The sequence below is a fragment of the Streptomyces rectiverticillatus genome (genome assembly GCF_013394065.1).
In the GTDB taxonomy this organism is placed as follows: Bacteria; Actinomycetota; Actinomycetes; order Streptomycetales; family Streptomycetaceae; genus Streptomyces; species Streptomyces rectiverticillatus.
This window is the reverse complement of the sequence record NZ_CP040752.1, coordinates 3,036,604-3,151,946: the sequence shown is the minus strand read 5'-3', so window position 1 is coordinate 3,151,946 and position 115,343 is coordinate 3,036,604. Positions and strand designations below refer to the sequence as shown.

Genomic DNA, 115,343 nt, shown 5'->3' with positions numbered 1-115,343 from the left:
GATCCAGCTGCGGCCCGCGCGGATGCCGGCCAGCAGGGCCTCGCGGGACAGGCCGTCCGCGTGGACGACCGTCTGCGGCAGGCCCACCACCTGGGGCTCGCGGTGGGCGTCGCTGTTGCCCATGGCCGGCAGCCAGCGGCGGCGGCCCTCGCGTACGGCCGCCACGAGGGACGCGTCCCACGCCGCGATCGCCATCTCGTCGTCCGGCGTGTACGGGCCGTTCCAGACCTCCACCGCGTCCGCGTCCTCGTAGCCGAACTTCCAGTTGCAGCCGACGCAGGTCGCGTACGGGTGCGCGGGGACGACCAGGCCGCCCGCGCGGTGGATCGTGCGGGCGAAGCGGCCGAAGGCGGCGTCGCGGGCGCGGTAGCGCCAGTCGATGAAGACGCCGGGGTCCGTGCCGAGGGCGACGACGTGGCCGTTGCGGGTGGTGACCTCCTCTCCGGTGAGGATGAGGAGTTCGCCGTCGGGATGGGGGCCCCACAGGCCCTCCCACGCTCCGTGCGCCGACGTCGTGTTGTGCTCGGTCGTCGTGATCCAGTCCAGGCCGGCCGCCCGCGCCGCGGCCGCGATCTCGGCGGGGGTGCGCTTGCCGTCGGAGTGGACGCTGTGCAGATGGTTGTCGCCCCGGTACCAGGCCCGGCCCCGGCCCCGGGCCCGCTGCGGCGGATACACCGGGCGCGGGGTCGGTCCGGGCGGCGGTGTCCCGTACCGCAGCGTGACCGTCACCTCGTACGCCAGGCCCTGCGGTGCGACCGTGTACGGGCCGAGGACGACGTGCCAGGTGCCGGGCCGTACGGGGCCGGCCAGGTAGCCGGGGGTGGCGCGCTCGGCGCTGATCGCGAACTCGGACCGGGCGCCCCCCGACCAGCCGCGGAAGCCCGCACCGCCCAGCTCGGTGCCGCGCTCGTCGAAGATGCCGATGTCGCACGCGTTGCCCTGGGTGCCGGCGGGCACGGACGGTCTGTCGTACGCGTACGAGACGGCGATTTCGCGCACGCCGGGGGGCACGTCCACGGGCAGGTAGACGTAGTCGGGCGCTCCGGGCGGAAGGTGTCCGGTGACCTTCCGGGTCGCGGTCCGGCCGTCGTGGCCGTCCCCTGTGCTCGCGAACGTCACGGTATCGAGGGTAAGCACCGCCGCCGCGCCTGTGACAGCCGTGAGCACCGTGCGCCGGTCCGGTCGCTCCATCCGCTTCATCGCTGTCCTCCCGTGGAAGGGGCTCTGGCTCTTCGGGGGCACTGTTGTACGCCCCGATGGCGCGGAGGGGTACAGGAAGCCCCACGATTGCGACATTCGTATGGCGGCACCGCCCCGCCGGGGGTCCGTGGGGCCCGTTTGGGCTTACGGTGAGCCCCATTCCCCGCAGGACGCGAAGGAGGTGCCGCCCCGTGCGGATCGCAACCACGGTCATCCTCACCGACGAGACGATCAGCCCGGTCCGGCTCGCGAGCGAGCTGGAGCAGCGGGGCTTCGACGGGCTGTACATGCCGCAGCACACGCACATCCCGGTCAGCCGGGAGACGCCGGCGCCCATGGGCGATCCGCTGCCGCGCGAGTACGGCCGGGTCCTGGACCCGCTCGCCGTGCTCGCCCAGGCCGCGGCGGTCACCGAGCGGATCGAGCTCGGCACGGGGGTCCTGCTGGTGGCCCAGCAGGATCCGATCGCGCTCGCCAAGCAGGTCGCGACGCTCGACTTCCTCAGCGGCGGCCGCCTGACGCTGGGCATCGGGTTCGGCTGGAACGTGGAGGAGGCGGCCGACCACGGCGTCGAGTGGAAGAGCCGGCGCGATCTGGTGCGCGACCGGATGGCCCTGATGAGGGCGCTGTGGGACGAGGAACCAACGGGCTACCGCGGCGAGTTCGGTGCGGTCAGTGCCAGCTTCGCGCATCCCAAGCCGCTGCGGACCGCGCGCCGTCGCGGCCCGGACGTGCCGCCGCTCGTCGGGCCGCGCACCCTGATCGGGGGAGCGGCGGGTCCGAAGCTGTTCGCGCACGTCGCGGAGTACGCGGACGGCTGGCTGCCCATCGGCGGCAGCGGGCTGAAGGAGACGATTCCGCAGCTGCGCAGGGCCTGGCAGGAGGCCGGGCGGCCCGGCGAGCCGCAGGTCGTCCCGTACGCGGTGCACCCCTCGGCCGGGAAGCTCGCGTACTTCGCCGATCTGGGGCTCACCGAGGTCGTGGTGGGGCTGCCGTCGGCGGGCGAGGCGGAGATCCTGCGGGCGCTGGACGCGCACGCCGAATTCCTGTGAGGGGGGCGGGCAGGCGGGCGTCGCGGGCGGCCGGAGGGTGCCTCCGCCTGGGGTGACGAGAGGCACACGAATGACGGACGGACCTCCTCCGGCCGGGCCGCACCGCGCTCGTATGCTCGGACAATGACTTCCACCCCGCCGCCCCCGCAGGGATCCGCACCGACCGCCAATGCCATGCGGCGCGCCCTCAAGCGCGCCCGGGACGGTGTGGCCCTGGACGTCGCCGAGGCCGCCGTGCTCCTTCAGGCCCGCGGCGCGGACCTTGAGGACTTGTGCGCGTCCGCCGCCCGGGTGCGGGACGCGGGGCTGGAGGCCGCCGGGCGCCCCGGCGTCATCACGTACTCGAAGAGCGTCTTCATCCCCCTCACCCGCCTCTGCCGGGACAAGTGCCACTACTGCACCTTCGCCACCGTCCCCGGCAAGCTGCGCCGCGCGGGCCACGGGATGTTCATGTCCCCCGACGAGGTCCTGGCCATCGCCCGCCGCGGCGCCGAACTCGGCTGCAAGGAAGCCCTCATCACTCTGGGCGACCGCCCCGAGGACCGCTGGCCCGAGGCCCGCGAGTGGCTGGAGGCGGCGGGCTACGACGACACCATCGCCTACGTCCGCGCCATCTCCATCCGCATCCTGGAGGAGACCGGCCTGCTCCCGCACCTCAACCCGGGCGCCATGACGTGGACGGACTTCCAGCGGCTGAAGCCGGTCTCCGCCTCGATGGGCATGATGCTGGAGACCACGGCCGAACGGCTGTGGAGCGAGCCGGGCGGCCCGCACTACGGCTCCCCGGACAAGGAGCCCGCGGTCCGGCTGCGCGTCCTGGAGGACGCCGGGCGCAGCTCCGTGCCGTTCACCAGCGGCCTGCTGATCGGGATCGGCGAGACGCCCGAGGAGCGCGCCGAGTCGCTGTTCGCGCTGCGCCGCATCTCCCGTGCGTACCACGGCATCCAGGAACTGATCATGCAGAACTTCCGCGCCAAGCCGGACACGGCGATGCGCGGCATTCCCGACGCCGAACTGGACGACCTGGTCGCCACCATCGCCGTGGCCCGGCACATCATGGGCCCCTCGGCCTGCCTCCAGGCGCCGCCCAACCTCGTGGCGGGCGAGTACGAGCGGCTCATCGGCGCCGGCATCGACGACTGGGGCGGCGTCTCCCCGGTCACTCCGGACCACGTCAACCCCGAGCGCCCCTGGCCGCAGATCGATGAGCTTGCCGAGCGCTCCTCCGCCGCCGGCTTCCGGCTGCAGGAACGCCTCGCCGTCTACCCCGAGTTCGTCCGGCGCGGCGAGCCCTGGCTGGACCCGCGCGTGCTGCCCCACGTCCGCGCCCTGGCCGACCCGGAGACCGGGCTGGCGAACGAGCACGCCGACGTCGAGGGACTGCCCTGGCAGGAGCCCGAAGACGTCTTCGTCCCCTCCGGCCGCACCGAGCTGCACCGCGCCATCGACACCGAAGGCCGCACCACCGACCGGCGCGACGACTTCGACGAGGTGTACGGGGACTGGGAGGCGCTGCGGGAGGCCGCCGCGCCCGGCATGGCGCCCGAACGGATCGACGCGGACGTGCGCGAAGCGCTGCGGCAGGCCGCCGACGACCCCACCCGGCTGACCGACCCCCAGGCGCTGGCCCTGCTGCACGCCGACGGGCCCGCGCTCGACGCCCTGTGCCGCATCGCCGACGACCTGCGCCGGGACGTGGTCGGCGACGACGTCACCTACATCGTCACGCGGAACATCAACTTCACCAACGTCTGCTACACCGGCTGCCGCTTCTGCGCCTTCGCCCAGCGGCGCACCGACGCCGACGCGTACACCCTCTCCCTGGACCAGGTCGCCGACCGCGCCGCCCAGGCGTGGGACGTCGGCGCCGTCGAGGTCTGCATGCAGGGCGGCATCCACCCCGACCTGCCGGGCACGGCCTACTTCGACATCGCGCGGGCGGTCAAGGAGCGCGTTCCGGGCATGCACGTGCACGCCTTCTCGCCGATGGAGGTCGTCAACGGCGCGACCCGTACCGGCATGTCCGTACGGGAGTGGCTGACCGCGGCGAAGGAGGCCGGGCTCGACACCATCCCCGGCACGGCCGCGGAGATTCTGGACGACGAGGTCCGCTGGGTCCTCACCAAGGGCAAGCTGCCCGCCGCCACGTGGATCGACGTCGTGCGCACCGCCCACGAGGTCGGGATCCGGTCCTCGTCCACGATGATGTACGGGCACGTGGACCAGCCGCGGCACTGGCTCGGGCACTTCCGCCGGCTCGTCGAGATCCAGCGGGAGACGGGCGGCTTCACGGAGTTCGTCACGCTGCCGTTCATTCACACCAATGCCCCCGTGTACCTGGCGGGCATCTCGCGCCCCGGCCCGACCATGCGGGACAACCGGGCGGTCACGGCCATGGCCCGGCTGCTGCTCCACCCGCACATCACCAACATCCAGACCAGCTGGGTGAAGCTCGGCGCCGAGGGGGCGGCGGAGATGCTCCGCTCCGGGGCGAACGATCTGGGCGGGACGCTGATGGAGGAGACCATCTCCCGCATGGCGGGCTCCTCGTACGGCTCGTACCGGTCGGTCCGCGACCTGGTCGCCATCGCGGAGGCGGCGGGACGGACGGCGCGGGCGCGCACGACGCTGTACGGGGAGGTGCCGGCGGAGCGGGTGGCTGCCGCGCTGGCTTCGGACGGGCACCTGCCGGAGCTGCTGCCGGTACTGGACGACTAGCGTCGGGCGCGCGGGGTTGTCGGCGTGGCCGCCCGGCTCGGTGACGGATCCCGCCGGGGCCGCGCCGCCGGGGCCGGTCGCCGTCGCGGCGGGGAGATTTGCCCCGGTCCCACCCTTTCGCGGTTTTCCGGGGCGGTGTCCCGGGCCCTCGGCAGGGCTGTGTCCCGGCTTGCGGAGGAGGGCGATGTTGCCGTCTTGTCGCGATGCCTCGATCAGACGGCAACCGACGGGCGTCTAGGGTGGCCCGCATGTCTTGGCCTCAGAATCCCCAGCAGCCCCACCAGCCTCCGCAGCCGCATCCGCCGCAGCCTCCGCAGGGCGTACCGCAGGGCGGGGCGTGGGGTGGGCCGGAGGCCACTGCCGTCGACCAGCCGGCCGTCGCCCCGCCGCCCGGTGGCGTCCACGCCGCGCCCACCGCCTTCGCGCAGCCCGCGGTGACGCCGCCCGCCCCGGCGCAGGGCGGCGGCGCCCACGCCCAGCCGACCGTCTTCGCCCAGCCCGCCGTCCAGCCACCGGGCCCCGGCGCAGCCGGATCCGTGCCGCCTCCGCCCCCGCCGCCGGGCGGCTGGACGGCCCCCGCCCCGGCACCGGCACCTGCCCCCGCCCCGCCCGGCGGTGGCGGCGGAGGCGGGAACAACAAGACCCTGCTGGCCGTCGTCGGCGGCATAGTGGCCCTCGCCGTCATCGGCGGCGGTGCGTTCTTCCTCCTCAAGGGCGGCGACGACAAGAAGGACGAGAAGGCCGGCGGCGCGTCGCAGGCCCCCAGTGCCCCGGCCGCGGGGAACCAGCAGCAGCCCGCCCCCGAAGGCGGCGCCAACAGCCAGGCTCCCGCGGACGGCGGCCCGCAGGCCGTGCCCGCCGGATGGCAGACGCAGACCAGCAAGGAGCACAAGCTCCAGTACGACGTGCCCGGCACGGGGGAAAAGTGGAAGATCTTCCCCCAGGACACCATGATCGCGTACGCGGACGCGTCCGGTAAGCCGCAGATCTCGATGCGCGACATCGCCAACTTCAGTGAGGGCGGCTGCGCTTCGTCCGCCAACCCCAACTCGATCGGTGAGGCCGGCAAGGGCCAGCTCGCCACCGTCGGCACGGCGGGCGGCGACGCCTCCCTCAGCATCCAGGAGAACACCCGCAACTGGGCGGGAAACTGGGGCGTCTACGCGTACGGCGGCCTGAGCAACAAGCCCAAGATCGAGGTCAGCCAGGCCAAGCCCTGGAAGCAGAACGGCATCGAGGGCTGGACCGCCACCGCCAAGGTCAAGGTCCTCAACCGCCCGAGCCCGTGCGTGCCGCCCACGGCCATCGTCAAGAGCATCGTGTGGAAGCTCCCCAGCGGCGAATTCAGCAGCTGGATCATGTATGCCGACCAGGGCGTCTCCGGCGCACTGCCGGAGTCCCGGATCGACGAGATCATGAAGACCGTCCGCCCGCTCAAGGGCTGAGGCCGAGAGCTGAGAACAGGAAGGGGGCGGGAGACCATGACCACCACCGCACTGTGGAGCCGGGCGCAGCAGCAGGACTTCCGCGCCCGCGTCCGCGGCTGCCTGCTCGGCGGGGCGATCGGCGACGCGCTCGGCGCGGGCATCGAGTTCCAGTCGCTGCACGCGATCAGGGATGCCCACGGGCCCGCCGGCGTACGCGACTACGTCCGGGCCTACGGGCGGCGCGGTGCCGTCACCGACGACACCCAGATGACGCTCTTCACCGTGGACGGCCTGATCCGTGCCGAAGTGCGGCGCGACGGCGGCACCTGGCCCGCGCCCGAGGAGGTGCACCGCGCGTACCTGCGCTGGGAGGCCACCCAGCGCTACCCGGGGCCCGACGTGCGCACCCCCGCCCTCGGCCGGCTGGGCCGCCAGGAGTGGCTGTACTCGCAGCGCGCGCCGGGCAACGCCTGCCTGTCCGGGCTGGCGGACGACCGGATGGGCACCCTCGCCGCGCCCAAGAACCCGCAGTCCAAGGGGTGCGGCACCGTGATGCGCTCGGCGCCGTTCGGCCTGCTGGTGGACCGGGAGGCCGCGGAGGTCTTCCGGCTGGCCGCCGAGTGCGCCGCGCAGACCCACGGCCATCCCTCGGGCGTCCTGGCGGCGGCCGCCTTCGCGGCGATCGTGCACGGCATCGTCCGCGGCGGGACGCTGGAGACGTCGGTGCGGCAGGCCCTCGACCTGCTGGCGCAGTGGGGCGGTCACGAGGAGACGACGGCCGCGCTCCGGCAGGCCCTCGACGCCGTACGCCAGGGGGCGCCGAGCGCCGAGCGGCTGGAAGCGCTCGGCCAGGGCTGGGTGGCCGAAGAGGCCCTTGCCATGGGCGTGTACTGCGCGCTGGTCGCCGAGGACATGCGGCACGGGCTGCTGCTCGCCGTCAACCACGGCGGCGACTCCGACTCCACGGGCTCGATCTGCGGCAACCTGCTCGGCGCGCTGCACGGCGAGACCGCGCTGCCGCCGGACCTGCTGGCCGAGCTGGAGGGGCGGGCCGCGATCGCCGAACTCGCCGACGACTTCGCCCTGGAACTCACCCAGGGGGCACAGCTGCACGGCCCGGACATCGCCTCGACGGCCTGGACGGAGCGCTACCCGCAGGGCTAGTGGCCGGGGCGGCCGACGGCCGGGGGCCGTTGCGATTGCACAACCCGGGGTCGCGGCCGCACGGCCGCGACCCCCGGTTCACGTTGCCCGGATACGGCGGAACCCCCTCGGCCGGGACGGCGGACCAGTCGAGGGGGTTCTGCGCGGAACTGCCTTGGGGTGGTGAAGATGTCGTATCGGGCGGACTTATCAGAAGTCGTACGCGCGACGGGAAACGGTCGTCACAAACGAGGACCAGGCGGCGGGCTTGAAACCGAGAATCGGCCCCTGGGGGTCCTTGGAGTCACGGACCGCGATGGACTGGGGGAGAGGGGAAGCGACCTCCACGCAGTCGCCGTTGGCCAGCGAGTACGAGGACTTGCGCCACGTGGTGTTTCCCTGCTGGATGGCCATGATTGCTCCCATGCCTTGGTGAGTATGTGCCTTGATCAGAAACGCCGGTCGGAACGCCGGTTTCCCGAGGTGCGACCGACGTTACGCGCCAACATCACCTGATGAACGGGCCATTCACTCGACCGGATGGCATATTCGGGAACGCCCTTCCCGGTTGACCGGTGGAGGGTGTACCGTGCGGCGGCCGCCCGGGAGACGGGTCCGGCTGCCGGTGCGCGCTCGCTCGGATCTGCTCGGATCAGCGCGGATCCGCTCGGATCAGCCAGAACCGCCGCGCTCAGAGCTCCGCCGCCCACTCCTCCGCGACCCGGTCGATGAACTGCCGGGAGTGATCCGCGTTGAGGGCCTGCATTCGCAAATGCTCATACATCACGCTGTAGGTCTGCACATCGTTCGGCTTCTCCAGGTAGAGGTCACTGGTGATCCCCTCCAGATAGACCGTGCTGGCATCCTGCGGGTCGTTGAACTCAAGAATGGAGAACTTTCCGTACATGCCCGGATGTGCACCCACGTCGTACGGCAGCACCTGCACCGTGATGTGCGGTTCCATGCTGAACTGCACGAGCTGGCGCATCTGTTCCGCCATGATCTCCCGGCTGCCCACGATCCGGCGCAGCGCCGATTCGTCGATGACCGCCCAAAGCCGCAGCGGATTCTCCGGATCGGTGATCCGTTCCTGCCGCCGCATCCGCACCTGCACGCGCCGCTCGATATCCGCCGTCGTCGCCTCCGGCCAGGAGCCCTCGGTCACGGCGCTCGCGTAATTGGGCGTCTGCAGCAGACCCGGTACGAGAGATGCCTCGTACACGCGCAGTGAGGCCGCATCCGTCTCCAGACCGATGTAGACGCTGTAGGGAATGTCGCCGAAGGCGTGCCACCAGCCCTGCTGGCGCGACTCCTTGGCCATCTGCATCAGCGAATCGACAATGCGGTGGTCCTCGACCCCGTACACCCCGCAGAGATCGCGCACGTCGCGCTGGCTGATGCTGCGACGGCCGTTCTCCAGGCGGCTGATCTTCGACTGCGAGACGAGCAGCCGCTCGGCGACCTCCTCGGCGGTCATGCCCTTGAGTTCGCGGAGCTTGCGCAGCTCCTGCCCCAAGCGGCGCCGCCTAACGGTGGGATTGACACTGGACGCCACGGGACGCACCTCCGGCTCCGTCATGCTGCTGTCTCCTGACCTCGCAGCCTGCCACCACATGCCGGGGCGGCGCTGGAAAATGCCACACAGAGTCCGCCTGCGGTGAAGGGTTGCCGGGGCCGGCCGCTGCGGACCGTGCATCGTCCCGTGCAAGTGCACGCGGGGTGGTGGGCCGGACCGCCGTCCCGGGCGGCCGGCCCACCACCCCGCGCGATATCGCGGCTCCCGAACCGGGCCGGGGGACTGCGCTGCGGTCGGTCGAGCTCTGGGTGTGCTGTGGGTGTTGCTGTGCGGGTGGTGCGGTGATGCAGTGATGCGGTGATGGAGGGTGGTGCGATGTGCTGTGTTGCGCCGTTCTCCGGGCGGTCAGCGGCTTCGGCGGCGTCGGCTTACGACGCGCCGGCCCGGGCCATCACGGCCGTCCCCTGGGCCACCTGCTGCCCGGACGCCGTACCCCGGACCGAAGTGCGCCGCCCCGAGCCGCCGGCGCCGTGGGCGCCCGCGCCGGAACCGGCCGCCGCCGGGGCCCGCCGCGGCTGCGCCGCGACGCCGTTCTGCACGTCCATCACGGCGTGCGCCACGAGCCCGCCCATCGGGTCGTGCCTGATCAGATCCCGCAGCCGGGAGCGGGAGGACCGCCCCTCGTTGCCCGGGTAGAGGTGCTTGCCGAGACCCACCGCGTGGGCCAGGGCGGCGAGCGCCGCGGTCCGCGGGTCCGGCGGGACGCCGGTGCGGATCGCGCTGTCCAGTCGGGCCCTGATCTCCCGGCTGATCGCGGTGTCCGTCGCCTGATAGCGCGTCGTCGGCAGCACCCCGCACATCTGGCCCGCCACGGCATGCACCATGCCGCACCGCTCCAGGTGCGTGAGATACGTCTGGCGCAGCCCCAGCCGGGGCCCGCCGATCCAGTGGACGGCGCGGACCGGACTGCCGCGGCGGCGCAGCAGTTCGAGCGCGGTGTCCAGTGTCGGATCTCCTGTCGGCCGCGGCATCACCACGGCGATACGATCCCCGTCCGGGGCTATCCGTCCCGCCAGAGCCAGCTCCACTAGCTGCGCCCCGGCGAGACCCAGGTCGAGCGACTGCGGCTGCGCCGTGGTTCCCGTGGCCGGGTCCAAAGCGAGCAGCAGAAGCTCCTCCGGAATTGTTCTGCGGCTCCTGCCCATCCATGCCTCCCCGCGTGGATGTCTGACAGGGTGACCCCTCTCACATTGGTCTGTCGAGAGTGCGTGGTGGCTTCGGGTGGGAACCGGTAGGTATGTCGTCTCGTCTAGCACGTCGGTGAGGCCGGTCGATCCCTTCCAGCGGTGCGGTTGCGCGGTGACGGGGCTGCCGCACAGGACACTGGTAAGCGTTTGAGAAGGTTCGGCCTGCGGGGTGCGGAGCACCCCGCGGTGGCGTATCGCGTGGGAATTCGAGGAGGCATCGGTGGCGGGCGAGTCCCCCGGCAAGTCGGAGCAGCGGAAGTCGTCGGGGGAGACGACTGGCGGCGAGCTCGACCCGCGACTCGGGGTTTTCCGGGAAACTTCCGGAAAGCCGTCCGGGAAAGCTGACGCGCCCGAGAGCGCGGATGCCGCGGATGCCGCCGAAGGCGGCCGTGAAGAAGTGTCCCCGGCGTCCGGTGAGGCCGATGCGGATGCAAAGGCCGAGACCGCTGCGGAGGACTCGGCGAAGGCCGGGTCCGCCGCCGGGCCCTCCGCCGGGAGCCGCGCGGCGGCCGGCGGCGACGCCCGCCTGAAGGCCGCTGTGGCGGCGTGGGTGGCCGGTACGGACGAGGAAGAGACCGAAGAGGGATCCGAGGCCTCCGACGGCCCGGAGAAGGCCTCCAAGGCCCCTGCCGCGGACGAGGCCGGCGAGCCCGGCGCGAACGGTGCCCTCTCGGGCAAGGACAAGGACTCCGCGCCCGCCGACCGGGCGACGGCCGTTTTCCGTACGGTCCGGCCGAAGGCCGATGCCTCGTCGGGTGACGGCGATGGTGACGGCGACGGCGACGGCAAGGCGACGAACGCCGCCTCCGGCGATGCCCCGTCCGGCAAGGACAAGGACAAGGATTCCGCGCCCGCCGACCAGGCCACCGCCGTCTTCCGTACGGTCCGGCCGAAGGGTGACGGGTCGGCCGCGGGTGGCGACGGCAAGGCCTCCGAGGTTGCGAAGGGCGCCTCCGGCGAGGACAAGAACGCCTCCTCCGCGGGCCGGTCCGCGAACGGTGCCCCGTCCGGCAAGGACAAGGGCAAGAGCAAGGATTCCGCGCCCGCCGACCAGGCCACCGCCGTCTTCCGTACGGTCCGGCCCAAGGCCGACGAGGAGGCCCCGGCCGCCGACGGCAAGTCCCGCGGATCCGACGATCAGGCGACCGCCCTGCTCAAGGCCCCCGTCCTCGATGCGCCCGCCCGCAAGGACGGTGCCGCCAAGGACGGTGCCACCAAGGGCGAGGACTCCGACTCCGAGCGCACCAGCCAGTTCGTGCCGCTGAAGTCGCTCGACGGCGCCGCCGCCAAGCCGGCCACCCCGGCCACCCCGGCCAAGGTGCCCGCCAAGGACACCGCCAAGGCCGCCCCGGCCAAGGACGCCGCCAAGGCGCCCGCCAAGGTCCCGGCCCCCGCCTCCGCCAAGCCCGCCATCCCGGTCAGCGTCACCCCGCCCGCCCCCTCCGAGCGGACGAAGCAGCAGCCGCTGCCCCCGAAGCCGGGCGGCGGCCCCACCGTGCCCCCGGCGGCGGGGCAGCCCGCGGCGCCGCTGGACCTGCTGGCGCAGCTGACGAACACGCCTCCGCCTCCGGAGACGCCCGTCCGCACGGTCCTGCGCCGGGTGAAGATCTGGACGCCGCTGGTCGTGCTGCTGGCGATCATCTTCTGCGTGGTGCAGGCGTTCCGCCCGCTGCCGGAGCCGACGCTGGTGCTCACGGCGAAGAAGGCGTTCAAGTTCGAGGGCGACAAGGCGCAGATGACGTGGCCGGCGACCGGCCAGGCGTACGTCGAGGTGGACGGCCTCGGCGCGCTGGGCGAGTCCGGCGAGGAGAAGCCCGTCCCGATCGCGAGCGTCACCAAGGTGATGACCGCGTACATCACCCTTCGCGACCACCCGATGAAGAAGGGGGACAAGAAGGGCGCGCTGATGACCGTCGACGCCAAGGCGGTGAGCGACTACCAGAAGGGCAAGCCCGAGGGCGAGTCCCTGGTCCGGGTGACCGAGGGCCAGAAGCTCTCGGAGTACGAGGCGCTGGAAGCGCTGATGCTGCCGTCGGCGAACAACATCGCCAAGCTGCTGGCCCGCTGGGACGCCGGTTCCGAGGAGGCGTTCGTCAAGAAGATGAACGACACCGCCAAGGACCTGGGCATGGTGAACACGACGTTCACCGACCCGAGCGGCTTCGACGCGACGACGAAGAGCACCGCGAAGGACCTGGTCAAGCTGGGTAAGAAGGCCATGGCGGACCCGGTCTTCAAGGAGATCTCGGGGCTGACGGAGTACATCGACAGCAACGGCGAGAAGCAGAAGAACTTCAACCCGATCGTTCCGCTGTACGGCACCGGCATCAAGACCGGCACGACCACCGCGGCCGGCGGCAACCTGCTCTTCGCCGCGGAGAAGAAGATCGGCGGCACCACGCAGCTGATCATCGGTGCGGTGCTGGCGCAGCACAAGACGCCGATCATCGACTCGGTGGTCGCGGCGACCAAGGACGCGATCGAGTCCGCGAAGAAGGCGCTCGAGGCGAAGACGGTCGTGAAGAAGGGCGACGTCGTGGGCGCCGTGGACGACGGCCTGGGCGGCCGCACCCCGGTCGTGGCGACCAAGGACGTCACGGCCGTCGGCTGGGCGGGCCTGTCCGTCGGCCTGGCGCTCAACGACGGCGGCCACAAGCTGCCGCACGCGGCGAAGTCCGGTGCCGAGGTCGGCATGCTGACCGTGGGCAGCGGCCCGGGCCAGGTCCGGGTGCCGGTGGCGCTGAAGGCGCCGCTGGCCGAGCCGGGCTTCGGCGCGAAGCTCACGCGCCTCGGCTGAGGTGCGCAGGGGGCGGCGGTCGCCGTCCCCGACGGGCCCTCGCGGCGTGCTAGCGTCGCGAGGGTTTGAGCACGGCCGCGCGCCGTGCCGCTACCCGCGGAACCCGGGCAGCGCGAAGATGGGGGAAGACCTCCGGGGGAAGACGGGGAGAACCGCAGTGACCACCGTGGACCCGGCACGGGCCGGTAAGCCGGACAAGCCGGGTGAGCAGGACAAACGCGTGTCCGCCTGCCCGGGAGCCCCGCAGCCCTCCGGCGGCGCAGGACTGCGCGGGCGTCTGACGCGCGCGGGCCGCGCGGCGGCCGGCCGCCCCGTCCTGACGACCCTGTGCGTGGCGGCGGCGCTGCACGTGCTGTGGGTGTACGTGTTCGCGAACAGCGGCGGCGACCTGGCCGCCCAGGACGCCTGGGCCGAGTTCGTGGGCCAGCACCCCGACTCGGCGTACAACCTCGCCTGGTACGGCGGCATGCACCCCGTCTCGTACAGCGTGATCTCGCCGTACCTGATGGCCAGCATCGGCGTCCGCACCACGATGATGATCGCGGGCACGCTCTCGGCGGGCCTGATCGCCCTGCTGCTCGTGCGCAGCAGGGTCGTGCGCCGGCCGCTCGTGCCGGCCTTGTACGGCACCTTCGCGCTGACCTGCAATGCGATATCCGGCCGGGTCACCTTCGGGCTCGGCACGATGTTCGGCCTGGCGGCCGTCGCCGTGATCTTCGCCTGGCCGATGCGCTGGCGCTCGGAGGGCAAGTACCGCTGGGGCCGGGCGGGGCTGGCCGCGCTGGCGGCTGCGCTGGCGACGGCGTCGAGCCCGGTGGCCGGCCTGTTCGTGGGCTTCGTCGCGGCCGCCCTGTGGCTGGGCAAGCGCCGCCCGGCGGCGTACGCGCTGGGTGTCTCCCCGGCCGTGGTGGTGGGTCTGTCGGCGTGGCTGTTCCCGTTCTCGGGCCACCAGCCGATGTCCTTCGTCTCGGCGATCCTGCCGCTGCTGAGCGGCGTCTTCGGGGTGCTGTTCGTCCCCAAGGAGTGGCGCACGGTCCGGACGGCCTCGGCGCTGTACGTCCTGGCCGTCCTGCTGGTCTGGCTCATCCCCTCCCAGATCGGCACCAACATCTCCCGGCTCGGCATGATCTTCGGCGGGACGGTGCTGCTCGCGGCCCTGCCGGAGCTGAAGGTGCCGCGCCCGGCGGAGCTGCTCAAGGGCGGCCTGCGCTGGACGGCGCTCATCCTCGCCCTGGTCACGGGCACGTCGTGGCAGCTCGCGGGCACCATCGGCGACATCATCCACACCACGCCCGCCGCGTCCTGGGCCCGCGAGCTCGCGCCCCTGGTGCACCGGCTGCAGCAGGCCGACGCGGCGCGGGGCCGGGTCGAGGTCGTGCCCGCCCGCAGCCACCGCGAGTCCTCGGCCCTCACCCCGTACGTCAACCTCGCCCGCGGCTGGAACCGGCAGGCCGACCGCGAGCGCAATCCGCTCTTCTACGAGCCCGGCCTGCTGACCTCCTCGAGCTACCGCGCCTGGCTCGACCGCTGGGCCGTGCACTACGTCGTGCTGCCCACCGACGAGCCGGACCCCGCGGCCGTCGACGAGGCCAAGCTCGTCGCCAAGGGCCAGCCCTACCTGCGCCAGGTGTGGTCCGACGCCAACTGGCGGCTGTACGAGGTCGAGGCGCCGACGCCGCTGGCCGACCCCCCGGCGGTCGTGAAGCGCACGGACGCGGAGGGCATCACGATCACCGTGGACAGGCCGGGCCCGGTCCTCATCCGCATCCCGCACTCGCCGTGGCTGGGCCTGGTCGACGAGAACGGCAAGGACGTCAAGCCCCCGAAGGCGGGGCCGCGCGGCGAGCCGGCGGTCAACGTCAACGGCTGCCTGTCCAAGGAGGTCCAGGAGGCCCGCGAGGACCGGCCGCAGGACGACTGGACGGTGCTGCACGCGCCGAAGCCGGGCACGTACCACATCGTGGCGCGCTACAAGCTGCCGCGCGGCACGGGCTGCCCGGACAGCCTGGTGAAGTAGCCCCGCCGACTGGTGAAGCGGCCCCGTCGGCTGGTGCAGCCCCGCCGGTCGCCTGCGGGTCACTCGCAGACGCGTGGCGGTGACCCGGCGGCCCGCGGCGGGGCCTTGAGGTCCTTCTGCACGCCGTCCAGGTAGTCCAGCACCTTCTGCTGCCTCTTCGGGCCGGGGTCGCTGAGGTAGTCCAGGACGCCGTGCTGGAAGGCGAAGCGCATCCGGAGCGGCATGACGTCCGAGGCGTCCAGGCACTTGGGCCGCTGCCGGTCCCGGAGGGCCTTGCCGATGGAGTCGTTGACGCGCTCGGAGGGGCCGGGCTGCGGTGCGCTCGCGGTGACGAAGAAGGGCCGGCCGGGATTGCCCGGGTCCTTCGCGGCCTTGCCCGCAGCCCCCTGCCGGCCGCCCGCGGCGGGGCCGGGCGGTGCCTCGGCCCACGCCCGCTGTCCCTGCGGGGAGGCCAGGAAGCGCATCAGGTCCCGGGCCGCCGCGCTCTTCCCGAAGAGCGTCGCGAAGTCCGCCGACACCTCGGAGGAGGCGGGCCGGAGAGCGATGCCGGGGAGCACCTCCCGCGTGGGCACGAAGGCCGCGCGGCGGGTGTAGTCGGAGTCGCGGATGAACGAGCCCTGGTGCTGCAGGGCGCACGGCGAGGAGAAGATGCTCTTCGCGAAGTCCTGGCTCAGGGCCGCCGTGGCCGGTCCACGGGCGAAGAGCCCCCCGAACGTCCGCCAGGCGTCGGCCACCGGCCCGCGCGACCACTCCAGCTCGCCCCGGGCCCACTGCTCGTAGACCTCCTTGCCGCTCTGCTGCAGCAGGATGTCCTCGATCCAGTCGGTGCCCGGCCAGCCGGACGTGGCGTCGCCGCCCATGCCCGCGCACCACTGGCCGCCGCGGGCCGCGAGCGTGGGCAGGTCCTGCCGGCGGGAGGGGTCGTACCAGACGACGCTCTTCAGATCGGCCTTGACCGCGATGGCGTAGACCTTGCCGCCGATCGTGGGGGCCCACAGCGGGCCGTACCCGTCCAGGGTGTCCCCGAGGACCGGGGCGAGCTCCCGCGGCGGGGTCTCCGAGCCGACGTACTCGCGCACTTCGCCGAGGCTCGGCAGGATCGCGACGTCCGGAGCGTTGCCCGCGTTCAGCCGGGAGAGCAGCACCTCGCGCAGGGCGGTGGTGCCCTGGTAGTCGACGTCGACGTGGTACTTCGCGGAGTACGCGTCGAGCACCTGGCGGAAGCGCGCCTCCTCGGTGTCCGTCCACGGGGCGAGGACGGTGATGCGCCCGTGGTGCTCGCCGCGCGCGTCGCCCGTGCCGATGGCGCAGAACAGCACCAGCCACAGGGCCAGGAGGACGGTCGCGGCCTCGAAGGAACGTATCCGCCGGCCGAGGCTCTGCGGGACCCGGGCGAAGCGGTACTCCTCGATGCGGGGCTGGAGGCCGAGGACGGTCAGGGCGGCGATGACGACGGCCGCCAGGAGGATCCAGGCGGGGACGGCGGTCAGCCAGTGGGTGTCCTGCATGTGGCCGCGCACCGTCTCCGGGACGCTGCCGGAGACGTCGCCGCCGCGGGCCGCGCCGTAGGCCCGGCCGAGGTCGCCCTGGAGCTGCAGGGCGGCGGTCAGGAGCAGCGGCACGAGCCCCGCCAGCAGCAGGGTGGCCCCCGCGAGGGGGCCGTTGAACCGGCGGCGGAAGCGGCGCCGGAGGAAGAGCTGAGTGTCGACGAGCAGCCAGGCCAGCGCGCACCACAGCAGGACCGCCACGCCCCAGGCGAGCTTCAGCAGCCAGCCGGTCGACGTCTGCGCCCTCAGCACCGCCGCCTGCCGGTCCTGGACGTCCGCGAGCCGGGCGATGACGCCGCTCTTCTTGCGGTTCAGCGTGCTGTCGGCGTAGTGCAGGTAGGCGTCGCGGAGCCTCTCGTCGGCCTGGCTGCGGGCGGCCTGCCCGACGAGGTAGTCGTACGAGGAGAGCTGGCCGGCCGCGGTGCTCAGGATGCTCTGGCCCGCAGAGCCCGCGACAGTGGTGGCGGAGGCCTTCTCCAGGCTCCTGAAGGCGGCGTTGAACTTCGCGCGGTAGTCCTCGCCGGTGCCCTCCGTGGCGGCCGCCGGGCTGCGCAGGGCGGCCTTCGCGGCCTTCAGCGAGTCCTGCAGGGCCTTCTGTGTCGCGGCGACGTGGCCCATCGCCGGTACGGTGCGGTCCGGCACCTGGGCGGCGTCCCGGCTCACTCCGTAGTACGCCGCCAGGAGGGCGCCGCAGGCGAGCACGGTCGCCACCAGCAGGGCGGCCGTCCGGCGTATCAGCCAGGGCCTGGTGTTCACAGGGGAGTTCGCGGGGTTGCTCGCGGCGGTCTTCGCGGGGGTGGTCATGCGGCCGGCTCCGGCGGCTCGTGCTCCGGCCGTTCGTGCTCCGGTCGCCGGTGCTGCTCCGGTGGCGCGGGCCTGTCCGCGAGGCCGTACCGGCACTGGGAGCAGACCTGTGCCGTGCCGGGGGAGACGCGCCCGCAGCGCGGGCACTGCACGTCGGGCCGGCCGGGTGCCCCGGGCCCGCCGGGCGTGCCGGAAGCGCGGGCGCCCGGTGCCGCAACCGGCGCCGCACCGGGCGCGTGCCGCTGCCCGGGCACGGGCCTCGGCGAGGCGGGCGGCCGGGGCGGCTCGGGCGGCTCGGGCGGCGAGGCCGCCCAGGACGCCTGCGTCTGCGTGCTGTGGTCGGAGCCCACCCAGGCCGCGTGGAGGTCGCCCGCGGCGATGGCGTCGCGCAGCCGGACCCGCCCTTCCCGGGCGTCGTCGACGTGCACCAGCCGCCGCAGCCGGCGCAGCATCTTCTCGTCGCCGAGGTCGTGGGCGAGCCGCACCGCCCGGCCCCACTCCTCCTCCGCGGTCGCGCGCCCGCCGCGCTCGTACGCCTCGCAGCCGGCGTTGACCGCGCGGCCCAGGTCGGCGTGGCCGGCGAAGTGGGCGACGCGCGGGTGGACGCGCGTGGACAGGGCGGCGTCGTCGGTCCAGTGGACGAGCAGAGGGAGGGGCCGGGGCACGGCGACGACGGCCTCGGCGGGGTGGCCGCCGACGGCGTCGGCCACCAGCGACAGGGACGCCAGCTGCATGTCCTCGCCCATCGGGTCGCCGGCGGGGTCGGCCGTGACGCACAGGTGGTAGTCGCGGGATTCGTCGCCCCAGGCCCCGGTCGGGAAGTCCCAGCTGCGCTCCCCGGACTGCACGGCTTCCGCGGTCAGGTCCAGCTCGGTGGGGAAGACCTGCTTGAAGAAGCGGAGCTCGCTGCCGACGCGCAGCCGGACGCGGATCCGTATGCCGGGCAGCGCCTTCGTCATGGCGCTGGTCATCATCGTGCGGAACTCCTCCTCCAGGTCGGAGTCGCGCTCGACCGCATCCGCCTTGCCGTGCAGCCGGGCGGCGATCGCCCGCAGTTCGGCGGCGGCCCACTGGTCACCGATGCCGCGCGCGTCGCAGGTGAACTTCCCGGCGCAGCCGGCCAGGACGCGCTCCAGCTCGTCGGGCCGGTCGTGCTCGTTCCTGCCGTCGGTCAGCAGGAGGGCGTGCCGGATGGGGTGGTCCTGCTCCGGGGCGGTGAGCAGGTCGCGGGCGCAGGCGAGCCAGGAGGCGATGGCCGTGCCGCCCGCGGCGACGAGGCCGTGGGCGGTGCGGGCGGCGTCGGCGCGGGTGTCGGGGCCGGCGACGGCCATCCGGCCGGTGGCCGGGTAGACGACGCGGGCCTTGTCGGTGCCTTCGACGAGGGCGAAGCGGGTGCCGTCGCGCAGGACGCCGATGGCGGCGGCCGCGGCCTTGCGGGCCGCCGAGATCTTCGTGCTGGGCCAGCTCATCGACCCCGAGCAGTCGATGACGACGACCTCGGCGGAGGAGGCGTGCGTGGTGAGCCCGCCCAGCCCGTGGCCCTCGACGGTGAGGACGGCGTGGGCCGGTACGGTGCCGGAGCCGGCCGGCAGGTGCTTGTTCTGCCCCAGCTGGGCGGTGAGGGCGGGCAGGGCCGCCGTCGGTGCGCGGTCCTGCGGGCCCGCACCGTCATCTCGGTTCATCGCGCATCCCGGTTCATCGCGTCGGTCCCTTGCCTCGGTCCATTCGTTCCCCCGTACCGGATGTGCCAGACGTGCCGGACGTGTCAGCCCTGCCGGCCCTGCCGACCGTGTCGGCTCTGCCGGTCGTGTCAGAAGCGGGTCTTGGGGCGGACGCGGTTCGCCAGGTCGACCAGGGCGGCCAGGCCCCCGGGCGTGGGCGCCTGCCGGGCCAGCCGGCGCAGCTTCGCCTCCAGCCGGGAGCGGAGGGCGAACTCCTCGTCGTCCGCGCCGAAGAGTGCGGCGCCCCCGCCCGGCTCGCCGGCCGCCGCCCCTGCCCGTACCCGCTGCAGGGCCACTTCGAGCGTCTCCGCCTCCAGCCGGTCGCGGGCCGGGCCGCCGGGGTGGCCCTCGTCCAGGTAGAGCCGGGGCAGGCGGTCCAGGGCCGCGGCCAGGTCGGCGCGGCCGGGCAGCCCGCGGGCGGGCAGCTCGCGGGTAGGGCCGGGGCGGAGGCGGCCGGAGAGGATGCGCACGCAGGCGATGCGGGCCGCGTCGTAGTGGCGGGAGACCTCCGGCAGGCCGCTGAGGAGCTCGACCGCGCCGGTGCGGTCGCCGGTGGCCAGCCGCAGCCGGGCGATCCCGAAGGCGGCGCTGCCCTGGGAGCGGTTGCGCTGCCACACGGCCTGGTAGTAGCGCTCGGCGGCCTCCGCGTCGCCGCGCTGCTCGGCGCAGTAGCCGAGGGCCAGCTTGGGGGCGTACTCGCCGGGCAGGTCGTGGTAGACGCGGTCGAACCGGGCTTCGGCGGCGGCCGGTTCGTGCCGGGCGAGGTGCAGCAGGCCCTCGTGCCAGGCGATCCGCCAGTCGTGGGGGACCAGATGCCCCAGGAGCTGCTTCGCCGTCGTCAGACGCTTCTCCGCGGCGTCGAGTTCGCCCAGTTCGAGGTGGGCGCGCAGCTGCCGCAAGCGGATCTCCACGGACTTGTGCCCGGAGGCGGAGGCGGACAGCTGCTGGATCAGGCGCCGCGGCCCGCTGGTGGTGGGCTGGCCGAGCAGGGCCGCGGCCGGGTCGGCGGGGTCGGGGTAGGGCACGGGCAGATGGCGCGGAACGTGGTCGGCCGGGGGCAGGCCGGGGTCGAGGAGCGGGCGCGGCTCGCCGGTCAGCCAGCGCTCCAGGGGAGGCACGCGCCCGAGCGAGGCGTCGAGGAGGGTGGCGGCGGGGGCGAAGAGGGTGGACGGCTCGGAGTGCTCGGTGCCGGTGCGCAGGGAGCGGATCTCGCGCAGGACGCCGCGCAGTTGCTCGGCCATCTCGCGGGCGGAGGCGAAGCGGTCGAGCGGGTCCTCCGTGGTGGCGCGCGAGACGGCCCGCCGGTAGGACTCGGCGCCCAGGCCCTCGGGTTGGCTGCCGGAGTCGTCGGAGAGGGCGCGCAGGGTCATGCCGAGGCTGAAGAGGTCCGACCGGACGGACAGCCCCCGGGCGCCGAGCCGGAGGACTTCGGGGGCGGTGAAGCCGCGGGCGCCCAGGACGACGCCGCTCTCGTCGCCCAGCTCGCGGGTGGCGCCGAGGTCGATGAGCTTGATCCGGTCCGCGTAGTGCATGACGTTGTTGGGCTTGAGGTCGCAGTAGACGTAGTTCTTGCGGTGCAGGCTCTCCAGGGCGTCGAGGATGCGGCAGCCGTACGACAGGACGTACTCGAAGATGCGGTCCTCGCCGAAGGGGCCCTCGCGGCGCGCGATGCGGTCGCGCACCTGGGAGAGGAGCATGCCGCGGACGAACTCCATGACGATGTAACGGGTGTGGCCGTCCCCGTCCCTGTCCCCACCCTCGTTGTCCGCGCCGGCGGCTTCGGGCTCCGGGTGGGTGACGAAGTTGATGATGCGGACGATGTCGGGGTGGTCGGAGCGGATGAGGTTGCGCCGCTCTTCGCCCATGTTGTGCAGCGCGATGGGATCGCGGGTGTTGATGAGGCCCTTGAGGGCCACGGGATTGCCTTCCAGCCGGATGTCGTGCGCGAGGTAGACCCAGCCGAGGCCACCGTTGGCCACGCAGCCCACCACGCGGTACTGCTCGCCGACCAGATCGCCGGGGGCCAGGCGCGGGGTGAAGTCGTAGGGGTGGCCGCACCGTTCGCAGAAACCCGTGGGCAGGGCCGGCTGCCCGGCGTACGGACGGCCGACGATCGCGGTGCACCCGTCGTGCCCGCAGGTCTTGCCGCCGGCCGGGACCCGGGGATCCGCGACGACCAGGGCCTCGGGGGAGGGGGTGGCGATGTAGGGCAGGTCGAGCAGGCCGTCCTCGGCGGGGCCCACGGTGAACAGCCGGTCGGTCTCGGCCCGCCTGCGGGTCCCGGCCGTGGGCGGGCTGTCCGGTACGGGCGGAACCTCGCGCCGGGCGCGGTGGCCGCGCGTGGAGCAGAAGCCCGTGGCTTCGATGCGGCCGTCGCAGCCGGGCCGGGGGCAGCGGTCCGGGGGCGGGGGAGGGGGAGGCGCGGGCGGCGCGGGAGGCTGCACGGGCGGTTCCCCCGGGGGACCGCCGGGCGGCTTCCCGGGTTTGCCCGGCGATTCGCCGAGCGGTTTGCCAGGGATGGTCATCCGGGGTCGCCCCCTCGCGGACGGTGGGTGTGGTGCCGTACGGCCTCGGCGAAGCGCTCCACGGCGCGCTCGGCCTCGGCGAGCTCGCAGGGCGCCTGGTAGAGGAGATTGTGGGCGGTGCGGTAGAGGGGCCCGGCGGCCCGCTCCTCCTCCAGGCTGCGGGCGGCGAGCAGCGCGAAGAAGGCCTCCAGCCGGCCGCGCAGCTCGTTGCGCCGGGCGATCCGGGCCTCGGCCAGGCCGATCGCCTCCTCTATCCGCAGCAGCCCGGACTCCACGGTCCGCTCGAAGGCGGCGAGGTCGGCCAGGAAGCGCTCGCCGCCGGGCTCCGGGTGGCGGCGCAGCGCGGTGAGGTCCAGCCGGAGGGCGGCCGCGTGCTGCGGCACGGGGCGCACCGGGGCGATGAGGGCGGCCTTCTCGAAGGCGGTGCGCTCGCGGCGCGCGATGTGGTCGATGCCCTCGCGCACCCGGTCGAGGCGTGCGGCGATGTCGTCCTTGGCGGGGTCAGCCATCCTCAGGGCCAGCTCCAGGCTCTGCGATTCGGGGTTGCGGAAGACGAGGAGCAGCCGGGCGCCCCGGGCGGCGAGGAGCCCGGTGAACTCGACCAGTGCCAGGGGGTCGGCCGCGTAGTCGACGCCTTCCGCGACGATCGTCAGCGGGACGCTCCGCGCCGCGCCCAGGCGGCCGACCGGCGACTGCTCCTCCTCGTCCTCCTCGTCGGCGGTGGCGGCGGCGGTGGCGGTGGTGGCGCGCAGCCCGAGCCGGTCGGCGATGCGCTCGGCGACCCTGGCGACGGTCTCCCCGGAGACGTCCAGGGCGAGGTCGACGCTGCCGAGGGGCGGCAGGACGTCGTCCTCCGTCTCGTACGCGGGCGGAGGGCGGCGCGAGGTGCCGTTGGCGCCGGGCCGGGGGCCGGGGCCGGGGCGGGGGTCGGGCGGGGTGCCGGGCGGCGGGGCGTTGCGGGGCGCGGGGGGCCGTATGCCGGCGGGCCGGTGCCCGGTGGCTCGGTGCCCGGCGGGCCGGCTTCCCACGGGCTCGCTTCCGGCGGGCCGGGTTCCGGCGGACTGGCTTCCAGTGGGTCGGGGGGCGGGTGCGTCCGGTGGCGTGGCCTGGTGCGGTGGTGGCTGCGTCGGCTGTGCTTGCTGCGTCAGCTGTGCCGGCTGTTTGCACAGCTGCTTCCGGTCCTGGTGGAACGTGCCGGGGCCGCCGGGTAACGCGCCGGGCCCGTCAGGCCCGTCGGTGCCGTCGGCCGGGGCCGGGCCGTCCGCGGGGAGTTCGCGGTCGGCGAGGGCGACCGCTCTGCTGAGCGTCGCCGAGCGGACCGCCTCGCCCTTCTTGATGACGATCGCCTCCACCCGCCGTGTGCCCTCCGCGGCGGCGAACCAGCGGGCGAGCCAGCGGGCGAAGTCGCGGTCCCGGGCCGCGCTCCGCGGCACCGAGGGCAGGCCGTTGCCCCGCTCGCCGCTCACGTAGCGGGCGATGGCCGGCAGGTGCCGGACGACGGTCTCGATGGGGATCATGTACGACAGATGCAGCCGCTGATCGGCGGGCGCGGCCGAGGAGCGGTCGTCGTAGCGGCTGACGACCATGCCGAGGACGCGGTGGGTCTCCGCGTCCGTCACGGCGGCCCCGCTGAAGCCGGGGCGCACCGTCTCCTCGGGCGTCACGGGGAACATCTGCACCCACTCGCCGCGCGGCCCCGACGGCCCGGCGAGCGTGGCCCGGAACCACACGCCGTCCTTGAGCTCCCTGGTCCCGGGGAAGCCGCACATCCACACCGTCCGGCCGCGCGTGGGCGCGACGCGGTGCAGCGGGGCGGCGTGGCGGACGTCCTGCGGCTCGTCGAGGGTGAGGAGGGCGACGTCGCCCCGGGAGTCCTCCAGCTCGGGCACCCAGCAGCCGTCGGCCACGCGGGCCGTCACGGGGCGTGCGCCGGGCACCCCGACCAGCTCGACCAGGACGTCACCGGTGGGGGCGGTGGGGAAGGCGGGGTCACGGGGGCCGGAGGGAATGACGTGGGCGCAGGTGAGAACCGCATCGGCGGCCAGCAGGATGCCGGCACCCAGGACGTCCCCGCCGGACGTGGAAATGCGGACCCGCCAATTCTCGCCGCGCATCTCGGTGTTGACGGGGCCCTCGGTCTCCTCCCCCATGGGCGCAGAGCATACGCGCGCCCCCGGCGGAAGTGCCCCCTCCGACTGTGGGGTCACCGTTCCGTGTGATTCACGGCGGGTGCCGTGCGCCCCGCGGTTCACCCATTTGCCGCGCCCGGGGGACGCCCCTCCGGTTACCGTATGGTCACCGTCGGTGACCTGCTCTTACGTCCGCCGGCCGGGGTCGGAGGGCCGTTCCGGGCCGGTGATTCTGATGTGACGTCAGGGTGCGGGAGGGGCCGGATCCCGGTTCGCTCGGCTCTGAGGAGCGCGGACCCCCCACTCCTTTCGGTGGCACATCGAAGTGCCGCGGCCGCGCTCACGGAGGAACAAGCATGCGTAACTCACGAGTGCTCACCGGGACCGCCCTGTCCATAGCCGCCCTCGGGCTGGCGAGCGCTCCCGCGCTCGCCGGGGACTTCGGCAAGCTGGAGGTCGGCCCGAACCCCGCGAAGCCCGGCGCCGAGGTCACGGTGAACACCACCGCCTGCGGCGCCAACGGCTCGGGCACGGGCGACGCCAGCGCCGTCGGCGGCCCGGCCTCGTTCCAGCTCAAGCCGGGCACGAACAAGGAGTCCGTCGTCGGCACCTTCAAGGTCCCGAACAATGCGAAGGCCGGCACGTACGGCGTCGGCGTCAAGTGCCACAGCGGCAAGGAGGCCACGGGCGACCTGGTCGTCTCCACCGGCTCGGGCCCGGGCTCGCGCTCGGCTTCCGGTTCCGGTTCCGGTTCGGATTCGAGCGCGAGCCCCGGTACGGGCAGCGGTTCCGGTTCCGGTACGGGCTCCGGGTCCGCCACGACCCCCGCCAAGCCCCCGAAGGGCGGCATGAAGACCGGTGTCGGCTCCACCAGCGACGACTCCGGCATGACCGAGCTCATGGCGGGTGCGGCCGTGCTGGCCACCGCGGCGGTGGGCGGCACCTGGTACCTGCGGCGCCGTGGCAGCAGCGGCAACCGGGTCTGACGCGCCCCCGGCCGGCTCCGTTCCCTGGTCCCCGAACGCGCGCGCGTCCGGGGACCAGGGGCGCGGTGGAGGAGAACGATGTCCCAGTCGCAGAACGCAGGCGAACGGGCCGTCCGCAGGGCGCACGGTTCCCGCAAGCCGCGGAACTCGCGGCGGATGCGCCGGAACCCGAACAGGCGGGCCGCGGCGGTCACGGTGGCCCAGGCGTCCCCGCTCTCCGCCGGGCCCTCCACGGCCCTCCCGCCCGGCCCCCGCCGCCCCCCGCTGTCCTTGCTGCAGGCGCGCCGGTCCCGGCGCAAGGCCGTCGCCGCCGCGTGCATCGCCGTCGCCCTGTGCTTCGGGAGCTGGCTGATCCAGCGCGGTGCCGACATCCAGGACCCGCCCCCGGTGCCCTCCGCGGCCGAGGCCTTCCCGGCCGCCGGGCCGCCCGTGGGGCCGGTGCGCGGCGAGCGCGCGGTGCCGCCGCTGCCGGCCGCCGTGCCCACGCGGGTCCGGATCCCGGCGATCGACGTGGACGCGCCGCTGCAGCCGCTGGGCCTGCTGCAGGACGGCAGCCTCTCCAGCCCGCGGGACGACGAGAGCAACCTCGCCGGCTGGTACGCGGACGGGGCGGCGCCCGGCGCGAACGGCACCGCCGTCGTCGCCGGGCACGTCGACACCGCCACCGGGCCGGCCGTCTTCTACAACCTCGGCGCCCTGAAGAAGGGGTACCGGGTGGAGGTGGCGCGCGCGGACGGCCGGACGGTGCTGTTCACCATCGACGCGATCGAGGTGTACAGCCGGACGGACTTCCCGTCGCAGAAGGTGTACGGGCCGTCGAAGCGCGCTGAGCTGCGGGTGATCACCTGTGGCGGGGGGTTCTCCGAGGAGAGCCACGCCTATCTGGGCAACGTGGTCGTCTACGCCCACCTCACCGGGGTGAGGTGAGAGCACGCGGCCGGCTGCTCACGGCCGCGGTCCCGGCCCCGGCCTCGCCACCGGCCTTGGCCCGGCCCCGGCCCGCTCACGCCTCTTCCCGCATCTCCGCGAGCAGCTCCAGGATCCGCTCGCCGTGCTTCGCCAGCTTGCTCTCGCCCACGCCGCTCACCCCGGACAGCGCTTCGAGGGAGGCGGGTGCGGCCGTCGCGATCTCCCGCAGCGTCGCGTCGTGGAAGATCACGTAGGCGGGGACGCCCTGCTCCTTCGCCGTGGCCGCGCGCCAGGCCCGCAGCGCCTCGAAGACCGGGACCGCCTCGGCGGGCAGGTCGGCGGGCGCGGCCCGCTTGCCGGAGCCCGAGCCGGAACCGCCCGACTTCGCCGAGACCCGCGCCGGGCGCTCCGGCTCGCTGCGCAGCCGCACCTCGCGCCGGCCGCCGAGCACCTCGCCGCTGGCCTCCGTGAGGACGAGCGTGCCGTAGTCACCCTCGACGGCGAGCAGCCCCTGCGCCAGCAGCTGCCGCACCACGCCCCGCCACTGCGCGACGCTCAGCTCGGTGCCGATGCCGAAGACGGTGAGGCCGTCGTGGTCGTGCTGGATGACCTTCGCGGTCTTCTTGCCGAGCAGGATGTCGATGATCTGGCCCGCGCCGAACTTCTGCCGCCGCTCCCGCGCCAGCCGGTAGACCGCGGAGAGGAACTTCTGGGCGGCGACGGTGCCGTCCCAGGTCTCGGCGGGCGTGAGGCAGGTGTCGCAGTTGCCGCAGGGGCCGCTCTCCTGCCCGAAGTACGCCAGCAGCCGCACCCGGCGGCACTCGACGGTCTCGCACAGGGCCAGCATCGCGTCGAGGTGGGCGGCCAGCCGGCGGCGGTGGGCTTCGTCCCCCTCGGAGCCGTCGATCATCTTGCGCTGCTGGACGACGTCCTGCAGGCCGTAGGCGAGCCAGGCCGTGGACGGCAGGCCGTCGCGCCCGGCGCGGCCCGTCTCCTGGTAGTACCCCTCGACGGACTTGGGCAGGTCGAGGTGGGCGACGAAGCGGACGTCGGGCTTGTCGATGCCCATGCCGAAGGCGATCGTGGCCACCACGACGACCCCGTCCTCGCGCAGGAACCGCGCCTGGTTGGCGGCGCGGGTGCCCGCGTCGAGCCCGGCGTGGTACGGCAGGGCGTCGATGCCGTGCTGCACCAGGAAGTGCGCCGTGTCCTCCACACTCTTGCGGGAGAGGCAGTAGACGACGCCCGCTTCCCCGGCGTGCTCGGTGCGCAGGAGCTCCAGCAGCTGCTTCTTCGGGTCGTTCTTCGGCGCGATGCGGTACTGGATGTTGGGCCGGTCGAAGCTCGCGACGAAGTGGCGGGCGTCCTGCAGCTTCAGCCGGGACGCGATCTCGGTGTGGGTGGCCTGCGTGGCCGTCGCGGTCAGGGCGATGCGCGGCACATCCGGCCAGCGCTCGTGCAGCGCGGACAGGGCCAGGTAATCCGGCCGGAAGTCGTGGCCCCACTGGGCCACGCAGTGCGCCTCGTCGATGGCGAAGAGGGAGATCTTGCCGCGGTCGAGCAGCCGCAGCGTGCTCTCCACGCGCAGCCGCTCCGGCGCGAGATAGAGCAGGTCGAGCTCGCCGGCGAGGAACTCGGCCTCGACCATCCGCCGCTCGTCCCCGTCCTGCGTGGAATTGAGGAAGCCCGCGCGCACGCCGAGGGCGCGCAGCGCATCCACCTGGTCCTGCATGAGGGCGATGAGCGGGGAGACGACGACACCGACACCGGGCCGGACCAGGGCCGGGATCTGATAGCACAGCGACTTGCCGCCGCCGGTGGGCATCAGGACGAGCGCGTCGCCGCCGGCGACGACGTGCTCGATGATCGCCTCCTGATCGCCCCGGAAGGCGTCGTATCCAAAGACGCGCCGCAAGCAGCCCAGAGCCTCACTGCCCGCAGCGTCGGGTGTGGGGGAGGGGGAAGGGACGGGGTCAGCGGGGCGGGCGGTCTCGGTGAGGTCGGCCATGCGGAAAGTCTAGGGCGGTCCGCCGACACGAACGGGGGCCTGTGGATAACTCACGGGGCCGGGGAGACGGCCCGGGGAGACGGGCCCGGGGACCGCGATCTACGCGACCCCCGGTCTACGCCACCGCGATCTACGCGACCTCGATCCCGTACTCCTCCAGCAGCTCCTCCAGCCCGCCCCGGTACCCCTGCCCGCCGAGGACGAAGTCCCAGTCGCCGTTCGCGCGCCGCCGGAAGGAGCCGAGGACGAGCGCGGTCTCGCCCGCCCGGCCGTCGGAGACCTCCAGCTGCCCCAGCTCGGCGCCAGCGCCGTCCGCCAGCCGTATCCGGGCGTCGGTGAACCCCGCCAGGTCGGCGTCCGGGTTGACGGCCGGGTCGACGGCCGCGACGAGCACGAGCCGGTCGGCGTCCGCCGGGAGCGCTTCGAAGGCGACGCGGACGGCGGCCTTGTCCTCGCGGGGCGGCGGCACGGCGCGCACGGCCCCGTCGGGGGTCGCGGGGTTGTTGAAGAAGACGAAGTGGTCGTCGCTGAGCACGCGCGTGCCTCGGCAGACGAGGGCGCACACGTCGAGGGCGACGGCGCCGGACCAGGACATGCCGAGGACGTTGTGGTCACCGGGAGAGCCGTGATCTCCGCCATCTCCGTGATCTCCGTGATCTCCGTGATCTCCGAGAGTGCCGGGTGCGCCGGGCGCGCCGCCGTCCGGCGCGGCCGCCGGGGGAGCGGGCTGCCGGCCGCCCTGCGTCCCGCTGCCGCCGCCGAGCCGCCCCCGCAGCCCGTGCCGTTGCAGCAGCCCCACCAGCTCCTCGCCCGGGACGAGCGTCAGGGGCTTGCCGTTGGCGAAGGCGTACGACCCGGGGCCGAAGCCGGACGTGGTGACCAGCACGCCCTTGTTGGCGCCGGCGCCCTGCACCGTGCCGTACAGGTCCCGGACGGCCGTCGGCGGGACCGTCTTGCGGTACCGCTTCACCTGCACGATGATCCGGCCGCCGCTGATCGGGTCCGGGTCCAGTGCCTCGACGTCCACGCCGCCGTCGTTGGACCGGGTCGTCATCACGGCCTGCATGCCCCGGGCGCGGAAGAGCTGGGCGACCAGCGCCTCGAACGCGACCGGGTCCATCTCGTAGAGATCGGGGTCGTCGCCGCCCCCGTGGGAGACGACGCCGCGCCCGACGTCGGCGGGCATCCGGCCCGGGCGTACGGCGGCGAGCTGGTCGGGCCGGGCGGACAGCTGCCCGCCGAGCCCGTCGGTGAGGCAGTCCACCGCGCTGACCTGCTCCAGGTGCAGCCCGGCGAAGACGGAGCGGGAGACGGTGGCCGAGGCCAGGACGATCTGCGCACGGCGACCCGTGGCCGGGTCGTGGTCGTCGACGAAGCCGTTGACGACGACGGACTCCAGCGCCCCGGACCCGTCCGCCGCGAACAGGTCGCGCAGCACCAGCAGGAGGCACTGGGCCAGCACGTCCCGGTAGACGGCCCGGCGCTGCGCCGCGGGCCGCGCCGTCTCCTTCTCCTGGTCGGCGGTCGGCATGTACCGCACGGCCTTCGCCTCCGGCACGATGTCGTAACCCGGCAGCTCCCACATCAGCACCAGCTGCCGGGCGGCCGGGTCGTAGGCGGCCGACACCTGGTGCGGGAACTCGTCGGGCCACGCGGAGGAGGCGTAGAGGGCGGCCGAGAAGTAGTCGACGACGGCGTCGGTGTCACCGGCGCGCAGCGCCGCGACCATCTCCTCCACGCCCGCGTTGTGCTCCCGGATCTCGGCGAGCTGCCCTGCGGCCCACTGCTCGTACTGCCGCCTGTACGCCGCCAGCTGCTGCAGGCGCGTGCCCTCGGCGGCCTGCGCGGCCCGCAGGTCGTGGTCGTACTGCTCGCGGCCGTGCCCCGCGCCGAAGCCCCAGCCGCCCTGGGCCCGGTACAAGCCGGGGTCCGGCATGGGGACGGGCTGCCCGAGGTGCCCCGGGTTGAACGGCTCCACGGTCTCGGGGCGGCGCAGCGCGGCGGTGGAGAAGGCCGGCACCTGGCACCCCGTCACCAGCAGCCCCGTCAGCTCCGCGACGCGCGCTTCGATCTCCTCCGTGCGCCGCCGGGCCTCGGCCTCGCGCCGCTGCCGGTAGGCGGCCCGCTGTTCCCGGTCGGCCCGCGCGGCCTCCCGCGCCGCCGCCCGCTCCCGCCGCTCCTGCTCCCTCTGGAACTGCACCCGTTCCCGGTGCTCGGCCTCCCGCAGGCGATGTTGCTGGCGCTGCGTTTCGGCCCAGATCCCTATCAGTCCACTGGAGCGACGACTCATGCGGATACATGCCCTCCCCCCGGGACACCCGGCGTCCCGGAACCACGTGCACTGGCCCCGACAACCAGTGGTCAAGTCGACTTTAGCCGCCTGACGGACAATCCGATCAGCTGCAAGTCGTACGAGGGGGGCGGGGGGAAGGGGGGACGAATGGGTTGGTCGAGGGGTGGCCGAGAGTGGCCGGGGCCGGCCGCCTTGTAAGCCGTACGGGTGATTTTCCCGGCGAGGCCCGTTGCCGGTGCGGCTTTGCGGGGAGCTTGTCCTGGAAGGGCCGCGTACAGACGTCCGGTTCGTGAGCAACGGTTCGTAAGTGACAGGGGTGGGCGGGAGGGCACTGATGGTGACGACGACAGCATCCGACTCGGATCAGTACCCGGTGCGCTTCTGGGCCGTGGACGATCTCCGCGGGCTCGATTTCGACCCGTTCATGGCCGAGCGGCTCCGGGATGAGCCCATCGCCCGGGTCAAGCTTCCCCACGGCGAGGGGCACGCCTGGCTCGTGACGCGCTACGAGGACGTCAAGTTCGTCACGTCCGACCCGCGGTTCAGCCGGCAGGCCGTGCTCGGCCGCCCGATCACCCGGCTCGCCCCCCACTTCATCCCGCTCGACGAGGCGGTGGGCTTCGCCGATCCGCCCGAGCACACCCGCCTGCGCAAGGCCGTGGCGCGCTCCTTCACACCCGCCAGCCTCGAACGGCTCCGGCCCCGCGCCGAGCGCGTCGCCGGTGAACTCCTCGACGCCATGGAGCGCGAGGGGCCCCCGGCGGACCTGATGGCGCACCTGAACGGCCCGCTGCCCCTCGCCGTCATCAGCGACCTGATGGGCGTCCCCGAGGCCGATCAGCCGCGCATGGCGCGCTGGACGGAGGTCCTGCTGTCCGCGGGCCACGGGCGGGAGGCCAGCGAACGGGCCAAGGCGGAGATGGCGGCCTATTTCGTGGAGATGCTGGCGCGCAAGGGCGCGGAGCCGGGCCCCGACCTCGCCAGTGAGCTGGCCGCCGCCGTCGCGCAGGGCGACCTCAGCACGGAGGAAGCCGTCGCCATCGCCCTGCTCATCCAGGCCAGCGCCGCCCACGCCGTGCGCAACAACAGCAGCAACATGGTCTACGCCCTGCTCACCCACCCCCACCACCTGGAGCGGCTGCGCCGTGAGCCGGAGCTGCTCCCGCAGGCCATCGAGGAGTTGCTGCGCTACATCCCGCACCGCAACGCCGTCGGCATCGCCCGCATCGCCACGGAGGACGTGGAAGTGAGGGGCGTCCTGATCCGGGCCGGTGAAGTGGTGCACTCCTCGTACCTCACGGCCAACCGCGACCCCTCCGTCTTCGACCACCCGGACGAGATCGACTTCGACCGGGAGCACAATCCGCACCTGTCCTTCGGGCACGGACCGCACTTCTGCCTGGGCTCGATGCTCGCCCGCCTGGAATCCGAGATCATCCTCTCCGGCCTGATCGCACGCTTCCCGGACCTGCGCCTCGCGGAGCCGGTGGAGAAGATCCGGTGGCAGCGGAGCGCGCTCATCCGGGGGCCGGAGCACCTGCCCGTCGCGTGGTGAGAGCGATGCCCGGCGAGCGAGGAAGGGCCCGATGGCCGAACCGCTGACGAATCCGCCGCCCGATGCGCTGCGCGATGCGACGTCCGGCCCGGGCTCCGCAGGGGCAGATCCCGTGGCCGTGGCCGGGGAGTCCTGCCCGGCCTTCCGTAAGCCGGGCGAGACGGTTCACGACTGGCCGGTGGACCACCTCCCCGGCCTGGAGTTCGACCCGCTCATGCACCGCCTGCTGCGCGAGGAGCCGATCGCCCGGATCCGGCTGCGGTTCGGCGAGGGCGACGCCTGGCTGGCCACCCGGTACGAGGACGTCAAGACGGTCGCGGCCGACCCCAGGATGAGCCGCGCCCTCACCGTCGACCGGCCGGTCACCAGCATGACGCCGCACGTCGTCGCCCCGGCCGGCGGCGTCGGCCGCACCGACCCGCCCGACCACACCCGGATCCGCCGGCACGTGGCCCTCACCTTCGGCCGCAAGCGCGTCGCCGTCCTGCGCCCCCGCGCCGAGGAGCTCGCCGGTCAGATGCTCTCCCGCATGGCCGAGCACGGCTCCCCGGCCGACCTGACCGAGTGGCTCACCGACCCCCTGCCCGCCCAGCTCATCGGCGAGCTCCTCGGTGTCCCGCCCCACGACCTCGGCCGGCTGCAGAACTGGCGCAGCGTCATCCTCTCCAGCAACCACTCCGAGCAGGAGAGCAACGCCGTCAAGGGCGAGATCGCGGGCTACTTCAAGGCCATGGCCGCACACCGCCGCGAGCACCCCGGCGACGATCTGTTCAGCGCCCTGGTCGAGGCCCAGAAAGAGGGCGGCCTCAGCATGCCGGAGCTGATCTCGCTCGCGGTGATGCTCGTCCTCAACGGCATGGACGCGGTCCGCAACCAGGTGTCCAACATGGTGTACGCGCTGCTCACCCACCCCGAGCAGCTGGCCCGCCTGCGCGCGGAACCGGCCCTGCTCCCGCAGGCGGTGGAGGAGCTCCTGCGCTACATCCCGCACCGCAACGGCGTCGGCCTGCCCCGCGTCGCCACCGAGGACCTGCAGGTAGGCGAGGCGGTGATCCGCAGCGGTGACGTCGTCTACGTCTCCTACCTCGCCGCCAACCGCGACCCGTCGGTCTTCCGCGACCCGGACCGCCTCGACCTCACCCGCGACGACGCCCCCAACCTGTCCTTCGGCCACGGCCCGCACTACTGCGTCGGCGCCCTGATCACCAGGATGGAGGCGGAGGTCATGCTCGCCGCCCTCCTCAACCGCTTCCCGAACCTGAGCCTCGCCGTCCCCGAAAGCGAAATGCGCTGGCGCCGCGGCTCCATCAACCGCGGCCCGGAGTCCCTCCCGGTCACCTGGTGAACGTCGTCCGGGGAACGCAGAAGCCCTCCCGTCCGGAAGGACGGGAGGGCTTTCTGTCCGTGTGCCCCCGGGCAGATTCGAACTGCCGACACCTGCTTTAGGAGAGCAGTGCTCTATCCCCTGAGCTACGGAGGCAAGGTAGCCGCCAGTGTAGCGGGTGGCGGCGGGCGGGGGTCAGGGGCCGAAGCTCCAGGACAGGGTGTGGTCCGAGGTGGCCAGGGCCGCCAGGACGATCAGGTCGGCGGCGCCCAGGGCCAGGCCCAGGGCGGCGCGGCCGCGGCGGTTCGTGCCGCGGAGGAGGGCGAGGCCGGCCAGGGTCAGGGCCAGGGGGCCCAGGACGATGTTGAAGATCAGGAGACCCACCAGGCCCAGGACGAAGGAGGCGACCGCCATGCCGTCGGCCTCCCTGCGGGAGGGAGTCGTCTCCGGCTGCGGCTGTCGCTGCGGTTGAGACTGCGGCCGTGCCTGCTCCGTCGTGGGTCGCTGTGCTGCGCGCTTCGTCAGGGTCGTCGTCGGAGTCGTCGGCATCTCAGTGCTCCCTCCTGCGCTCGCGGATCGCGAAGACCAGCAGCCACAGGGCGATCGCCGTCGCCGCCGGGATGGTCACGGGGAGTGCGAGATGGGCGGCGGCGCCCACGAGGACTCCCAGGAGGAGCACGGCCGCCACTAGGAAGATCATGTCCTTCCCCTTCTTGGGTGAACAGTTGGAATGACAGTTGTTCACTGAAATCCAGCGTAGCGTTCCTGGCGTCCCGTGGCAAACAGTTGTTTACTGAATCCATGAGCAGCAGCACCCATGCCACCCTCGGGGTCCGCCAGGCCCAGAAGCTGAAGACCCGTCAGGCCCTGCTCGACGCCGCGCTGCGATTGCTGGAGGAGCAGAGCCTGAGCAGCCTCGGGCTGCGGGAGGTCACGCGGGTCGTGGGGGTCGCGCCCGCCGCGTTCTACCGGCACTTCCGGGACATGGCCGAGCTCGGCGTCGCGCTGGTGGAGGAGTCGCTCGGCAGCCTGCACGTGATGATCCGGGCCGTGCTGGCGGAGCAGCAGGAGGCCGAGGAGGTCATCGACCGCAGCGTCGAGGCCGTGGCCGGTCATGTGCGGCGGCACCCGGCGCACGTGCGCTTCATCGCCCGCGAACGGCACGGCGGGGTGCGGGCGGTGCGGGAGGCCATCGCGGCGGAGCTGGAGCGGTTCGGGGACGAGGTCGCCGCCGCCCTCGCCGCGCAGGAGGTCTCGCAGGGGTGGAGCGCCGAGGACGTGCGCATGCTCGCCGGGCTCTACGTCGACCACCTCGTGATGACGGCGTCGGCGTTCCTGGAGGCGTCCCCGGAGGAGGAGCGCGCCATCGCCGACACGGCCGGGCGGCAGCTGCGGCTGATCAGTCTCGGCCGCCGTCACTGGCGAGCGGCCTCCTGACTGTCCGCACCCGCACCTGCCAGTCGCCCTCGTCGTCCTCGCCGAGCACGTCGACGGACACGCCGGGCCCGGTGTACCGCTGCCCGGCGGTGTACGGGGCGTCGCTCAGCGCCGCGTTCACATTCAGGTCGGTGGTGTAGCAGCCCTTGCTGCCGGGGGTGGCGTCCGCGGTGCGTACGGGACCGGAGCCCGTGGACATGGTGGTGGTGATCGCGGTGATCAGGACGCCGGGGCGGCACACCGCGTGGTCCAGCGGCCCGGGGGTCCGCGCCTCCAGAGTGATCACGGTGTGCCGGGAGACGGGGACGACCGCGAGCTTGAGGCCGCCCGGGACCGACGTGGGGGTCAGGGCGAAGGAGCCGACGCCCGGCCCGTCGAGGCAGCGCACCTGCGCGGGCGCGAGCCAGCCCAGCTTCCACTTGTGCCAGGCGAGGAAGTCGTTGGACGGGCCCCAGTCCTCGTCCATCGGGTCCCAGTGGCCCACGGGCGTCTTCAGCAGCGCGGCGCCGCGGCCCGTGTAGTAGAGGTCGGGCAGGCCGAAGCTGTGGGCGTTCTCGTGGTTGAGGACGCGGAAGGGGCTGTCGCCCGTCTGGCGGCTCCAGATGAACGAGACGTTCTTGAAGGGGGCGCCGTCGGCCGTGGTCGTGCCGGTGGGGGAGCCGGCGAACGTCACCGACCGCACGTCCTCGGTGGCCGGCGGCCCCGCGCCCGGCGTCACCAGCACGTTGATCAGGTCGTAGCGCCGGAAGTCGACGGTGTCGTCCACCGCGTCGAGGATCTCCGCCGCGATCGCGTGGTAGCCGTCCTCGCTGTCCGCGTCGAAGGGCGTGCCGCGCTCGATCCCGTAGGCGGCGTACGGGCGGGACATCCGGATCCAGCGCAGCACCGGCGTGGAGCGGTAGTCGAGCCGCCCGTAGGAGCTCGCCCGGTAGTAGTCCGCGACGGCCGGGAAGAACTCGGCGTAGCGCGCCTGCGGGGTGGTCGTGGCGGGGGAGTCCGGGAAGTCGATCAGGAAGGTGACGGCGCGAACGGTGCCGCTGGAGCGGGCGTAGCCGGGCGGCGTGCGCGCGGTCTCGGAGACGTTGTCGGTGGCGCCGGGCAGGGCGCACGGGCCGGAGGGCGGCCGTCCCCCGGTGTCCCCGGCGGCGGGCGGCCCGCCGGCCCCGGCCTCGGCGCCGGGCCCGAAGTGCCCGAAGTGCCCGGCGGGCACCGGCGAGGTCATGGCGAGCGCGGTGGCCGCCATGACCACGACGGCCAGGGCCTTCATGTCACGGCCTTCAAGGCAGGCACCTCCAGGGCGCGGACGCCGCCGCTCCGGCCGTACCGCTCTCTGTGATCACCTTCTGCCGCCGCGGCCCCGCGCGCTTCCCGGACTGCGGCAGATGGGGCATGCCGGCCCGGACCGCCGCATAGGTGATGCGTGTCACATGCGGTCGGCGAAATATCCGGGGACCTTCTCCCCGTTTACCCCTCGTCCGAGGAAAACGGGGAACCTCTCCCCGGTTCTGCCTCGGGCTACGTCCCGGGCTATGTCCCGGGTTCCGTCCCGTCCGCCCGCCCCCGTCCCGAAGGAGCAAGGCCGTGGTCACCGCTCAACCGCCGCGCCTCCGTGCCGACGCCCTGCGCAACCGCGAGCGGATCATCGCCGCCGCACGGGAAGCGCTGGTCGAATACGGGGCGGAGGGCTCCCTCGATGAAATCGCTCGACGGGCCGGGGTCGGAAATGCCACGCTGTACAGGCACTTCGCGGACCGCCGCGAGCTGATCCACCATGTCACCCTCTCCGTCATGGCCCGTCTAGCGGACCGGGCCGAGGCGGCACGAGCTGAGGAGCCCGATGCTTTCCGATCGCTGAGGCGGTTCGTCCACGCCGCCGCGGACGAACGGGTCGGCGCGCTCTGCACGTTGCTGGACGAGGGCGTGGATCCCAACCACCCCGAGCTGGTGGCGGCGCGCGACCGCCTCGATGCGCAGGTCGAGCGCATCATGGCCGACGCCCGTGCGTCCGGTCAGCTGCGCGACGACATCGGGCTCGGTGATCTCATCGTCGCCATCACGCAGTTGACCCGGCCGCTGCCGGGCAAGGGCTGCGCGGCCTTCGATCAGTTCGTCCACCGGCACCTGCAGCTGTTCCTCGACGGCCTGATGGCCCCGGCCAGGTCCGAACTCCCGGGATCCGCCGCCACGCTGGAGGACCTGCGCCGTCACAAGCACTGCTCCGCGGCCGGCACAGAAGCCGATGCCGATGCCGACGACGCCGGCGAGGCATCCGGCCGGGGTGCCGGCTCCGGCCCCGGCTCCGGCCCCGCTTCCCGGTAACCCCCCAGACTTCGCAGGCCCCGCCGGGTCTGCACCACCACCACGACCCCACCGTCCCGCTCCACCGTGCGCCGAGGTAGACACACTCATGCCAGACACCAGTACCGCCCTCGACCCGAAGCGCTGGAAAGCGCTCATATTCATCGCCCTGGCCCAGCTCATGGTCGTCCTCGACGCGACCATCGTGAACATCGCCCTGCCCTCCGCCCAGGCCGACCTCGGCATCTCGGACGGCAACCGGCAGTGGGTCATCACGGCCTACGCGCTCGCCTTCGGCGGTCTGCTGCTCTTCGGTGGCCGCGTCTCCGACCTGTGGGGCCGCAAGCGGGCCTTCGTCATCGGCCTGATCGGCTTCGCCGCCGCATCGGCGCTCGGCGGCGCCGCGGTCAACACGGGGATGCTGCTGGGCGCCCGCGCCCTGCAGGGTGTCTTCGGCGCGCTGCTCGCCCCGGCCGCCCTGTCGCTGCTCGCCGTCCTCTTCACCGAGGCGAAGGAGCGCGCCAAGGCGTTCGGCATCTTCGGTGCCATCGCCGGTGCCGGTGGTGGCGTCGGCCTGATCCTCGGCGGCCTGTTCACCGAGTACCTCAACTGGCGCTGGACGTTCTTCGTGAACATCCCCTTCGCCGTCGTCGCCGCGGCCGGTGCGATCGCCGTCATCCGTGAGCCGGCCGAGGGCCGCAACCCCTCGAAGCTGGACGTCCCCGGCGTCATCCTGGCCACCCTCGGCCTGGTCTCGCTGGTCTACGGCTTCACCCGCGCCGAGTCCGACGGCTGGACGGCCGGCAGCACCCTCGGCTTCTTCGCCGCCTCCGCGGTCCTGCTGATCGCCTTCGTGCTCGTCGAGAAGAGGGTCAAGGCCCCGCTGCTGCCGCTGCGCGTGCTCACCGACCGCAACCGCGCCGGCGTCTACATCTCGCTGGGTCTGGCCGCCATCGCGATGTTCGGCCTGTTCCTCTTCCTGACCTACTACCTGCAGATCGTCCGCGGCTACTCGCCGGTCAAGACCGGTCTCGCGTTCCTGCCGATGATCGCCACGATGATCGCCGGTTCCACGCAGATCGGCGCCCGCCTGATGACCCGCGTCCCGGCGCGCTGGCTGATGGGCCCGGGCTTCCTGCTCGCGGCCGTCGGCATGGTCCTGCTCACCCAGATCGACCTGGACACCTCCTACGCGGCGGTGGTCCTGCCCGGTCTGATGCTGATGGGCCTCGGTATGGGTACGGCCTTCATGCCGGCGATGAGCCTGTCCACGTACGGGGTGCAGGCCCGTGACGCCGGTGTCGCCTCGGCGATGGTCAACACCTCGCAGCAGGTCGGCGGCGCCATCGGCACCGCTCTGCTGAACACCATCGCCGCCAGCGCCACCACCGACTACTTCAAGTCGCACGCGGGCGCCGGGTCCGACCCGAAGCTGCTCACCTTCCAGTCGATGGTGCACGGCTACTCCACCGCCGTGTGGTGGGCCGTCGGCATCCTGGTGCTGTCCGCGCTGGTCGCGGTCGCCTTCGTCAACGCCGGTCACCAGGGCGGCGCGGTCGCCGCTTCGGGCGACGGCGAGGGCGCGGAGAACTCCGTCCCGGTCATGGCGCACTAGCCGCCAGCGCCTTGCCTCTGTGGCCGGTATGCGTGAAGGCCCTCGCCGTTCGGGCGGGGGCCTTCACGCATACGCAGCTCTACGCAGCGGCTTTCAGCGCAGCCAGGGCAGGTCCGCCCCCGCCGGCTGCAGCCCCTCCGCGATCGTCCGGCACATGGCGCCGAGCTGGACGACCTGTTCGGGGGAGAGCCGGTCGAAGAGCGCCGCGCGGACGGCGGCGACGTGGCCCGGGGCGGACCTCTTCAGCATCGCGAAGCCCTCGTCCGTGAGGACGGCCAGCTGGCCGCGCTTGTCGGAGGGACAGTCCTCGCGGCGCACCCAGCCGTTCTTCTCCAGCCGCGCGACGGCGTGCGAGAGCCGGGACCGGGTGATCTTGGCCTGCTGGGCCAGCTCGGTCATCCGCATCCGGCGGCGGGGTGCCTCGGAGAGCGAGACGAGCAGCCCGTAGTAGACGTGCGGCATGCCCGCGTCGCGCTGGAGCTGCCGGTCGAGGTGGTCCTCCAGCAGGGTGGTGGCGTGCAGGAACGCCCGCCAGACGTCCTGTTCGGCGTCGGTGAGCCAGCGCGGCTCCGCCGCGGTGACGGAGGCGTTCCGCTCCGTACGAGCGGTGTCCTCTTCGGGTCGTTTGGTCATGACATCCACTGTTTCACCCACCGGCTTCCTGTCGCTGCTGTCGCGCTCTCGGTCGCGCTCTGGATCCTTGAAGTTTAAATAAGGCCGAGTTAAGCTCATACCCAAGAGCTTGAGAGTTCAAGTACTCCTTCAAGTACTGCCCCGACCAGGAGGGTCCATGCCGGCCACCGACACCCGTACCGGCGCGCGCATGCCCGCGCTCTACCTCTCCCACGGCGCCCCGCCTCTCGCCGACGACGAGCTGTGGACCGCCCAGCTCGCCGCCTGGGGCGCGGAGCTGCCCCGGCCCAGCGCGATCCTCGTGGTCTCCGCGCACTGGGAGGAGGCGCCGCTCGCCCTCGGCGCCACCGAGACCGTGCCGCTCGTCTACGACTTCTGGGGCTTCCCCGAGCACTACTACCGGGTCCGCTACGCCGCCCCGGGCGCCCCCGGGCTGGCCGAGCGCGTGCGCAAGACGCTGCGCGGCGCCGGCACACCCGTCCAGGACGTCCCGGACCGGGGCCTGGACCACGGCGCCTACGTGCCGCTGGTCGAGATGTACCCCGGGGCCGACGTGCCGGTCCTGCAGATATCCCTGCCCACCCTCGAACCGCGCCGGCTGATGGAGATCGGGCGCAAGCTCGCGCCCCTGCGCGACGAGGGCGTGCTGATCGTCGGCAGCGGCTTCTTCACCCACAACCTGGCCGCGCTGCGGCACGCGGGATCCGGGCCGCCCGCCTGGTCGGCGGAGTTCGACGCGTGGGGCCGCGAGGCGCTGGACGCCCGGGACGTCGACGCGCTCCTGGACTTCGAGCGCAAGGCGCCCGCAGGGCACCTCGCCCACCCGCGGACCGAGCACTTCGCACCCCTCTTCGTCACCCTCGGTGCCGCCGAGGACGAGCTCGACGCTCAGCGCAGCGTCATCGACGGATTCTGGATGGGACTGGCGAAGCGCTCGGTGCAGTTCGGATAGTGGCATCGGCCCTCACGCTAGGGCCGGTTGTCAGATACACGGAACCGTCTGAGGTCCTACGTCGCTGGGCCCCGTCACATGTCCGCCCGGTGTTCGTGCCAGTAGAAGACGTAGTACGAGGCGATCCCCATGGCGATCCCCGTCAGCACTCCGATGCCCGAGGAGCGGATCACCGTACCGCCGCTGAGGCTGTGCAGGAATCCCATGCTGCCGCCGAAGAGCGCCCCGAAGGCCGCCGCGCGGACCTCGGTGATCATCGTGTTGCGCTCGCGGAGCAGGGCGTAGCCCGCCGCCATGGCGATCAGGCCGGCGACCACGCCGATGAGGACGGCGGGGCCCGCGGTGTAGCCGTTGTTGCCCGCCAGGAAGATGGCGAACAGGCCGAGCGCGATCCCGCCGACGACGGGTACGGCCCAGGTGGACCGGCGTGCCCGCCCGGCGGGAAGGTGAGTGCCGCGGGCCACCGGGCCGGGGCCCTCGTGGGCGCGGTGGTGGCGCCCGGGCATGATCGAGTGCGTCATCGCGGGGCTCCTCTCTCGTCCCATCTCGTCCCACCAGCGCACACCCGTGCGGGGGGTGCGGGCAACTCGATCAAAGCGAGCGTGGCAACCACGGGGCCGTCCGCGTCGTCCTTGAGGGTGGGAGCGCGGTCAAGGGCGACGGCTCCCGGCCGGGGCGCCGGCTGTCGCGCCCACGTGACGGCCGTCTCACCCGGCTGCGGCGACAGGGGGCCATGAGGCTCCCGGGGCGCCTTCCCATGTGGTCTGACCTGCGCTTCCGTAGGTCTCTTCGGCATGCATTCCGGTCTGCGGCCGCACAGGGTACTGCATGATCACTAAAAATAAGACGTTCCGTGGGAATTCTGTCCGGATTCCAGTCGTTCTTTCCATCGGACGGGGCAACCGTGACAGGGTCCGCCCTTACAGGGAAGCCCTATCGAGCCCGTCCGTCCCGCGACCGACTCATCGCAAGGGAGTACGCATGGCAACCCGTGCCGTCGCCCGTCGTCAGACCGCCGACAAGGGCGCTGAGGGGGCGAGCAGTGCGCGCGCCTCCGGCGAGATCGCCGACCGCGACCTGGTGGGGATGTACCTCGACGAGATCGCACGTACGCCCCTGCTCGACGCCGCCAAGGAGGTCGAGCTCTCCCAGACCATCGAGGCGGGCGTCTACGCCCAGCAGCTCCTCGACGGCCTCGAGGAGCCGGGGAAGGGTGCCAAGGCCGAAAAGAAGGGTGCCGAGGCCGGGAAGGGTGCCGAGGCCGGGAAGGGTGCCAAGGCCGGGAAGGGCGCCAAGGCCGGGAAGGGCGCCGAGGCCGCCTCGCGCGAGGAGCTCGAGGTCATCGCGGCCGAGGGTGCGCGGGCCAAGGACGTCTTCATCAAGTCCAACCTGCGCCTCGTCGTGGCCGTCGCCCGGCGCTATCCCCGCAGCGGCCTCCCCCTCCTCGATCTGATCCAGGAGGGCAATGCGGGCCTGGTGCGCGCGGTGGAGAAGTTCGACTACACCAAGGGCTTCAAGTTCTCCACGTACGCGACGTGGTGGATCCGCCAGGCGATCACCCGTTCCATTGCCGATCAGTCCCGCACGATCCGGCTGCCCGTCCACCTCGTGGAGGAGCTCGGCCGGATCCGGCGCGTCCAGCGCGAGTTCAACCGCGAGAACGGGCGCGACCCCGAGCACTCCGAGATCGCCGAGGAGCTGGGCACCTCCGCCGAGCGCGTCGGCGACGTCCTGGACTGGGCCCGTGACCCGGTCAGCCTGAACATGTCCGTCGACGACGAGGGCGAGACCCAGTTCGGCGATCTGCTGGAGGACACCTCCGCGGTGTCGCCCGAGCAGTCGGTGATCGCCCTGTTGCGCAGCGAGGAGCTGGAGGACCTGATCGGCCGCCTCGACCAGCGGACCGCCTCGATCATCAAGGCGCGCTACGGCATCGAGGACGGCCGTGAGCGCACGCTCACCGAGGTCGGCAAGCAGCACGGCCTCACCCGTGAGCGGATCCGGCAGATCGAGAAGCACGCCCTGCTGGAGCTCAAGAAGATGGCCCACGACACGGGCTTCGACGCGGCGGCGTAGTGCGCCGTAGTGACGTAGCGGCTTAATAGGGCATAACCTCATAGACCGGGCCCCGGCGCCACCCCCCCTGCGTCGGGGCCCTCCTTTGTGCCGCTGTTCCGCTGTCTCCTTTGTGCGGCTCAGCCGGACGCGGCGCGGGTGATCCTCGCCCCCAGCTCGCGCAGGTGCTCCACCAGCCCCTGCGGCTCGTGGACGGTGAAGTCGCAGTCCAGCAGCGCCAGCCGGAAGGCGATCCACTCCACCGAGTCGGTGAGCTCCAGGTCGAGACGGCACGTGCGGTCGTCCACCGGCTGCGGCGCGCCGACGTGCTGGGGGAGCCGTGCCGCGACGAACTCCGCCGGGGCGTGCAGCGTCGCGACGACGCGCACCGTCGGCTGCATCCGGCTCAGCGAACGGTTCATGAACTCGGCCGCGTCCGCCGCCGGCAGCTCCCGCGGCGTGAAGCGCGCGCCCGTCGCGAACGGCTCGCTGACCCGGTCCACCCGGAACGTCCGCCAGTCCGCGCGGTCGATGTCGTAGGCGACGAGGTACCAGCGGCGCCCGGTGCTCACCAGCCGGTGCGGCTCGACGAGCCGCTGCATCTCGGTGCCGTCCCCCTTGCGGTAGGCGAAGCGCAGCCGCTCGTGGCCGGTGGCCGCCGCCGCCATGACGGTCAGCGTCCGCGGGTCGACCGTCGCGCCGTCGCCCGAGGTGATCGGCACCGTGGCAGCCTGCAGGGCCGAGACCCGGTGCCGCAGCCGGGACGGCAGGACCTGCTCCAGCTTGGCCAGGGCCCGTACAGACGCCTCCTCGATGCCGTCGACGGCGTGCCCGGCGCCCGCCCGCAGCCCGACGGCGATCGCGACCGCCTCCTCGTCGTCCAGGACGAGCGGCGGCATGGCGGCGCCGGCCGCGAGCCGGTAGCCGCCGACGGCGCCCATGGTCGCCTGCACGGGGTAGCCGAGGTCCCGCAGTCGTTCGATGTCGCGCCGGATGGTGCGCGTGGTCACCCCGAGCCGCTCGGCGAGTTCGCTGCCGGGCCACTCGCGCGGCGTCTGGAGCAGGGAGAGCAGATTCAGGAGCCGTGCCGGAGTGTCGGTCATAACACCAGGGTGGCAGCGAAGTGGGACACAAGCTGTCCTATATGCGTTCTACGGTCGGCTCATACGTCAAAACGCATCCCCCACCTCATCCGCACCACCGAAAGGCCGGGTCCATCCATGACCACCGATTCACCGCCCACCGACCGCCGCCGCTGGCTGGCGCTCGCGGTAGTGATGACCGCTTCCTTCATGGATCTGGTCGACGTGACGATCGTCAACATCGCGATGCCCAGCATCAGGCGCGACATCGACGCCTCGTTCAGCGTCCTGCAGTGGCTCAGCGAGGGCTACGCGCTGGCCTTCGCCATCGGCCTGATCACCGGCGGCCGGCTGGGTGACATCTACGGTCGCAAGAAGGTCTTCCTGCTGGGCATGGGCGGCTTCACCCTCGCCTCGATGCTCTGCGGCATCGTCAGCGACCCGCAGCTGCTCGTCGCGGCGCGCGTCCTGCAGGGCCTCATGGGCGCCCTGATGGTCCCGCAGGTGCTGTCGATCATCCACGTCACCTTCCCCGCGCACGAACGCGGCAAGGTCTTCGGCATGTTCGGCGCGGTCGTCGGCCTCGGCGCGGTCTCCGGCCCGCTGCTGGGCGCCCTGCTCACCCAGTGGAACCTCTTCGGCCTCGAATGGCGCCCGATCTTCCTGATCAACCTGCCGGTCGGCATCGCCGGCCTGCTCCTCGGCCGCCGCTTCATCACCGAGTCCAAGGCCCCGAAGGCCCTCAAGCTCGACCTCGTGGGCGTGGCCCTGGCCAGCGCCGGCCTGCTGATGGTGCTCTACCCGCTCACCCAGGGCCGCGAGCACGACTGGCCGCTGTGGGGCTTCATATCCATGGCCGCCGCCCTGCCCGTCTTCGCCGGCTTCATCGCGTACGAGCGCCACAAGACCCGCAAGGACGGATCGCCGCTGGTCGAGCTGTCACTGTTCAAGGTCCGCAGCTTCGCGGGCGGCGTCGGCGTCCAGCTGGTCTTCGGCCTGACCACGGGCATCTTCTTCATGGTCTGGACGATGTACATGCAGCTGGGCCTCGGCTGGTCCGCGCTGCGGGCGGGCCTGACCGGCATCCCCTTCTCGATCGCCGTCTCGGTGGCCGCCGGTATGTCCGTGCAGAAGCTGGTGCCCCGCTTCGGGCGTAACGTCCTCTCGGCGGGCGCCGTCGTGATGGCCGCCGGCGTGCTGACCTACATCTGGGAGGCCGACCGCTACGGCGCGGACATCACCTCCTGGCAGATGGCGCTGCCGCTGATCGTGATGGGCGCGGGCATGGGCCTGATCGTCTCCCCGATCACGGACGCGATCCTCTCCGAGGTGCCGCGCGAGCACGCGGGCTCCGCGTCCGGCCTGATCAACACCACGATGCAGCTGGGCAACGCGCTCGGGCTGGGCCTGGTCTCGGTGGCGTTCTTCTCCGTCGTGGACAAGGCGGACCCGCGGCACGAGGCGATGGCCGACATCTTCAGCGGTGCGTTCACGCATGCGCTGTGGTGGGTCGTGGGCGGCCTGGTGGTGGTGTTCGGGCTGATGTTCCTCCTCCCGAAGCACAAGGCCACGGAGGCGCCGGAGGCGGCGCCGGAGCTGCGGGCGGACGAGGCGGCGCCGGCTGACGAGCCGGAGCTGGCGACCGCCTGACCTGGTCGGCCCCCGGAGCGCCGGGCGGGGCCGGAGAGATCCGGCCCCGCCCGGCGCTTTGTTCTGCGGCGGGCGTGTGCGTAATGGCGCGCGAGGGGGCGGATATCGTCCCGGCCGCGTCCATCAGCGGCGTCATTCCGGTCTGACACCACCCACGGTCCGGCAGCCGGACGCTCGGCCACGACGACGCCGCGACCCGGCGGATTTCCGCCCCCTCACAGGACGCGGTCCGGCTCGTCCAGCCAGATGGCGGTACGTCCTCCCTCCACGACGGTCAGTCCGAAGCGCCCGAACCCCGGGCGCCCTTCGGCCCTCCACCACTCGTGCGCGGCCTCCACTTCATCCCAGAGCCGGCGGGGCCCGGCCTGGTGGACCTTGGCCTCCTCGCAGCCCTCGCGGAAGACGGCCACGGCCCATGACGTGTCCGAGAGCCCGTAGAGCCAGACGGCACGCCGGCCGTCCCGTTCGCGGTCGGCGACGTGCGTGGCATCACGTACGAGCAGGCCCATGACGAACCCGGCCACGTCCTCGGCCTGCAGGGTCGTGAACGAGGTGTCGGCCCGGTCCATGGCGCGCGGTGGCACGTACGCCGCATGCTGCCGCCGCACCAGTCTCTGCGCGCGCATCCGCATGAAGCCCACCGCCTGCGTGAAGGGCCCGGACGCGCTCCGGCCGTCCTCGGCGACGACCAGCCGCGCCGTGGCCTCCTCCGGCCCGTAGTACGTGCCCCAGGGCACGAGGATCACTCCGCCCGGGGCGGCCTGTTCGACCCACGCGAACGGGATGGTCCGCAGGCCGCACGTGGCGATGACCCGGTCGTACGGGGCGCGCTCGGGGAAGCCCAGGAAGCCGTCACGGTGGAGGACACGGGCGGCAAGCCCGGCACGCCGCAGCGCCTCCCGGCCCGCCGAGGCCACGGCACCGTCCACGTCCACGGTGACGACGCTCCCGGCCGGGCCCACCCGGTGGGCGAGCAGCCCCGCGTTCCATCCCGTGCCCGTACCGATCTCCAGCACCCGGTGCCCTTCCCCGACGTCCAGGTCCGCGAGCATCGAGAAGACCAGGCCCGGCATGGACGACGACGAGCTGAACGACCTCCCGGGCTCGGTCCCGCGGTGGGCCCCGTCGTCCCACTGCGTGACGATGGGGCAGTTGGAATCGGCGTACTTCTGCCACGCGTGCGGATCCCGTGTCCTGTCGACGGTGCGGCTCCGGCCCGTGTCCATGTCGTGCGGCCACATGACATCCGGCAGGAAGGCGTCCCGGCGCACGGCGTCGAAGGCGGCGAGCCACTCGGGCCGGAGGGAGCCGGAGCCGACGAGCGCCCGGCGGAGCGCTTCCCGGTCGGCGCCCCGGTCGGTGTCCACGGTCTGTCCGTCGATCGGCCGGGTCACTTCCCGTGCGTCCCGCCACCCGGAGGGGCCGACCCGTCCGGGGTCGGCTCGTCGGCCGGCGTCCACGGCTGCCCGGGGTGCCCGTCGCCTTCGTCCTGGGGTTTTCCGTGACCTCCGCTGTCCTGCACGGATGGGACGGTGCTTGTCCGTCGCCTCATGGCGCTTCCCTCCGGGTGATCGGTGTGGATTTGCTGGTGTTGTGTCGTCGCTTGCGCGAGCGCAGCGACGTCCCTCCAACGCCCTTCCCGGATGGCGGTTGCACGGGAGAGCGCGAGCCTGAGGCACTGCCTGCACGCGGTCATGTGCAGGACCGTAAGAGCGAATGTTTCGCGTGTCGCGCCGTGTTTCTCGATGTTTCGCGCAGGCCGCTACGTGTTTCCCGAGGTTGCCTACGCGAGGTCGAGAGACGCCCGCGCGCGAGCAATCAACCGTTGGGCCTGGCGGCCGTAGACAGCGCTCCGCTTCAAGGTCTCCCACACACGCGTGTACAGGGCCACGGACTCCGCGTCGTCCATCCACAGCTCCGCGTGCCAGTCCTCCACGATGACAAGGCGCTGGTCGTAGAGCCAGAATCCGTTGGCCGGCGGCAGTCCCAGCCGCGCGCTGAAAGGCACGATGCCGAGGGAGACGGTGTCCAGACCGGTCGCCATCCCCATGAGGCGATCGAGTTGCCCTGCGAGAACCTGCGGTGGGCACACGAGAGTGTGGAGGGCAGCTTCGCCCATGACGATGTCGTACTGCTTCCCGCGCGCGTACAGCGTGTCCTGCCGCTTCATGCGGGCGCCCACGGCCTCGTCCACGTCCCGGACCGACTGATGCAGTTCGGTGTAGGCCGCGAAGATGTGACGGGCGTACTCCGCGGTCTGGAGCACGCCCACGATCATTGCCGCTTCCCACGCGCGTAGGACCGTCGAGCGCTCGTACTCGACGGCCAGGGCCTCCTGAACCGGCCGGTGGCCGGCGGCGAGCTGACGTCTCCAGCTCCGCTGGCTGGTTTCCAGACCGCGCAGCCGGGCCTTCAGCTCCTCCCCGGCATCGGGACGGCCGGTTTCCCTGGCCCACGCCCCCAGATCCTCCGGGGTGACGGTCTGTTTGCCGTTCTCCAACTTCGAGATCTTGGAGTGCGGCCATCCGCATCGCGCCGCCAACTGCCGGACGGTGAGCCCGGACTCGGTGCGCAGTTCGCGCAGCCGCGCACCGAGGGCGATGCGGCCTTGCTGGAAATCAGTCGTCACCCAGCGGAAGTTACCCGGGCCGAGAACTCTTCATGGGGGATTGCGTGATGCCAGGCCGCGTCCCGGACCTGGCAGTAGCGCACGACTTTGACCGGGTCGGTGATCAGCTCGACACCGGTGATGTGGTCGGCTGTGTCGAAGTGCAGTAGGGCGACCACGCGTGAGTCGAAGAGCCAGAAATCCTCGGCAGGGAGCTCCAGCCGGTCGGCGTCGTTGCGCCACAGGTTGCGGATTTCCTCCCCGACGGAGGAGTTCCTCCGGGCCCCGTCGAGGAGATAGAGCTGCCCCGGCGTAGGCGGATTGTCGACGACCCTTACGCGCTCAAATCGCTTGCCCAGAGCGGTCTGTTCGCGGCGGGAGACGCACCAAGGGTCGTCGAGGTCGTACCCGGCGTCCAGGCCTGCCGCGAACCGCCGATAGGTCTCCGTATCCTCATCGGACTGGTAGGCACGCCGGGTCTCCAGACGCCATGCGGTGTGCTCGAATGTCTCGAACATCCCGTCGAAGTCGTCGAAACTGATGAGCACGGGCACGTGCTCCACCTCCTTGGGGCCGAAGGTCGCGAGCAGTTCTCGGGGCACGATAACGAAGCCCTCCCCTTCCTTGACGTTCTTGAGTTGTGCGATGTCGTCGGGGTCCGTGAGGTTGTCGCCCTGCACGAGGATTTCCTTGCTGTCGAGGTCTTCGTACAGGGTGGGGCAGCCGTTGTTCCCGGAGTTCGTGCCGATCATCCAGAGCCTGCGAGCCATGGGGACACCTCTTTCGTCCGGTCGGTCCGGTACCGACGCGGTTTCGGAAGGTAGCGAGCCGATCGAGAAACACGCCAGGGCGCCGAATCGCACATCCCAGCGGGCTTGAGCTCCGGGCTTCGGGGGTCGGAATCCGAGCGCTTTTTCTGTGGAATGGGTGGTGGGTTCAACCCACCCGCCCTCCCAATCGCGCCTATACCACGGCGCGTTCACTTTTCGTGATCGGGTTGCGACATCCTGTCGTTGCGCCCTAGCGTTCGCAGCAACAAGCAACCCCGGTCAGGCGCTGGAACGCCTGCCGGGGTTTGACCACCAAGATCGACAAGTCAGAGGAACCGATCCGATGGCTGACGCCGACTCTAGCGCTGCCCAGCGCTTCCCGCACCCACATCCCTCCGCCGCCGCCGGTTACGGCAAGCGGACCGCACCCGATCAAGCCCCCCGCCGCCATGGCGACTTCGCCCACTTACGGCCGCGGGAGGCATCCGTTGCCGCCTTCATCGACCGGCTTCCCGACGGGGCTGCCATGGATGCGAAGACCCTGGCCGCCCACCTCGCCGACTACGGGCAGGCCGCCTGCCGTACCGCCCTGCGGCGGCTGTCGGAAGCCGGGCATCTGCGGCGGGTGACCGAGCGGATCAAGGGTGACGGCGGTAGCTGGCACTGGGTCACCCGGACCTATTTCTCCCGTACCGCCAGGGACGACGCGTGGTGGGAATCCCTGCTGACCGGAGGCGTGCCGCCGCAGGTCGTCGACGAGCAGTCCGCGCCTCGTCCGACGCGTCCGCCCGGCCCCCGGCGCTCCCGCGCCTACCGCCTCCTCGCCTCCGTCGGCCGCGTCGACCCCCGTATGACCCTCTCCGCCGCCGAGTGCCAGGCCCTCGAAGCGCTCGCCGCACAATGGCTGGATCTCGGCGCCGGTGAGGAGGAGGTCGTGCGGGCCCTCACCGCCGGGCTGCCGCCCGAAGTGCACAGTGCCGGGGCCCTCGCCCGGCGGCGGCTCACTGACAAGATGCCGCCCGAGCGAGGGCCGGAGCCGGGGCCGGGGCCGGAACCTGGGTCGGGGGCGGAGTCACCCTTCCGGCGTCCCCTTCGCATGCTCGAATGCACCATTTGCCACGTCGCCGGTCGCCCCGAAGCGCTTCCCGGCGGGCTCTGTCGTGACTGTCGCGGGCTTCCTTCTCCTTACGCCGATTGCCGTCCCGACCCTGCCGAGATCCGTGCTCGCGCCGACGCCCTCCGGCGCGCCGTGCGGGCCGTCACGCGGGCCACGGCGCTCCCCTCGTAGGCCTTCGTGGCCCTCCGTCATCCCCCGACCGGTGCAGCATCAGGATTTGACGCCCCCAGGAGCGCTCCGCATCGTTTCACTAACGCGTTAGTAAAAGGAGGACGCCGCCGTAACCCGCCGCCTCTCTTGATCACGGAGGTCCCGCCCGTGTCCTCGCGCAAAGCAGCCGCACTGCTCAAGAACCGCAGCAACCTCTCCCACAAGGTCCGTTACGCGGCGACCCACCCCGCCCGCATCGCCCCCTTCCTCAAGCGCACCGCCCGCGACGGCTGGCTCCGCCTCAAGCACCCCGGCCACGTCGACTACTACCGCGCGGTGATGGCCTCCGACACCGCCCGCAGCCCCGACGCCGCGGTCGGCAGCAAGAGCCACGACCGCTGGCTCGCCCTCGGCGAGATGCAGTTCGACTACCTCAAGGAGCACGGCCTCGCCCCGCGCCACCGCATGCTCGACATCGGCTGCGGCAACCTCCGGGCGGGCCGGCTCTTCATCGGCTACCTCGACACCGGCAACTACTACGGCATCGACATCTCGCCCGACATCCTCATCTCCGCCAAGCGGACCCTGACCGACTACGGGCTCCAGGAGAAGCTGCCGCACCTCACCATCACGCAGAACCTCACCCTCGACTTCCTCCCCGACGCGCACTTCGACGTCGTCCACGCCCACAGCGTGTTCTCGCACTCGCCCATCGAGGTGATCGAGGAGTGCCTGGCCCACGTCGGCCGGATTCTCGCCCCCGGCGGCTTCTTCGACTTCACGTTCGACCGTACGGAGGGTGCCGAACACCAGGTGCTCCGCGAGGACTTCTACTACCGCACCGGCACCCTCGTCGCCCTCGCCGAGAAGCACGGGCTGCAGGCGCGCTTCATGGACGACTGGGAGAAGCGGCCGCACGGACAGTCGAAGATCCGGGTGTGCCTGCCCGGGTGTCCACCGGGATCGGTGGGAACATCGGTGGGAACCTCGCCTCGTGAGCGATGAGCCGCCCCCCACCGGTCGCACCGGCCCCACCAACCCCGCCGACCCTGCCGATCCCGCCACCCACCACGAGCCGCACGAGGGCGCCCTCGGCAACCGCCTCAACCGGCTGCGGGCCGCCGTCCTCGGCGCCAACGACGGGGTCGTCTCCACGGCCGGCCTCGTCGTCGGCGTCGCCGGCGCCACCGACGCGCGCGGCACGCTGCTGACGGCCGGGCTCGCCGGGCTGCTGGCCGGGTCCATGTCCATGGCGGCCGGCGAGTACGTCTCGGTGAGCACCCAGCGCGACTCCGAGCGGGCCGCCCTCGCCCTGGAGTGCCGTGAGCTCGCCACCGCCCCGCAGGCCGAACTCGACGAGCTCACCGAGCTCCTGGAAGGCAAGGGGCTCACCGGCGACCTCGCCCGCGAGGTCGCCGAGCAGCTCACCGAGCACGATGCGCTCCGCGCGCACGCCGAGGTCGAGCTCGGCATCGACCCCGACGAGCTCACCAGCCCCTGGCAGGCCGCCGGGGCGAGCTTCCTCGCCTTCACGGCCGGTTCGCTGCTGCCGCTGCTCGCCATCGTCCTGCCGCCCCCGCACGTACGGCTGGCCGTCACCGTCGTGGCGGTGCTCGCCGCGCTCGTGCTGTGCGGGTGGGGGAGCGCGCGGATGGGCGACGCGCCGATCGGGCGCGCGATGCTGCGCAATGCGGGTGGGGGTGCGCTGGCGATGGCGGTCACGTACGGGGCCGGGTCGCTGCTGGGTGCGGCCGGGGTTTGAGGCGGTCCCCGGCGGTGGCCGGCGGTTCCGCCGGGGATGTGTGGACGGGTGTGCGTGGTCTGTCGGGTGCGGGTTGTACGTGGCTGGTCGCGCAGTTCCCCGCGCCCCCTATCGGGGCGTGTTGCCGCGGTCCCCGCGCCCCTTATCGGGGCGCGTTCAGTCGTACAGGTCCCCGTACGAAGGGAACACCCCGCCCGGGCCGTCCACCGATTCCGCCGCTAGTGCCCCCTTCGCCACCGCGCGCGTTACGACGTCCGCGCCCGCCGCCAGGATCTCGTTGACCGCGCCGGCCGCCAGCAGGACCGCCGCGTCCCCGAAGGCGTCCTCGGCCACCAGGGGGCGGTCGCCCGTGGCCAGGGCGAACACCGTGTCGCCGTCGTTGAGCAGGTGCACCGGGCGGATGGCGCGTGCCAGGCCGTCGTGCGCCGTGCCTGCGAGCTTCTGCGCCTGCGCGCGCGTGAGCGCGGCGTCGGTGGCGACGACCACGAGGGTGGTGTTGAGCGGCGGCCGGACGGATGCCGCCGAGCGCTTCGCGGACTCCTCCCGGGCCTCGGCCAGCCGTCTCTGCGCGGCCTCGTGCCGCTCCCTCTCCGGAACCTCCACGACGCCCTCGTACAGCCGCCCGTACAGGAGGCCCGTCGCCGGATCGGCCACCGAGCCCGCGGCGTTGACGACCGCCAGCGCCGCGACCGTCGTCCCCGAAGGCAGCACGGCGCTCGCCGTGCCCACGCCCCCCTTGAGCCCGCCGGCCACCGCGCCCGTGCCCGCGCCGACGTTGCCCTGCACGACGGGCGCCCCCACGTCCTCGCGGGCGGCGGCCTCGGCGGCCTCCCGGCCCAGCGCGGCGTCGGGACGGGCCCGCCAGTCGCCGCCGCGGCCGAGGTCGAAGAGGGCGGCGGCGGGGACGACCGGGACGACCTGCGCGGGGTCGGGGCCGACCCGGAAGCCGCGGCCGGAGTCCTCCAGCCAGGCCATCACGCCCGACGCGGCGTCGAGCCCGAAGGCGCTGCCGCCGGTGAGGACGACGGCCTCCACGCGCTGGACGAGGTTGCGCGGGTCGAGGGCGTCCGTCTCGCGGGTGCCGGGGCCGCCGCCGCGGACGTCCACGGCGGCCACGGCGCCGCCCTCCGCGGTAAGGATGACAGTGGTGCCGGTGAGCGCTCCGGCGCCGGTACGGTTCGCGTGTCCCACGCGGATGCCGGGGACGTCGGTGAGCGCGTCCATGGCTCCGGGGGCGGGTGCGTTCGTCATACAGCCATGCGTATCACGCCTGGGCGAGCGGCGGGTTCCTTGTGGACAACCAGACTCCCGTCACCACCGTCGCCGACGCCACCAGCCCCGCCAGCAGTACCGCGTTGCCGCCCGCGAACGTGCAGGCCAGGACGGCCAGCGCGGACACCGGGAGCACCAACTGCTGGGCCGGGCCCCGCTTGTAGTGACGGGAGTGGACCAGCCAGACCGAGAACATGAACATCGCCCCGGGGATCGTCACCGCGCTCGACGCCGCGAACGTGGAGATGTGCGCCTTGCCTACGGCCTGTTCGACGGCCACCTCGATGCCCGCACCGATCGCGGCCGCCGACCCGAAGACGAGGTAGTGCCCGTAGCCCCACAGGAACGCCTGCCGGTTGGAGGCCAGGTGCAGATGGATGGGGACGGCGAAGTAGATCCAGAACGCGGCGAAGATCAGCAGCAGGCCGCCCGCCGCCATCGGCAGCAGCTCGTCCAGCGCCTCGCTCTCCTCCAGCGCCGACTGCACGGCGACCGTGGCCGCCGAGACCGTCTCGCCCAGCACGATGATGGTGAACAGCCCGTACCGCTCGGCGATGTGGTGCGGGTGCCAGGCCGTCTCCCGCGTCATCTCGGCGATGGTCGGGACCGCCATCTCCAGGAGGGCCATCACCAGGAACACCCACGGCCTGGCGCGGTCCGGCAGGAACAGCAACCCCAGCCAGCCCACCTGGCACGCGCACACCCCGGCCGCGTACTTCAGCGCCGTCCGCCGCTCCGCGCCCGTCGTGGAGAACGCGGCCCGCAGCCACTGCGAGACCAGCGCGAGCCGCATCACCAGGTAGCCGAACCACACCACCGAGAAGTTGCTGTCGTCGAACGCGCGCGGGATGCCCGCCGACAGGATCAGCACCCCGGCGATCTGGACCAGCGTCACCACCCGGTACAGGACGTCGTCCGTGTCGTACGCGGAGGCGAACCAGGTGAAGTTCATCCACGCCCACCAGATGGTGAAGAACATCATCAGGTAGCCGAGCACACCGTGCGCCGCGTGCCCCTCGGCCAGCGCGTGGACGAGCTCCCGCCCCGCGACGGCCACCGCCACGACGAAGCACAGGTCGAAGAAGAGCTCCAGGGGCGTGGCCGCCCGGTGCTCCTCGTCGCGCCCGCGGCCCGCCATCCGGCGCAGTACGGGGGAGTGCGGCCGTCCGCCGTCGGGCAGGGGCCGGGGCGCGTCCTCGCTCATGGGGCGATTCTCACCGCGGACGGCCCCGTGCGCGCGCGGGAACGGTACGGACGGGGGTGCCGGGCCCGCCCCGTACCCTGGGCGTATGAGTGACACCGCCCCCGAGACCGGCCCCGAGGCCACTGCCGAAGCCGCTCCGGCCCCCGCGCCGCGGCCGCGCAACCCCGCGGCCGCCGCCCTGATCTTCGACGACCCGCTGTCGCAGCAGTCCTCGGACGACACCGACCGCGGCTGGGGCGAGCGGCCTGCCTCCGGCGGTTCGGCCGCGGATCTTTCCCGCTTCCTGGACGAGAAGCCGCCGCACCACATCTGAGGGCTGTATCTCGTACGGGGTCCGGCGGCTCCGTATTCCGCCGGACCCTCGCCATCGTGGCTTCTCGCCGCTGCGGCGGGATTTTTCAGGCAGGCCCGAGCGCCGTCAGTCGGCTGCGGGCCGCGCCCTACCTCTGCGCCGGCACCGTCTCCGAGCCCGGCTCGCGGCGCTGCTCCACGAGCGCGTCGCGGATCTGCGTGAGCAGCTCCAGCTCGGTCTCCTTGGCCGGGGCCGCCGGTGTGCGGGCCGCCTGCCGGTCCTGCCAGCGCTTCATCGGCAGCAGCATCAGGAAGTAGACGACTGCGGCCGTGATCAGGAACGTGAGGGTCGCGCTGAGCACCGAGCCCCACTGGATGAAGACGCCCTTGGTGACCTCGCCGGCCGCGTTCTTGACGCAGGGGCCCTTCAGGCAGGACGCGTAGTGATCGAGGTCCTTCGTGCCGAAGGCCCCCACCACCGGGTTGATCACGCCCTTGACCACCGAGTTCACGATGTTCGTGAACGCTGCGCCGATGACGACGGCGACGGCGAGGTCTATGACGTTGCCCCGCATGAGGAACGCCTTGAATCCGCCGAGGACCCCGGTCTTCGTCGTCGTCACTGCACAGCCTTTCTCGCCCTGTATCCAGCCGAATGTCGTGGATGCTCCAGTTACTCCGGATGCTCCGGAACAGAGGATTCCATATTCGGCCGGGGGCCCGTCATCAAGGCAGTTCGATCCCCAGGTCCCAGCCCCGGTGCACGTCCGCGCACAGGCAGCTGCGCTCCTTGGTCTCCGGCAGGGCCGTGACCGCCGCGAAGAGCACCTCGCGCAAGCGTCCCACGTTCTCCCCGAAGACCCGCATGACCTCGTCGTGCGAGACTCCCTGGCCCGTCTCGGCGCCCGCGTCCAGGTCCGTCACCAGCGCCATCGAGGTGTAGCAGAGCTCCAGCTCGCGGGCGAGCACGGCCTCGGGGTGCCCGGTCATGCCGACGACCGTCCAGCCCTGGGCGGCGTGCCAGCGCGACTCGGCCCGGGTGGAGAAGCGCGGCCCCTCTATGACGACCATCGTGCCGCCGTCCACCACCGGCTCCCAGCCGTGCCCGCGCGCCACCGCGACCGCCACCGCGCGCCCGGTGGGGCAGTAGGGGTCGGCGAAGGAGGTGTGGACGACGTTGGGCACCCGGCCGTCGGGGAGCATGTCGCCGTCGAAGTAGCTCTGTGCCCGCGCCTTCGTCCGGTCCACGAGCTGGTCGGGGACGACCAGCGTGCCCGGCCCGTACTGCGGCTGCAGGCCGCCGACCGCGCACGGGGCGAGGACCTGCCGCACGCCGAGCGAGCGCAGGGCCCACAGGTTGGCCCGGTAGTTGATGCGGTGGGGCGGCAGGTGGTGGCCGCGGCCGTGGCGGGGGAGGAAGGCGACCTTCCGCCCGGCGAGCTCGCCGACGAAGAGGGAATCGCTCGGCGACCCGTACGGCGTCATGACCGTGACCTCGGTCACATCCTCCAGGAAGGAGTAGAAACCGGACCCGCCGATGACGCCTATACCCGCACGCGCACTGTGCATTTCGACCATGAGGGTCACCCTAACGGCGGGTCAGGGCATGCCGTAGAGCCCTTCACCTCCGGGGAGGTGAAGGGCTCTACGGGAAGAACTGCGACCGGTCAGGCGGCCGAGGTGCCGGTGGCGGCCGTGGCCGACGAGGACGCCGAGGAGGCCGGAGAGGCCGGGGACTTCGTGTCCGAGCTCTTCGAGGCGGACGACGAGGTCGTCGAAGGCTTCGCGGGCGAGCTGCTGGACGACGAGCCGCGGCTGTCGTTCCGGTAGAAGCCGGAGCCCTTGAAGACGATGCCGACCGCGGAGAAGACCTTCTTCAGGCGCCCCTGGCAGCCGGGGCACTCGGTCAAGGCGTCATCGGTGAACTTCTGCACCGCCTCGAGGCCCTCGCCGCACTCGGTGCACTGGTACTGGTAAGTCGGCACTTGCTCCTCCTGGCACTCTCACTCGTTGAGTGCTAACGACGATCCATACTGCAGTATTCCTGTCCGTCAGTCCACCGAGACGGGCTCACGGTGACCGACCCCACGTGCTGCGAGGACCGACTCCGAGCGCGGGGTCAGCGCCTTCCGCAGGAGCAGCAGGACCAGCAGCGCGACCGCCGTACCGCCCAGCGGCACCAGGAAACCGGTGCTCGCGCCGTGGCTGTCGATCAGCCGCCCGCCCACCGTCGCACCGGCCGCCTGGCCGAGGCCGACGGCGCCGGTCAGCCAGGTGAACGCCTCGGTGCGGGCGCCCGCCGGGACCAGCTTCTCCACCAGCGTGTAGCCGGTGATCAGCGAGGGTGCGATGCACAGACCCACCGCCATGCCCAGGGCACCGAGCACGACCATGTGGTGCGCGGCCCACAGCGGGGTCGTGGCCAGCACCAGCAGCGGGTAGGCCAGCAGCAGCCGGCGCTGCGGGCTCGTCTTCCAGGCGATGACGCCGCAGGCGATGCCCGCGATCATGTTTCCGGCTGCGAAGGCGCCGTACATCAGACCGTTCAGGCCCGGCTCGCCCATCTCCTTGGTGAAGGCGGTCATCGACACCTGCATGCCGCCGAAGACGGTGCCGATGCCGAGCATGACGATCGCCAGCACCCGCACGCCCGGCACGGACAGCGCGGAGACGCGCTTGCCGGTCCCGGCGGCGCCGCCCGCCGTGCGGCTCGGCTGCGGCTGCGTGCGCCGCTGCGAGGCGAACAGCAGACCGCCGGCCAGGGTCAGTACGGCCTCCGCGACCAGACCGGCGGCCGGGTGGACGCCGGTGCACAGCGCCGTGGCCAGCACCGGGCCGATCACGAAGGTGAACTCGTCGGTGACGGACTCGAAGGCCGCCGCCGTCGACATGAGAGGTGAGCCGTCGAGCTTGCTCGCCCAGCGCGCCCGCACCATCGGGCCGATCTGCGGGGTCGAGGCACCGGCCGGCACGGCCGCCACGAGCAGCGCCCACAGGGGCGCGTCCGACAGCGCGAGCACCGTCAGCAGCGAGATCGCCGCGGCGTGCACGACGACGCCGGGGATCAGGACCACGGCCTGGCCGAAGCGGTCCGCGAGCTTGCCGCCCTGCGGAGCGAACAGGGCCATGGCCACGCCCGCCGTCGCCGAGACGGTGCCCGCGGTGCCGTACGAGCCGGTGGTGTCGTTGACCAGCAGCAGGATGCCGATCGTCAGCATTGCGAACGGCTGCCGGGCCAGGAAGCCCGGCAGCAGGAACGTCCACGCACCGGGGGTGCGCAGCAGCTGCCCGTATCCGGGCCGTTCGTTGACCGTGGATGCCACGGCCCAGGCCTTTCCGCCGCCTGGTAGCGCGCCACCGGACGGCAAGCCGCCACGGAGCGCGCCGAGAGCTGTCCTCTCGCGCAGGACCGTGGTAGATGCCTTCCGGCCGCCTCGTGCGACCGCGGCCGCCGTGCGGTCGCGCCAGCCCTGCATCAGGCAGAGTTGGTTCGGTGTGAATCTGGGGAAACCTCCCGCTGGGAGCGGGAGTGAATGATTACTTCCTCTTTATCATACGGGGACCCTTGGATATGCCTATGGCCTTCGTCACAGAAGGGTTCGCGGGCGGCTCCCGGTGGTTCCCCGTCGCGCCCAGCCAGCCCGCCAGCTTGCCGCCCTCGCCGACCGCCCGCAGCCGCTTCTCGGTCGCGTCGCGCACCGGGTCCGTGGCCACGACGAGCAGTTCGTCGAGTCGGCGCAGCACGGTCGCGGGCTGGGGCACGAAGCTCTTGCCCTCCCGGACGATCAGGGTGACCGCGGCCCCGGCCGGCAGCCGCAGCTCGGAGACCTCCACGCCGTGCATCCGCGAGCCCTCGGGGATGGCGACGGACAGCAGGTGGCCGCGCAGCCGCTCCAGCGGCGCCGACTCGATGCCGAGGTCCTCCGGCTCGTTCTCGCCCAGCCGCAGGTGACGCGCCAGCCAGGGCAGCGTCGGGCCCTGGACCAGGGTGTAGACGATCACCAGCACGAAGACGATGTTGAAGATCGTGCGGCTGTCGTCCACCCCGGCCACCATCGGGATGGTGGCGAGCACGATGGGCACCGCGCCGCGCAGCCCGGCCCAGGACAGCAGGGCCTTCTCCTGCCAGGGGGTCCGGAAGGGCGCCGTGCTCAGGAAGACGGACACCGGCCGCGCGATCATGGTCAGGACCAGCCCCACGACCAGGGCGGGGATGATGTCGTCGCCCAGCTCGTGCGGGGTGACCAGCAGGCCGAGCAGGACGAACATGCCGATCTGGGCGATCCAGCCGAGCCCCTCGGCGAAGCCGCGGGTGGCGGGCCAGTGCGGCAGCTTGGCATTGCCGAGGATCAGGGCCGCGAGGTAGACGGCGAGGAAGCCGGACCCGTGCGCGAGGGCGCCGCCCGCGTAGGCGGCGGTGGCGATGGCCATCACGGCGATGGGGTAGAGGCCGGAGGCGGGCAGCGCCACGTGCCGCAGGCCGTACGCGCCGAGCATCCCGAACGCGATGCCGACGGCGGCGCCGATCGCCAGCTCCAGGGCGATCTTGCCCAGCAGCAGGTACCAGTGCTCGACGGGGCCGGCCGCCGAGAAGGCGACGACGAGGATGACGACGGGGGCGTCGTTGAAGCCGGACTCGGCCTCCAGGACACCGGTGAGCCGGGACGGCAGGGGGACGTTGCGCAGGACGGAGAAGACGGCCGCCGCGTCCGTCGAGGACACCACCGCGCCGATGATCAGGGCCTGCCGCCAGTCGACGCCCGCGAGGTAGTGCGCGGCCGCGGCGGTCAGCCCGACGCTCACCGCGACGCCGAAGGTGGACAGCACGGCGGCCGCGGGCAGCGCCGGTTTGATTTCGTGCCACTTCGTGCCGAGACCGCCCTCGGCGAGGATGACGACCAGGGCGGCGTAGCCGATCACCTGGGTCAGGCCCACGTCGTTGAAGGAGACGCCGATGCCGTCCTGGCCGATGGCGACCCCGATGCCGAGGTAGATGAGCAGGCTCGGCAGCCCGCTGCGCGAAGAGATGCGTACCGCCGCCACTGCGACGAGCAGGACGAGGGAGCAGATCAGCAGGAGTTCGTTGAGGTGGTGGACAGTCAGGGGCCGGTCCCTTCACGAGCGTCTTGCGACGAGTGTCTTGCCACGGACGACGGCCGGAACGTTCCTCCGGCCGAGGGGAACTTCATTTCCTCATCTAATATTTTACGGGTTCTTGACGCGTGCCTGCCTCGCGAGGGTGCCGGGAGGGATCGATCTCACTGCACGGTCCGGCATCCGCGTCCGGGCGCTCACCGCCCTGCGCCTATGGTTGCTTCCAGCACTCCAGGACCACCCTGCCCCTCTAAGGACAGCGATGCCCGCCAACAAGACCGGCCCTTCCGGCAAGAAAAAGAAGGGGCGACGTGCCCGCCTGCTCGTGATCACCGTCGTGCTGCTGCTCGTCGCGGGCATCGGCTTCGGCGCGTACTGGAGCGTCAGTACGGTGCGCGCCTCCTTCCCGGAGACCAGCGGCACCCTGCAGCTCAAGGGTCTGGGCGGGCAGGTGAAGGTCGCGCGTGACGACCACGGCATTCCGCAGATCTATGCGGAGAGCGCCGAGGACCTCTTCCGTGCCCAGGGCTTCGTCCAGGCGCAGGACCGGTTCTGGGAGATGGACGTCCGGCGCCATCTGACGGCGGGCCGCCTGTCCGAGATGTTCGGCGACGGCCAGGTTGAGACGGATGCGTTCGTCCGGACCATGGGCTGGCGGAAGGTCGCGCAGGAGGAGTACGACACCAAGCTGTCGGCGACCACCAAGAAGTACCTCCAGGCGTACTCCGACGGTGTCAACGCCTACCTCAAGGACCATCAGGGCAAGTCGCTGTCCGTCGAGTACGCGGCCCTGGAGTTCGAGAACGAGTACAAGCCGGAGAAGTGGACCCCGGTCGACTCGGTCGCCTGGCTCAAGGCCATGGCCTGGGACCTGCGCGGCAACCTGCAGAGCGAGATCGACCGCTCGCTCGCCTCGACGCGGCTGAGCCCCCAGCAGATCGAGCAGCTGTACCCGGCGTACCCGTACGGCCGGAACAAGCCGATCGTCGAGGGCGGCGCCGTCGACCCGGCCACCAAGGAGTTCGACCCGAAGGCCACGCCGACGGAGGGTCAGACAGGACAGACCGGGCAGACGGGGCAGGCCGGCCAGAACGGCCGGAACGGGCAGCCCGGCGGGACGGGCACGGCGGGCACACCGGGCACGAACGGCACCCCCGGCGCCCAGAACAACAACGGCACCCCCGCCACCAGCGGCGGCGCCGGCGCGGCCGGCGGACTGCGCTCCGGCCTGACCGCCCTGTCCGGCACCCTGGACAAGATCCCGGCGCTGCTCGGCCCGTCCGGCAACGGCATCGGCTCCAACTCGTGGGTCGTCGCCGGCCAGTACACGACGACCGGCAAGCCGCTGCTCGCCAACGACCCGCACCTCGCCCCGCAGCTGCCCTCGCTCTGGTACCAGATGGGCCTGCACTGCACCAAGACCGGCCCGGCCTGCCCGTACGACGTGGCCGGCTACACCTTCGCCGGCATGCCCGGCGTGGTCATCGGCCACAACCAGGACATCGCCTGGGGCATGACCAACCTCGGCGCGGACGTGACCGACCTCTACCTGGAGAAGGTCACCTCCGACAGCTACCTCTACGACAACAAGCAGGTCCCCTTCGCCACCCGCAAGGAGACCATCAAGGTCGCCGGCGGCGGCGACCGCACCATCACCGTCCGCTCCACCCGGAACGGCCCCGTCGTCTCCGACCGCAACAGCGAGCTGGGCAAGGTCGGCAAGGACGCCCCCGTCAAGGACCCGGCGCCCGACCGCGCCGAGGGCTACGCCGTCTCGCTGCGCTGGACCGCGCTCGACGCCGGCCGGACGATGGACGCCCTCCTGGACCTCAACCGCGCCACCGACTTCGCGTCGTTCCGCAAGGCCGCGGCCGGGTTCGAGGTCCCCTCGCAGAACCTGATCTACGCCGACACCAAGGGCAACATCGGCTACCAGGCCCCGGGCCGCATCCCCGTCCGCAAGGGCGACGGCCGCATGCCCGCGCCCGGCTGGGACCCCGCCTACCAGTGGACCGGCTTCCTCAAGCCGGGCGAGCTGCCGTGGGAGCTCAACCCCAAGCGCGGCTACATCGTCACCGCCAACCAGGCCGTCACCGACAAGAAGTACCCCCACGCCCTCACCGGCGACTGGGGCTACGGCGCCCGCAGCCAGCGGATCAACGACCTCATCCAGTCGAAGATCAAGGACGGCGGCAAGATCTCGACGGACGACATGCAGAAGATGCAGATGGACAACAGCAGCGAGATCGCCAAGCTGCTGACGCCCTACCTGCTGAAGATCGACATCAAGGCCGAGAACGAGCGCGAGACGAAGTACGTCCGCGAGGCCCAGAAGCTCCTCGAAGGCTGGGACTACACCCAGGAGGCCGACTCGGCCGCCGCCGCGTACTTCAACGCCGTCTGGCGCAACACCCTCAAGCTCGCCTTCGGCAACAAGCTCCCCAAGGAGCTGCGCGTCAAGGGCCAGTGCCTGCGGGTCCGCCCGGCCAACGACGCCGGCCCCCAGGAAGACCTCGACGGCAACACCCGCCTGGTGCGCGAGTGCGGCGAGCGCGACCCGGACTTGGCGCAGCCCGACGGCGGCGACCGCTGGTTCGAGGTCGTCCGCGGCATCCTCGACAAGCCGAACGACGACTGGTGGAAGACCGGCGGCCGCGCCGGCGCCGGCAACCGCGACGAGCTGCTCGCCCGCGCCATGAAGGACGCGCGCTGGGAGCTGACCTCCAAGCTCGGCAAGGACGTCAACTCCTGGAGCTGGGGCCGCCTCCACCAGCTGAACCTGAAGAACCAGACCCTCGGCAAGGAGGGCCCCGGCATCGTCCGCTGGATGCTCAACCGCGGCCCGTGGAACCTCGCCGGCGGCGAGGCCGCGGTCAACGCGGCCGGCTGGAACGCGGCCGGCGGCTACGACGTGATCTGGGTCCCGTCCATGCGGATGGTCGTCAACCTCGCCGACCTCGACAAGTCCCGGTGGATCAACCTCACCGGTGCGTCCGGTCACGCGTACAACGCGCACTACTACGACCAGACGGACAAGTGGGCCAAGGGTGAGCTCTTGCCGTGGGCGTTCTCCGCGGACGCGGTGAAGAAGGGCACGGACGCCGAGCTGACCCTTAAGCCGTAGGGTTCCCGGGGCTCCGCCCCGGACTCCGAACGCCGGACGGGCTGATTTTTTGCTGAGGCTCAGCAAAAAATCAGCCCGTCCGGCGTTTGAGGACGAGCGCGCTAGCGCGAAAAGCGCCGCGCCCCGCTCGGGGTCACCACCGCGTCTACCCGGCGATCGTGCGCCTCGACCGGCACCTGGTCGACGACCTCGCTGTCGTACAGCAGGACCACCAGCTTGGGAGCCCGTCCCGCACGGGACAACCGGGCCAGGACCCGGTCGTACGAACCCCCGCCGCGGCCCAGCCGCATCCCGCGCCCATCCACCGCCAGCCCCGGCAGCAGCACCGCGTCCGCAGAGGTCACGGCCTCCGGCCCGAGCCGGAGGCCGTCCGGCTCCAGGAGGCCGCGCCCGGCCCGTACGAGACGGTCCGGGCCCTCGTAGACGGCCCAGTCGAGATCGTTGTCCTCCAGGAGGACCGGGAGCAGCACCCGTACCCCCCGGTGGCGGAGCGCCTCCAGGAGCGCGCGGGTGCCCGGTTCGCGCCCCACGGAGACGTACGCGGCCACCGTCGCGGCCTCCGCGAGCTCAGGGAGCTCCAGGGCGCGGCGGGCCAGTGCGGCCCCCGCTTCCGCCACGTCATCCGAGGTCAACGCGGATCTCACCGCCAGGAGACCGCGCCGCAACCCTGCCTTGCTACCGTCGTACTTGATCACTGTGCGTACAAACTCCTTGCCTGGGGGCATACTCGGTGGAGCCTCATCCTCCGCACAATCTCAACGGATAGTGTTCGGCCCATGACTCACTCGCGTCCTCGGATCAGCAAGGCTGTCATTCCCGCAGCCGGTCTCGGCACCCGATTTCTGCCTGCCACCAAGGCCACGCCCAAGGAAATGCTGCCTGTCGTGGACAAGCCGGCGATCCAGTACGTGGTGGAGGAGGCCGTCCTCGCCGGTCTCTCGGACGTCCTCATGATCACAGGGCGTAACAAGCGCCCGCTCGAGGACCACTTCGACCGGAATTACGAGCTGGAGGAGGCGCTGCGCCGCAAGGGGGACGAATCCCGGCTCGCGCGGGTGCAGGAGTCCAGCGACCTGGCGACCATGCACTACGTCCGCCAGGGCGACCCCCGGGGCCTCGGCCACGCCGTTCTGTGCGCCGCCCCGCACGTCGGCAACGAGCCCTTCGCCGTCCTCCTCGGCGACGACCTCATCGACATCCGGGACCCGCTGCTGTCCCACATGGTCGCGATCCAGCGCAAGCACGGCGGCAGCGTGATCGCCCTCATGGAGGTCGACCCCGCCCAGGTCGGGATGTACGGCTGCGCGGCCGTGAAGCCCACCGACACCGACGGTGTGGTGCAGGTCACGGGCCTCGTCGAGAAGCCGGACCCTTCCGAGGCCCCCAGCAATTACGCGGTGATCGGCCGCTACGTCCTCGACCCGGCCGTCTTCGACGTGCTGCGCGAGACCCCGCCCGGCCGCGGCGGCGAGATCCAGCTCACCGACGCCCTGCAGGCGCTCGCGGCCGAGCCCGGCCTCGGCGGGCCCGTGCACGGCGTGATCTTCAAGGGCCGCCGCTACGACACGGGTGACCGCGGTGACTACCTGCGCGCCATTGTCAGACTGGCCTGCGAGCGTGAGGATCTAGGACCGGACTTCCGCGCCTGGCTCCGCCGTTACGTCACCGAGGAGATGTAGCACCTTGAGCAGTACCGCCGCCGACACGGCCACCGACCCCGTCCCCGACGCGACGGACGACCCGGACCGCCTGTGGACGGTGGAGGAGCACCTCGCCGACGTCCTGGGGAAGATCCGGCCCCTGGAGCCGATCGAGCTGCAGCTGCCGGAAGCCCAGGGCTGCGTCCTGGTCGAGGACGTCACCGTTCCGGCCGCCCTGCCGCCCTTCGACAACAGCTCCATGGACGGCTACGCGGTCCGCACGGCCGACGTCGAGGGCGCCACGGAGGAGTTCCCCGCGGTCCTCACCGTCGTCGGTGATATCGCGGCGGGCGGCGGCGGTGCGGCCGTCACGGTGGGCCCCGGCGAGGCCGCCCGGATCATGACCGGCGCCCCGCTGCCGTCCGGTGCCGAGGCCGTCGTCCCCGTGGAGTGGACCGACGGCGGCGCGGGCGCGGGCCCCGCCGTCGCCATGGACGCCCACAGCAAGGTCCCCGAGCGCTCCGGCGGGGAGGTCCGCGTCCACCGGTCCGTCACCGCCCGCGCCCACGTCCGCGCCCGCGGCAGCGACGCCTGCACGGGCGAGCTGGCCCTCGCCGCGGGCACCGTCCTCGGCCCGGCCCAGATCGGCCTGCTGGCGGCCATCGGGCGGGCCACCGTCCTGGTCCGGCCGCGGCCCCGCGTGGTCGTCATGTCCACCGGCAGCGAGCTCGTCCAGCCGGGCGAGGAGCTCGCGCCCGGCCGTATCCACGACTCCAACAGCTTCGTGCTGTCCGCCTGCGCGCGCGACGCCGGGGCCATCGCCTACCGCGTCGGCGCCGTCGACGACGACGCCGAGATCCTGCGCGCCACCCTGGAGGACCAGCTCATCCGCGCCGACGCGGTCGTCACCAGCGGCGGCGTCAGCGTCGGCGCGTACGACGTGGTCAAGGAGACCCTCTCCGGGCTCGCGGGCGAGGAGGGCAGCGTCTCCTTCCGCCGGCTCGCCATGCAGCCCGGCAAGCCGCAGGGCTTCGGCCGCATCGGCCCCGACCGGGTCCCGCTCTTCGCCCTCCCGGGCAACCCCGTCAGCTGCTACGTCTCCTTCGAGCTCTTCGTCCGCCCCGCCCTGCGGGCGCTCATGGGGCTCGACCCCGTCGACCGCACCACCGTGCGCGCCGTGTGCACCGACGCCGTCGCCTCCTCGCCGCAGGGCCGCCGCCAGTTCCTGCGGGCCCGCCACGAGCCGGGCACGGGCACGGTCTCGCTCGTCGGCGGCGCCGGCTCGCACCTGGTGAAGGCCCTCGCCCAGGCCAACGCCCTCGTCGTCGTCCCCGAGGAGACCACCTCCGTCGCCGCCGGCACGGAGGTCGACGTGGTGCTCCTCGGCTGACTCCTCGGCCGGTCACCCGCCGCGCGCTGCCGGTACGGTGTCTGCCCAACAGGACCCGGACCAGGAGAACCATGAGCAGCGCCCAGGACCCGCCCGAGGCCTCCCGCCTCACCCACATCGACAGCGCGGGCGCGGCCCGCATGGTCGACGTCTCGGCCAAGGAGGTCACCGCCCGCACGGCCCGTGCCAGCGGGCGGGTCCTCGTCGCGCCGCGCGTGGTGGAGCTGCTGCGCGGCGAGGGCGTCCCCAAGGGCGACGCCCTCGCCACGGCCCGCATCGCCGGCATCATGGGCGCCAAGCGCACCCCCGACCTGATCCCGCTCTGCCACCCGCTGGCCGTCTCCGGCGTGAAGGTCGACCTGTCCGTCGCCGACGACGCCGTGGAGATCACGGCCACGGTGAAGACGACCGACCGCACGGGCGTGGAGATGGAGGCGATGACGGCCGTCGCCGTCGCCGCCCTGACGGTCGTGGACATGGTCAAGGCCGTGGACAAGGGCGCGACTGTCACGGACATCAGGGTGGAGGAGAAGACGGGCGGAAAGTCGGGACGTTACGTCGCCCGCTCCGCGGAGGAAATCGCCCCCTCGGCGGATGAAGGGGACGGCGCGTGACCGCGGGGCACGTGCCCGGGGACGGGCCGTCGCCGGCGGGCCGCCGCACCGGCGAGCAGCCGGCCGCTGCGGAGCGGACCCCGTACCGGGCTTTGGTCGTCACCGCCTCCCACCGGGCCGCGACAGGCGTCTACGAGGACAAGGGAGGCCCTCTCCTCGCAGCCGGGCTGGAAGCCATGGGCTTCCGGACCGACGGCCCCGTCGTCGTCGACGACGGGGCCCCCGTGGCGGCGGCCCTCCGCGACGGGATCGCCGCCGCCTACGACGTGATCGTCACCACCGGCGGCACCGGCCTGTCGCCCACCGACCGTACGCCCGAGGCGACCCGCCCCCTCCTCGAGCGGGAGGTCCCCGGCATCGCCGAGGCCGTCCGCGCCGAGGGGCTGGCCAAGGTGCCCACCGCCGCCCTCTCCCGGGGCCTGGCGGGGCTCGCGGGCCGGACGCTGATCGTGAACCTGCCCGGATCGACGGGCGGCGTCCGCGACGGCCTCGCCGTGCTGGGCCGGCTGCTGGTCCACGCCGTGGAGCAGGTGCACGGGGGCGATCACCCGAGACCGGGGAGCCCGCGCTGAACGCCGGCCGGCCCGCCGAGCTCGTGGACGGCGACGTCCTCCTGCGCCCCATCCGGATGCGCGACCAGCACGCCTGGCGGGAGGTCAACCGGCGCAACCGCGACTGGCTGCGCCCCTGGGAGGCGACGATCCCGCCGCCCCCGCCGGGCGGCCCGGTCGCGCACCGCCCCACGTACCGGCAGATGGTGCGTCACCTGCGGGCCGAGGCCCACGCGGGGCGCATGCTGCCGTTCGTCATCGACTATCAGGGCAGGCTGGCCGGCCAGCTGACCGTGGCCGGGATCACCTGGGGCTCGATGTGCTCGGCGCACATCGGCTACTGGGTGGACGCGGCCGTCGCGGGCCGCGGCGTGATGCCGACCGCGGTCGCGCTCGCGGTCGACCACTGCTTCCGCTCGGTCGGCCTGCACCGCGTGGAGGTGTGCATCCGGCCGGAGAACCTGCCCAGCCGCCGGGTGGTGGAGAAGCTGGGCTTCCGGGAGGAGGGGCTGCGGCCCCGCTACCTCCACATCGACGGAGCCTGGCGCGATCACCTGGTCTACGCACTGACGGCCGAGGAGGTCCCGGAGGGGCTCCTGCAGCGGTGGCACCGTTCCCGGCCCGGGAACCCCGCAGAAATAGAATAGATATTCGAAAGTGACCGTCAATCGACGGTATTCGAGTGGACTCGGTCTCAACAATCACAAAAAAAGTTCGAGATATCAGCCGGATCGTGCGACACACCGGGCCAATTGGCGGAATCCCCTGCGCGTACCCCTCTACGGTGTGAAGTGTGAGCAGCAGCGGCCTCATCTACGCAGTCATCGTCGGGGCCTGGGCCGCCTACTTGGTGCCGATGTGGCTCCGTAGGCAGGACGAGCTCAATGAAGCCCGTCCGACGGAACGCTTCAGCACCGCCATCCGGCTTCTGTCGGGCCGGGCGGGGATGGAGCGCCGTTACGCCAAGGACCTGGAAGTGCGCGCCGCCGACGACGCGCCGGTCTCAAGCGAGCCCGGGGAGCCGGCGGCCCGTGCGCCCGAGCCGGAAGCGCCGACCGAAATGGTCGACGTCCGGCCCTTCGGCATGCCCGGAGGCATGCCCGGAGCAGGAGGCGGGGCACCGGCGGAAGCGCCGGGCTCCGCGGGCCCGCCCGGCGGCCCCCAGGGTTCTGCGGTGTCCCCGGGCGCCCAGGGAGTTGCGGGGGAGCGCGCCGCGGCGTCCGCGACCCCGACGGCCGCCGCCGCACGCGCCCGGCGCTCGAAGGTCCTCGCGCGCCGTCGCCGCACCACGGTCGTCCTCTTCATGACCTTCACCGTCGGCGCGATCGTCGCGGGCGTCGGCGGGCTGGCGTTCCTGTGGGTCCCGGCCGTCCCGGCGGTGCTCCTCAGCGCGTACATCGTGTACCTGCGCATCCAGGAGCGGCGCCGCTTCGCCTTCACCATGGACCAGCGCCGCGCCGAACTGGCCGCCCAGCGCCTGCGCGAGGGCCGCGTCCGCCCTCGCCAGGCGGCGGACGCCCACGACGCCGCGGATCCCGTTGACACCGTCGCCCACCCGTCGCCCGCCGCCGGCGAGCGCCCGGCCGAGCCCTCGCCCGCCGCGGGCCGCCGCGCCCTCGTGGAGCAGACCGACCACGCCGAGTGGGTCGACCAGCAGCGCGACCGCGGCGCGGCCGAGGGCTGGGACCCGGTCCCCGTCCCCCTGCCGACCTACGTCACCGCGCCGGTCGCCCCGCGCGCCGGCGACAGCGTCGACCTGGGCGCCCCGGACACCTGGAGCTCCGCACGCTCCAGCACCGCCGACCCGGCGGCGGACCGGGCACGCGCCGCCGCGGAGGAGCGCCGCGCCTCCCGCCCCCGCCGCCGCCCCCGCGAACGGGGCCGCACCCCCCTCTTCGACCAGTACGCCGACGACGACCGCCCCCGCGCCGCCAACGAGTGACCCGCGCCACCTCCGCGGCCCGCGCCGCTGACCAGCGGCGAGCGGATTTCCGAGCACCCGGATGGGGGTGCTAGAGTTTCACTCGTTGCAAGGGCCTGTGGCGCAGTCCGGTAGCGCACCTCGTTCGCATCGAGGGGGTCAGGGGTTCGAATCCCCTCAGGTCCACAACACATCAGAGCCCCCGTCGGAGAAATCCGGCGGGGGCTCTGACGTATTGTCGGGCCGGGCGTGCTCAGAGCCGTCGTGCCACCTTTCGCGCCACCTTCACCACGTTCCCCGCCGGCTTCGTCCGCAAAGCCGGGTGGTGGCGGATCCAGTGCTCCTCCAGGGCGTACCAGTCGATCGGCTTCGGCTTGCGGCGGGCCGACAGGGACGCGTCCAGTTCCGTGAAGTACGTCTTCCAGCGCTTGCGGTAGAGGCCGCCCACCAGGCCCGACCACTCGCGGTTGGCGTAGTCGTGCAGTTTGCCCCCGTCGGCCGAAGGGCGGGGGCCCCAGGTGGTCAGCAGGGTCAGGGCGTCGTGTTCGAGGCGGTCGCGTTCGGCCGGCGAGGAGCCCCAGGCGCGGGCGGCCGTCGTCCAGTGGCTGAGCAGGTGGTGTGCGTCGGTGGCGACGGTCTCCTCCAGGAGCGCCATCCAGTCGAGCCATTGGCGCGTCAGGTTGCGGAGCCGGGAGCGGTCGCCCGCCTCGAAGGCGGCCTTGATGCGAGGGAGCAGGGTGCGGCTGCGGTTGGCGATCGTCTGGCGGGTCACGTCCAGGAGGTCGTAGCGGTAGGCGGAGCTGCGGCGCAGGGAGGGGGCCACCGCGAGGAGTTCGGGGAGGGCCGCCTCGAAGGCGTCCGGGTCGTAGCGCAGTTGCCGGGGCGACCAGGCGGCGGCGTGGGTGACGGCCAGGTCGGGGCGGGCGCCGAAGAGGCCGTCGGCGGCCTCGCTCCAGCCGTCGGCGCGGGTCGTGCCGTAGGCGGTGCGGCGCAGGACGTCCCAGGCGCGGGCGGCGTGCGGGTCGGCGGCGCCGTAGCGGTAGCGGGGCCACTGCGCGAACCAGCCCTCCAGGTCGACCCGGCCGTCCGTCCAGGCCAGGTCGCTGAAGAGGGCGAGCGCCGCGGGGTTGTTGTCGGCGGCCTCGGGCATCAGGGCGATGCCCTTGAGCGCGCTGCCCGGCTTGGTGCGCCAGTCCTCGAAGAGGGCGGCCCAGTCGCGGGTGTTGGCGCCCATGGCGGTGTGCCCGCCGAAGTTCCAGATGGAGCCGAAGGCGTACGGGGTGCCGCCCCAGTCGTCCTCGCGGTCGGTGACCTTGGGGTAGTGGTCGGAGACCCCGTCCAGGATGAGCATGCGCTTGCGGTCGACGGCGTCGACGATCTCGCGCCGCGGGTTCTCCTGCCAGCCGAGGATGGCCCAGGTGGCGCGCGGGTGGGCGGCGCGCAGCGCCTTCTCGACGGCGCGGGCGGCGGCGGCGACGGGCACGTCGCCCGGCTTCCCGCCTTCGTGCAGCAGGTCCATCTTGTACATGGACGTGGCGCCGTAGAGCTCCTTCTGGACCCGGTAGAAGGTCGCCGCGACGCGGCGGAAGTGCGCGGTGCGCGGGTCGAGCCAGTCGGGCCGGCGGAAGCCGCCCCAGGTGCCCTGCGGGACGGTGCGGGCGCCGGGGTTGCGCTTGGCGAAGCCGGGCGGCACGGTGCCGTAGTAGCCGGGGAACACCGGCGTCATGCCCAGCTCCCGCAGCCTGGCCACGATCTTCTTCGCGAGGGCCGTGCGGCGCTCCAGGAGCCGGGCGGACAGGGGGCCGCCGTAGGACTCCATGTTCTGCAGCAGCCACCACGGCTGGTGGGCCGGGCCCGGCAGCCAGGCGCGCAGCTCGGCGTCGCCGTAGCCGTGCGCGCGGAACGTGCGGTGGTAGACCGCGTCGGCGCCCGCGTAGACGAGGACCTCGTTGAAGCCGTGCAGCGCCAGTACGTCGATTTCGCGCTGCCAGTAGTCCCACCCGTTGTACGGGCCGGTGTAGCCGTCGTTCGTGTCGTTGAGCACGAAGCGGTGGGTGACGTTCGCCGCCCGGACGACGGGGGTACGGACGCCGGGGAGGCGGTCGGGGAGGGCGGCCTGTGCCCCGTTCCAGGAGAAGTGGGCGTGGGCGACGTGTCTGAGGTACCAGTGGAAGCCGGTGAGCTGCACCGCGGGCGTCGTGCCCGCCACCACGATCGCGCCCGCCCGCCCGGACACCCGGAAGGCGTCCGCGCCGCCCTTGCGAGGCACCGTGCGGAAGGTGACCTGGCGGTGGTGGCGGGGCAGCAGCCGGGCGAGGGCGGCCGCGGCGGCTCCGGCGGCGCCCGCGGCGGCGGGCGCGGACCCCTCGTCCTGCTCGGCGCCGGCGTCGGGCAGCCCCGCCGACGTGCTCTCGTCCCCGGCGGAGGTCACGTCCTCGAAGTCGGCGGCGGACTCCGTATCGGCGTTCTCCGCGCCTTCCGCGCTCTCTGTGCCTTCCGCGCCTCCCGGGCCCCCGGGCACGGCCGCGGCGGCCACGCCGGGCACCGTGCCGACGGCCGCCGCTCCTGCGAGGGCGCCGAGGAGCCTGCGACGGGCAATATGCATGAGTGACCTCCACCGTGACGAGCGTGACGCTGCAGCGGCTGCAGCGACTGGACCGGACCACTGAGGCGCGGTGATCCTACGAGCCGATGACCGCCACTCGGCAAGGACGCGGTCGGCAAACCAGCCACGCCGGTTACATTTGGCACGAATGGCCCCATCGGAACGACCCGACCTGATAGGCCCACCCCGCCCGGGCCCCGCCACCCGCCGGTCCGACCCGCCGCCGAGGAGCCAGAAGCCATATGGGACTGCGCACGAAGATCGGCGTGGCCATCACCGCCACCGCAGCCCTGGTCGCCGTCATCATGGGGCTCGTCGTGCACCACCGCACCGCCGGCAACCAGCTGGAGACCGCGCGCGAGGCCCTCGAGGGCCGGCTCGCCACGGCCGTGGAGGACCACGCCGCGGGCGTCCACCGGCCGCGGACGCTCGTCAACCCCGAGCACATACCCGGGCCGCTGCGGAAGGCCGTCGAAGGGGGCGGACGCGCCACCCATCTGGACTCCAGCGGCCCCGTACCGATGCTGTGGGCCGCCGGCCGCAGCGGCCGCGACACCATCGTCGTCAAGCACCCCTACGCCCGGCAGGCCCAGAACCTCCGCAGGCTCGACGAGGCCCTGTGGTGGGCGGGCGGTCTGGGCACCGCTTTCGCGGGCGTCGTCGGCGTGGGCCTCGCGACCGTCGTCGGCCGCCGCCTCAACGCCTCCGCCCGGACGGCCGAGCGCATCGCCGACGGCGACTTCAGCGCCCGCCTCAAGCCGCGCGGCGGGCAGGACGAGATCGCCCGCCTGATCGTCGCCGTCAACACGATGGCCGACGCGCTGGCCGCCCGTCTGCAGGCCGAGCGCGAGGTCACCTCGAACATCGCCCACGAACTGCGCACCCCCGTCGCGGGCCTGGTCGCCGCGGCCGCGGTGCTGCCGCCCGGCCGGCCCGCCGAGATGGTGCGGGAGCGGGCGGAGCGGGTCCGGGCACTGATGGAGGACGTGCTGGAGGTCGCCCGCCTGGACGGCTCCGCCGAGCGCGCCGACACCGAGGTCCGGGCGCTGGGCGAGCTGACGCGGCGCGCGGTCCGCTCGGCGGTGGCGGACGGCAAGGAGACGGCGGAGGTGCGGGTCGTGCGCGACTGCCTGGTCGAGACCGACGCCCGCCGCGTCGAGCGGATCCTGGTCAACCTCGTCACCAACGCCTTCCGGCACGGCGGCGCCCCGGTGACCGTCGAGGTGGACGGCGGCACCGTCCGGGTCCGCGACAGCGGCCCCGGCTTCCCGCCCGACCTGCTGGTCTGCGGCCCGCAGCGCTTCCGCACGGGCTCGGGCTCCGGCCTCGGCCTCGGTCTCGGTCTCGGGCTGACGATCGCGGCGGGGCAGGCGCGGGTGCTGGGCGCGGGCCTGGCCTTCGCCAACCCGGGCGGCGGGGGAGCGCAGGCGACGCTGGACCTGACCGCGTCGGTGCGGGACGGAGCCGGGCCCGCCGACGAGCCGTGCGCTTCCTGAGGCCGGGCTTCCCGACGCGCCGGGTGTCCTGAGGCGCGGGGTGTCCTGAGGTGCGGGGCGGGCCGACTGCCCCAACAGTGGAAGCCATGAAGGAAGACAACGTCCTCTTCTTGAACGTCGCCTCGCCCGAGAAGGGCCACCGGGCGCTGGACGACCTCCGCGCGGGGCACACCGCCGGCCGGTTCACCCTCCGCGAGGGCGCGGTGATCGCCCGCGCGGACGACGGCAGTCTCGACTTCCCCGACGCCGTCGACAACTCCGGCACGGCCCGCGCCTTCGCCGTCGGCGGCCTGATCGGCGGCCTGCTGGGCATCCTCGGCGGCCCGCTCGGCGTCATGATCGGCTTCGGCGCGGGCGGCCTCGTCGGCGGCGTGCGCGACGCGCGCGAGGCGACGGCCGCGAACGCCGCCCTGGAGATGCTGGCGGCGGAGGTCCCGCCGGGCAGCACGGTCCTGGTCGCCGAGATCGCCGAGGACGGGCCGGAGGAGGCCGACGGCATCCTCGCCCACTACGGGGAGGCCACGCGCTACCGGACGGAGGACATCCGCCACGAGGTGGAGGCGGCCATCGCGCAGAAGTGAGGCGGAGGGCCGGGCGGGCGGGCCGGGCCGGAGGCCGGGGTCAGCGGGGCGCGGGGACCAGTGGCTTGGTGAAGCAGCGGCTGCTGTCGTAGCACCGGTACAGGCCGAACTTCTCCGCCTCGGGCACCGGCGCGTAGCCGGACGACACGTACAGGGATATCGCCTCGGGCTGCTTGTCGCCGGTCTCCAGGACCATGCGGGTGCGGCCCGCCTCCCGGGCGCTGTCCTCCAGTTCCGCGAGGATCCGCCGCGCCAGGCCCCGCCCGCGCGCCTCCGGCACCACGTACATCCGCTTCAGCTCGGCGTCGCCGTCCGCGTAGCCCTCGTCGTTCGCCTCGTGGGCGCGCCAGCCGCCGGTGGCCACGGGCGTGCCGTCGGGCTCGTAGGCGATGAGATATAGGCCACGCGGCGGGGCGAACTGGGTGGGCTCCAGCGGGGTGAGGTCGCCGTCTCCGTACCGTTCCGCGTACTCCAGTTGCACCCGGTCCTGGAGCCTCACCGCGTCGGGATGGTCGTATGCGACCGGCAAGATCTGCATTCAAGGCATCGTACGGAAGTCGGTATCGTGCCGGAATGCTGACCGTTACGAGCGTAAATGTGAATGGGCTGCGCGCGGCCTCCAAGAAGGGCTTCGTGGAGTGGCTGGCGCAGACGGGGGCGGACGTGGTCTGCCTGCAGGAGGTCCGCGCGGAGCCGCACCAGCTGCCCGACGAGGTCCGTGAGCCCGAGGGCTGGTACACGGTGCACGCCCCGGCGGCGGCCAAGGGCCGGGCCGGCGTCTCCGTCTACTCGCGGCGCGAGCCGGAGGCCGTGCGCATCGGCTTCGGATCGGCCGAGTTCGACGGCAGCGGCCGCTACGTGGAGGTCGACCTTCCGGGCGTGACCGTCGCGAGCCTCTACCTGCCGTCGGGCGAGGTCGGCACGGAGCGGCAGGACGAGAAGGAACGCTTCATGGCGGAGTTCCTGCCGTACCTGGTGGCGCTGAAGGCCCGCGCGGCGGCGGACGGCCGCGAGGCCCTGGTCTGCGGCGACTGGAACATCGCCCACACCGAGGCCGACCTGAAGAACTGGAAGGCCAACCGCAAGAGCGCGGGCTTCCTGCCCGAGGAGCGGGCCTGGCTGACCAAGGTCTTCGAGGAGTACACGGATGTGGTCCGCGCCCTCCACCCGGGCGTCGAGGGCCCGTACTCGTGGTGGTCCTACCGCGGCCGCGCCTTCGACAACGACTCGGGCTGGCGCATCGACTACCTGGTCGCGACGCCGGGGCTGGCGGAGCGGGCGCTGAAGGCGGCGGTGGAGCGGGCGGCCTCGCACGACCTGCGCTGGTCGGACCACGCGCCGGTGACGGGCGTCTTCGGCTGAGTCCGCAAGGGCACGGGCGCGGTCGCGGGCACGGGCCCTTCGCGCTTTCGGCGCAATCACGCCGTTTGCGTGAGCAGACCTTGGCTTCCCGCCCGCCGGGGCGGGCCGGGCTGCTTCAATTCTCTTCTGCACGAGCACTGTTGGCCCGACCGGCCGGCGTGCGGGTGTGGTCGCGGCATGGCGCGCCCGTGCGTCCTCGCCGCCGTCAGCCGGGTCTGGCGGGTCCCGGTTCGCCGGCGGCGCCGTGCGCACCGAGCCGGGTTTCGAGCTCGGTGCGCACGCGCCGGTCCACGGCCATGGCGAGCTCCGCGTCCACCACCGTCCTGGCGAGGGCGCGCAGCCGGCCCAGGGTCTCGCCGGCGGCGCCGGCCTCGCCCGGCGGCAGGCCGGCCAGCACGTGGTCCCGCAGGAGGCCGGTGAAGGTCTCGGCCAGGGCTTCCGCGTGGGCCCGCACCTCACGGCCGGCGGCGAGCACCGCGGCCAGCGGGATGCCGTGGCGCACCAGGCCGGTCGAGGCGTCGAGGAGGCGCCGGCTGACGTGGACGATCTCCTCGCCGTCGACGCCGAGGTAGCCGAGGTCGAGCGAGGCGGTCAGGTTCTCCGGGGTGACCTCGCCGGCGAAGCGGTCGGCCAGCTCCTCCGGGGTGAGGCGGACGGCCGCCTCCTCCGTCCAGGGCACGGTGACGGCGGCTCCCGCCAGCCCCAGCAGCTCGCCCACGTCCCGCCCGCACTCGAAGGCGCTCAGCAGCTCGGCGATCCCGCCGAGGGTGTGCCCGCGCTCCAGGAGCGCGCCGATCGTGCGCAGCCGGGCCAGGTGGTGGTGGCCGTACCAGGCGATGCGGCCCTCGCGGCGCGGCGGCGGGAGCAGCTTGCGCTCGCGGTAGAAGCGCAGGGTGCGGACGGTGATGCCGGCCTCCTCGGCCAGCTCCGCCGTGCGGTATTGCCGTGCGGCGGCTTCGGGGGGCTCTGTGGTGCGGGTCTCGTGCCCGATCGCTTCGGCCCGGCCCGTCGTACGGCGGCCCCGTTCGTCGCCCATCGCGCCCCCTTGTCCGTGGCCACGCGCGAAGCGTAAGCGTACGTGCGACCACCGGTAACTTCCTTTCCCTGTACCCCTATCGCTTCGTCAGGCGCTGGCCTACGCTCCCCATCGTGCCAGCAATTGCTGGCGCAGTTGTGTCGGATCCGGGAGGCGGCGGCATGGCCGAGCATGAGCGTCAGCACGTACGGGTGGCGGTGATCGGGTCCGGCTTCGGCGGACTGGGGGCGGCCGTCCGGCTGCGGCGCGAGGGGATCACCGACTTCGTGGTCCTGGAGCGGGCGGACTCCGTGGGCGGCACCTGGCGGGACAACACCTATCCCGGCTGCGCCTGCGACGTGCCGTCGTACCTCTACTCCTTCTCCTTCGCCCCCAACCCCGCCTGGCCGCGCAGCTTCTCGGGTCAGCCCCACATCCGCGCGTACATGGAGCACGTCACCGACACCTTCGGGCTGCGGCCGCACCTGCGCTTCAACTCCGAGGTGCAGCAGCTGCGCTGGGACGCGGAGCGGCTGCACTGGGAGGTCACCACGTCGGCCGGCGACTACACCGCCGACGTCGTCGTCTCCGCCACCGGACCCCTCGCGGATCCGCGGGTGCCGGAGGTGCCCGGCCTGGACTCCTTCCCCGGCCGGGTCTTCCACTCCGCCCGCTGGGACCACGACTACGACCTGCGCGGCAAGCGCGTCGCGGTGATCGGCACCGGCGCCTCCGCGATCCAGATCGTGCCGGGCATCCAGCCGGAGGTGGGCCGCCTCACCCTCTTCCAGCGCACCCCGCCGTGGGTGCTGCCCCGCTTCGACCGGCCCGTCTCCGCCGCCGAGCGCTGGCTGCACACCCGGCTGCCCGCGACGGCGGCGCTGCGCCGCGGCGTCCTGTGGGGCATCCGGGAGCTGCAGGTCAGCAACTTCACCCGGCACCCGGAGCGGATGCGGGTGGTCGAGAAGCTGGCCCTGTCCCACCTGCACAAGGCCGTCAAGGACCCGGTACTGCGCGCCCGCCTCACCCCCGGCTACCGGCTGGGCTGCAAGCGCATCCTGCTCTCCAGTGACTACTACCCGGCGCTCGCCCGGCCCAACGTGGACCTGGTGGCCTCGGAGCTGGCCGAGGTGCGCGGATCGACGCTCGTCGCCGCCGACGGCACGGAGGCCGAGGCCGACGCCATCGTCTTCGGCACGGGCTTCCGGGTCACCGACATGCCGATCGCTCAGCGGGTCACCGGCGCCGGCGGCCGGACGCTCGCCGAGGCGTGGAAGGGCGGCATGGCGGCCCTGCGCGGCACCAGCGCCGCCGGCTTCCCCAACTTCCTCACCGTCATCGGGCCCAACACCGCGCTGGGGAACAGCTCGATGATCCTCATCATCGAGTCCCAGCTGAACTATCTGGCCGACTTCATGCGGCAGTTGGACACCCTCGGCGGCAAGGCGGCGCTCGACGCCCGTCCCTCCGCGGTGAACGCCTGGAACCGGCACGTCCAGCGCCGGATGGAGCGCACGGTCTGGAACACCGGCTGCCGGAGCTGGTACCTGGATGCTCACGGCCGCAACACCACGGTCTGGCCCGGTACCACCGCCGAGTTCCGCAAGGTCACGCGCCGGGTGAACCTCGCCGAGTACCAGGTGCTGCGGCCGCCGCGCGCCCCGCGCAGGGCCGTGCCCGCGACCGCCGCGGAGGCCGCCCGATGAGGCGCGTGAGCCTGGAGGGGCAGGTCGCCGTCGTCACCGGGGCCGCCCGCGGCCTGGGGGAGCAGCTGGCCCGCAAGCTGTCCGCGCGCGGCGCGTGCGTCGCCCTGGTGGGCCTGGAGGCGGACAGGCTGCGCCGCGTCGCCGCCTCGCTGCACGAGGACGCCGCCCACTGGCACGCCGACGTCACCGACCACGAGGCCATGGAGCAGGTGGCCCGCGAGGTCAAGGCCCGCTTCGGCAAGGCCGACGTCGTCGTCGCCAACGCCGGCGTCGCCGCGGGCGGCCCCCTGGCCGGCTCCGACCCCGTCAGCTGGCGCCGCGTCGTCGAGGTCAACCTCGTCGGCAGCGCGGTCACGGGCCGCGCCTTCCTGCCCGTGCTGGCGGAGAGCCGCGGCTATCTGCTGCAGGTGGCCTCGCTCGCCGCGATGGCCCCGGCGCCGATGATGAGCGCCTACTGCGCGTCGAAGGCCGGCGTCGAGGCGTACGCGCACTGCCTGCGCGGCGAGGTCGCCCACAAGGGCGTGCGGGTCGGCGTCGCCTATCTGAGCTGGACCGACACGGACATGGTGCGCGGCGCCGACGCGTACGAGGTGATGCGCGAGATGCGGCAGCGCCTGCCGTGGCCCGCCAACCGCACCTACCCGCTCGGCCCGACCGCCGACCGCCTGGTCGACGGCATCGAGCGGCGCTCGGCGCACGTGTACGGGCAGGCGTGGCTGCGGCTGCTGCAGGGCTCCCGCGGCTGGCTGCCCGGGGTGCTCACGCTCGGCGCGCAGCGCGAGATGCGGCGGTTCGAGCCGGGAATCGCCGGGGTGCGCGCGGGGCTGGTGGGCGCGGGAGGGGCGGCCGACGAGAAGGAGCGTACGAGGGCGTAGCGCAGTGTAGTCATACGATATGCGGGCTAAGATGGTGCATGTCAGGCTGTTTCGGGGTAAAACGCCCCGATTTCCCCTCGTTGAGGAGTGAGTGCAGCCATGGGCATCAAGGACGAGATGCAGGACAAGGCCCAGCAGGCCAAGCAGAAGATGGAACAGGCCAAGAAGCAGGCGCAGCAGAAGGGCCAGGAGGCGCAGGACCGGCTCAAGGAGCGCCGCGAGCAGGAGAACCGCCAGCAGTCCTTCGACGACCTGCGTGACGAGCTCGACGACCGCACCTGAGGGAGCTGAGCCTCATGGCCAAGGGAGACAGGGCCAAGAGCAAGGCCGAACAGCAGAAGGAGCAGGCCGACCGGGCCGGCAGGACCGGCAAGAAGGCCAAGGAGAACGCGAGCGAAAAGGCCCGCCAGGAACTGATCCGCAAGGAGCAGGAGGAGTGGGACCGCCGCGACACATTCGACGAGAACTTCGAGATCTGACGGCGGCTCCGCGTACCGACGTAAGGGGCGCCCCCCACGGAGGGGCGCCCCTTACGTCGTCCTGCTCACTCACTCAGCTGCGCGGCGGCAGCTTCGGCCGGCGCAGGTCCGGCACTCCCGAGTAGTCCGGCGGCTGTGCCGCGCCGTGCCGCTCCAGCAGGTCGAGCGCGATCTGCACCGCGTCGTCCAGCTGCCGGTGCCGCCCCTCGGCCCAGTCGAGCGGGGTGCGGTCGATCTCGACGTCGGGGTCGACGCCGCGGTTCTCGACCGTCCAGCCGTACTCGTCGAACCACGCCGCGTTCATCGGCACCGTGATCGAGGTGCCGTCCCCGAGCCGGTGCCGGCCGGTCATCCCGACCACCCCGCCCCAGGTGCGCAGGCCCACCACCGGGCCGATGCCCTGCAGCTTGAACGCCGCGGTGATCATGTCGCCGTCGGAGGAGGTCATCTCGTCGGCGATGGCGACGACCGGGCCGCGCGGGGCGTTGCTCGCGTACGACACGGGCTGGGCGTCGCGCGTGAGGTCCCAGCCGATGATGGTGCGCGTGAGCTTCTCCACGACGAGCTCGCTGATGTTGCCGCCCGCGTTGCCGCGGACGTCCACGATCAGGGCCGGGCGCGACATCTCCATCCGCAGGTCGCGGTTGAACTGCGCCCAGCCCGAGCCGCCCATGTCGGGGATGTGCAGGTAGCCGCACTTGCCGCCGCTCAGCTCGCGGACGACGGCGCGGCGCTTGGCCACCCAGTCCTGGTAGCGCAGCGGGCGCTCGTCGACCAGCGGGACGACGGCCACGCGCCGCGCGTGGCCCTCGCCCTCGGCCGGCCGGAAGGTCAGCTCGACGGTGGTGCCGCCGGCGGCGGCGAGCAGCGGGTACGGGCCGGCGACCGGGTCCACCGGGCGGCCGTCGACGTGCGTGAGCGCCGCGCCCTCGCGGATGCCCGAACCGGCCAGCGGGGAGCGGGCCTTGGAGTCGGAGGAGTCGCCGGGCAGGATCCGCCGGACCGTCCAGGAGCCGTCCTTCTGCCGCGTGAAGTTCGCGCCGAGCAGGCCGATGGCGCGCTGGTAGTGCGGCGGGCCCTCGTTGCGGCGGGCCGGGACGACGTAGGCGTGCGAGGTGCCCAGCTCGCCGAGGACCTCGCGCAGCAGGTCGGCGAAGTCGTCGGGGGAGGCGACCCGGTCGACCAGGGGCCGGTACTGGCCGAGCACCGCGTCCCAGTCGATGCCGCACATCCCCGGCTCCCAGAAGTACGCGCGGACGATCCGGCCCGCCTCCTCGTACGCCTGACGCCACTCGGCGCCGGGCTCCACGTCGTGCAGGATGCGCCGCATGTCGATGAAGACCGTCGACTCGGGGTCGGGGGTGTCCGTGGCGGGGACGGCCCGCAGGTCGCCCTCGTCGTGGACGACCAGCCGGGTGCCGTCGCCGCTGACCGCGAACCAGTCGAGGGAGCTGGTGAGTTCGGTGCGCTTGGCCTTGGCCAGGTCGAAGTGCTCGAGGGTGGGGCGGCCGGAGGTGTCCGCGGGGTTGGCGAAGGTCTCGCCGAGCGCGCCGGAGATCGGCCAGCGCAGCCACACCAGGCCGCCGCCGCTGACCGGGCGCAGCGCCGAGTACTTCGAGGCGGCCACCGGGAACGGCGTCACCCGGCTCTCCAGCCCCTCCACCTCCACCAGCGTCGGCCCACCGGGCCCGGTGTCCTCCTGGTCGAGCCCGCCGGCCGCGGGCCGGCCTTCGGCCGACAGCGCGAACGGCGAGGGCGTCGCCGAGGACAGCGGTACGAGGTAGGGGCGGCAGCCCAGCGGGAAGGACAGGTCGCCGGTGTGCACGTCGTAGACCGGGTCGAAGCCGCGCCACGACAGGAACGCGAGGTAGCGGCCGTCGCGGGTGAAGACCGGCTGCTCGTCCTCGAAGCGGCCGTTGGTGACGTCCACGACCGTGCGGTCCTTCAGCCGTGCGATCTTGATCTGGCGCAGGGAGCGGCCGATGCCGGGGTGGGACCAGGCCAGCCACTCCGAGTCGGGGGAGAAGGCGAGGTCGCGCACGGGCCCGTTGTCCGAGCGGACCAGCTCGCTGACCTCGCCGGCGCCTCCGCCCGTTTCCGCACCTCCGCTCGTTTCCGCGCCTTCGCCGGGTCCGGTGCTCTCGTCCGCTCGCGTGCCCTCATCCGCTCCCGTGCCCTCGGCCGAGGTGTCCACCAGCAGCAGCCGGCCGTCGTGCGTGGCCAGCGCCAGCCGCTCGCCGTCGGGGGAGGCCAGCGTCTCGTGCACCCGCCCGATCCGGCCCGCGCCGAGGCGGCGCGGCTCGGCGGGCCCGGCGGCGCGCGGCAGCTGGGCGATCTCGATCGCGTCCTCGCCCTCCGCGTCCGTCACGTAGGCCACCCGCCCGGAGGCTCCCAGCATCTCCGGCAGCCGCACCCGGACGCCCGGGGTGTCGGCGATGGTGCGGGCGGGGCCGTCGCGGTGGGTGAGCCAGTAGAGGCTGCCGCGCACCTGGACGGCGCTCGCGCGGCCCGTCGTGTCCACGGTGACGCCGTCGACGTTGGAGGCGGCCTGCACCTGGTACGGGCGGCGCCCGGCACGCGGACCGCCCAGCGTCACCTCCAGGCGGCGCGGCTTCCCGTCCGGGCCGAGGTCGTCCACCAGCCACAGCTCGCCCGCGCACTGGTAGACCACGCGCTCGCCGTCGGTCGAGGCGTGCCGGGCGTAGAAGTCCTCGTGGTCGGTGTGGCGGCGCAGCTGCGAGCCGTCGGGCAGGCAGGAGTAGAGGTTGCCGACGCCCTCGTGGTCGGAGAGGAAGACGATGCGGCCGCCCGCGAACATCACCGAGTCGAGGTGGCCGTCGATGTCCGGCACCAGCCGGGTGCCGTGCAGCCACATCCGGCCCATGGCCCCGCCGCGGTAGCGCTTCCAGGCGGCGGGCTCGTGCGGGGGCTTGCCGGCCAGCAGCAGCGTGCGGTGCTCGCCTCCCACCTCGCCGATCGCGATGTCGGACACCGGGCCCCAAGGCAGCCGCAGGCCCGGGCTGCCGTCGGTCGGCACCCGGTAGGCCCACGAGAAGTACGAGAAGGGCTGGCCGTGCGAGGAGACGGCGAGGACGTCGTAGCCGCCGTTGCGGTCCGAGGGGGCCCAGCCGCAGACGCGGGTGTCCGTGCTGCCCCAGTAGGTGAGCCGGCGGGCGGGGCCGCCGTCGACGGGGGCCAGGTGGATCTCGGGGTCGAGGCTGCGCCAGTTCGTGTAGGCGATGTGGCGGCCGTCGGGGGAGAAGCGGGGGTGGCCTACCCGGGTGCGGTCGACGGTCAGCCGCCAGGCCCGGCCGGACGGGGCCGGGGATCCGGCCGAGGGCTCCAGTGGGGCCAGCCACAGGTCGTCCTCCGCCGTGAAGCAGAGGAGGCCGCCGTGGAGATGAGGAAATCTCAGGTAAGAATCACTCACTCCACCATCGTTTCGGCCCCCGGGTGGCGCGGCAACTCGGTCGGCCGGGTCCGCGCCGTGACCGGCGGCGTGGTGACCGGCCGTGACGGGGAACACCGGCCGTGACGGAGAACACCATCGATACGGCGCCGTTTCGCTGACCCTCCGCGTACGCTCATGGTGTACGAAACCGTTTCGTACGTGAGTGTTATTCGTACGTGAGTGTTACCTGTGCGGAGGAGGCGGATGTGTCCACGGAATCACCCAAGCCGGCGGCGCGCCGCACCCGGCTCACGCCCGAGCGCGAGGCCGAGCTCTACGAGGCGGTCCTCGCGATCCTCCGCGAGGTCGGCTACGACGCCCTGACCATGGACGCCGTCGCCGCCCGCACGCACGCCAGCAAGGCCACCCTCTACCGCCAGTGGAAGGGCAAGCCGGAGCTGGTCGTAGGGGCACTGCGCCACAAGAAGCCGATCAAGCTCGAAGAGATCGACACCGGCACGCTGCGCGGCGATCTCCAAGCGATGGTGTGCGAGGCCGACGATGAGCAGATGGAGCAGGACGCCGCCCTTATGCGCGGCCTGGGGCACGCGATCCACGCGAACCCCGATCTGCACCGGGCACTGCGCGAGCTGCTGATCGAGCCGGAGACCGAGGGGCTCCGGGCGATGCTGCAGCGCGCGGTCGAGCGGGGCGAGGTGGCCGCGGACAACCCCGCGCTCGAATTCGTCGCCCACATGATGCTCGGTGCGTTCCTCAGCCGCCCGCTGTTCGAGGACCGGCCCGCGGACGCCGCGTACCTGGTCCGCTACATCGACGCCGCGATCCTCCCCGCTCTCGGCCGCTGACCCCCCACTTCCCCACTTCTCCACCTCTCCACCTCCCCCCACCGCCCACCTGACGCGCCGCTCTCGTCGTCGGGCTGGTTCCCCATGCCCTTGTTCATCCACTGAATCGACGGGAGCACCACTCCACGTGGCCACGTTCCTCTACAGACTCGGCCGGACCGCCTTCCGGCGGCGCTGGTACTTCGCCCTGATATGGGTGGCGCTGCTGGTTCTCGCCGGTTTCGGCGCCGCCACCGCGTCCAAGTCCACCAACAACGACTTCTCCATACCCGGCACCGAGGCGCAGCGCGCCTTCGACCTGCTGGAGAAGCGCTTCCCGGGCAACAACGAGCAGAACGCCTCCGCCCGCATCGTCTTCAAGGCCCCCGAGGGCCAGAAGCTCACCGACGCCAAGAACAAGGCGGCCGTCGAGAAGGTCATCGGCGAGCTCAAGCGCAGCCCGCAGGTCGCCCAGGCGGCCGACCCCTTCACCGGCCGGACGGTCAACCCGGCCGGCACCACCGGCTACGCCTCCGCCGCGTACAAGGTCAAGGCCGACGAGCTGACCGAGGACTCGCGCACCAACCTCAAGGACGCCCAGCAGCACGGCCGTGACGCCGGGCTGACCGTCGAGGTCGGCGGCAGCGTCCTGCAGCAGATGCCCGAGGGCGGCTCCGAAGCCATCGGCATCGCCGTCTCCGCGGTCGTCCTGCTGATCACCTTCGGCTCGCTGGTCGCCGCGGGGCTGCCGCTCCTGACCGCCATCATCGGCGTGGGCATCGGCGTCTCCTCCATCGCCGCGCTCGCCCCGCTGCTGGACCTCTCCAGCAACACCTCCACGCTCGCCATGATGATCGGCCTCGCGGTCGGCATCGACTACGCGCTGTTCATCGTCTCCCGCTACCGCGCGGAGCTGGCTGAAGGCCGTGAGCGCGAGGAGGCGGCGGGCCGGGCCGTCGGCACGGCCGGATCCGCGGTGGTCTTCGCGGGCCTGACCGTCGTCATCGCGCTGGCCGGCCTCGCGGTCGTCAACATCCCCATGCTGACGAAGATGGGCATGGCCGCGGCGGGCACGGTCACCATCGCGGTGCTGATCGCGCTCTCGCTCATCCCCGCCCTGCTGGGCTTCGCCGGCAAGCAGGTGCTCGCCCGCAAGGTCCGCAAGGCCGGGCCGGACGCCGCCGCCGGCGACAAGGCGAACATGGGCACCCGCTGGGCGCGCTTCGTCCTGCGCAAGCCGGTGCTCGTGCTCGTGGCCGGTGTGCTGGGCCTGGGCGCCATCGCCGTGCCCGCGGCCTCGCTGGAGCTGGGCCTCCCGGACGACGGGGCGGCCTCCAAGAGCAGCACGCAGCGCAAGGCGTACGACCTGCTGTCGGAGGGCTTCGGCCCGGGCTTCAACGGCCCGCTCATGGTCATCACGGACGTGGCGGACGCCAAGGACCGCCAGGGTGCCGCCCAGAAGGTCGGCGACACGCTCAAGGGCCTGGACAACGTCGCCACGGTGACCCCGGCGCACTTCAACCCCGCCGGTGACACGGCCATGCTCACGGTCGTGCCCAAGTCCAAGCCGACCAGCAAGGAGACCGAGGACCTCGTCCACGCGATCCGCGACAAGGGCGACTCGCTCAAGGCCGACACCGGCGCCGAGGTGCTCGTCACCGGCGCCACGGCGATGAACATCGACGTCTCGCAGAAGCTCAACGACGCCCTGCTGCCCTACCTGGCGCTGGTCGTGGGCCTGGCCTTCCTGCTGCTGATGGTCGTCTTCCGCTCGGTGCTCGTGCCGCTGAAGGCCGCGCTCGGCTTCCTGCTGTCGGTGATCGCCGCGCTGGGCGCCGTCGTGGCGGTCTTCCAGTGGGGCTGGCTCGGCTCGCTCTTCGGGGTCGAGGAGACCGGCCCGATCATGTCGATGATGCCGATCTTCATGGTGGGTGTCGTCTTCGGCCTCGCCATGGACTACGAGGTCTTCCTCGTGACGCGGATGCGCGAGGCGTTCGTCCACGGCGAGCGGCCCGGGCAGGCCGTCGTGACCGGCTTCAAGCACGGGGCGCGGGTGGTGACGGCCGCGGCCGTCATCATGATCAGCGTCTTCGCCGGCTTCATCGGCTCGTCGGAGCAGATGATCAAGATGATCGGCTTCGGCCTGGCCATCGCGGTCTTCTTCGACGCGTTCGTGGTCCGGATGGCGATCGTGCCGGCCGTGCTGGCCCTGCTCGGGAAGTCGGCCTGGTGGCTCCCGGCGTGGCTCGCGAAGATCCTCCCGAACGTGGACGTCGAGGGCGAGGGCCTGCGGGACCGCCTCGCGGCGAGCGAGGCGGGGGCGCCGAAGGCGCCCGACGCGGACGAGGACCGGGAACTGGTCAAGGCCTGACCTGCCTTTCACGGCCGCGGCCGTTTCGGCTGAGCGCCGTGGCGAGCCGTTCCTTCCGCCGCGACGGCGCTCGGCCACGGTCGTAGGAGCCCGGCGGTGCCCCTCACCCATGCGGGTGAGCCCGGCACCGCCGGGCTGCGCCGTTTCGTCTGACCGCCAGGGGCGGAGGCCGCCACCGTGAGCGTGTCCGGCGGTGCCGAGCGCACCGCTTCGTACGTGCGCGCCCCGCAACACAACGTGGCGTACGCCATGAATTCGACCGGAATGGGAACCGCTCCCGGTCGAACCCGCGTTTTTCCAAGTCCACGGGCCAACGAACCCGTGGGCGCGTTCGGGGGCGCGCGCGAAGGAAAGGGCTCCACGTTGAACCTGCTCGATCTGCTGCTGTTGCTCGTCGTCATCGGCTACGCCGTCTCCGGCTTCCGCCGCGGCCTCGTGGCGAGCGTCGTGCTGCTCGCCGGCTTCCTCGGCGGAGCCGTCATCGGCGTGTGGGCGCTGCCGTTCGCCCTGGAGCCCTTCGAGGCGGGGACCGCCACCGCCGCGGTCGTCGCGGTCCTGGTCGTCCTCGTCCCGGCCGCGATCGGCCACGCCCTGGCCGCCCGCCTCGCCTACGGCCTGCGCCGCCGCCTGACGTGGGCCCCGGTCCGCGGCGTCGACGGCGTCGGCGGCGCCGCCGTGAACTCCCTGGCCGTGCTGCTGGTCGGCTGGGTGGCGGCGAGCGTGCTCGTGTCGGCGAATTCGCCGCTCCTCACCCGGCAGATCAGGGAGTCGACGCTGCTGGGCGCCGTCCAGAAGGCGATGCCGGAGCAGGCTCCGACCTGGTTCAGCCGCACGACGGACGCCCTGAACGGCGCGGGCTTCCCGCAGGTCTTCAACCCCTTCGAGAACGAGCCGGCCACGAGCGTGCCGAAGCCCTCGGGCGACGCCGTCACCCCCGCCGCGACGAGGGCGGCCAAGGAGAGCGTGGTCAAGGTCGAGGGCGTCGCGGACACGGGCGAGGGCCGCCGCGGCCAGGAGGGCAGCGGTTTCGTCTACGCCGCGCAGCACGTGATGACGAACGCCCACGTCGTGGCGGGGGTGAACAGCCCCACCGTGCGGGTCGGCGGCGTCGGCAAGGCGTACCGGGCGAAGGTCGTCCTCTTCGATCCGAGGACGGACGTCGCCGTCCTGGACGTGCCGGGCCTGAGGGCGCCGGTGCTGCCGTTCGACAAATCCGCGAAGCGCGGGGACGCGGCGGTCGTCGCGGGCTTCCCGCAGAACGGCGGCCTCGACATCCGCGCGGCCACGGTCGCCAACGAGCTCCGGGCCAAGGGCCAGGACATCTACGGCGACGGCATCACCACGCGCACGGTGTACTCCGTGCGTTCCACGATCCGCCCGGGCAACTCCGGCGGCCCGCTGCTGACGCCCTCCGGCCGGGTCTACGGCGTGGTCTTCGCCCGCTCCACGGCGGACGCGGAGACGGGCTACGTCCTGACGGCGACCCAGGTCGCGGCGGCCGCCGAGCGCGCGGCCACGGCGACGGAACCGGTGACCACGGGGAGCCGGGCGGCGCTGTAGCACCGCCCGGCCGCCTCCGTCCGGCAGCCTCCGCCCGGCCGCCGCCCGGGCCTCCGGTCACTTCTTGCAGCCGGCCAGCACCTGCTGCAGCTTGGCCTTCTCCTTCCGGGTGACGGACAGCCCGTAGTAGTCCTTCACCCCGATCCACGCCTGGCTGTAGAGGCACTCGGCGCCGGCGACCGGCATCCACTTCTCCGGCCCCTTGTCGCCCTTGCGCCGGTTGGCCCAGGTGGACACCGCGATCAGCTGCGGCGAGGCGGCCAGGTCGTTGGCGAACTCCTGCCGCTTCTTGGCCGTCCAGGTGCGCGCGCCGGACCCCCACGCGTGCCGCAGCGGCACGACGTGGTCGATGTCGACGTGCGCCGGGTCGGCCATGTCCCTGTTGTCGTACTCGCTGTGCCACCGCCCGCCGACGACCTTGCACCGGCCGTCGAGCGTCGCCGGCACGACGGACTGGAACTTGAGGGCGATCTGCCGGGTGGTGCACCGGTCGATGCCGTGCGGGACCCAGCAGGCGGAGCCGAAGTGCTTGCGGTGGTAGCCGGTGCTGCTGAAGGGCTTGACCTTCAGCTCGCCCAGCATGCGCACGGCCTCCTTGCGGTCCGGCAGGTTCCGGGGCCACTTCAGGGGGAGGCTGCGGCGCGGGGGAGTGGCCGGCGGGTTCCCGGTCGGCGGGTTCCCGGTCTTGGGCGGCCGCGTGTAGATGTCGCCCTCGTCCGCGGCCGGCCCTTCGCAGTCGTTCTCGTCGAAGTCCAGCGGCGCCCGGTGCTGATGCCCTCCGGCCTGCTGCCCGGTCTGCGGCGTGCCGGGTTCCGGCGGGGGCGTGGCCCGGGCGGCGGTCCCGGGGAGGGCCGCCGGAATGACGGCGGCGGCGATGGCGAAGGCGATTCCCAGGCGTCTGTACCGGCGCATGACGCATCTCCTCAGGCTCTGCTCTGCGCTCTGCTCTGCTGTGCTGCGGATGCCGATGTGGCCGTCATGAGGAATTGACCAAGCGTGGGTCAAATGTGCGTATATTCTGATGAATTCACCCGTCCGGGCAGGAAATGTCTGTCTGGACGGGACTCACGGACTCACGCCGCGATCTCCGCCATCAGCATCTGCAGCGTCCCGCACCACTTCTCCTGCGGCAGGGCCTCCAGGGCCGCCCGGGCGCAGGCCACTCCTCCCTCGCGGTCGCCCGCGCGGACGAGAGTGAGGCCCTTGTGCAGTTCCAGGTGCGTGGCGAAGCGCGGCAGGCGTTCGGGCAGTTCACGCAGTTCGTGCAGGGCGGCCTCCCGCGCCGCCGTGGCCTGCTTCTCGTCGCCCAGCCGAGCGGACAGCAGCGACAGGAAGCCGTTCATGCGCCAGGACGGGATGCTGTAGTCGCTGAGCTGCGCCGCGGGGTCGTACGCGGCGTCGAAGATCCGCCGCCCCCGGTCGGCCAGGCGCAGGGCCGTCGCCCGGTCGCCGCGCAGGGCCGCCGCGTACGCCTTGCCGAGCGTGGCGTGCAGCAGGCCTACGGACGGCTTGTCGGTGAGGGCCAGGGCCTGGTCGGCCAGGAGCTCGGCCAGGCCGGTGGACGTGCCCCCGTAGCCGAGCGCGAGGGCGCCCCGGCCGCGCACCCAGACCCGTACGCCGACGTCGCCCGAGCGGTCGGCCGCGTCGGCGGCCATCCGGAACCACATGACGGTCCTCGCGCACTCCTGGCGCGGGAACGTCGTGGCGTACACCGTCATCAGGCGGGCGGCCGCCGACCACATCCGCGGCTCGTCGAGCTGCTGCTGGACGACGACGAGGTCTTCGGCGACGCGGCGCTGGAGGTCGGCGGCGGGCGAGGACATGTAGGCGGCGCCGTAGGCGGCGAGCCGGTCCTCCCAGTCGTCGGCCGAGGGGCCGCCGCGCAGGCGGGCGGCGAAGCCCATGCGGAGGAGATCGGAGGCGACGGCCGGGGCGAGTGCGGCCGTCGTGGCGCCGTCCGCCGGGCCGCCGGCCTGCAGCGCGGCCTCCGGCACGCCGAGCACCTGGGAGAGGGCGCGTAGGTAGAACGGGCCGGGGCGGACCTTGCCGCGTTCCCAGCCGCTCACGTACTCCCGGGTCAGTGTGGTGCCGAACGCGTCGTTGATCTCCGTCGCGAGCCGTCCCTGGCTCCATCCGCGCGCCTTGCGCAGGTCCCTGACGAGTTCTCCGATCCCGATCTCCACGGGAGTCATCTTGCCCCTAGGAATGCCACTAGTGGACTCTCCGCTTCCGTATGAGGCTGGGGACCGGGTCGCTCGGGCCGCGACGCGCCACGGGGGTGCACGTCGAGGCCGACTCGCGCACGGTGACGCGTGCGCACACGGACCGGAACGCCTGCCCTGCACCAGGTGTTCCGCGGGGGGAGTGGTCCCGGGAGGGGGGAAGACTTCCCGGGACCACTGACCACCCCCCACCCCCCACCACCATCCGCTGCAGGGCCGCCTACACGGCGATCCGCTCCAGCCCTTCCTCCTCCGCGGCCTCCGCCTCCTCCAGCAGCCGCTCCGCCACCGCGTCCAGGGCGCGGTCGAGGCGGGCGCGGTCCTCGGGGTCGCCGACGTCCCAGTCGTCCAGGCGCGCGGCCAGCCACGCGCGCCACGTCGTGCCCAGCCGCTCGATCTCCGCCTCGCCCGCGGGCGTCAGCGAGAGCCGGTCGCCCTCCACGCGCGCGTACCCGGCCTCCGCCGTGCGGGCGAAGGCCGGCTTCAGCACCTCCGGCGGCATCCGGTGCGCGGCGGCCACCGACGACAGCGCCGCCTCGCCGCGTACGCGCAGGCGCCAGTGGATCTGGCCCAGCGTCCACGCCTCGGCCGGGCCGAGCGGGCTGCCCGACTCGGCCAGGACCTGACGGCTCACCGGCCGCTTCGCCTTGCGCATGACGCTCGCCACCGCCCGCTCCAGCTGCCGCTCCGCCTCCGCGGAATCCGGGGCGGCGAAGCCCTCGCCCATGTCGGACGCACCGGCCCGCGCGCTGTCGCGCAGCGGCACCTCCTTGAGGAACCACGCGGCGAGGAAGCCCGCCAGGGCCACTGGTACGACCCACAGGAAGACGTAGTTCACGGTCTCCGCGTACGCGTCGACGACCGGCCGCGCCTGCTCAGCCGGCAGCGCGGCCAGTCCCTGCGGGCTGATCACGGCGGACGGCGGCACGCCGGGCGAGCGGGCCAGCGCCTCCAGCAGGTTGGGCTTCAGCTGGTTGCTGTAGAGCGTGCCGAAGATGGCCGTGCCGAAAGCGCTGCCGAGCGTGCGGAAGAACGTGACGCCCGAGGTGGCCGTGCCCAGCTCGTGGTACGGGACGGTGTTCTGCACGGCGATCGTCAGGACCTGCATCGCCAGCCCGATGCCCACGCCCAGCACGAACATGTACAGCGACTCCAGCCACGCCCCCGTCGACGCCCCCATCGTCGACATCAGGTACAGCCCCAGCGCCATCACCGCCATGCCCGCGACGGGGAACATCCGGTAGCGGCCGGTGCGGCTGACGGCGATGCCGGAGAGCATGGACGCGCCCAGCAGCCCGGCGACCATCGGCAGCGCCCGCACGCCCGACATGGTGGCCGAGACCCCGTCCACGTACTGCAGGTACGTCGGCAGGTACGTCAGCGCGCCCAGCATCGCGAAGCCGACGATGAAGCTGAGGAGGGAGCAGACGGTGAAGACGGGATTGCGGAACAGGTGCATGGGGAGCATCGGTTCCTTCGCCCGCAGCTCCACCAGGACGAAGCCCGTCAGGAGGACGACCGCGCCCGCGAAGAGGCCGACGACGACCGCCGAGCTCCACGCGTACGTGTTGCCGCCCCACTCCAGGCCGAGGACCAGCGCGGAGGCGCCGGCGGCCACCAGGGCGATGCCCAGGTAGTCGATGACGGGGCGCACCGCCGAGCGGACCACCGGGATCGTGCGCGCCGCCATGACGACCATCACGATCGCGACGGGCACGTTGACGTAGAAGCACCAGCGCCAGGTCGCGTGGTCGGTGAAGACGCCGCCCAGGGTCGGGCCGACGACCGTCGTCACGCCGAAGACCGCGCCCAGTGCGCCCTGGTATTTGCCGCGCTCGCGCAGCGGGATGACGTCCGCGATCAGCGCCATGGCGGTGACCATCAGACCGCCGCCGCCGATGCCCTGCAGGGCGCGTGCGGCGATCAGCATCATCATGGAGTCGGCGACGCCGGCGAAGACCGATCCGGCGGTGAAGACGACGGCACTGAGCTGGAAGACGACCTTCCGGCCGAAGAGGTCGCCGAACTTGCCGACCAGGACGGTCGAGACGGTCTCGGCGAGCAGGTACGCCGTGACCACCCACGCCATGTGCCCGCCGCCGCCCAGGTCCGCGACGATCGTCGGCAGCGCCGTGGAGACGATCGTCTGGTCGAGGGCCGCGAGCAGCATGCCGAGCACGACCGTGACGAAGACCAGGTTCGTGCGGCGGCGACCGAGCGGCGGCGGGGCCGCGGGGACGTTCGCCGGGGGCGCGGGGGCCGTGGTCATACTGCCCAGCATTCGGGCAGGGGGCCGGGGCCGCCACCGGAGCGCCCCGGGGCGGCGCGCGGGTGAGCGAGGGGCGCGCAGAAGCACTGCACAAGCTCTTGCGAGAGGTTTGCAGAGCGCCCCTATCATCGAGCGGTTCTGGCCACGGTGGTGAAGGAGCGACGTCATGCACGTACCCGATGGATTCATCGACGCGCCAGTCTCGGCCGCCACGGCCGTGGTCGCCGCCGGCGCCGTCGCCGTGAGCCTGCGCGGCGCCCGGCGCGAACTCGACGACAAGGCCGCGCCGCTCGCCGGGCTCGTCGCGGCGTTCATCTTCGCCGTCCAGATGCTGAACTTCCCCGTGGCGGCGGGCACGAGCGGGCACCTGCTCGGCGGCGCGCTCGCCGCGATCCTCGTCGGGCCGTACACGGGCGTGCTCTGCATATCCGTCGTCCTGCTCATGCAGGGCGTGCTCTTCGCCGACGGCGGGCTGACGGCGCTCGGCGTCAACATCAGCGTCATGGGCGTGGTCACGACGGTCGTGGCGTACGCGGTGTTCCGCGCCCTGGTGAAGGTGCTGCCACGGGGGCGCACGAGCCTGACCGCGGCCTCCTTCGCCGCCGCCCTCGTCTCCGTCCCGGCCGCGGCCGCCGCGTTCACCCTGATCTACGCGGTCGGCGGCACGACGGACGTGCCCGTCGGCAAGGTCTTCACCGCGATGGTGGGCGTCCACGCCCTCATCGGCCTGGGCGAGGCCGCGATCACGGCCCTGATGGTCAGCGCGGTAGCAGCGGTCCGCCCGGACCTGATCCACGCGGCACGGGACGCGATCCGCCCCCTGCAACTACGCACGTCCCCGGCCACAACACCCTCCGGCCGCGCCGCCGCGGCCGGTCCTGCGGACTCGGAGGCGTCCCTCCGCCGCGACGGCGATCAGCCCGAGTGGCGTGGTTCGGCGGTGCCGGACGGCGTGGAGGGGGGCGGGCACCGCCGGTCAGGTGGTCAGGGGTTGGGCGCCGTTGCGGCGGATTCGGTGGTTGAGGCCGGTTCGAAGCCTTCGGGCTCGGAGGCGTCCGCTGTGCCGGGGAGCCCGGCATCTTCTCTCCGCCGCGACGGCGATCAGCCCGAGCGGCGCGGTTCGGCGGTGCCGGACGGCCTGGAGGCGTCCGCTGTGCCGGGGAGCCCGGCCACATCCCTCCGCCGCGACGGCGATCAGCCCCCGCGGCGCAGCCCGGCGGTGCCGGACGGCCTTGAGGAGGGCGGGCACCGCCGGTCAGGTGGTGACGGGCCGGGTGCCGTCGCGGTGGGTTCGACGGGCGCCGTCGGCGGCGAGTCGGCGCGGCCGCAGGTGCCCGCCGTTTCCCGGTCCGCGCGGCGCGTGTGGGTCGCCGGGCTCGTCGTCGCCCTCGTCTGTGCCGGGGGAGTCAGTTACTACGCCTCCACCAGCCCCGACGGGCTCGAGAAGGTCGCGCACGACAAGGGCATCGACAGCAAGGCCGAGGAGCACGCCGCCAAGGACTCGCCCCTCGCCGACTACCAGGTCAAGGACGTCGCCGACGAGCGCATCTCCGGCGGGCTCGCCGGAGTGATCGGCGTCGGAGCGACCCTCGCCGCCGGCACCGCCGTCTTCGTGGTCGTGCGCCGCCGCCGCGCCACCCCGTCCGCCGAGAGCGCCTGACGATGGGCGCCGGCCACGCGCACAAGCTCTACCGGCACGCGCGTTCCCCCGTCCACGCCCTCCCCCCGCACTGCAAGATCGCCGCCGTTCTCGCGTTCGTCCTCACGGTCGTGGCGACCCCGCGCCAGGCCGTGTGGGCCTTCGGCCTCTACGCCCTGCTCGTCGCCGCCGCGGCCACGGCCGCCCGCATCCCGGCCGGTTTCCTGCTGCGCCGCCTGCTGGTCGAGGTCCCGTTCGTGGCGTTCGCGCTGCTGATGCCGTTCGTCGTACCGGGCGAGCAGACGCACGTGCTCGGGCTGTCGCTCAGCGAGCCCGGCCTCTGGGGCGCCTGGAACGTCCTGGCCAAGGGCACGCTCGGCGTCGCCGCGTCCGTCCTGCTCGCCTCGACGACGGAGCTCCGCTCGCTCCTCCTGGGCCTGCAGCGCCTGCGCATGCCCCCGCTCCTCGTCCAGATCGCCTCCTTCATGATCCGCTACGGGGACGTGGTCACCGACGAGATGCGCCGCATGCGCATCGCCCGCGAATCGCGCGGCTTCACGGCCCGCGGCGTGCGCCACTGGGGCGTTCTGGCCAGGTCCGCGGGCGCGCTGTTCATCCGCTCGTACGAGCGCGGGGAGCGGGTCCATCTGGCGATGGTGAGCCGGGGGTACGCGGGGACGATGCCGGTGCCCGACGAGGTCCCGGCGACCCGTACGCAGTGGGCGTGCGCGGCGGCCCTCCCGCTGGCCGCGCTGGCGGTCTCGCTGGCGGCGTGGGCGGTGACGGGCGGGCTGCCGCCCTGGACCGCCGGCAGCTGATCCCCTCCGTACCCCGCCCCTCCGGCGACTGCCCGCCCCCGGCGACCGCCCGCCCTCCCCGACCAGAAGGACATCCCCCCATGACCGTCGTCGCCCCGTCCCCCTCCCCGCCCTCCCTGGAGGTGTCCGGCCTGGCCTACGCCTACCCCGACGGCCACCAGGCCCTCTTCGGCGTCGACCTGGCGGTCGCCCGCGGCGAGCGCGTCGCGCTCCTCGGCCCGAACGGCGCGGGCAAGACCACCCTCGTCCTCCACCTCAACGGCATCCTCGGCGGAGGCCTCGGCCGCGTCCGCGTCGCCGGCCTGCCCGTGGAGAAGCGGAACCTCGCCGAGGTCCGCCGCCGCGTCGGCATCGTCTTCCAGGACCCCGACGACCAGCTGTTCATGCCGACCGTCCGCGAGGACGTCGCCTTCGGCCCGGCGGCGGCCGGCCTGCGGGGCGCCGAGCTGGCGGCGTGTGTGGAGAAGGCCCTGGCGCGCGTCGGCATGACCGGCTTCGCGGACCGCCCGCCGCACCACCTGTCCTTCGGCCAGCGGCGGCGCGTGGCCGTGGCGACCGTCCTGGCGATGGAGCCCGAGATCCTCGTCCTGGACGAGCCCTCGTCCAACCTCGACCCGGCCTCGCGCCGCGAGCTCGCGGACGTCCTGCGCTCCCTCGACGTGACGGTGCTCATGGTCACGCACGACCTCCCGTACGCCCTGGAGCTGTGCGAGCGGTCCGTCGTCCTCAGCGAGGGTGTCATCGCGGCGGACGGCCCGACCCGCGACCTTCTGTGTGACGAGGAACTCATGCGCGCGCACCGCCTGGAGCTGCCGTTCGGCTTCGATCCGCGCACGGCACGGCCGGTACGGCCGTAGGCGGGGTCCGCGGCGCCACCCCCGGTCTACGCGCATTGACGAAGACGTTGCACCATGGTGGAGGAATTTGCAGCAATCGGCACAGGAGCAGGCAACAGTGGTGGACGTCCAGGGCACGGTGGCGGACGGTTTCGAACCGGTCCGGGACGCCTTCGCGGAGAACTTCGCCCGGCGCGGCGAGCGGGGTGCGGCCGTCGCCGTCTACCGCGACGGGCACAAGGTCGCCGACCTGTGGGGCGGCGTCCGCGACGCCGACGGCGGCGAGGAGCCGTGGCGGCGCGGCACCGCGCAGATCGTCCGCTCCGCCACGAAGGGCGTGGCCGCGGCGGTCCTGCTGCTCCTGCACCAGCGCGGGCAGGTGGACCTGGACGCGCCCGTCGGCACGTACTGGCCCGAGTTCAAGGCGGCCGGCAAGGAGCGGGTCCTCGTCCGGCACCTGCTGTCGCACCGCGCCGGCCTGCCCGCGCTCGACGTGCCCCTCACCCCGGCGCAGGCCGTCGACGGCGTCAGCGGCCCCGCGGCGCTGGCCGCCCAGGCCCCGGCGTGGGAGCCCGGCACGGCGCACGGCTACCACGCGCAGACGTACAGCTGGCTGATCGGCGAGCTGGTCGAGCGCATCACCGGGCGCTCGATAGGCCGCTGGATCGCCCAGGAGGTGGCCGGGCCGCTGGGCCTGGACCTGTGGCTGGGCCTGCCGGAGTCCGAGCAGCAGGCGGGCCGGGTCGGGCGCATCGCGGACATCGAGGCGCCGGCGGCCCCGTCGTCGGCGGGGCTGCGGGTACGCCCGAAGCAGTCCGTCACGGACGCCTACCGCGACCCGGAGTCCCTGACGCGACGCGCCTTCGCGGCGATCTCCCCGGCGGCGGACGAGAACGACCCGGCGTACCGCGCCGCGCAGCTGCCCGCCTCGGCGGGCATCGCGACGGCGGACGCGCTCGCCCGCTTCTACGCGTCCCTGATCGGGAACGTGGACGGCGTACGGCGCCTCTTCGCGCCGGCGACGCTGACGCTGGCCCGCACGGAGGAGTCGGCCGGACCGGACCGGGTCCTGGTCGTGAACACCCGCTTCGGCCTGGGCTACATGCTCCACGGCCCGTCCTCGCCCCTCCTGGCCCCCGGCTCCTTCGGCCACCCGGGCCGCGGCGGCTCCCTGGCCTTCGCGGACCCCGAATCGGGCGTGTCCTTCGGCTACGTCACGAACGGCATGCAGAAGAACGTCACGGCGGACCCCCGAGCCCAGTCCCTGGTACGAGCCCTCTCCAAGGCGCTCGCCCCTTAAGGCCCACGGGCCCGCCGCCGCCCGGGGCGGCCCCGGGGCCGGTTCGGCACCGCCGGTTACGTGTGTGGGGGGCGGCCCCCGGCGGACCGGCGGTGCGGGCTACAACCCCGCCGCCCTCGCCACCGCCAAGCTGTCCTCGTACAGGTGGAAGCGCGTCAGCAAGCCGTCCTCCACGGTGAGGTGCAGGGCGAACGGTGTGCGGAAGGGCTTTCCCGTGGTGCGGATCGTGGCGTTCAGGGCGCCGGTCACCACCGCATCGCGCCCGTCCGCCAGGATGGCGTCGATCACGGGCGAGCCGTCCGCCTGGGCCACGTTCTCGGCCAGTTCGCGGAAGTGCGCGGCGACGTCGGCGCGCGTCGAGCGCGGCCGTACCCACGGCACGACCGCCGGATCACCGGTGATCATCCAGTCGACCGTGGCGGCGAAGAGCTCGGCGGTCCGCTCGGGGTCGCCTTCGCCGAAGCGGGTGAAGAACGCCTGCACCGCGCTGCGGGTGCTGTCGGAACGATCGTGGTCCACGTCGGTCGGTCCCCTTTTCCTCCGGGCGATGGGTGCCTACGGTATCCACCCATGCAAACCAGGCAACCCCTGCAACCCGTGCAGCGCTTCGACGGCTACGCCGTCCTCGTCACCGGCGCGGGCCGCGGCATCGGCGCCGCCACGGCGCACCGTCTCGCCGCCGAGGGCGCGCGCGTCCTGGTCACGGACCTCGACGGCGACCGCGCCGCCCGTTCCGCCGCTCGCATCCGCGCGGCCGGCCTCGCCGCGGAGGCGCTGGCCTGTGACGTGGGCGACCGGGCGGCCGTCGAAGCGGCGGTGGCGCACGCCGTGTCCCGGTTCGGCGGCCTGGACGTCCTGGTCAACAACGCGTACTCGTTCCACCCCGACCCCCCGCTCGTCGAGGACGTCACCGACGAGGCCTGGTCGCGAGACTTGGACATCACCCTGACCGGAGCGTTCCGCTGCGTACGGGCGGCCATGCCGCACCTGGCGGCCGCCAGGGACGGCCGCGGCGCGGTCGTCAGCATCGGCTCCGTCAACGGCGAGCAGGACTACGGCAATCACGCCTACAGTGCCGCCAAGGCCGGCCTGGCGGGCCTGACCCGGACCCTGGCCGGGCAGTGCGCGGCCCGCGGCGTGCGCGTCAACCTGGTCGCCCCCGGCACGGTCCGCACGCACGGCTGGGACGGCCGCCGCGGCGCGCTGGAGCGGGCGGCCCCGCTGTATCCGCTGGGGCGGGTCGGCGAGCCGGAGGACATCGCCGCCGCGGTCGCCTTCCTCGCCTCGCGCGACGCCGCGTGGATCACGGGCGTCACCCTCCCCGTGGACGGCGGGATCCTCATCGGCAACATCGGCCTGCAGCAAGCGTTCAGAGGGGAGTGAAGAGGGGAGTGAGCGCGGTCGCGAGGGCCGTCACCCCGCGTGCAGCATCATCCCGATCCCCGCCACCATCAGCCCCGCCGCAGCGATCCGCGGTGCTCCGAACCGTTCCTTGAAGAACAGCGCCCCGATCGCCGCCCCCACCAGGATCGACGACTCCCGCAGCGCCGAGATGGGCGCGAGGTCGGCCCGCGTCTGCGCCCACAGCACCAGCCCGTACGCGGACACCGACAGCGCCCCGCCCAGCAGCCCGCGCACCACGAACGGCCTGACCTCCGCCACGAACGCGCCCCGCCGCGCCGCCATGGCGTACAGCGGGATGGGCGTCCCCTCCAGGATCATCAGCCACGCGATGTAGCCGAGCGGCGTGCCCGAGGCGCGTACGCCCAGGCCGTCGACGACCGTGTACGCGGCGATGGCCAGCCCCGTCGCCCCGGCGGCGACGATGGCCGCCCAGTGGGGCCGGGCCCCGGAGCCCCGGATGCCCCACACCGCGAGCCCCACCAGCCCGGCCGAGGCCACGGCCACGCCCGCCGCCTGCCAGCCGCCGGGCGTCTCCCCGGCGAAGGCGGCGGCCAGGACGGTCACGGCGAGCGGGGCGGTGCCGCGGGCGATCGGGTACATCTGCCCGAAGTCGCCGAGCGTGAAGGACCGCATGAGCAGCATCTGGTAGACGACGTGCAGGACGGCGGACGCCAGCAGGTACGGCCAGGCCGCCGCGGCCGGCAGCGGTACGAATCCCGCCATCGCCAGCCCGCACACCGCCCCGCCGCCCCCGACGAGCGTGAAGGCGAGGAGCTGATCCTTGATGCCGTGCGCGATGGCGTTCCAACTGGCGTGGGTGACGGCGGCTATGAGGACGGCCGCGGCGACCAAAGGGGTCATGGCCCTCGACGCTAGCGCTGCGTACGGGGCGTACGCGATGTTGCGTGCCTCACGCCGTCTTCGCGGCCGCCTTCGCAGCCGCCTTCGCATCAGTCTTCCCGGCCGTGCTCTTTCCCGCCCGCTCGACGAGCAGCCAGCCGGCGGCGCACATGGCGACGGTGACGGGCGCGGTGACGCGTACGGCGACGAGGACGGCGGAGCGCCCGTCCAGCAGCCCGCCGAAACCCACCATGGACAGCCCGAGCACGCCGAAGAGCGTGAGCGTGACCCCGACGGCGGCGGCCGGACCGGTGCCGCGGCGGGCGGTGGTGGCCGAGTCGGCAGATGCGGCAGGCGCCGCCGGTGCCGGCGGCTGCTCGGCCTTGCGGAAGACCGCGACCAGGAGCGCCGTGAGCGCCGCGGCGGCCGCGATGCGGAGCGGCACCTGCAGCCACCAGGCCGCGCCCGCCGGCTCCGGCAGGGGCACGTGCAGGGCCAGCATCGCCCCGTACACGCCGAGCATCGCCGTGAGGTGCCACAGGAACGCCGTCATCGCCACGCCGTTCGCGGCGATGACGGTGCGCCACACGCGAGGCCGGGTCACCAGGCGGGTCATCGGGCCGCGCAGCAGCTCGACCGCGCCGATCAGCCACATGCCGTGGCAGAGCAGGGCGGCGGTGGGCGGCGCCATGTTGCTGATCTTCTCGCCCGGCATGCCCACCATGGACAGCGGGTACGGGCCGAACGCCACGAGGGCGACCGCGCCCGCGAGACCGGCTGCGGCGAGCGCCCACGGCACGTGGAGGCGCAGGCGCCCGTCGGCGCGCAGGAAGCCGAGCTGGTGGACGGCCAGCCAGACGAAGCCGAAGTTGAGGAACTCCACGTACGGGACACCGGCCGCGAACCGCAGCACGTCGACGGCGGCGGCCGCGGCGACCAGGGCGGCGAAGGCGGCCCAGCCGTAACGCTCGTGGAGGCGCAGGAGCGGCGGCGTGAAGGCCACCATGGCGAGGTAGATGCCGATGAACCACAAGGGCTGGGCGACGAGGCGCGCGGCGACGTCCGCGAGGGCGCCGCTGCGTCCGCTCAGCTGGAGGGCGAGCGCACCGGCGCCCCATACGGCGACGAAGAGCATCGTGGGGCGCAGGAGGCGCTGGAGGCGGGCGCGGAGGAAGAGCGCGTAGGCGGGGCCGCCGGTGCGGCGCGTGAGGGAGCGGTAGGAGAGGGCGTGGGAGAAACCGCCGACGAAGAAGAACACCGGCATGATCTGCAGGCCCCAGGTGAGCAGTTGCAGCTGCGGCTCGACCGCGAGCAGGTTGCCGACGGCGGCGCGGCCGTCGTCGTCCACGGTCACGGCGGCCATGAGCCAGTGTCCGAGCACGACGGTCCCGAGGGAGGCCACGCGCAACAGGTCGATGACGCGGTCGCGTCCCGAGGGCGTTGCCGCGGCGAGCTCCCGCGCACTGATCTTCTGTCCCATGCGCCCACCCTCGGGCGCGGCCCGGTGGCCGCACCACCGCCGGGGTACTCAGATCGCACCTGAGTACCCCGAACGGCCCGGCCCGCCCGGCCCCGCTTCCCCCCCCCCGGGAGGGGCCCCGCGCTAGGACGCCCTCAAGACCGCCGCCACCATCGGCCCCGCCGAGTCGCCGCCGTGCCCGCCCTGCTGGACGTACGCCGCCGCGGCCACGTCGCCGCGGTACGCGCTGAACCAGCCGTTCGGCTTGGCCTGGCCGTCGACCTCCGCCGAACCCGTCTTCGCGCCGATGTCGCCGCCGAGCCCGGACATGGCCCGGGCGCCCGTGCCCGACGTCGCCGTCAGCCGCATCATCGAGCGCAGCTGCTCCGCGACCGTGCCGGGCAGGGCGCGGGGCGCGCGGGCGAGCTGCCGGTCGTCGAGGGACGGGTCGACGATGTAGGGCTGGTGGAAGGAGCCGGCGCGCACCGTGGCGGCCATGGAGGCCACGTTCAGCGTGGACATCTGCACCTTGCCCTGCCCGATCATCGCCGCGGCCTTGCCCGCCCCGGACTCGGCCGGCACGCTGCCGTCGAACGTGGCGACGCCCGTCTTCCACTCCAGCCCGAGCCCGAAGACGTCCCGCGCCTCCGCCGCGAGCGCCCCGTCGCCGACCTGGCCCGCGAGCGAGATGAAGGCGGTGTTGCAGGAGGCGGCGAAGTCCTGCGCGAAGGTGGCGCCGGGGTTCTCGCTCTCCTCCACGTTGTGGAAGCGCATCCCGTACGTCGCGTACTTGGGGCAGGGCAGCGGCTTGCCGGGCGCGGCCTTGCCCTGTTCGAGCAGCATCGCCGACGTGATGATCTTCATCGTGGAGCCGGGCGCGGTCTGGCCCATCAGCGCGGTGTTGAACTCGGTCTTCTTGGAGTTGGCGACGGCCAGGATCTCGCCCGTGCCGGCCTTCACCGCGACGACGGACGCGTCGGCGTGCCGCCCGACGGCGGCCTCGGCCGCCCGCTGCGCACCGGCGTCGAGCGTTGTCTTGAGCGTGGCGGGCTTGCCCCGCGAGACGACGTGCAGGGTCTTGGGAGCGGCGGCCCCGGTCCCGGCACCAGCCCCGGTCCCGGAACCCGCCCCGCCCTCCGGCACGGCCTGCACCTCCACGCCCGGCTCGCCGCCCGCCTTCTCCCCGAACCGCTTGCGCAGCTGCGGCAGGACGGACGCGAGCGAGGGGTAGTCCTTGGCGTCCAGCTTCGTGCCGTTCCGGTCGACGGCGTCGATCTGCGGGGGCGCACCCGCGTCGGTCTTCAGGCTCTCGCCGCGCGCGAGTTCGGGGTGGACGACGGTGGGCTGCCAGTCGACGAGCGCGTTCCCGGTGCTCCGGCCGCGGACGACTTCGAGCGAGGAGTCGTAGGTCCAGGTCGAGCGCTGCTTGCCGTAGGAGATCTCGGCGCTCACGGAGAACGGCACCTTGGCGCCCTCCGGCGTGCCCGGCTTCAGGGCCACCTTCTCCACGTGGGCGGTCTCGCGGTAGCCGGTGAGGGCGGTGGTCGCCGCGCTCACGTTGTCGGTGAGACCGGCGGCCTTGGCGGTGTCGCCGGACTCCCAGGCGGCGAGGAAGTCGCCCGCCGTCTTCTTGATCTCGTCCGCTGTCGGCGGCCCGGTTCTCAGCGGGGCGGGATCCCCGTGCGCGCCGGTCGAGCCGTCACCCGCCACGGCGTCCACGAGATTGTACGCGCCCAGGCCGGCCGCTCCCACCATGGCCGCGGTCACGACGCCGATGGCGATCTTCGCACCCTTGTGCATGTGTCAGCCCCCTCCGAGCCCCCCGGACCGCCGGGCCCCCCAGGCCCGGGACGCAGCCCGGTTTAATCATCCGATTAAAACCTCTGCGTCGGCACCTTACGGGAAGGGTGGGGCGAGGGAGGGCGAAATGGCCGGAACTGATCCTTCGGGGCCGCTTCAGCTCCCGTCGTCAGCTTCTGCCGCCACCTCCCGCCGTCACCTCCCGCCGTCAGATCCAGGAGTCGAACCACATGCGGTTCCGCCACGCCTCCATCGGAATCGCGTTCCCGGTGTAGATCGGCCAGAAGTAGATGAAGTTCCACGCGATCAGCAGCACCAGCGTGCCTGCCCCGACCGCGCCCGCCACCCGCCGCCGCTCCGAGGACCCCGGCGGCCCCAGGAGCGCGCCGATCATCATGGCCAGCGCCAGGCACAGGAACGGCAGGAACACCACCGCGTAGAAGACGAAGATGGTGCGTTCCTGCCACATGAACCAGGGCAGGTACCCGGCCGCGACACCGCACAGCACCGCGCCCGCACGCCAGTCGCGCCGCAGGGCCCACCGGTAGAGCAGGTACAGCAGCGCGAAGCACGCCGCCCACCACAGCAGCGGGGTGCCCAGCGCGAGCACCTCGCGCGCGCACTTGTCGGCCGCGTCCGCGGGGCAGCCGTCCTCGCCGGGCTTCGGCGACTCGTAGAAGTACGAGACCGGGCGGGCCTGGACCAGCCAGCTCCACGGGTTGGACTGGTACGTGTGCGGCGAGGAGAGCGTGGTGTTGAAGTTCCACACCTCCTGCTCGTACTTCCACAGGCTGCGCAGGGGGTTGAGGACCCCGGCGAGGAAACCGTCCGCGCTGTGGCCGCCGTCGTGCTCGGCCCAGTGCCGGTAGTAGCCGCTGTGCTGCCAGCCGTCCTTCTCGCTGTACGTGCCGCTGTTGACGAACCAGCCGGTCCACGACGCCAGGTAGACGCCGATCGCCACCGGCACCGTCGAGAGGAACGCCCAGGGCACGTCGCGCCGCAGCGCCGAGCGGAAGGGGCGGCGGGCCCCCGCCGCCCGCCGCGCGCCCGCGTCCCACAGGACGATCATCAGGCCGAAGGCGGCCAGGTACACCGCGCCGTTCCACTTCGTGGCGCACGCCAGGCCCAGGAACACGCCTGCGGCGATGCGCCACGGGCGCAGGCCGAGGCGCAGGCCGTCCCCCACCGCGTCGTCGGGGCGCGGCACGCCGTCCTCGCCGACCGGCAGCGCCGCGGCCAGGCGGGCCCGCGACCTGTCCCGGTCCACCAGGACGCAGCCGAACGCGGCCAGCACGAAGAACATGAGCACCGAGTCGAGCAGCGAGGTGCGGCTCATCACGAAGTGCAGGCCGTCCACGGCCATCAGGGCGCCGGCCAGGCAGCCGAGGAAGGTGGAGCGCAGGAGGCGGCGGCCGATGCGGCACAGCATCAGCACGGACAGCGTGCCCAGCAGCGCCACCATGAAGCGCCAGCCGACGGGGTTCAGGCCGAAGAGCCACTCGCCGAGGCCGATGACCCACTTGCCCATCGGCGGGTGCACCACGTAGCCCGGCGCGTCCGGGACGTCCGCCCAGCCCGCGATGACCTTGTCGTTGATGTCGTCCGGCCACTTCGCCTCGTAGCCGTACTTCCACAGCGCCCACGCGTCCTTGGCGTAGTACGTCTCGTCGAATATCACGGCCTTGGGGCTGCCCAGGTGCCAGAACCGGATCAGGCCCGCGAACAGGGTGACCAGCAGCGGGCCGGTCCACCCCGACCAGCGCGCCAGCCGCTGCGCCGCGTCCGGGCGCAGGCCGAGCGTCGCCCACACCCGCGTCCCCGGCTCGGGGAAGGGCGGTACGAGCCGCGTCCGCACATCCGGCTGCGGCCGGGCCGCGTAGCCGAACCGGCGGAGTCTGAGCTGCCACGGTGGCGGTCGCTCATCTGCCGTCTGGCCCTGCGGGGCGTGCGTCGCGGTGTCACTGGTCACCGCGCCATCGTAGGGAACGACCCTGTCAGACGACGGACCACGCCCGGGCATGTTCCCCGGGGACCACGGGGCCGCCTGCGGCGGCGCGTCCCCGCCCGGGCGAACCGGTCCACTTGCCGCCGGGCAAGAACCTCCCGCCGCGACGGCGATCAGCCCCGACTGGGGCGTCCGGCGGTGCCGATCCCGGCCGCGGTCGGTTCCGGCGCCGCCGGGCTCCGCCGTCGTGGCTGTTCGCCGCTGCGGCGGTTCTTTCTTGCCTGCGGCAAGGCCTGGTGACGGGCCCGGGACCGCCCCTGCGGGGGCAGGATCTCTTGCCGCCGGGCGGAACCGTCCGGGCGGTGTGGCCTCTTGCCGCCCGGCAAGAAATCTCCGCCGCGATGGCGATCGGCCCCCACCGGGGTGTCCGGCGGTGCCGAACCGAGCCGTGTGTGTTCCCGGTGCCGCCGGGTGTCGTGGGGGCGGCCTGCGAGGATGGGGGCGTGACTGGAACGCTCGTACTTGCAGGTACTCCCATCGGCGACGTAGCCGACGCGCCCCCGCGGCTCGCCGCCGAGCTCGCCGCCGCCGAGGTGATCGCCGCCGAGGACACCCGCCGCCTGCGCAGGCTGACGCAGGCGCTGGGGGTGCACACGACCGGCCGGGTCGTCTCCTACTTCGAGGGCAACGAGTCCGCCCGGACGCCCGAGCTGGTGGAGGCGCTGGCGGGCGGTGCCCGCGTTCTCCTCGTCACCGACGCCGGCATGCCGTCCGTCTCCGACCCGGGCTACCGCCTCGTCGCCGCCGCCGTGGAGCGGGACATCAAGGTCACGGCCGTCCCGGGCCCGTCCGCCGTGCTGACGGCCCTGGCCGTCTCCGGCCTCCCCGTGGACCGCTTCTGCTTCGAGGGCTTCCTGCCCCGCAAGGCGGGCGAGCGCCTGGGCCGGCTCCGCGAGGTCGCGGCCGAGCGCCGCACGCTCGTCTACTTCGAGGCCCCGCACCGCCTGGACGACACCCTCGCGGCCATGGCCGAGGCCTTCGGCCCGGACCGCCGCGCGGCCGTCTGCCGCGAGCTGACGAAGACCTACGAGGAGGTCAAGCGCGGCCCGCTGAAGGACCTGGCCGCCTGGGCGGCCGAGGGCGTGCGCGGCGAGATCACGATCGTCGTGGAGGGCGCCCCCGAGCCCGGCCCGCAGGACCTGACCGCCGAGGAGCTCGTGCGCCGTGTGCGGGCGCGCGAGGAGGCGGGCGAGCGCCGTAAGGAGGCCATCGCGGCCGTAGCTGCGGAAGCAGGCCTACCCAAGCGCGAGGTCTTCGATGCGGTCGTGGCGGCAAAGAATGCGCCATAACAGGCCCCATCGCAAGGTAAAGGGATAATCTGAAAAGCAAAGCTTAGGCCTGGCAGCCTGGCACTTTGGGTAGCTCGACGCCAAGTTTGTCCCAATTCGGGGGATAGGCTGCTGCGTCTTCGCCGGGGAGGGCGTTCCCTGGATGTGGGACGTCCGGTCCCGCGAGAGACTTGTCCTCAGGACAAGAGGAGCTGCCATGAGCGAGATCGCAGGAACCTCGAACGGTGTCCACTCGATAGCGGCCACCGCACCCCCCACCGTGCTCGAGACCGAGACGGCGCACGAGTCGTACTCCTTCGCCTGCATGCGGTGCGGCCACGGCTGGGAGCAGTCGTACGAGATCGAGCACCACACGGACGCCGAGGGTCGGCCCTTCGTCATCTACTACGCGGACGGCGTGCGCGTGCCGTCCCCGCTGACCCGCCCCACCTGCGTGAACTGCGGCGAGCACGTCGTACGCATCATGCGGTCCGGCCGCGTCTCCCTGATCGCGGACGTCCTGCACCGGCCCGCGCACGAGGTTCCGGCCACGCAGCAGGCCCCCGCGGGCCCGCTCCACGCCGGGGGGCCCGTGCGCCCGGAGCGCCCGGAGCGCCGGGAGCGTCACCCGGAGGGCGGCGAGCAGCCCGAGCGCGACCATCACTGGCACCTCTCGGACCTCCTGCACCCCTTCCGTTCGCATCGCGGCAGCTAGTCCCTCCCCTAGTCCCTCCCCGGGCCCGGACAGTCCCTCCCCGGCCCCTCCCTAGAATCTCGGGCATGGCGGCAACAGCATCGAACACCAGTGGTAAGTCCGGCAGTGCGCGGAACAAGGCCGAAAAGAACGACAAGGACGCCCCTCCGCCGCTCCCGGCTCCGCTGAACGTGCCGGTCGCCGACTCCCACACCCACTTGGATATGCAGTCCGGTTCCGTCGAGGACGCCCTCGCCAAGGCCGCCTCCGTCGGCGTGACCACCGTCATCCAGGTGGGCTGCGACGTGGCCGGCTCCCGCTGGGCCGCGGAGACGGCCGCCGCCCACGACAGCGTCTGGGCCACCGTCGCCCTGCACCCGAACGAGGCGCCCCGCATCGTCCACGGCGACCCCGACGGCTGGTCCCGCCAGGGCGCCCGCCCGGCCGGCGGCGACGCCGCGCTCGACGCCGCACTCGCCGAGATCGACGCCCTCGCAGCCCTGCCGCACGTCCGCGGCGTCGGCGAGACCGGCCTCGACTTCTTCCGCACCGGCCCGGAGGGCATGGCCGCCCAGGAGTACTCCTTCCGCCGCCACATCGACATCGCCAAGCGCCACGGCAAGGCCCTGGTCATCCACGACCGCGACGCCCACGCCGACGTCCTGCGCGTCCTGGACGAGGAGGGCGCGCCCGACGCCGTCGTCTTCCACTGCTACTCCGGCGACGCCGAGATGGCGAAGGTCTGCGCCGACAACGGCTACTACATGTCGTTCGCCGGCAACGTCACCTTCAAGAACGCCCAGCCGCTCCGCGACGCCCTCGCCGTGGCTCCCCTCGACCTGATCCTCGTCGAGACCGACGCGCCGTTCCTGACGCCCGCCCCCTATCGCGGACGGCCCAACGCCCCGTACCTCATTCCGGTCACGTTGCGCGCCATGGCGGGCTTCAAGGAGATCGGCGAGGACGCGCTGGCCACAGCCGTAGCGGCGAATACCGCGCGGGCATTCGGCTACTGACGGTCACTCCGCGCCCCCTCCCGTCGCGACACCGTGTGATGATCCGACTTTGGAGAGTGACGCTCCCTCCGCTACAGTCCCGGGCCGAAGCCCGACCCAGGGGAGCGTCACGTGACTCATGCACAGGGCAGCCCCCGCGCCGCACGCAGCGGTGCGGCGGAAGCACCGCCGTACGACCCGTATGACCCCTACGGTCCGTATGCGCCGTACGACCCGTACGATCCGCACGACGGCCGCTACGACGTGTACGCCGCCTACGTGGCCCCCGTCGGGCCCTACCCGATATACGAACCTGCCTCGGCGCCGGCCGGCGGTACGCCCGGCGGTCACGGTGGCCCCGGTTCGTACGATCCCTTCCTGCCCGAGCCCCGCGAGGGGACGGCGGCCGGTACCGGTCACGAGCGCCCCTACGAGGCGCCCCACCTGCCGCGCCAGCCCGTCAGTCCCGTCAGCAGAGGGCACGCCGCCGGGGAGAGCTACGACGCGGCCGCGGCGGTGGCGGACCTGGTGCCGGACGCGGCGGACCCGGCCGCCGAGGAGCTCTCCACCGCTCCCCGCCGCGCCGGCGCCCGTGGCCGCAAGCGCCCCGGCGACCGTCCCGACGCCCTGCGCAGACTGCTCCCGCAGGCCCTCGTCGTCGCGTTCCTGGCCGGCGGCACCTCGGCCTTCGTCGCCGACGACAAGGCCGTCCGCCTGAACATCGACGGCACCTCGCGCGAGCTCCACACCTTCGCCGACGACGTCGACGAGCTCCTCGCCGACCAGGGCATGTCCCTGGGCGAGCACGACGCCGTCTTCCCCGGCCACGGCCACGGCCTCGCCCGCGGTGACGAGATCACCGTCCGCTACGGCCGCCCGGTCACCCTCACCCTCGACGGCGAACACCAGCGCATGTGGACCACCGCCCGCACCGTCGACGGCGCCCTGCGCCAGCTCGGCGTGCGCGCCGAAGGGGCGTACCTGTCGACCGCCCGGTCCGCCCCCATCAGCCGTGAGGGCATGGACCTCCACGTCCGTACGGAGCGCACCGTCACCTTCATGGCCGACGGCCGCGAGCGCACCATCCGCACCAATGCCGCCACCGTCCACGAGGCCATCGAGCAGGCCGGCATCACCCTCCACGGCGAGGACACCACCTCCGTCAGCCCCGACAGCTTCCCCCGCGAGGGCCAGACGATCTCCGTCATGCGGATCACCGGCAGCGAGGAGGTCCGCGAGGAGCCCATCGACTTCACCACCGAGCGCCACGACGACCCGGACCTCTTCAAGGGCACCGAGGTCGTCTCCCAGCGCGGCGAGAAGGGCGTGGAACGCATCACGTACGCCCTGCGCACGGTCAACGGCGTCAAGCAGAAGCCCAAGCGCATCGCCTCCGAGACCGTCCGGCAGCCCCGCACCCAGATCGTCAAGGTCGGCACGAAGGCCCGGCCCGTCTCCGTCCAGGGCGCGGACGGCCTGAACTGGGACGGGCTCGCCCAGTGCGAGGCCGGCGGCCGCCCGAACGCCGTCGACCCCTCCGGCACCTACGGGGGCCTCTACCAGTTCGACGTCCACACCTGGCGCTCCCTCGGCGGCACCGGCCGCCCCCAGGACGCGTCCGCCGCCGAGCAGACCCTGCGGGCCAAGAAGCTGTACGTCAGCCGGGGGGCGAGCCCGTGGCCCGTGTGCGGCCGTAAACTTCACGGGTGAGCTCCAGCCCCAGTACAGACGAGTCCGGCGCCCTGCTCGGCCCTGCCGACATCCGGGAGCTGGCCGCAGCCCTCGGGGTACGCCCCACCAAGCAGCGCGGCCAGAACTTCGTGATCGACGCCAACACGGTCCGGCGCATCGTCCGCACCGCCGAGGTCCGGCCCGACGACACCGTCGTCGAGGTCGGCCCCGGCCTGGGGTCCCTGACCCTCGCCCTGCTGGAGGCGGCCGACCGGGTCGTCGCCGTCGAGATCGACGACGTGCTGGCGGCGGCCCTGCCGTCGACCATCGCCGCGCGCATGCCGGAGCGGGCGGACCGCTTCTCGCTCGTCCACAGCGACGCCATGCACGTGCAGGAGCTGCCGGGCCCGGCCCCCACGGCGCTCGTCGCCAACCTGCCGTACAACGTCGCCGTCCCGGTGCTGCTGCACATGCTCGACCGCTTCCCGAGCATCGAGCGCACGCTGGTGATGGTCCAGGCCGAGGTCGCCGACCGGCTCGCCGCCCGGCCCGGCAACAAGGTCTACGGTGTACCGTCCGTGAAGGCCAACTGGTACGCGGAGGTCAAGCGCGCGGGCGCGATCGGGCGGAACGTCTTCTGGCCCGCGCCGAACGTCGACTCGGGTCTCGTATCGCTCGTGCGCCGGGACAAGCCGATCGAGACGACCGCGACCAAGGACGAGGTCTTCGCGGTGGTCGACGCGGCGTTCGCCCAGCGGCGGAAGACGCTGCGGGCGGCACTGGCCGGATGGGCCGGTTCCGCGGCCGCGGCGGAGGCGGCGCTGGTCGCGGCCGGAATCTCGCCGCAGGCACGGGGCGAGGCGCTGACGGTGCACGAGTTCGCGTCGATCGCAGAGAACAAGCCGACGGCGTAGCGGCGGGCGGGCAGTCTGCCCTACAGGCGCGTCCCGGCGCGCACAAACAGCTGAATCCCGCTCAAGCTGGTGAACGGCTGATCCCCGAACCGCGCCGCGTCAGTAATGTCGGTCACGACGCACCACGGTGCGTCTCCCCTCAAGGCGCCTCCCCTCATGGATCGTCTCCGGACCCCGTCCCTCGGGGCCCGGCCCGACCCGAAGAAACACCGTCGACCGGGAATCTCGGCGGTTGATCTGAGGGGAGGCGCCGATGGGGCGTCACGGGAAGTCGAAGCCATCACTCCGGCAGCGCGTCGAGGACCTTCTGGTCCGGATCGCGTGGAGGCTGGGGAGGTGGTTCAAGGGGTGATCTGAGCCCCAAAGTACGAGGCTCAGAACAATAACCCTCTATCGACTCCTAGGCTCCCGCCCACGTGGTTTCCGGCCCTTGGGCGGGGGCTGTCGTGCTCCTCACGGTACCGGAAACCCGTGCCTCGGGGACATGGTCGACTCCGATATCGCTACAGCTCGGCCGTACGATCGGGGTGGCCGCTATCATCCCCACCCCGAGGAGCCCGCTCCGTGTCCGTGACCGTTCGCGTCCCCGCCAAGGTCAACGTCCAGCTCGCGGTGGGCCCGCTGCGCCCGGACGGCTTCCACGACCTCGCCAACGTCTTCCTGGCGGTCGGCCTGTACGACGTGGTCACCGTGACCCCGGCGGATGAGCTGCGGGTCACCTGTTCGGGCCCGGACGCGGACAAGGTTCCGCTGGACGCCTCCAACCTCGCCGCGCGGGCGGCGCTGGCGCTGGCCGCGCGGCACGGGCGTGAGGCCAATGTCCACATTCACATCGAGAAGGACATTCCCGTCGCGGGCGGCATGGCGGGCGGCAGCGCGGACGGCGCGGGCGCGCTGGTGGCGTGCGACGAGCTGTGGGGCACGGGCGCCTCGCGCGAGGATCTCCTGGAGATCTGTGCCGAGCTGGGCAGCGACGTGCCGTTCAGCCTGGTGGGCGGGACGGCCCTGGGCCGGGGGAGGGGCGAACTCCTGACGCCGGTCGAGACGGCGGGTTCCTTCTACTGGGTCTTCGCCGTCGCGGACGGCGGCTTGTCGACCCCGGCGGTGTACGGGGAGTGCGACCGGCTGCGGGGCGACGCGTTCGTGCCCGCGCCGGACCCGTCGCCCGCGCTCATGGACGCGCTCCGGGCGGGCGACGCGGTCGCGCTGGCCGCAGCCGTGAGCAACGACCTGCAGACGGCGGCGGTATCGCTGAGGCCGTCGCTGGCGGAGACCCTGACGGCGGGTACGGAAGCGGGCGCGCTGGCCGCGATGGTCTCGGGCTCCGGCCCGACGACGGCGTTCCTCGTCAGCGACGAGTCCCAGGCGGAGAAGGTCGCGGAGGCGCTGCGCGCGTCCGGCACGTGCCGGACGGTACGGGTGGCGGCGGGGCCGGTACCCGGGGCGACGATCACTGTCCGTTAGGCTCTGCGATTCCGCGCCCCGATGCGGGGCGCCCGAAATCGGGGGTTTCACCGTGGCGACTCCACCGCCGCCCTATCAGCAGCAGAATCCGTACGGCTACGGAGCGCCTGGCCCTGCGCCGGCGGGTCCGACGTGCCGCATGTGCGGCGGGTTCCCCGCCGTCGAGGCGACGATCCGGCAGCACCAGGGCATCCTCATCATGATGCGCTTCCTGCACGTGAAGGGGCCGTTCTGCCGGAACTGCGGCCTCGCGGTGGAGCGGGACATGACCGGCAAGACGCTGTGGCAGGGCTGGTGGAGCCCGTTCTCCCTGGCCCTCTTCACGCCGTTCACGCTGATCTGGAACATGACGGTGCGGTCGAAGCTGAACAAGCTGCCCCCGCCGGTTCCTGCGCAGATGCCCAATCAGGGCTCTGGCCAGCAGTGGCTTTAGTTCCCCCGTTCACCCGTTCGGGGAGAGGTTCTTCGACTCCGGCGCGATAGCTCCTTGCCCGCCCTAGCGTCCCTTGGTACCGACTGAGGGAGAAGGGGCGGGATGCCGGATGGATACGCGACCCGATTCGCCGATGGCATGGCGGCTGTGCGGGCACCAGATCAAGCTGTGGCGCCAGGGGGCCAACGTCAGCCGCGAGCAGCTGGCCGCGGAGGCCGGGTACGGGGTGGAGGCCGTCAGGTCCATGGAGATGGGCCGTCGGAGGCCGAGTCAGCACCTGCTGCAGGTGGCGGACAGCATGTTCGGCGCACATGGGAAGTTGGAGTCGGCGCACCCGTACTTGGAGCCTGAGCGGATCGCCAGCCGTGCACGCGAGTACATGGGCCTCGAAGCCGAGGCCATTGCCCTGCACTGGTACGAGGTGCTGATCATTCCCGGCCTTCTACAGACCGAGGAATACGCGCGGGCGCTGATGACCAACCGTTGTCCTCCTGTGGACAAGAGCACGGCCGAGGCCCGGGTGGCAGCCCGGCTGCAGCGCCGCGAACTGCTCCAGAAGGAGACTGCGCTGTTCAGCTTCGTGATCCACGAGGCCGCCTTGCGGAGCCTGGCCGGGGGCCCGGAGGTCATGAAAAACCAGCTCAACTACCTCCTGGAAGTGGGTGAGTTGCACAACGTGTCGATCCAGGTGCTGCCCCTCGGGCAAGGCGTTCACCCGGGGCTGGACGGCCAATTCATCGTGGTGGAGACCCCCGACCACAAGCAGTACGGCTATGAGGAAGGGCAAGTGACCGGCGTGCTGCATGCAGACGTAGACAGGGCGAGCGCGCTCATGAAGCGCCATGCCATGATCCGCATGTATGCGCTCAACGCTGTTGAATCGGCCGAACTAATCAAAAGAGTGGCAGACGAGCTATGAGTAACGGACCGATATGGTTCAAGTCCAGCTACAGCCAGGGGGATGGTTCCGCCTGTGTCGAAGTCGCCTTCTCGTGGCGCAAGTCCAGCTACAGCGGGTCCGAAGGCAGCAACTGCGTTGAAGTCGGGATCCTCCCCCAAGCCGTCCGAATACGCGACTCCAAGCGCAAGGACGGCCCCCAACTCGCCGTAGGCGCAAGGTCGTGGGCGGCCTTCGTCGGCCACGTACCGGTTGGCTGACTTGCGCTCTCCCCCCGCCGGGCGAAGATCCCTACCGTGTGTCAACGCAAGTGAGCACAGCGGTACTTCGAGGTAGGAGAGGCTCGTGGGAATCCTCGCAGAAGGCACGTACCTGATCAAGAACTTCAAGACCGACCTCTACGTGGGTGTCCGGGGCAACAGCGACAAGCCGTCCGCCGCGCTGGAGCAGCAGGAGCTGTTGCCCGAAGGCGCACGGGAATCCCAGCAGTGGCGGCTGACCGTCCGTGCGGACAAGGGCGCCAAGGACGGCGATCACTTCCTCACGAATGTGAGGAGCGGCCTGCGCATGCACGTCGCCTCGCACTCGGCCGGGGCCTCGGAGAAGGTGGAGCAGTTCTCCGAGGATGACGACCTCTCCCTGCAGAGTGCGAGCTGGCGCATCAGCGAGGAGCCCAGTGTCACCGACGCCCAGCGGACCGGCCTCTACGCGATCGCCAACAGCCTCAGCGGGCTCTGGCTGAACGTCAGGAATTACGAGCTCACCCCTGGCACGCCGCTTGAGCAGTGGGTGAAGCCCGAGCACGGAGGCCGGGGGCCCGAGGGGCGCGACTTCGCGCTGTGGGTCTTCGAGCCCGTCGGGGCCCAGGGCACGGGCGGCACGTCGACCGTCCCGCCGAAGGAGACGACCGAGTCCGTCCGCTGCGGCGGGAAGTTCGACTCCTACCTGGGGCACACGTACAAGGGCACGTACGAGGCCGAGTCCGTGAGGCTGCCGGACGGGACGTCGGCGATCGGCCACACGATCGGGGATGTCTTCGACGACATGGCCGGTGCCATTCCTCCGCTGCCGGGTAAGGAGGGGATGGCGAAGAAGGGGTCGGACTTCGGCCGGGTGCTGGGCGAGGCCGCGGCGGATGCGATGGCGGAGAAGTATGACGTCACGGCGAGGTTCTTCCTGGACGGTAATGAGCGCAGGGTGGAGGTGACCACGCTCAAGCGTGTGCCGGGAGCCAAGCCGCACACCCACGTGACCGGCTTCGGGCTGAACCTGGGCAAGCAGCCTGCGGCGGTCGAGTTCAGCGCTCACACCTTCAGGCCGTATACCGAAGGGGAAGTGGACGTCCTCGACGTGAGCAACGTGGATATCGATGTGACGAGCGAGCACGAAGTGGTGGAAGCCGATCGGAGCGGCCGTCGCGTCGAGCACAGGATCGACTTCTCCGTCCAGGCGATGGACTGCCCTGTGGGCAGCCACACGCCGCAGCGGCTGCACGAGACCCGTACCAAGGACGGCATGAAGTTCGAGATCGACCTTCGCCGGGTCTGACCCGTAGGGGTTCTGACCCGTAGGGGTAGGGCTACCCCCACCCCGGTTGACCTGCTGTTCCCATGGGGTGGGGCGCTCCGCGTCCCTAGCGTTGAGCCCGTGATGGGCAAACTCGCAGCGCGCTCGCTGCGCTACAGAATCGGCGGTTTCACCGCCACCTTCCTCGCGCTGTTCATCGGCGCCACGCTCGTCATGGCCTGCGGAGGCCTGATGGAGACCGGCGTTCGTAATGTCGCGCCTCCTGAGCGCCTCGTAGGCGCTGACCTGCTCATCACGGGTGACCGTACCCACGAGGTCGCGAGCAGCAAGAAGCACAAGAAGACGATCCCTCTCCCGGAGCGGGTCGAGCTTCCGGCCGCCCTCGTCGACAAGGCGCGCGCCGTCCCCGGCGTCCGGTCCGCCACCGGCGAGCGGACCTTCGACGCCGCGGTGCTCGGCGCCGCCGAGGCCAAGGTGCAGGCCCACGGCTGGGAGTCCGCGGCACTCACCCCGTACGCCCTCACGTCGGGCAGCGCGCCCGCCGCGGGCGAGGTCGTGCTCGACGCCGCCACCGCCCGCCGCGCAGGCGTCGCGACCGGCGAGCGGGTCCGTATCGCCGCGCACGGCGGCTCCGCCGGCTACCGCGTGAGCGGGGTCGCCGTCGCGCGCGGCGTTCCCCAGGCCACCGTCTTCTTCTCCGCGCCGGAGGCGGCCCGGCTCTCCGGGCGTCCGGAGACCGTCGCCGACATCGCCGTCACTCTCGCCCCCGGCGCGCGCCTCGATGACGTCCGCAAGGGCATACAGGAGGCCTTCACCGGCAACCCCGTCACTCTCCTCTCCGGTGACGACCGGGGCGCCGTGGAGCACCCCGAGGTGGTGCAGGGCGGCGAGGACCTGATCGCGCTGTCGGGCGTCGTCGGCGGGCTCGTCATCCTTGTCGCAGCCTTCGTCGTCGCCGGGACCGTGGCCCTCTCCGCGTCGCAGCGCAGCCGCGAGCTGGCCCTGCTGCGGGCGATCGGCACGAGTACCGGCCAGCTCCGCCGGATGCTGCTCGGTGAGACGCTGATGGTCATGGTGCTGGCGGGCGCCGCGGCCTGGCCCGCCGGGCCCTTCGTCGGGCGCCGGCTCTTCGACACCCTCGTCGACAGCGGCATGATCGCGGACACGGTCCGGTTCAGCCAGGGCTGGATCCCGGCGATGCCCGCCTACGGGGCACTGCTCCTCACGGCCCTCGCAGGCGGACTGCTCGGCAGCGCGCGGGCGGTGCAGGCGAAGCCCGTGGAGGCGCTCGGGGAGGCGGCCGTCCAGAAGCCGGGCCTGCACCCCGTGCGGATCGCCGTCGGGCTGCTGTTCCTCGCCGGGACCGTCGCCCTGGCGCTCGTCACGGCGCTGGTCCTGCGCGGGCCGGTGGCCGCCAGCACCGCAGGGCCGACGGTCATGTGCTGTGCGATCGCGCTCGCCCTCCTCGGCCCCTGGTTCGCGAAACTCGTCACTCTCCTCCTGCACTGGCCCGTGCGGCTCCTTACCGGGCCCTCCGGCCGTCTCGCCGCCCTCAACTGCCGTGCCCGTACGGCGAAGGTCGCCGCGATCGCGACGCCGGTCATGCTTGCCAGCGCCATCGCCACCGGGAACCTGTACCTGCAGACGACCACGGCCGCGCTCGCCGACCGGGCGTTCGCCGACAACCTGCGGGCGGACGCCGTCCTCACCTCCTCCGCGGGTGGGGTGGACCCGGCGCTGCTGGCCCGCGTACGCGCGCTGCCGTCCGCTGCCGGAGCCGGCGCGTACGTGACCAGCAGGGCGTACACCGAGAAGCCGCACGACGGCGCCGAGAACAAGAAGGGCCTGCCCCTGCAGGGCGTGAGCGCGGAGGGCGTCGGAGAGACCCTCGCCGTCACGGCGAGCGCGGGCAGCCTGGACGGCCTGCGCGGCAACGCCGTCGCCCTGCCGGAGACCGTGGCGCACCGCATGCACCGCACCGTGGGGGACACGATCACCCTGCGCCTGGGGGACGGCGCGCGGGCGGACGTACGGATCGTGGCGCTGTTCAAGGGGCGCGAGGGGTTCGACACGGCGCTGACGAGCGCGGAGCTGCTGGCGCCGCACACCACGGCCGGGCTGCCGTCGCAGCTCCTGGTACGGGCGGCGGCCGGCGACCGGGACCGGCTGATGGCCGACCTCGGCGCGCTCGCCGCGCAGCACCCGGGGCTGAAGGTCTCCGGGCGGGACGCGGTGACGGCCGCGCAGGCGGAGAGCAACCGCACACAGGCGTCCGTGAACTACCTGATCATCGGGATGCTCGTGGCGTACACGGCGCTGTCGGTCGTCAACACGACGGCCGTCGCCGTGGGCAACCGCCGCAAGGAGTTCGCGCTGCAGCGGCTCACGGGGGCCACGCGGGGGCAGGTGCTGCGGATGATGACGGTGGAGGGCTGCCTGGTGGCCCTGGTCGG

At 72.7% G+C, this 115,343-nt stretch carries 91 protein-coding genes, 2 tRNA genes and 2 pseudogenes (2 of these 95 only partly in view); 55 read left to right on the top strand and 40 right to left on the bottom strand.

The window, feature by feature from the left end; translation table 11 throughout:
* Positions 1-1,191, bottom strand: the 5' portion of a protein-coding gene (locus FGW37_RS13460; RefSeq protein WP_179081292.1) for a CehA/McbA family metallohydrolase. 336 nt of this gene lie to the left of the window's left edge; only the first 1,191 of its 1,527 coding nucleotides appear in the window; the start codon lies at positions 1,189-1,191; the stop codon falls past the left edge of the window.
* Between the two features lie 200 nt (positions 1,192-1,391).
* Between FGW37_RS13460 and FGW37_RS13455 the strand changes: the two genes are divergently transcribed.
* The 4 genes from FGW37_RS13455 (at position 1,392) to FGW37_RS13440 (ending at position 7,561) form a co-directional block, all read left to right on the top strand.
* Positions 1,392-2,252, top strand: a complete 861-nt coding sequence (locus tag FGW37_RS13455; protein WP_179081291.1) for a TIGR03619 family F420-dependent LLM class oxidoreductase — start codon at positions 1,392-1,394, stop codon at positions 2,250-2,252.
* A gap of 123 nt (positions 2,253-2,375) precedes the next feature.
* A complete protein-coding gene (locus FGW37_RS13450; RefSeq protein WP_179081290.1) occupies positions 2,376-4,970 on the top strand; it encodes a bifunctional FO biosynthesis protein CofGH in 2,595 nt (864 codons plus the stop codon).
* A gap of 248 nt (positions 4,971-5,218) precedes the next feature.
* On the top strand, positions 5,219-6,415 hold the full coding sequence (locus FGW37_RS13445) for a DUF8017 domain-containing protein (protein ID WP_246430895.1): 1,197 nt from the start codon (positions 5,219-5,221) through the stop codon (positions 6,413-6,415).
* Positions 6,416-6,451: 36 nt separating this feature from the next.
* Entirely contained in the window at positions 6,452-7,561 is a 1,110-nt protein-coding gene (locus tag FGW37_RS13440; protein WP_179081289.1) for an ADP-ribosylglycohydrolase family protein, read from the top strand.
* 189 nt (positions 7,562-7,750) lie between these two features.
* On the opposite strand, the gene FGW37_RS13435 is transcribed toward FGW37_RS13440, so the two are convergent.
* The 3 genes from FGW37_RS13435 to FGW37_RS13425 form a co-directional block, all read right to left on the bottom strand.
* Positions 7,751-7,954: a DUF397 domain-containing protein gene (locus FGW37_RS13435; RefSeq protein WP_168092701.1), complete on the bottom strand. Its 204-nt coding sequence runs from the start codon at positions 7,952-7,954 to the stop codon at positions 7,751-7,753.
* Positions 7,955-8,231: 277 nt separating this feature from the next.
* Positions 8,232-9,095 carry a helix-turn-helix domain-containing protein gene (locus FGW37_RS13430; protein WP_179084681.1) on the bottom strand — a complete coding sequence of 288 codons (864 nt, stop codon included), beginning with the start codon at positions 9,093-9,095 and terminating at the stop codon, positions 8,232-8,234.
* Positions 9,096-9,484: 389 nt separating this feature from the next.
* Complete coding sequence (locus FGW37_RS13425) at positions 9,485-10,261, bottom strand: GOLPH3/VPS74 family protein (protein ID WP_179081288.1); 777 nt, start codon at positions 10,259-10,261, stop codon at positions 9,485-9,487.
* Between the two features lie 439 nt (positions 10,262-10,700).
* Here FGW37_RS13425 and FGW37_RS13420 point away from each other — a divergent pair, with 439 nt between their 5' ends.
* Together FGW37_RS13420 and FGW37_RS13415 are read left to right on the top strand one after the other, a co-directional pair.
* Entirely contained in the window at positions 10,701-13,100 is a 2,400-nt protein-coding gene (locus FGW37_RS13420; protein ID WP_343067098.1) for a D-alanyl-D-alanine carboxypeptidase family protein, read from the top strand.
* A 157-nt stretch (positions 13,101-13,257) separates the two neighbouring features.
* On the top strand, positions 13,258-15,117 hold the full coding sequence (locus tag FGW37_RS13415) for an MFS transporter (RefSeq protein ID WP_179081286.1): 1,860 nt from the start codon (positions 13,258-13,260) through the stop codon (positions 15,115-15,117).
* 59 nt (positions 15,118-15,176) lie between these two features.
* On the opposite strand, the gene FGW37_RS13410 is transcribed toward FGW37_RS13415, so the two are convergent.
* The 4 genes from FGW37_RS13410 to FGW37_RS13395 form a co-directional block, all read right to left on the bottom strand.
* A complete protein-coding gene (locus tag FGW37_RS13410) occupies positions 15,177-17,468 on the bottom strand; it encodes an ABC transporter substrate-binding protein (protein WP_179081285.1) in 2,292 nt (763 codons plus the stop codon).
* Entirely contained in the window at positions 17,465-19,150 is a 1,686-nt protein-coding gene (locus FGW37_RS13405) for a VWA domain-containing protein (RefSeq protein WP_179081284.1), read from the bottom strand. The genes FGW37_RS13410 and FGW37_RS13405 overlap by 4 nt, the downstream gene beginning before the upstream one ends.
* 128 nt (positions 19,151-19,278) lie before the next feature.
* A complete protein-coding gene (locus FGW37_RS13400; protein ID WP_179081283.1) occupies positions 19,279-21,633 on the bottom strand; it encodes a serine/threonine-protein kinase in 2,355 nt (784 codons plus the stop codon).
* 77 nt (positions 21,634-21,710) lie between these two features.
* The gene (locus FGW37_RS13395) at positions 21,711-23,864 is read right to left on the bottom strand and encodes a S1 family peptidase (protein ID WP_179081282.1); all 2,154 of its coding nucleotides are present in this window, start codon (positions 23,862-23,864) and stop codon (positions 21,711-21,713) included.
* Positions 23,865-24,199: 335 nt separating this feature from the next.
* Here FGW37_RS13395 and FGW37_RS13390 point away from each other — a divergent pair, with 335 nt between their 5' ends.
* Together FGW37_RS13390 and FGW37_RS13385 are read left to right on the top strand one after the other, a co-directional pair.
* Entirely contained in the window at positions 24,200-24,829 is a 630-nt protein-coding gene (locus FGW37_RS13390) for a hypothetical protein (protein WP_179081281.1), read from the top strand.
* 273 nt (positions 24,830-25,102) lie between these two features.
* Entirely contained in the window at positions 25,103-25,756 is a 654-nt protein-coding gene (locus tag FGW37_RS13385; protein ID WP_179084680.1) for a class F sortase, read from the top strand.
* A gap of 76 nt (positions 25,757-25,832) precedes the next feature.
* Here the strand turns inward: FGW37_RS13385 and recQ are convergent, their stop codons facing one another.
* Positions 25,833-27,746 (bottom strand): DNA helicase RecQ, encoded by a 1,914-nt coding sequence (gene recQ, locus FGW37_RS13380; protein ID WP_179081280.1) that lies wholly within the window; start codon positions 27,744-27,746, stop codon positions 25,833-25,835.
* A 130-nt stretch (positions 27,747-27,876) separates the two neighbouring features.
* Positions 27,877-30,036: a restriction endonuclease gene (locus FGW37_RS13375; RefSeq protein WP_179081279.1), complete on the bottom strand. Its 2,160-nt coding sequence runs from the start codon at positions 30,034-30,036 to the stop codon at positions 27,877-27,879.
* Between the two features lie 337 nt (positions 30,037-30,373).
* On the opposite strand from FGW37_RS13375, the gene FGW37_RS13370 reads away from it, so the two are divergent.
* Together FGW37_RS13370 and FGW37_RS13365 are read left to right on the top strand one after the other, a co-directional pair.
* Positions 30,374-31,594, top strand: coding sequence for a cytochrome P450 (locus FGW37_RS13370; RefSeq protein ID WP_179081278.1), 1,221 nt, complete (start codon positions 30,374-30,376; stop codon positions 31,592-31,594).
* A 31-nt stretch (positions 31,595-31,625) separates the two neighbouring features.
* On the top strand, positions 31,626-32,939 hold the full coding sequence (locus FGW37_RS13365; protein WP_179081277.1) for a cytochrome P450: 1,314 nt from the start codon (positions 31,626-31,628) through the stop codon (positions 32,937-32,939).
* Positions 32,940-33,001: 62 nt separating this feature from the next.
* Here FGW37_RS13365 and FGW37_RS13360 read toward each other — a convergent pair.
* The 3 genes from FGW37_RS13360 to FGW37_RS13350 all read right to left on the bottom strand — a co-directional run bounded on the left by FGW37_RS13360 (position 33,002) and on the right by FGW37_RS13350 (position 33,618).
* Positions 33,002-33,074, bottom strand: a tRNA-Arg gene (locus tag FGW37_RS13360).
* A 39-nt stretch (positions 33,075-33,113) separates the two neighbouring features.
* Complete coding sequence (locus tag FGW37_RS13355) at positions 33,114-33,467, bottom strand: hypothetical protein (RefSeq protein ID WP_425506526.1); 354 nt, start codon at positions 33,465-33,467, stop codon at positions 33,114-33,116.
* A gap of 1 nt (position 33,468) precedes the next feature.
* The gene (locus FGW37_RS13350; protein ID WP_179081276.1) at positions 33,469-33,618 is read right to left on the bottom strand and encodes a hypothetical protein; all 150 of its coding nucleotides are present in this window, start codon (positions 33,616-33,618) and stop codon (positions 33,469-33,471) included.
* A 101-nt stretch (positions 33,619-33,719) separates the two neighbouring features.
* Between FGW37_RS13350 and FGW37_RS13345 the strand changes: the two genes are divergently transcribed.
* Complete coding sequence (locus FGW37_RS13345) at positions 33,720-34,355, top strand: TetR family transcriptional regulator (RefSeq protein WP_179081275.1); 636 nt, start codon at positions 33,720-33,722, stop codon at positions 34,353-34,355.
* Here FGW37_RS13345 and FGW37_RS13340 read toward each other — a convergent pair.
* Positions 34,318-35,622: a M6 family metalloprotease domain-containing protein gene (locus FGW37_RS13340; RefSeq protein ID WP_179081274.1), complete on the bottom strand. Its 1,305-nt coding sequence runs from the start codon at positions 35,620-35,622 to the stop codon at positions 34,318-34,320. The two genes, FGW37_RS13345 and FGW37_RS13340, sit on opposite strands and share 38 nt — an antisense overlap.
* A 314-nt stretch (positions 35,623-35,936) precedes the next feature.
* Here FGW37_RS13340 and FGW37_RS13335 point away from each other — a divergent pair.
* Together FGW37_RS13335 and FGW37_RS13330 are read left to right on the top strand one after the other, a co-directional pair.
* A pseudogene (locus FGW37_RS13335) lies at positions 35,937-36,560 on the top strand (TetR/AcrR family transcriptional regulator); the annotation flags it as partial.
* A 202-nt stretch (positions 36,561-36,762) separates the two neighbouring features.
* Positions 36,763-38,268 (top strand): MFS transporter, encoded by a 1,506-nt coding sequence (locus FGW37_RS13330; protein ID WP_179081273.1) that lies wholly within the window; start codon positions 36,763-36,765, stop codon positions 38,266-38,268.
* A gap of 93 nt (positions 38,269-38,361) precedes the next feature.
* On the opposite strand, the gene FGW37_RS13325 is transcribed toward FGW37_RS13330, so the two are convergent.
* A complete protein-coding gene (locus FGW37_RS13325; RefSeq protein ID WP_179081272.1) occupies positions 38,362-38,901 on the bottom strand; it encodes a MarR family winged helix-turn-helix transcriptional regulator in 540 nt (179 codons plus the stop codon).
* A gap of 157 nt (positions 38,902-39,058) precedes the next feature.
* Here FGW37_RS13325 and FGW37_RS13320 point away from each other — a divergent pair, with 157 nt between their 5' ends.
* Positions 39,059-39,853 (top strand): dioxygenase family protein, encoded by a 795-nt coding sequence (locus FGW37_RS13320; protein WP_179081271.1) that lies wholly within the window; start codon positions 39,059-39,061, stop codon positions 39,851-39,853.
* A gap of 74 nt (positions 39,854-39,927) precedes the next feature.
* On the opposite strand, the gene FGW37_RS13315 is transcribed toward FGW37_RS13320, so the two are convergent.
* Entirely contained in the window at positions 39,928-40,374 is a 447-nt protein-coding gene (locus tag FGW37_RS13315) for a hypothetical protein (RefSeq protein ID WP_179081270.1), read from the bottom strand.
* 460 nt (positions 40,375-40,834) lie between these two features.
* Here FGW37_RS13315 and FGW37_RS13310 point away from each other — a divergent pair, with 460 nt between their 5' ends.
* Positions 40,835-41,929 (top strand): sigma-70 family RNA polymerase sigma factor, encoded by a 1,095-nt coding sequence (locus tag FGW37_RS13310; protein WP_179081269.1) that lies wholly within the window; start codon positions 40,835-40,837, stop codon positions 41,927-41,929.
* Between the two features lie 119 nt (positions 41,930-42,048).
* On the opposite strand, the gene FGW37_RS13305 is transcribed toward FGW37_RS13310, so the two are convergent.
* Positions 42,049-43,011 (bottom strand): helix-turn-helix transcriptional regulator, encoded by a 963-nt coding sequence (locus FGW37_RS13305; RefSeq protein WP_179081268.1) that lies wholly within the window; start codon positions 43,009-43,011, stop codon positions 42,049-42,051.
* 117 nt (positions 43,012-43,128) lie between these two features.
* Here FGW37_RS13305 and FGW37_RS13300 point away from each other — a divergent pair, with 117 nt between their 5' ends.
* Positions 43,129-44,640 carry an MFS transporter gene (locus tag FGW37_RS13300; RefSeq protein WP_179081267.1) on the top strand — a complete coding sequence of 504 codons (1,512 nt, stop codon included), beginning with the start codon at positions 43,129-43,131 and terminating at the stop codon, positions 44,638-44,640.
* Between the two features lie 215 nt (positions 44,641-44,855).
* Here FGW37_RS13300 and FGW37_RS13295 read toward each other — a convergent pair whose 3' ends face one another.
* The 3 genes from FGW37_RS13295 to FGW37_RS13285 form a co-directional block, all read right to left on the bottom strand.
* Positions 44,856-46,034 (bottom strand): methyltransferase domain-containing protein, encoded by a 1,179-nt coding sequence (locus FGW37_RS13295; RefSeq protein ID WP_246430379.1) that lies wholly within the window; start codon positions 46,032-46,034, stop codon positions 44,856-44,858.
* 389 nt (positions 46,035-46,423) lie between these two features.
* A complete protein-coding gene (locus FGW37_RS13290) occupies positions 46,424-47,269 on the bottom strand; it encodes a helix-turn-helix domain-containing protein (RefSeq protein WP_179081266.1) in 846 nt (281 codons plus the stop codon).
* Positions 47,266-48,018 (bottom strand): DUF6879 family protein, encoded by a 753-nt coding sequence (locus FGW37_RS13285; RefSeq protein ID WP_179081265.1) that lies wholly within the window; start codon positions 48,016-48,018, stop codon positions 47,266-47,268. Before FGW37_RS13285 ends, FGW37_RS13290 begins: the two co-directional genes overlap by 4 nt.
* A 526-nt stretch (positions 48,019-48,544) precedes the next feature.
* On the opposite strand from FGW37_RS13285, the gene FGW37_RS13280 reads away from it, so the two are divergent.
* The 3 genes from FGW37_RS13280 to FGW37_RS13270 all read left to right on the top strand — a co-directional run bounded on the left by FGW37_RS13280 (position 48,545) and on the right by FGW37_RS13270 (position 51,047).
* Positions 48,545-49,306, top strand: a complete 762-nt coding sequence (locus tag FGW37_RS13280) for a hypothetical protein (protein WP_343067096.1) — start codon at positions 48,545-48,547, stop codon at positions 49,304-49,306.
* A gap of 147 nt (positions 49,307-49,453) precedes the next feature.
* Positions 49,454-50,290, top strand: a complete 837-nt coding sequence (locus FGW37_RS13275; RefSeq protein ID WP_179081263.1) for a class I SAM-dependent methyltransferase — start codon at positions 49,454-49,456, stop codon at positions 50,288-50,290.
* A 106-nt stretch (positions 50,291-50,396) separates the two neighbouring features.
* A complete protein-coding gene (locus FGW37_RS13270; RefSeq protein WP_246430781.1) occupies positions 50,397-51,047 on the top strand; it encodes a VIT1/CCC1 transporter family protein in 651 nt (216 codons plus the stop codon).
* Between the two features lie 156 nt (positions 51,048-51,203).
* Here FGW37_RS13270 and FGW37_RS13265 read toward each other — a convergent pair whose 3' ends face one another.
* Both FGW37_RS13265 and FGW37_RS13260 read right to left on the bottom strand, forming a co-directional pair.
* Positions 51,204-52,298, bottom strand: coding sequence for a P1 family peptidase (locus FGW37_RS13265; RefSeq protein WP_179081261.1), 1,095 nt, complete (start codon positions 52,296-52,298; stop codon positions 51,204-51,206).
* 13 nt (positions 52,299-52,311) lie between these two features.
* The gene (locus tag FGW37_RS13260; RefSeq protein ID WP_179081260.1) at positions 52,312-53,523 is read right to left on the bottom strand and encodes a low temperature requirement protein A; all 1,212 of its coding nucleotides are present in this window, start codon (positions 53,521-53,523) and stop codon (positions 52,312-52,314) included.
* An 85-nt stretch (positions 53,524-53,608) separates the two neighbouring features.
* On the opposite strand from FGW37_RS13260, the gene FGW37_RS13255 reads away from it, so the two are divergent.
* Entirely contained in the window at positions 53,609-53,836 is a 228-nt protein-coding gene (locus FGW37_RS13255; protein ID WP_179081259.1) for a hypothetical protein, read from the top strand.
* A 127-nt stretch (positions 53,837-53,963) separates the two neighbouring features.
* Here the strand turns inward: FGW37_RS13255 and mscL are convergent, their stop codons facing one another.
* From mscL to FGW37_RS13230, 5 genes are all read right to left on the bottom strand, one after another.
* Positions 53,964-54,437, bottom strand: a complete 474-nt coding sequence (mscL, locus tag FGW37_RS13250) for a large conductance mechanosensitive channel protein MscL (RefSeq protein ID WP_179081258.1) — start codon at positions 54,435-54,437, stop codon at positions 53,964-53,966.
* Positions 54,438-54,540: 103 nt separating this feature from the next.
* Entirely contained in the window at positions 54,541-55,392 is an 852-nt protein-coding gene (locus FGW37_RS13245; protein WP_179081257.1) for an S-methyl-5'-thioadenosine phosphorylase, read from the bottom strand.
* Between the two features lie 89 nt (positions 55,393-55,481).
* On the bottom strand, positions 55,482-55,799 hold the full coding sequence (locus FGW37_RS13240) for an FmdB family zinc ribbon protein (protein ID WP_179081256.1): 318 nt from the start codon (positions 55,797-55,799) through the stop codon (positions 55,482-55,484).
* Between the two features lie 66 nt (positions 55,800-55,865).
* Positions 55,866-57,137, bottom strand: coding sequence for an MFS transporter (locus tag FGW37_RS13235; protein WP_179081255.1), 1,272 nt, complete (start codon positions 57,135-57,137; stop codon positions 55,866-55,868).
* 214 nt (positions 57,138-57,351) lie between these two features.
* Positions 57,352-58,857 carry a potassium/proton antiporter gene (locus tag FGW37_RS13230; RefSeq protein ID WP_246430378.1) on the bottom strand — a complete coding sequence of 502 codons (1,506 nt, stop codon included), beginning with the start codon at positions 58,855-58,857 and terminating at the stop codon, positions 57,352-57,354.
* 313 nt (positions 58,858-59,170) lie between these two features.
* Between FGW37_RS13230 and FGW37_RS13225 the strand changes: the two genes are divergently transcribed.
* Positions 59,171-62,032 carry a penicillin acylase family protein gene (locus FGW37_RS13225; RefSeq protein WP_179081254.1) on the top strand — a complete coding sequence of 954 codons (2,862 nt, stop codon included), beginning with the start codon at positions 59,171-59,173 and terminating at the stop codon, positions 62,030-62,032.
* Positions 62,033-62,133: 101 nt separating this feature from the next.
* Here FGW37_RS13225 and FGW37_RS13220 read toward each other — a convergent pair whose 3' ends face one another.
* Positions 62,134-62,757, bottom strand: coding sequence for a 5-formyltetrahydrofolate cyclo-ligase (locus tag FGW37_RS13220; RefSeq protein WP_179081253.1), 624 nt, complete (start codon positions 62,755-62,757; stop codon positions 62,134-62,136).
* Between the two features lie 51 nt (positions 62,758-62,808).
* Here FGW37_RS13220 and galU point away from each other — a divergent pair, with 51 nt between their 5' ends.
* From galU to FGW37_RS13185, 7 genes are all read left to right on the top strand, one after another.
* The gene (gene galU, locus FGW37_RS13215) at positions 62,809-63,711 is read left to right on the top strand and encodes a UTP--glucose-1-phosphate uridylyltransferase GalU (RefSeq protein WP_058046690.1); all 903 of its coding nucleotides are present in this window, start codon (positions 62,809-62,811) and stop codon (positions 63,709-63,711) included.
* Positions 63,712-63,781: 70 nt separating this feature from the next.
* Complete coding sequence (glp, locus tag FGW37_RS13210; protein WP_246430779.1) at positions 63,782-65,062, top strand: molybdotransferase-like divisome protein Glp; 1,281 nt, start codon at positions 63,782-63,784, stop codon at positions 65,060-65,062.
* Between the two features lie 71 nt (positions 65,063-65,133).
* The gene (gene moaC / locus FGW37_RS13205; RefSeq protein WP_179081252.1) at positions 65,134-65,676 is read left to right on the top strand and encodes a cyclic pyranopterin monophosphate synthase MoaC; all 543 of its coding nucleotides are present in this window, start codon (positions 65,134-65,136) and stop codon (positions 65,674-65,676) included.
* Positions 65,677-65,768: 92 nt separating this feature from the next.
* Positions 65,769-66,248: a MogA/MoaB family molybdenum cofactor biosynthesis protein gene (locus FGW37_RS13200; protein ID WP_246430778.1), complete on the top strand. Its 480-nt coding sequence runs from the start codon at positions 65,769-65,771 to the stop codon at positions 66,246-66,248.
* A gap of 56 nt (positions 66,249-66,304) precedes the next feature.
* The gene (locus tag FGW37_RS13195) at positions 66,305-66,874 is read left to right on the top strand and encodes a GNAT family N-acetyltransferase (protein ID WP_246430777.1); all 570 of its coding nucleotides are present in this window, start codon (positions 66,305-66,307) and stop codon (positions 66,872-66,874) included.
* Between the two features lie 146 nt (positions 66,875-67,020).
* A complete protein-coding gene (gene sepX, locus FGW37_RS13190; RefSeq protein WP_179081251.1) occupies positions 67,021-68,169 on the top strand; it encodes a divisome protein SepX/GlpR in 1,149 nt (382 codons plus the stop codon).
* A gap of 91 nt (positions 68,170-68,260) precedes the next feature.
* Positions 68,261-68,334: transfer RNA gene (locus FGW37_RS13185), tRNA-Ala, on the top strand.
* A gap of 67 nt (positions 68,335-68,401) precedes the next feature.
* Here the strand turns inward: FGW37_RS13185 and FGW37_RS13180 are convergent.
* On the bottom strand, positions 68,402-70,753 hold the full coding sequence (locus FGW37_RS13180) for an alpha-N-acetylglucosaminidase (RefSeq protein ID WP_179081250.1): 2,352 nt from the start codon (positions 70,751-70,753) through the stop codon (positions 68,402-68,404).
* Between the two features lie 242 nt (positions 70,754-70,995).
* On the opposite strand from FGW37_RS13180, the gene FGW37_RS13175 reads away from it, so the two are divergent.
* Together FGW37_RS13175 and FGW37_RS13170 are read left to right on the top strand one after the other, a co-directional pair.
* Positions 70,996-72,249 carry an ATP-binding protein gene (locus tag FGW37_RS13175; RefSeq protein ID WP_179081249.1) on the top strand — a complete coding sequence of 418 codons (1,254 nt, stop codon included), beginning with the start codon at positions 70,996-70,998 and terminating at the stop codon, positions 72,247-72,249.
* Between the two features lie 86 nt (positions 72,250-72,335).
* Positions 72,336-72,830, top strand: coding sequence for a hypothetical protein (locus FGW37_RS13170; protein ID WP_179081248.1), 495 nt, complete (start codon positions 72,336-72,338; stop codon positions 72,828-72,830).
* 40 nt (positions 72,831-72,870) lie between these two features.
* On the opposite strand, the gene FGW37_RS13165 is transcribed toward FGW37_RS13170, so the two are convergent.
* A complete protein-coding gene (locus FGW37_RS13165; protein WP_179081247.1) occupies positions 72,871-73,368 on the bottom strand; it encodes a GNAT family N-acetyltransferase in 498 nt (165 codons plus the stop codon).
* 35 nt (positions 73,369-73,403) lie between these two features.
* On the opposite strand from FGW37_RS13165, the gene FGW37_RS13160 reads away from it, so the two are divergent.
* Positions 73,404-74,192 carry an exodeoxyribonuclease III gene (locus tag FGW37_RS13160; RefSeq protein WP_179081246.1) on the top strand — a complete coding sequence of 263 codons (789 nt, stop codon included), beginning with the start codon at positions 73,404-73,406 and terminating at the stop codon, positions 74,190-74,192.
* 205 nt (positions 74,193-74,397) lie between these two features.
* Here the strand turns inward: FGW37_RS13160 and FGW37_RS13155 are convergent, their stop codons facing one another.
* Positions 74,398-75,228, bottom strand: coding sequence for a MerR family transcriptional regulator (locus FGW37_RS13155; protein WP_179081245.1), 831 nt, complete (start codon positions 75,226-75,228; stop codon positions 74,398-74,400).
* A gap of 161 nt (positions 75,229-75,389) precedes the next feature.
* On the opposite strand from FGW37_RS13155, the gene FGW37_RS13150 reads away from it, so the two are divergent.
* The 4 genes from FGW37_RS13150 (at position 75,390) to FGW37_RS13135 (ending at position 78,267) form a co-directional block, all read left to right on the top strand.
* Positions 75,390-76,913 (top strand): flavin-containing monooxygenase, encoded by a 1,524-nt coding sequence (locus tag FGW37_RS13150; protein ID WP_179081244.1) that lies wholly within the window; start codon positions 75,390-75,392, stop codon positions 76,911-76,913.
* A complete protein-coding gene (locus FGW37_RS13145; protein WP_179081243.1) occupies positions 76,910-77,788 on the top strand; it encodes an SDR family oxidoreductase in 879 nt (292 codons plus the stop codon). The genes FGW37_RS13150 and FGW37_RS13145 overlap by 4 nt, the downstream gene beginning before the upstream one ends.
* A gap of 99 nt (positions 77,789-77,887) precedes the next feature.
* Positions 77,888-78,070, top strand: a complete 183-nt coding sequence (locus FGW37_RS13140) for a hypothetical protein (protein WP_179081242.1) — start codon at positions 77,888-77,890, stop codon at positions 78,068-78,070.
* A gap of 14 nt (positions 78,071-78,084) precedes the next feature.
* Positions 78,085-78,267 (top strand): hypothetical protein, encoded by a 183-nt coding sequence (locus tag FGW37_RS13135; protein WP_179081241.1) that lies wholly within the window; start codon positions 78,085-78,087, stop codon positions 78,265-78,267.
* A 73-nt stretch (positions 78,268-78,340) separates the two neighbouring features.
* Here the strand turns inward: FGW37_RS13135 and FGW37_RS13130 are convergent, their stop codons facing one another.
* Positions 78,341-81,697, bottom strand: a complete 3,357-nt coding sequence (locus FGW37_RS13130) for a S41 family peptidase (RefSeq protein WP_179081240.1) — start codon at positions 81,695-81,697, stop codon at positions 78,341-78,343.
* A gap of 227 nt (positions 81,698-81,924) precedes the next feature.
* On the opposite strand from FGW37_RS13130, the gene FGW37_RS13125 reads away from it, so the two are divergent.
* From FGW37_RS13125 to FGW37_RS13115, 3 genes are all read left to right on the top strand, one after another.
* Positions 81,925-82,524 (top strand): TetR/AcrR family transcriptional regulator, encoded by a 600-nt coding sequence (locus FGW37_RS13125; RefSeq protein ID WP_246430377.1) that lies wholly within the window; start codon positions 81,925-81,927, stop codon positions 82,522-82,524.
* Positions 82,525-82,651: 127 nt separating this feature from the next.
* Complete coding sequence (locus FGW37_RS13120) at positions 82,652-84,874, top strand: MMPL family transporter (RefSeq protein WP_179081238.1); 2,223 nt, start codon at positions 82,652-82,654, stop codon at positions 84,872-84,874.
* 363 nt (positions 84,875-85,237) lie between these two features.
* Positions 85,238-86,434 carry a MarP family serine protease gene (locus FGW37_RS13115; protein ID WP_179081237.1) on the top strand — a complete coding sequence of 399 codons (1,197 nt, stop codon included), beginning with the start codon at positions 85,238-85,240 and terminating at the stop codon, positions 86,432-86,434.
* Positions 86,435-86,491: 57 nt separating this feature from the next.
* On the opposite strand, the gene FGW37_RS13110 is transcribed toward FGW37_RS13115, so the two are convergent.
* The 3 genes from FGW37_RS13110 to FGW37_RS13100 all read right to left on the bottom strand — a co-directional run bounded on the left by FGW37_RS13110 (position 86,492) and on the right by FGW37_RS13100 (position 90,925).
* Positions 86,492-87,346 carry an HNH endonuclease family protein gene (locus tag FGW37_RS13110; protein ID WP_179081236.1) on the bottom strand — a complete coding sequence of 285 codons (855 nt, stop codon included), beginning with the start codon at positions 87,344-87,346 and terminating at the stop codon, positions 86,492-86,494.
* A gap of 161 nt (positions 87,347-87,507) precedes the next feature.
* Positions 87,508-88,617 (bottom strand): helix-turn-helix domain-containing protein, encoded by a 1,110-nt coding sequence (locus tag FGW37_RS13105; protein ID WP_343067095.1) that lies wholly within the window; start codon positions 88,615-88,617, stop codon positions 87,508-87,510.
* A 259-nt stretch (positions 88,618-88,876) separates the two neighbouring features.
* Positions 88,877-90,925, bottom strand: a complete 2,049-nt coding sequence (locus FGW37_RS13100) for an MDR family MFS transporter (RefSeq protein WP_179081235.1) — start codon at positions 90,923-90,925, stop codon at positions 88,877-88,879.
* 166 nt (positions 90,926-91,091) lie between these two features.
* Here FGW37_RS13100 and FGW37_RS34140 point away from each other — a divergent pair.
* From FGW37_RS34140 to FGW37_RS13080, 5 genes and pseudogenes are all read left to right on the top strand, one after another.
* Positions 91,092-92,147, top strand: a pseudogene (locus FGW37_RS34140) (energy-coupling factor ABC transporter permease); the annotation flags it as partial.
* Positions 92,145-92,585 carry a PDGLE domain-containing protein gene (locus tag FGW37_RS33295; protein WP_425506645.1) on the top strand — a complete coding sequence of 147 codons (441 nt, stop codon included), beginning with the start codon at positions 92,145-92,147 and terminating at the stop codon, positions 92,583-92,585. The pseudogene FGW37_RS34140 and the gene FGW37_RS33295, both read left to right, overlap by 3 nt.
* 2 nt (positions 92,586-92,587) lie before the next feature.
* On the top strand, positions 92,588-93,382 hold the full coding sequence (gene cbiQ / locus FGW37_RS13090) for a cobalt ECF transporter T component CbiQ (protein WP_179081233.1): 795 nt from the start codon (positions 92,588-92,590) through the stop codon (positions 93,380-93,382).
* Between the two features lie 80 nt (positions 93,383-93,462).
* Positions 93,463-94,239, top strand: coding sequence for an energy-coupling factor ABC transporter ATP-binding protein (locus tag FGW37_RS13085; RefSeq protein ID WP_179081232.1), 777 nt, complete (start codon positions 93,463-93,465; stop codon positions 94,237-94,239).
* 97 nt (positions 94,240-94,336) lie between these two features.
* The gene (locus FGW37_RS13080) at positions 94,337-95,518 is read left to right on the top strand and encodes a serine hydrolase domain-containing protein (protein WP_179084673.1); all 1,182 of its coding nucleotides are present in this window, start codon (positions 94,337-94,339) and stop codon (positions 95,516-95,518) included.
* Between the two features lie 99 nt (positions 95,519-95,617).
* On the opposite strand, the gene FGW37_RS13075 is transcribed toward FGW37_RS13080, so the two are convergent.
* Entirely contained in the window at positions 95,618-96,037 is a 420-nt protein-coding gene (locus FGW37_RS13075; RefSeq protein WP_179081231.1) for a nuclear transport factor 2 family protein, read from the bottom strand.
* 51 nt (positions 96,038-96,088) lie between these two features.
* Here FGW37_RS13075 and FGW37_RS13070 point away from each other — a divergent pair, with 51 nt between their 5' ends.
* Positions 96,089-96,901: an SDR family NAD(P)-dependent oxidoreductase gene (locus FGW37_RS13070; RefSeq protein ID WP_179081230.1), complete on the top strand. Its 813-nt coding sequence runs from the start codon at positions 96,089-96,091 to the stop codon at positions 96,899-96,901.
* Between the two features lie 30 nt (positions 96,902-96,931).
* Here the strand turns inward: FGW37_RS13070 and FGW37_RS13065 are convergent, their stop codons facing one another.
* The 4 genes from FGW37_RS13065 to FGW37_RS13050 form a co-directional block, all read right to left on the bottom strand.
* A complete protein-coding gene (locus FGW37_RS13065; RefSeq protein WP_179081229.1) occupies positions 96,932-97,783 on the bottom strand; it encodes a DMT family transporter in 852 nt (283 codons plus the stop codon).
* Between the two features lie 49 nt (positions 97,784-97,832).
* On the bottom strand, positions 97,833-99,242 hold the full coding sequence (locus FGW37_RS13060; RefSeq protein ID WP_179081228.1) for an acyltransferase family protein: 1,410 nt from the start codon (positions 99,240-99,242) through the stop codon (positions 97,833-97,835).
* Between the two features lie 123 nt (positions 99,243-99,365).
* The gene (locus tag FGW37_RS13055; RefSeq protein ID WP_179081227.1) at positions 99,366-101,021 is read right to left on the bottom strand and encodes a penicillin-binding transpeptidase domain-containing protein; all 1,656 of its coding nucleotides are present in this window, start codon (positions 101,019-101,021) and stop codon (positions 99,366-99,368) included.
* A gap of 208 nt (positions 101,022-101,229) precedes the next feature.
* On the bottom strand, positions 101,230-103,041 hold the full coding sequence (locus FGW37_RS13050) for a dolichyl-phosphate-mannose--protein mannosyltransferase (RefSeq protein ID WP_179081226.1): 1,812 nt from the start codon (positions 103,039-103,041) through the stop codon (positions 101,230-101,232).
* Positions 103,042-103,469: 428 nt separating this feature from the next.
* Between FGW37_RS13050 and rsmI the strand changes: the two genes are divergently transcribed.
* The 11 genes from rsmI to FGW37_RS12995 all read left to right on the top strand — a co-directional run.
* On the top strand, positions 103,470-104,315 hold the full coding sequence (gene rsmI, locus FGW37_RS13045; RefSeq protein ID WP_179081225.1) for a 16S rRNA (cytidine(1402)-2'-O)-methyltransferase: 846 nt from the start codon (positions 103,470-103,472) through the stop codon (positions 104,313-104,315).
* Between the two features lie 196 nt (positions 104,316-104,511).
* Complete coding sequence (locus FGW37_RS13040; protein WP_179081224.1) at positions 104,512-105,009, top strand: hypothetical protein; 498 nt, start codon at positions 104,512-104,514, stop codon at positions 105,007-105,009.
* 65 nt (positions 105,010-105,074) lie between these two features.
* A complete protein-coding gene (locus tag FGW37_RS13035) occupies positions 105,075-106,004 on the top strand; it encodes a TatD family hydrolase (protein WP_179081223.1) in 930 nt (309 codons plus the stop codon).
* A 111-nt stretch (positions 106,005-106,115) separates the two neighbouring features.
* Positions 106,116-107,693, top strand: coding sequence for a resuscitation-promoting factor (locus tag FGW37_RS13030; protein WP_179081222.1), 1,578 nt, complete (start codon positions 106,116-106,118; stop codon positions 107,691-107,693).
* The gene (gene rsmA / locus FGW37_RS13025; RefSeq protein ID WP_179081221.1) at positions 107,690-108,568 is read left to right on the top strand and encodes a 16S rRNA (adenine(1518)-N(6)/adenine(1519)-N(6))-dimethyltransferase RsmA; all 879 of its coding nucleotides are present in this window, start codon (positions 107,690-107,692) and stop codon (positions 108,566-108,568) included. The genes FGW37_RS13030 and rsmA overlap by 4 nt, the downstream gene beginning before the upstream one ends.
* 564 nt (positions 108,569-109,132) lie before the next feature.
* On the top strand, positions 109,133-110,032 hold the full coding sequence (locus tag FGW37_RS13020) for a 4-(cytidine 5'-diphospho)-2-C-methyl-D-erythritol kinase (RefSeq protein ID WP_179081220.1): 900 nt from the start codon (positions 109,133-109,135) through the stop codon (positions 110,030-110,032).
* Between the two features lie 139 nt (positions 110,033-110,171).
* Positions 110,172-110,465, top strand: a complete 294-nt coding sequence (locus FGW37_RS13015; protein WP_179081219.1) for a hypothetical protein — start codon at positions 110,172-110,174, stop codon at positions 110,463-110,465.
* A 109-nt stretch (positions 110,466-110,574) separates the two neighbouring features.
* Entirely contained in the window at positions 110,575-111,384 is an 810-nt protein-coding gene (locus FGW37_RS13010; protein WP_179081218.1) for a helix-turn-helix domain-containing protein, read from the top strand.
* Positions 111,381-111,623, top strand: coding sequence for a DUF397 domain-containing protein (locus FGW37_RS13005; protein WP_179081217.1), 243 nt, complete (start codon positions 111,381-111,383; stop codon positions 111,621-111,623). The genes FGW37_RS13010 and FGW37_RS13005 overlap by 4 nt, the downstream gene beginning before the upstream one ends.
* A gap of 85 nt (positions 111,624-111,708) precedes the next feature.
* Positions 111,709-112,911: an RICIN domain-containing protein gene (locus FGW37_RS13000; RefSeq protein ID WP_179081216.1), complete on the top strand. Its 1,203-nt coding sequence runs from the start codon at positions 111,709-111,711 to the stop codon at positions 112,909-112,911.
* Between the two features lie 102 nt (positions 112,912-113,013).
* Positions 113,014-115,343: the 5' portion of an ABC transporter permease gene (locus tag FGW37_RS12995; protein ID WP_179084672.1), read on the top strand. Its footprint extends 199 nt past the window's final position; only the first 2,330 of its 2,529 coding nucleotides appear in the window; the start codon lies at positions 113,014-113,016; its stop codon lies beyond the right edge, outside the window.

Excerpts from the sequence above, each read along its gene's own strand:
- FGW37_RS13140 (WP_179081242.1), top strand. The coding sequence starts at position 77,888 with ATGGGCATCAAGGACGAGATGCAGGACAAGGCCCAGCAGGCCAAGCAG.
- FGW37_RS13175 (WP_179081249.1), top strand. The coding sequence starts at position 70,996 with ATGGGACTGCGCACGAAGATCGGCGTGGCCATCACCGCCACCGCAGCC.
- FGW37_RS13325 (WP_179081272.1), bottom strand. The coding sequence starts at position 38,901 with ATGACCAAACGACCCGAAGAGGACACCGCTCGTACGGAGCGGAACGCC.
- FGW37_RS13155 (WP_179081245.1), bottom strand. The coding sequence starts at position 75,228 with ATGGGCGACGAACGGGGCCGCCGTACGACGGGCCGGGCCGAAGCGATC.
- FGW37_RS13300 (WP_179081267.1), top strand. The coding sequence starts at position 43,129 with ATGACCACCGATTCACCGCCCACCGACCGCCGCCGCTGGCTGGCGCTC.
- FGW37_RS13255 (WP_179081259.1), top strand. The coding sequence starts at position 53,609 with ATGAGTGACACCGCCCCCGAGACCGGCCCCGAGGCCACTGCCGAAGCC.
- FGW37_RS13450 (WP_179081290.1), top strand. The coding sequence starts at position 2,376 with ATGACTTCCACCCCGCCGCCCCCGCAGGGATCCGCACCGACCGCCAAT.
- FGW37_RS13145 (WP_179081243.1), top strand. The coding sequence starts at position 76,910 with ATGAGGCGCGTGAGCCTGGAGGGGCAGGTCGCCGTCGTCACCGGGGCC.
- FGW37_RS13370 (WP_179081278.1), top strand. The coding sequence starts at position 30,374 with ATGGTGACGACGACAGCATCCGACTCGGATCAGTACCCGGTGCGCTTC.
- FGW37_RS13180 (WP_179081250.1), bottom strand. The coding sequence starts at position 70,753 with ATGCATATTGCCCGTCGCAGGCTCCTCGGCGCCCTCGCAGGAGCGGCG.
- FGW37_RS13315 (WP_179081270.1), bottom strand. The coding sequence starts at position 40,374 with ATGACGCACTCGATCATGCCCGGGCGCCACCACCGCGCCCACGAGGGC.
- FGW37_RS13375 (WP_179081279.1), bottom strand. The coding sequence starts at position 30,036 with ATGAGTCGTCGCTCCAGTGGACTGATAGGGATCTGGGCCGAAACGCAG.
- FGW37_RS13060 (WP_179081228.1), bottom strand. The coding sequence starts at position 99,242 with ATGGGACAGAAGATCAGTGCGCGGGAGCTCGCCGCGGCAACGCCCTCG.
- FGW37_RS13280 (WP_343067096.1), top strand. The coding sequence starts at position 48,545 with ATGGATGCGAAGACCCTGGCCGCCCACCTCGCCGACTACGGGCAGGCC.
- FGW37_RS13245 (WP_179081257.1), bottom strand. The coding sequence starts at position 55,392 with ATGGTCGAAATGCACAGTGCGCGTGCGGGTATAGGCGTCATCGGCGGG.
- moaC (WP_179081252.1), top strand. The coding sequence starts at position 65,134 with ATGAGCAGCGCCCAGGACCCGCCCGAGGCCTCCCGCCTCACCCACATC.
- FGW37_RS13425 (WP_179081288.1), bottom strand. The coding sequence starts at position 10,261 with ATGGGCAGGAGCCGCAGAACAATTCCGGAGGAGCTTCTGCTGCTCGCT.
- FGW37_RS13390 (WP_179081281.1), top strand. The coding sequence starts at position 24,200 with ATGCGTAACTCACGAGTGCTCACCGGGACCGCCCTGTCCATAGCCGCC.
- FGW37_RS13015 (WP_179081219.1), top strand. The coding sequence starts at position 110,172 with ATGTGCGGCGGGTTCCCCGCCGTCGAGGCGACGATCCGGCAGCACCAG.
- FGW37_RS13070 (WP_179081230.1), top strand. The coding sequence starts at position 96,089 with ATGCAAACCAGGCAACCCCTGCAACCCGTGCAGCGCTTCGACGGCTAC.
- FGW37_RS13035 (WP_179081223.1), top strand. The coding sequence starts at position 105,075 with ATGGCGGCAACAGCATCGAACACCAGTGGTAAGTCCGGCAGTGCGCGG.
- FGW37_RS13220 (WP_179081253.1), bottom strand. The coding sequence starts at position 62,757 with ATGCCCCCAGGCAAGGAGTTTGTACGCACAGTGATCAAGTACGACGGT.
- FGW37_RS13405 (WP_179081284.1), bottom strand. The coding sequence starts at position 19,150 with ATGAACCGAGATGACGGTGCGGGCCCGCAGGACCGCGCACCGACGGCG.
- FGW37_RS13320 (WP_179081271.1), top strand. The coding sequence starts at position 39,059 with ATGCCGGCCACCGACACCCGTACCGGCGCGCGCATGCCCGCGCTCTAC.
- FGW37_RS13195 (WP_246430777.1), top strand. The coding sequence starts at position 66,305 with ATGCGCGACCAGCACGCCTGGCGGGAGGTCAACCGGCGCAACCGCGAC.
- FGW37_RS13165 (WP_179081247.1), bottom strand. The coding sequence starts at position 73,368 with ATGCAGATCTTGCCGGTCGCATACGACCATCCCGACGCGGTGAGGCTC.
- FGW37_RS13100 (WP_179081235.1), bottom strand. The coding sequence starts at position 90,925 with ATGACCACGGCCCCCGCGCCCCCGGCGAACGTCCCCGCGGCCCCGCCG.
- FGW37_RS13285 (WP_179081265.1), bottom strand. The coding sequence starts at position 48,018 with ATGGCTCGCAGGCTCTGGATGATCGGCACGAACTCCGGGAACAACGGC.
- FGW37_RS13150 (WP_179081244.1), top strand. The coding sequence starts at position 75,390 with ATGGCCGAGCATGAGCGTCAGCACGTACGGGTGGCGGTGATCGGGTCC.
- FGW37_RS13355 (WP_425506526.1), bottom strand. The coding sequence starts at position 33,467 with ATGCCGACGACTCCGACGACGACCCTGACGAAGCGCGCAGCACAGCGA.
- FGW37_RS13085 (WP_179081232.1), top strand. The coding sequence starts at position 93,463 with ATGACCGTCGTCGCCCCGTCCCCCTCCCCGCCCTCCCTGGAGGTGTCC.
- FGW37_RS13350 (WP_179081276.1), bottom strand. The coding sequence starts at position 33,618 with ATGATCTTCCTAGTGGCGGCCGTGCTCCTCCTGGGAGTCCTCGTGGGC.
- FGW37_RS13040 (WP_179081224.1), top strand. The coding sequence starts at position 104,512 with ATGAGCGAGATCGCAGGAACCTCGAACGGTGTCCACTCGATAGCGGCC.
- FGW37_RS13110 (WP_179081236.1), bottom strand. The coding sequence starts at position 87,346 with ATGCGCCGGTACAGACGCCTGGGAATCGCCTTCGCCATCGCCGCCGCC.
- FGW37_RS13225 (WP_179081254.1), top strand. The coding sequence starts at position 59,171 with ATGCCCGCCAACAAGACCGGCCCTTCCGGCAAGAAAAAGAAGGGGCGA.
- FGW37_RS13310 (WP_179081269.1), top strand. The coding sequence starts at position 40,835 with ATGGCAACCCGTGCCGTCGCCCGTCGTCAGACCGCCGACAAGGGCGCT.
- FGW37_RS13265 (WP_179081261.1), bottom strand. The coding sequence starts at position 52,298 with ATGACGAACGCACCCGCCCCCGGAGCCATGGACGCGCTCACCGACGTC.
- FGW37_RS13135 (WP_179081241.1), top strand. The coding sequence starts at position 78,085 with ATGGCCAAGGGAGACAGGGCCAAGAGCAAGGCCGAACAGCAGAAGGAG.
- FGW37_RS13005 (WP_179081217.1), top strand. The coding sequence starts at position 111,381 with ATGAGTAACGGACCGATATGGTTCAAGTCCAGCTACAGCCAGGGGGAT.
- FGW37_RS13065 (WP_179081229.1), bottom strand. The coding sequence starts at position 97,783 with ATGACCCCTTTGGTCGCCGCGGCCGTCCTCATAGCCGCCGTCACCCAC.
- FGW37_RS13055 (WP_179081227.1), bottom strand. The coding sequence starts at position 101,021 with ATGCACAAGGGTGCGAAGATCGCCATCGGCGTCGTGACCGCGGCCATG.
- FGW37_RS13050 (WP_179081226.1), bottom strand. The coding sequence starts at position 103,041 with ATGCCCGGGCGTGGTCCGTCGTCTGACAGGGTCGTTCCCTACGATGGC.
- FGW37_RS13365 (WP_179081277.1), top strand. The coding sequence starts at position 31,626 with ATGGCCGAACCGCTGACGAATCCGCCGCCCGATGCGCTGCGCGATGCG.
- FGW37_RS13170 (WP_179081248.1), top strand. The coding sequence starts at position 72,336 with ATGAAGGAAGACAACGTCCTCTTCTTGAACGTCGCCTCGCCCGAGAAG.
- FGW37_RS13260 (WP_179081260.1), bottom strand. The coding sequence starts at position 53,523 with ATGAGCGAGGACGCGCCCCGGCCCCTGCCCGACGGCGGACGGCCGCAC.
- FGW37_RS13160 (WP_179081246.1), top strand. The coding sequence starts at position 73,404 with ATGCTGACCGTTACGAGCGTAAATGTGAATGGGCTGCGCGCGGCCTCC.
- FGW37_RS13395 (WP_179081282.1), bottom strand. The coding sequence starts at position 23,864 with ATGGGGGAGGAGACCGAGGGCCCCGTCAACACCGAGATGCGCGGCGAG.
- cbiQ (WP_179081233.1), top strand. The coding sequence starts at position 92,588 with ATGGGCGCCGGCCACGCGCACAAGCTCTACCGGCACGCGCGTTCCCCC.
- recQ (WP_179081280.1), bottom strand. The coding sequence starts at position 27,746 with ATGGCCGACCTCACCGAGACCGCCCGCCCCGCTGACCCCGTCCCTTCC.
- galU (WP_058046690.1), top strand. The coding sequence starts at position 62,809 with ATGACTCACTCGCGTCCTCGGATCAGCAAGGCTGTCATTCCCGCAGCC.
- FGW37_RS13410 (WP_179081285.1), bottom strand. The coding sequence starts at position 17,468 with ATGACCACCCCCGCGAAGACCGCCGCGAGCAACCCCGCGAACTCCCCT.
- FGW37_RS13445 (WP_246430895.1), top strand. The coding sequence starts at position 5,219 with ATGTCTTGGCCTCAGAATCCCCAGCAGCCCCACCAGCCTCCGCAGCCG.
- FGW37_RS13340 (WP_179081274.1), bottom strand. The coding sequence starts at position 35,622 with ATGAAGGCCCTGGCCGTCGTGGTCATGGCGGCCACCGCGCTCGCCATG.
- FGW37_RS13435 (WP_168092701.1), bottom strand. The coding sequence starts at position 7,954 with ATGGCCATCCAGCAGGGAAACACCACGTGGCGCAAGTCCTCGTACTCG.
- FGW37_RS13330 (WP_179081273.1), top strand. The coding sequence starts at position 36,763 with ATGCCAGACACCAGTACCGCCCTCGACCCGAAGCGCTGGAAAGCGCTC.
- FGW37_RS13010 (WP_179081218.1), top strand. The coding sequence starts at position 110,575 with ATGGATACGCGACCCGATTCGCCGATGGCATGGCGGCTGTGCGGGCAC.
- FGW37_RS13305 (WP_179081268.1), bottom strand. The coding sequence starts at position 43,011 with ATGACCGACACTCCGGCACGGCTCCTGAATCTGCTCTCCCTGCTCCAG.
- FGW37_RS13345 (WP_179081275.1), top strand. The coding sequence starts at position 33,720 with ATGAGCAGCAGCACCCATGCCACCCTCGGGGTCCGCCAGGCCCAGAAG.
- FGW37_RS13440 (WP_179081289.1), top strand. The coding sequence starts at position 6,452 with ATGACCACCACCGCACTGTGGAGCCGGGCGCAGCAGCAGGACTTCCGC.